The following is a 113030-nucleotide window of genomic DNA, read 5'->3' as shown; positions in this document are numbered from 1 at the left end:
GGTACACGTACGTCGACCAGGCGGACATCGACGAGATCGTCGAATCGCACCTGCGCGACGGCAAGGTCGTCGACCGCCTGAAGATCTGAGCGGGCCGGCCGAATGAACGTTCATACGCAGAAGTCGCTGATCGCGGGCCCGGTCGGGCAGATCGAAATTGCCGTCGACCTCCCCGACGCCGTGCGCGAAGGCGGCGCCGCGCCGCGCGGCATCGCGCTCGTCGCGCATCCGCATCCGCTGTTCGGCGGCACGATGGACAACAAGGTCGCGCAAACCCTCGCGCGCACGCTCGTGCAACTGAACTACGTCGTGTTCCGGTCGAACTTCCGCGGCGTCGGCGCGACCGAAGGCGTGCACGACAACGGCACCGGCGAAGCCGACGACCTGCTCGCGGTGCTCGCGCACATGCGCGCGCAGCCCGCGTATGCGGACCTGCCGCTCGTGCTCGCGGGCTTCTCGTTCGGCACCTTCGTGCTGTCGCACGTCGCGAAGCGGCTGCGCGATGCGGGCGAGACGATCGAGCGGATGGTGTTCGTCGGCACGGCCGCGAGCCGCTGGCAGGTGGCCGACGTGCCCGAGAACACGCTCGTGATTCACGGCGAAACCGACGACACGGTGCCGATCGCTTCCGTGTACGACTGGGCGCGGCCGCAGGAACTGCCGGTCGTCGTGATCCCCGGCGCCGAGCATTTCCTGCATCGCAAGCTGCACGTGCTGAAGCGCATCATCGTCGACGCATGGCGCTAGCCCGTGCGCGGGTGCCGGCATGACGCCGGCAGCCTGCGTCGCTTCGTGCACATGACCTCCGGCCCTCGCCCGAGGCGCGCTTTTCCCCACGCGACATCGCGCCGCACCGTGCGGCGCCACCTCACTTCCACCCCGCCTGCGCATGCCTTTCGCACACCTTCGCGTGCGATGACGGGCAGCTTGTCGTCACCCCGCGCCGGATGCGCATGTGCAACTGTCCGGTGCCAGGTTCGCGAAAACGCCCTGCGCGCCCACGTATAATGGCCGGATTCCGCGTCGCCCGCGGCCCGGCTGGGCCCATTGCGGCGCTCGTTTTGCCGCTGTCCGCCCGCTCGCGACGGCCGCGAACCGAACGCGTCCGCACGAGTCCAACCGGCGCGTTTCGCGTCGCCCGACGATCTCGGGCGAGTGCCCGAAACGCCCGCCGCCTTGCCGTTCAACCCTGCGCGTTTCGCACCGCACTTTCTGCCATCAGCCTGAATCGATCATGCGTCTGTCTCCCCAAGGCCTCAAGTCCCTCGCTTCCTCCATCGCCTTCGGCACCGCCGCGCGCAACGTCGCGCTCGGCGTGATGCTGCCCGTCGCGCTCGCCTCGACGATCGTCGTCGCCGAGGCGAAGCCGGCCGCCAAGGCCAAGGCCGCGCATGCGGCGCCGGCCGCCACCGAGCAGTTCACCGGCGCGCCCGCGACCTACATGCCGGGCGCGGTGCCGCCGCCGGGCGTGAATGCGCGCTCGTGGGTGCTCGTCGATGCGACCAGCAACACGGTGCTCGCGTCGGGCAATGCCGATGAACGCGTCGAGCCTGCGTCGCTGACGAAGCTGATGACGGCGTACCTCGTGTTCGAGGCGCTCGACAAGAAGAAGATCTCGATGGAGCAGATCGTCACGCCGAGCGAGGCCGTGCGCCGCGTCGGCCGCGACGAGTCGCGCATGTTCATCGAGGCGAACAAGCCGGTGTCGGTGCACGACCTCGTGTACGGGATGATCATCCAGTCGGGCAACGACGCCGCGATCGCGCTGGCCGAACTCGTCGGCGGCAGCGAAGGGCAGTTCGTCACGCTGATGAACGACGAGGCGCAGCGCCTCGGCATGAAGGGCACGCACTTCGCCGACGTGAACGGCATGCCCGACCCGAACCACTACACGACGGCCGGCGACCTCGCGAAGCTGTCCGCGCACCTGATCCGCGATTTTCCGCAGTACTACGGCATCTTCTCGGAGAAGGAATTCAAGTACAACAACATCCGCCAGGGCAACCGCAACCGCCTGCTGTGGCTCGACCCGACGGTCGACGGCCTGAAGACGGGCCATACGCAAGCGGCCGGCTACTGCCTGATCGCGTCGGCGAAGCGCGCGATCCCGGGCGTGGACGGCCAGCGCCGCCTGGTGTCGGTGATGATGGGCGAGCAGAAGGAAGGCGAGCGCACGCAGGACAGCATGAAGATGCTGAACTACGGCTACAGCGCGTTCGATTCGGTGCGCCTGTTCAAGGGCGGCCAGGCGATGTCGACGCCGCGCGTCTACAAGGGCAAGGACAACACCGTGCAGGTCGGCGTGAAGGCCGACCAGTGGGCGACCGTGCCGCGCGGCCTCGGCGACAAGATCAAGACGGAAGTCGACGTCAACGCGCCGCTGATCGCGCCGCTCGCGGAAGGCCAGCAGGTCGGCACCGTGAAGATCGTCGCCGACGGCAAGACGCTGTCGGAATTCCCGGTCGTCGCGCTGCAGGCCGTGCCGGAAGCGGGTATCTTCGGGCGTATCTGGGACTCGATCCTGCTGATGTTCAGCAAGAAGAAGTAAGCACGACGGGCCTTTGTTTTCGCGACTTCATCCCCATCTGACATAGCTATGAGCCAAGCCGAATTCGAACCGATCGTCTACCTCAGCGTCTCGTCGCAGGAGGAAATGGTGCCGCTGTCGGAAGCCCGTGTACCGGTGCTCGACCGCGGGTTCATCTTCGGCGACGGCGTGTATGAAGTTGTCCCCGTTTATGCGCACGACGGCGCGCACGTGCCGTTCCGGATCGAACAGCATCTGGCACGGCTCGAGCGCAGCCTGAAGAAGATCGGCATCGCGAGCCCGCACGACGACGCGGGCTGGCGTGCGCTGATCGAGCGCGTCGTCGCGGCGAATGCCGAAGGGCTCGGCGACGGCAACGCGCTGGTCTATCTGCAGGTGACGCGCGGCGTCGCGAAGCGCGGCCACGCGTTCCCGGCGAACGCGGTGCCGACGGTGTTCGTGATGACGAGCCCGCTGCGCCTGCCGTCCGCCGAAGAACGCGCGCGGGGCGTGCGTTGCGTGACGGCCGAGGATCGTCGCTGGCTGCATTGCGACATCAAGTCGATCTCGCTGCTCGGCAACGTGCTGATGGCGCAGCATGCGGCCGAACGCGATGCGTTCGAGACGCTGCAGCTGCGCGACGGCAACCTGACGGAAGGCTCGTCGTCGAACGTGTGGATCGTGAAGAACGGCGAGCTGCTCGCGCCGCCGCGCAGCAACAAGATCCTCGAGGGGATCCGCTACGCGCTGATCGAGGAACTGGCGGACGAATGCAAGATCCCGTTCGTCGCACGCGAGATCAGCGAAGTGGAGTTGCGCGCGGCCGACGAAATCATGATCACGTCGGCCACGAAGGAAGTGCTGCCCGTCACGTCGCTCGACGATCTGCCCGTGCAGGGCGGCAAGCCGGGCCCCGTATTCGCGGCGTTGTACGACGCGTACCAGCGCGCGAAAGCGCGCGAGTTTGAACAGTTTGACCTAACCCGGAGCAAATGATGAGCGAACCGACCAAAACCATCGAGGTGACCGGCGCGATCGATACCCGGAAGGAGTCGCTGCTGGAGTTCCCGTGCGATTTCCCGATCAAGATCATGGGCAAGGCGCACCCCGAGTTCAAGGACACGATCTTCAAGGTCGTCGCCGTTCACGACAACGAGATCGATGTCGAGAAGATCGAGGAGCGTGCGTCGAGCGGCGGTAATTACACGGGCCTCACGATCACCGTGCGGGCGACGAGCCAGGAACAGCTCGACAACATCTACCGTGCACTGACCGGCCACCCTATGGTCAAGGTCGTACTCTAAGCGCCTTCCATCCTCCTTCCTGCGCGCACTCGGCGGGGGTCTTCCCCGCCGCGCGCCGCGCGTCCAGCTCGTCGCACAGCCGCTTGTATTCGGCGACTTCCTGAAGCAGCCAGGTCCTGAACGCCTGCACGCGCGGCGTGTTCACGAGCGGCGGCGGACACACGAAAAAATAGTGCCACGGGCTCGGCCCGTCGATGTCGAACAGGCGCACGATGCGCCCGTCGAGCAGGTCGTGCACCGCGAGCGAGCGGCGCACGAGCGCGATGCCCTGGCCGTCGATCGCGGCCAGCAGCAGGTTCGACGAATCCTGGTACAGAATCCCCCGTTTCGGCTCGGTCAGCGTCTTGAGCCCGGCCGCGTCGAACCACGGCCGCCACAGCTCGTCGTCCGAGCGCAGCAGGTTGTAGTGCGCGAGATCGGCGGGCGTTTGCGGCAGCTTGCCGCCGTTCAGCGTCGGCGCACACGCCGGAAAGAACACCTCGTCGAACAGCGGCTCGACATGCAGCCCCGGATAGTTGCCTTGACCGAAGCGGATCGCGATGTCGACGTCGTCGCGTGCGAAATCGGTGAGCGAGTTGGTGGACTGCAGCTCGACGTCGATTTCCGGATGCCGCTCGATGAACGTGCCGATGCGCGGCGTGATGAAGCGCGCGGCGAACGACGACAGCATCGACACCACGAGCCGCCGGTCGCGGTCGCTCGCGCGCACGTCGCGGGTCGCATCGGCGATCACCATCAGCGCGGTGCGAATCTGCTGCGCGTAGCGCATGCCGGCGTCGGTCAGGCACAGTCGCTTGCCGTTGCGCGTGAACAGCTGCACGCCGAGTTCTTCCTCGAGTGCGCGTACCTGGTGGCTGACCGCGCCGTGCGTGACGAACAGCTCGTCGGCGGCGCGCGAGAAATTCTCGTGACGGGCGGCGGCTTCGAACGCGCGAATCGCGTTCAGCGCAGGTAGCTGGCGGAGGTCCATTTGCTAATTTTCCTCACATCGACGTGAAAATTGGTCGTTTTGTCTGACGCCTTGGAGTGACTACGATTGTAGCCATCGAAGCACTTTTTGGCGGAGTCGATCATGCAAGAAATTTCTTCAAGCATCACGTTCGAAATCCCCGCGGGCGAAACCGTGCCGATGAAGGTACAACGCAGCACGCGGCTGATCGTCCAGAGCGGGCCGGTGTGGGCGACGCGCAGCAACGACGTCAACGACTACTTCCTGGTCGACGGCGAAACGCTGAAGCTGCGCCGCGGCGAGCGGCTGTGGCTCAGCGCGGAGGGCCGGGAGGGCACGCGCGTGGCGTTCTCGGTGTCGCGGCCGCCCCGGGAAGTCGCGCTCGGCGGGCTGGCACGGCTGCGTGAACGGCTGTCCGCGCTGCTCCACGACGGCTGGCGTACCGTCTGACCATCATTTCCTCCGACGGATACCGGCGATCCGTCCCCCTCCCAAGGCCGGCGAGACCCACGGGTTTTCGGTAAACTACCGCCCATGTCCGTTTCGCCGGTTTCCATCGTGTCCACGCCTGTTGCCGTTTCCGCATCGCCCGCCGGGTCCCCGGATCAGCCGGCCCCGCCGGTCACCGTGCGGTGGCGGGGCGTCGAGACCTACGAGGCGAGCTTCGACGCGATGCGTGCGTTCACCGACACGCGCACCGCCGACACCGGCGACGAGATCTGGCTGGTCGAGCACCCGCCGGTCTACACGCTCGGCCAGGCCGGCGACCCGGCCCACCTGCTGGTGGCCGACAGCGGCGTGCCGCTCGTGAAGGTCGACCGCGGCGGGCAAATCACTTACCACGGCCCCGGCCAGATCGTCGCGTACCTGCTGCTGGACCTGCGCCGGCGCAAGCTGATGGTGCGCACGCTGGTGACGAAGATCGAGGAGGCCGTGATCGAAACCCTCGCGGCGTATAATCTCGCTTCGGTCCGCAAGGCGGGCGCGCCCGGGATCTACGTGGCGTCCGGCGTGCACGAGGGCGCGAAAATCGCGGCCCTCGGCCTGAAGATCCGCAACGGCTGCAGCTATCACGGGCTGAGCCTGAACGTGAAGATGGATCTGCGCCCGTTTCTTGCGATCAACCCGTGCGGCTATGCCGGACTGGAAACTGTCGACATGGCGAGCCTCGAGGTTGCCGCCGACTGGAACGACGTCGCCCACACGCTGGTGCGCCGTCTGATCGCCAACCTCGACGGCGCATCCGCGGCCGCCGACAAGCCGCAGGCACTGGAACAACATTCGAATGACTGACGTTACCGCTTCCCCCGCACCGGCCGATTCGGCCGCGACCCCTGCCTACGATCCGACCGCCAAGCAGAAGGCGCAGGCGAAGACGGCGCGCATCCCGATCAAGGTCATTCCGATCGAGAAGCTGAAGAAGCCCGAGTGGATCCGCGTGAAGGCGGCCACCGGCAGCTCGCGCTTCAACGAGATCAAGACGATCCTGCGCGAGCACAACCTGCATACGGTGTGCGAGGAAGCGAGCTGCCCGAACATCGGCGAGTGCTTCGGCAAGGGCACCGCGACGTTCATGATCATGGGCGACAAGTGCACGCGCCGCTGCCCGTTCTGCGACGTCGGCCACGGCCGCCCCGATCCGCTGGATCCGGACGAGCCGAAGAACCTCGCGCGCACGATCGGCGCGCTGAAGCTCAAGTACGTGGTGATCACGAGCGTCGACCGCGACGACCTGCGCGACGGCGGCGCCGGTCACTTCGTCGAGTGCATCCGCGAAGTGCGCGAGCAGTCGCCGGAAACGCGCATCGAAATCCTGACGCCGGACTTCCGCGGCCGTCTCGACCGTGCGATCTCGATCCTGAACGCCGCGCCGCCGGACGTGATGAACCACAACCTCGAAACGGTGCCGCGCCTGTACAAGGAAGCGCGCCCGGGTTCGGACTACGCGCACTCGCTGAAGCTCCTGAAGGACTTCAAGGCGCTACATCCGGACGTCGCGACGAAGTCGGGCCTGATGGTCGGCCTCGGCGAAACCGAGGAGGAAATCCTGCAGGTGATGCGCGACCTGCGCGCGCACGACGTCGACATGCTGACGATCGGCCAGTACCTGCAGCCGTCCGAGCACCACCTGCCGGTGCGGGCGTACGTGCATCCGGATACGTTCAAGATGTACGAGGAAGAGGCGTACAAGATGGGCTTCACGCACGCGGCCGTCGGCGCGATGGTGCGCTCGAGCTATCACGCCGATCTGCAGGCGCATGGGGCCGGGGTGGTCTGAGCGTCCTTGCTTCGTCGTCTTCCGGCGAACCCGACAAAGCCCGCAGCGATGCGGGCTTTTTCGTTGGCGCGGACGCCGTGCTTGCGTTCGCACGGCAATCGCCACCCGACCGGACACGCAATCCGGTCGAGCATGGAAAGCAAAGCTGAAACGGCATCGATAGCTTCGCAGGATAAGTTCGCTCCCGCCGCGCGCAAAGCTCCTATAGTCGGCTCTCCCGCAGCAATGCCCGCATTCCGAAGGAGAGCCGCATGTCCCGTTTCAGCTTCATCCGCCGCGCCGTCGTCGCGCTGACCGCCTTTGCCGCGCTCGGCGCGGCGCACGCCGAAACGCGCGAAGTCGTGATCGCGTACCAGGACATGGTGGTGCCGTGGCGCTATGCGCAGGCGAGTGGTGAAGTCGAAAAGGCGACCGGCTACAAGGTCACGTTCCGCAAGCTCGACAGCGGCGCCGACGTGATCCGCGCGCTCGCGTCGGGCTCCGTGCAGCTCGGCGAAGCCGGCTCGAGCCCGATCGCGGCCGGGCTGTCGCAGGGGCTCGACATCTCGCTGTTCTGGGTGCTCGACAACATCAACGACGCTGAGGCGCTCGTCGCGCGCAACGGCTCGGGCGTCACGAACGTCGCATCGCTGAAGGGCAGGAAGATCGGCGTGCCGTTCGTGTCGACGTCGCATTTCCACACGCTCGTCGCGCTGCAGGCCGCGGGCGTCAATCCGAACGACGTGAAGATCGTCAACCTGCGTCCGCCCGAAGTCGCGGCGGCGTGGGCACGCGGCGACATCGACGCGACCTACATCTGGGATCCGGTGCTCGCGAAGGTCAAGCAGTCGGGCACCGTGCTGACGACGTCCGGCCAGGTTGCGAAAGAAAGTGGCAAGGCGACCTTCGACGGCTTCGTCGTGAGCCGCAAGTTCGCACGCGAGAACCCCGAGTTCGTCACGCGCTTCGTGAAGGTGCTCGCGGCGGCCGATGCCGACTACCGCGCGCATGCGGCCGCATGGAAGGTCGGTTCGCCGCAGGTCGCGGCGGTCGCGAAGGTGTCGGGCGCGAACGCGCAGGACGTGCCGGCCAGCCTCGCGCTCTATGCGTTCCCGACCGCGGCAGAGCAGGCGTCGCCGACGTGGCTCGGCGGCGGTGCGCAATCGGGCGCGGCGAAGTCGCTGGCGGCGACCGCCACCTTCCTCAAATCGCAAGGCACGATCCAGACGGTGCTCGCCGACTATTCGGCCGGCGTCGATCCGCAGTTCGTGCAGAAGGCCGCGCGCTAAGCGGCGATCATCGCGGGGTCCTGAGCATGAGCACGCTGGAAGTCCGTCAGGTATCGGTTGCCTATCCGGGCGAGCGCGGCAGGCCGACGACGCAGGCGCTCGCGCGCGTCGACCTGCGCATCGATGCCGGTGAATTCGTCGTCGCGCTCGGCGCGTCAGGCTGCGGGAAGACGACGCTGCTGAACTGCATGGCCGGCTTCGTCGCGCCGACCACCGGTGAGGTGTGCGTCGACGGCGTGCCGGTCACGGGCCCCGGCGCCGATCGCGGCGTCGTGTTCCAGAAGTACGCGCTGCTGCCGTGGCTCGACGTGCTCGACAACGTCGCGCTCGGGCTGCGCTTCGCGCGCGTGTCGAAGGCCGAACGCGCGGCGCGGGCGCGGGAGATGCTCGCGCTCGTCGGGCTCGACGCTCATGCGCATGCGCGCGTGTACGAGCTGTCGGGCGGGATGCAGCAGCGTGTCGGCATCGCGCGCGCACTCGCGAGCGACCCGCGCGTGCTGCTGATGGACGAGCCGATGGGCGCGCTCGACGCGATGACGCGCGGCACGATGCAGGCGCTCGTGCTCGACGTGTGGGCGCGCACCGGCAAGACGGTGTTCTTCATTACGCACGATGTCGAGGAGGCGTTGTTCCTTGCGACGCGTCTCGTCGTGATGACGCCCGGCCCCGGCCGGATCGCGGAAACCTTCGAACTGCCGTTCGCGCGCCGCTACGTCGAATCGCGCGATGCGCGCGCGGTGAAGTCTTCACCGGATTTCATCGCGTGGCGCGAGCGGCTGATCGCATACCTGCATCGCGACGAAGCGGCCGAGGCGGCCGCATGATGCATGAACTCGCGCGACAGGGCGCGTCGGTCGGACGCGGTCGGATCAGCACTTTGCACAGGCAGGACAGCATGAGCACGCAGGATTCGTGGGCGGCCGACGGAACGGCCGCAGGAGTCGAGCAGGGCGATCGCACGCGGATTCGAGCGGCGGAACGTCGTGCGCCGTCGTCGCGCCGCTACCGGTTGCCGGGGGAGGGGAAGACGGCGGCCTTGAGCACGGCGACGGTCGCGGTGCTGGCCGTGCTGTGGTGGGTCGCCACGCATCGCCAGTGGCTGCCGCCGCTGTTCCTGCCCGCGCCGGAAGCCGTGTGGACGGCATTCGTCGATGCCTGGCATGGTCGCATTCAGGGTGGGCTGCCGTTGTCCGAGCACCTGCTGTGGAGTGCGGCGCGCGTGTTCGGCGCGTTCCTGCTCGCGACCGCGATCGGCGTGCCGGCCGGCATCCTGATGGGCGTGAGCCGCGTCGCGCGCGGCGTGCTCGATCCGCTGCTGGAGTTCTACCGGCCGCTGCCGCCGCTCGCGTACCTGCCGCTCGTCGTGATCTGGTTCGGCATCGACGAAACGGCGAAGCTCGTCGTGATCTTCCTCGCGTGCTTCGCGCCGATCGCGATGGCGGCGCGCGCCGGCGTGCGTGCGGCGACGGTCGAGCAGATCAACGCCGCGTATTCGCTCGGCGGCAGCTTCGCGCAGATCGTGCGGCATGTGGTGCTGCCGGCCGCGTTGCCGGAGATTCTCACCGGGCTGCGGATCGCGATCGGCTTCGGCTGGACGACGCTCGTCGCGGCCGAGATGGTCGCCGCGACGGCAGGGCTCGGGCAGATGGTGCTCAACGCGTCGAGCTTCCTGCGCACCGACATCGTCGTGATGGGGATCCTGATCATCGGCGCGATCGCGTGGCTGTTCGATCTCGCGATGCGGTGGGTCGAACGGCGGATCGTGCCGTGGAAGGGGCGGGGATAGGCTGCGAGTCGCACCGGGGCGTGACGGAGGTCGATTGCCCCGCGCTGCAAACGAAAGAGGGGCCGGGCTTCGCGTCGAGCGAAGCCCGGCCCCAGTCGCATGATGCCGGTGACTGCGAGACGACGACTTACCAGCGATACCCGGCGCCGGCGCCGACCGCGACCGTGCCGCGCGTATTGGTGGAGCCGGATGCCTTGACCACCCAGCGCCCGTTGCGCGTGGCGGTGGACAGGCCGAACGCGACGGCCGACTGCCCGCTGTACGTGCCGCCGGCGATCGAGACCATGCTTTCGCCGGCCAGCGACGCCTGCGGCAGGTTCGCGATGGCGACGGCGGACGCGATGCCGCCGCTGGCGTCGCGACGATAGTGGTCGATGTCGTTACGCACGCTGCCGATCTGGTCGTGCAACTGCTGCACGTTCACGGCATCGGTCGGCGCGGTGCCGGCCTTGACGTTGGTGATCTGCCGCTCCTGGCCTGGTGCGCCGACGGAGACCGTGTCGTCGCGATCGGCGACGGAGTTGTTGCCGAGCGCGACCGAGTTGTTGCCCGATGCCGTCGAGTTGTTGCCGAGCGCGAGACTGTCGTCCCCGGATGCCTTCGAGTTCTGCCCGAGTGCAAGCGAGTTCGATCCCGTTGCGCCGGAGCCGTCGCCGAGCTGCGCGAAGTCGTTGCCGTGGTTCCCGCCGGGCGGTGGGCTCGTGGGTTTGTCGTTCTCGAAGTTCGTCAGGCGCGTATCGAGCAAGTCGATCTTCTGCTGCATCGTGAAGAGTTGCCCGCCGTTGACGGCTTCCAGGCTGCCCGCTGCGATCAGGCCGGGCGCGACGTTGGCAAGCAGCGTGCCGCCCACACCGCCGAGCGTCGCGCGGGCGAGTGTCAGATCGTCGTACACGAGCGCACCGAGCTGTTTGCCGTTCGGGTCGATCAGGCCGGTCGCCTTCAACTGTGCGATGGTCACGGCGTCGGTGTCGTCGACACCGTTCGACAGTCCGGTCAGTACGCGCGTACCGTCCGTGCCGGCGAGGCTTACCGACGCGCCGCCCTTGTTCGCGCCGATCGAGATCGCGAGGCTCGCGGGATCCTGGCGCACGAGGCCGGTGGCGCCGTTGTCGAGGCGCGTGCCGAGATCGTCGACGTCGATGCGGATGGATTTGACGTCGCCTTCGATGTTCGTGACACGGCCGTCGAGCGTCGTGATCGATTGCGTGTTGGTCCTGGCGCGTTCGTCGAGATTCGTCAGCGCACTGCCGACGTCGTTGAACGACTGGCCGTCGATCTTGTAGTTCGGGCCGCGTACGCTCCCGTCCGCGTTGATCGCGGCATCGCCGCCGAGCGCCTCGACGACCGGCTTGAGCTGCGACAGGTTGACCGCGTCGGTGTCCTTCGTGCCGGCGCGGAGATTGACGAGCTGGCGCTCGTTGCCGGCTTGGCCGATCGAGACGGTCTTGGCGCGGTCGGCGACGCTGCCCTGGCCCAGCGCCACCGAATCGTGCGCGGTCACTTTCGTGTCCGCGCCGAGCGCGAGCGCGCGGTTCGCGTTGACGCTCGACGATACGCCGAACGCGCTCGACCGGTCGCCGTGAACGCCGGCCTTTTCACCGATCGCAATCGTGGCCTGACCATTGGCGCTGGCATCCGCGCCGATCGCGATGGCCGAGTAATCGCCGCCGGTCTCGCCGTTTGCCTTCGCACCGGGCCCGATGGCAATCGAGCCGGCTCCCGAGGCAGTCGGCGTGCCGCCCAAACCACCGTTGATGATGAGATTATCCAGCACCAGATCGGCGGCCTGACCGTAGCCCGGTGCAACCATGGCAATGGCGATGGCGAGTTTCGAGAGGCTGGCGGCGCAAGCAGCGCGGCACGCGTGACCGGAAGAGCGGAGGGGGATGCTGGCCATTGTATGAGTCGCAGTCCTTATTAATTTGGGATATTGAGTCGCATGGTTGGCGCAGGCTGACGAGGCGCCGTCACGATACGGACATGTCTTCTTCCAGGCGGCTCGTTGGCTGCGCGATGGTGCCGTTGTGGGGGACCGCAACATGCCGTCGCTGCCGACGACCGGCCTGGATCGGACTATGCCGATACGAGCAGCGGACTATACGGATTGACGCAAGGGCCGTCGATCAGACGAATACGAAATTGATGCGGATGGTGCGGGACACATGCGTGTGTCGAGCACGATGCGCAGGGTGGACAGAGCGGGCGGGCAGTGAGCGGTCCGCGCGCATCGGGCACGCCAACGCGTCGTCACGGCCGGGCGGCCGGACGACATCGCGTAGCGCGCCGCGCCGCCACGCTTGGGGACCCTCAATCCCCCATCGCCACCCCTTCCCGCCGCGGATCCGCGCCGCCGAACCACACCGTCTGCCCCTGCACGTTCAGCCGCTGGATCCCCTGCAGCCCCGAGTTCATCTCGACGACCTGCACGTCGTGCCCGCGGCCCTTCAGCCCGTCGGCGAGTGCTTCCGACACGCGGCCGCGTTCGAGCTGCGTCGGCCCGTTCATCGACCCGACGTTCGGCAGCGCGATCGCCTGCTGCATCGTCATCCCCCAGTCGAGCACGCCGACCAGCGTCTTCGCGACATGATTGATGATCGCGGGGCCGCCGGCCGAGCCGACGATCATCGTCACCTGCTTCGTCTTCTTGTCGAACACCAGCTCCGGCGACATCGCCGAGCGCGGCCGCTTGCCGGCCTGCACGCGGTTCGCGACCGGCCGGCCGTTGTCGTTCGACACGAACGAGAAATCGGTGAGCTGGTTGTTCAGCATGAAGCCGCGCACCATCAGCCGCGAGCCGAACGCGTCCTCGATGCTGGTCGTCATCGACAGCGCCTGGCCGTAGCGGTCGACGATCGCGATGTCGGACGTCGACGGCAGCTCGGGGCTGCGGTCGTCGGCCATCGCGAGCGTCGCGCCCTGCGGCGTGCCGGCCTGCGCGACGCCCATGCTGCTGTCGCCGATCAGGTGCGCGCGCTGCGCGAGATAGGTCTTGTCGGTGAGGCTCGTCCAGCTGCCACCGGGCAGCGGCACGAAATCGGGATCGGCGACGTAGCGCGCGCGGTCCGCATACGCGAGGCGTCCGGCTTCGCTGAACAGGTGCGCGGCGAACGGCGTCGGCTCGTAGCCGACGTCGTTGCGCACCGGCTTCTGCGCGCCGATCTGCTGCCAGTCGGGCATCGCTTCGAGGATGCCGAGCATCTGCGCGATCGCGAGGCCGCCCGACGACGGCGGCGGCATCCCGCACACGACCGAGCGCCGGTAGTCGGCGCACAGCGGCGCGCGCACCTTCGCCTTGTAGCGCGCGAGATCCTGCAGCGACAGCAGGCCCGGGTTGGTCGGGTGCTTGCGCACCTTCGTGACGATGTCGCGCGCGATCGCGCCGCTGTAGAACGCGTTCGCGCCGCGGTCGGCGACCTGGCGCAGCACGGTCGCGAGCGCGGGGTTCTTCAGCACCGTGCCGGCTGCCTTCGGCGTGCCGTCCGGGTTGTAGAAGTACGCGCGTGCGGCCGGGTCGTTCTTCAGGTACTTGTCGCTGGCGATCAGCGTCGCGAGCCGCGGGCTGATCGTGAAGCCGTGCTCGGCGAGCCGGATCGCGGGCTGGAACAGCCGGCGCCACGGCAGCTTGCCGTGCGCGCGATGCGCGGCGTCGAGCATGCGCAGCACGCCCGGCGTGCCGACCGAGCGTCCGCCGACGACACCTTCGTAGAAGCTCATCGGCTGGCCGGTCGGCCCGTAGAACAGGCGGTCGGTCGCGGCGGCCGGCGCGGTTTCGCGGCCGTCGTAGGCCTGCGTTGCCTTGCCGTCGAAGTACAGCAGGAACGCGCCGCCGCCGATCCCCGACGATTGCGGCTCGACGAGCGCGAGCACCATCTGCGTCGCGATCGCCGCGTCGATCGCGGTGCCGCCCGCCTTCAGCATCTCGTAGCCGGCCTGCGTCGCGAGCGGGTTCGCGGCCGCGATCATGAAGTGCTGCGAGGTCCAGCCCGGCTTGTCGGTCCAGCCGGACGACAGCTCGGGCGCGTGGAAGCCGGGCAGCGGCACGGCGGCGCCCGAGGCGGCGGCGACGGGCACCACCGCGCCCGACGGTGGCGTGGACGGGGACGTGCAGCCGGCGTTGAACGCGACGAGCGCGACGGCGGCAAGCAGCGTCCAGGAGCGCGAATGCGGACGAATCCGGTCGAACATTGAACCCTCGGCAGCAGTGAATTCGAAGGAGGCGACGGTGCCGGCGCAACGCGGCTGCCCGCCCCGGCGCGCTATTGTCGCCGCGTGCCCGGCGGCTTGTCACCCGACAGGAAACCCTGACGCATCGCGCCGGGCCCGCCCCGGCCGGTCTTTCCGGCCTGTTCGAGGATGAACTCTATGAACGTCGACGTCGCGCGCGTGTGGTGCCGGTTCGGCATGTAGAGCATGTACATGTGCGTGCCGAAGATGCTGAGCCGGTACGCGTCGAGCGACGTGACGACCGTGCCGCGCCGGATGTCGTCCTGCACCACGTAGTCGGGCACGATGCCGACGCCGATCCCGCCGAGGATCGCCTGCCGCAGGAACAGGAAGTTCTCCGAAACCAGCGTGGGCTCGAGCAGCACCTCGTGGCGCTCGTCGCCGAGATACGCGGCGATCCTGAGCTGCCGGCCCATCACCGTCGCGGTGACGACGGGGGCGGCCGACAACGCGCCGAGGCTCGCCGGCATCCCGTGCTCGGCCGCGAAGGCGGCGGACGCGCACGCGACGTAGCGCACCGCGCCCATGTCGCGCGCGACGAGGTTCTGCGGCGGCTCCGGCATCACGCGCACCGCGATGTCGATCTCGTCGCGCATCAGGTCTTCCACGCGGTTCTCGAACACGACGTCGAGCACGATGCCCGGATGCAGCCGCTTGAACGCGAGCAGCCAGTCGGACATCACCATCTGCCCGTAGCCGCTCGGCACCGACAGCCGCACGCGGCCCTGCAGGTCCTGGCCGAGCGTCGTCACCGATTCCTGCGCGGCGAGCAGTTCGTTGCGGATGCGCCGGCCGTGCTCGTACAGCTTCAGCCCGATCTCGGTCGGCTCGATGCGCCGCGTCGTGCGCCGCACGAGCTGCTGGCCGATCGAGCGCTCGAGCTGGTTCAGCCGGTAGCTGACGTTCGCGCGGCTCATCTTGAGCCGCTGCGCGGCCTTGCTGAGATTGCCGGCGTCGAGGATCTCGACGAGCAGCGTCAGCGCGTTCAGGTCCATGCGTCGCGTCTCCTGATCCGTCCCGGTTAATGGTCGGAAGCATTCAGTGTCAAGTCAGACTTGACAGCTTGTAAAAGCAGGAGGGAATTGTCAATGAATCTCGATCAATCGAGAATCAGGTCATGCCCGGCGTACGGCCGGATCTTGTCCCGCTTCGTGCGGGACGGGGGCCGGTGCCCCGGCGCCGCTCGCGTGGCCGTGAGCCACGAACCGGCGTCGACGCACCAGCCGCCGCGTCAAGGAGACACGATGAACTCACCCGCTTCCCCCGCCAGCCCGGCCGGCACCGTCACGCGCGAACGGCGCGACAAGGTGCTCGTCGTCACGATCGACCATCCGCCCGTCAACGCGCTGTCCGCCGAGGTGCGGCGCGGCCTTGCCGACGCGCTCGACGCGGCGCAGGCCGACGACGCGATCCGTGCGGTGCTGATCGTCGGCGCCGGCCGCAACTTCATCGCGGGCGCTGACATCCGCGAGTTCGGCAAGCCGATCGCGCCGCCGTCGCTGCCTGATGTATGCGAGCGGATCGAATCGGGCGCGAAGCCGGTCGTGGTCGCGCTGCACGGCGCGACGCTCGGCGGCGGCCTCGAAGTCGCGCTCGCCGCGCATTACCGGCTCGCGGTGCCGGGCACGAAGCTCGGGCTGCCCGAAGTCACGCTCGGCCTGCTGCCCGGCGCGGGCGGCACGCAGCGCGCGCCGCGCCTGATCGGCGCGAAGGCCGCGCTCGACCTGATGCTGACGGGCCGCCATGTGAGCGCGGACGAAGCGCTCGCGCTCGGCCTCGTCGACCGCGTCGCGCACAGCGACGACACGCTCGCCGAAGGCCTCGCGTATGCGCAGGAGCTCGTGTCGCTCGGCGCGCCGGTGCGTCGCACGCGCGATGCGCGAGGGCTTGCCGACCGCGCGGCCGCGCAGGCCGCGATCGATGCGGCGCGTGCCGAGCTGCCGAAGAAATCGCGTGGCCTGTTCTCGCCGGCGAAGATCGTCGACGCCGTCGAGGCCGCGCTCACGCAGTCGTTCGACGCGGGGATGAAGCTCGAGCGCAGCTTGTTCCTGCAGTGCATCGACAGCCCGCAGCGCGCGGGCCTCGTGCATGCGTTCTTCGCGGAGCGCGAAGCGGCGAAGGCGCCCGAGGCGCGGCGCGCGAGCGCGCGGCCGGTCGAGCGGATCGGCGTGGTCGGCGGCGGCACGATGGGCGCGGGCATCGCGGTCGCGGCGCTCGATGCCGGGCTGCCGGTGACGATGATCGAACGCGACGAAGCATCGCTCGCACGTGGCCGAGCGCACGTCGAGAAGGTGTACGACGGCCTCGTCGCGAAGGGGCGGATGACGCCGGCCGCGCACGCGGCGCGGCTCGCGCGCTTCAAGGGCAGCACGTCGTACGACGCGCTCGCGCAGGCCGACGTCGTGATCGAGGCGGTGTTCGAGGACATGGCCGTCAAGAAGGCCGTGTTCGCCGAACTCGCGCGCGTGTGCAAGCCAGGCGCGGTGCTCGCGACCAACACGTCGTATCTCGACATCGACGAGCTGGCCGCCAGCATCGACCGCCCGGCCGACGTGATCGGCCTGCATTTCTTCTCGCCGGCCAACGTGATGAAGCTGCTCGAGATCGTCGTGCCGGCCCGCGTGAGCGCGGACGTTGTCGCGACTGCATTCGCGCTCGCCAAGCAACTGAAGAAGACGCCGGTGCGCGCCGGCGTGTGCGACGGCTTCATCGGCAACCGGATCCTCGCGGTCTATCGCACGGCGGCCGACTATCTGATGGAAGACGGCGCGTCGCCGTACCAGATCGACCGCGCGGTGCGCGAATTCGGCTTCCCGATGGGGCCGTTCCAGGTCGTCGACCTCGCGGGCGGCGACATCGGCTGGGCGACCCGCAAGCGCCGCGCGGCGACGCGCGACCCGCGTGCACGCTACGTGGCGATTTCCGACCGGCTGTGCGAGCGCGGCTGGTTCGGCCAGAAGACCGCGCGCGGCTACTACCTGTATCCGGACGGCGCGCGCGTCGGCACGCCGGACCCGGAAGTCGAGGCGATCGTCGCGGAAGAGCGCGCGAAGAAGGGCGTCACGCCGCGCACCTTCACCGACGACGAGATCCTGCGCCGCTACCTCGCCGCGATGATCAACGAAGGCGCGAACGTGGTGCACGAGAAGATCGCGCTGCGCCCGCTCGATGTCGATGCGGTGTTCCTGCACGGCTACGGCTTCCCGCGCTATCGCGGCGGCCCGATGCATTACGCGGACACGGTCGGCCTCGCGAACGTGCTCGCCGATATCCGCGCGTTCGCGAAGGAAGATCCGCTGTTCTGGAAGCCGTCGCCGCTGCTCGTCGATCTCGTCGCGCGCGGCGCGGATTTCGCGAGCCTGAACCGCATCGACTGAACGCCCACCGCATTCGCCACGGACCGAAGATGGACCTCAATTTCACTCCCGAAGAGGAAGCCTTCCGCACCGAAGTGCAGCGCTTCCTGCAAGCCGAACTGCCCGCGCGCATCGCGCGCAAGGTGAAGGGCGGCCTGCATCTCACGCGCGACGACATGCGCGAATGGCACGCGATCCTCAACGCGCGCGGCTGGCTCGCGAGCCACTGGCCCCGCGAATACGGCGGCCCCGGCTGGAGCGTCGCGCAGAAGTTCCTGTTCGACAACGAATGCGCGCTCGCGGGTGCGCCGCGCATCGTGCCGTTCGGCGTGAACATGCTCGGCCCCGTGCTGATCAAGTACGGCAACGACGCGCAGCAGCGCCACTGGCTGCCGCGCATCCTCGACGGCACCGACTGGTGGTGCCAGGGCTACTCGGAGCCGGGCGCCGGTTCCGATCTCGCATCGGTGAAGACGAGCGCGGTGCGCGGGATCGACGCGCAGGGCGAGCACTACCTCGTGAACGGCCAGAAGACGTGGACCACGCTCGGCCACTACGCGAACATGATCTTCTGCCTCGTGCGCACCGCGACCGACGTGCGCAAGCAGGAAGGCATCAGCTTCCTGCTGATCGACATGAACACGCCGGGTGTCGAAGTGCGCCCGATCATCACGCTCGACGGCGAACACGAAGTGAACGAGGTGTTCTTCACCGACGTGCGCGTGCCGGCGGCCAACCTCGTCGGTGAGGAGAACCGCGGCTGGACCTACGCGAAATACCTGCTCACGTACGAGCGCACCAACATCGCCGGAATCGGCTTCTCGACGGCCGCGCTCGACCGGTTGCGCGCGGTGGCCGCGAAGGTCACGAAGAACGGCCGGCCGCTCGCGGACGATCCGTTCTTCGCGGCGCGCGTCGCGCGGGTCGAGATCGAACTCGAGAACATGCGCACGACCAACCTGCGCGTGCTGGCCGCGGTCGCGGGCGGTGGTGCGCCGGGCGCGGAAAGCTCGATGCTGAAGATCCGCGGCACGCAGATCCGCCAGGAGATCACCGCGCTGATGCGGCGCGCGATGGGGCCGTATGCGCAGCCGTTCGTCGAGGAAGCACTCGACGCCGATTACGACGGCGAGCCGGTCGGCCCGGACGCAGCCGCGAGCGCCGCGCAGCAGTACTTCAACAACCGGAAGCTGTCGATCTTCGGCGGCTCGAACGAGATCCAGAAGAACATCATCGCGAAGATGATGCTCGGGCTGTAACGAGGGACGCGACGATGGATTTCCAGCACACAGAAGACCGCCGGATGCTGGCGGATACGTTGAACCGCTTCATCGCCGAACAGTACGCGTTCCCGGTGCGCGATCGCATCGCGCAGTCGGCCGAAGGTTTCGATCGCGCGATGTGGCGGCGCCTTGCCGAACTCGGCACGGTCGGCGCGCTGTTTTCCGAAGCCGACGGCGGGTTCGGCGGCGCGGGCTTCGACATCGCCGTGGTGTTCGAATGCCTCGGGCGCGGGCTCGTCGTCGAGCCGTTCCTCGGCGCGCTGCTCGCGGGGCGGGCGCTGTCGCTCGCCGGCGGCGCCGCGCATCGCGACCGGCTGGCCGCCCTGATCGACGGCAGCGCGAGCGCCGCGTTCGCGCACGACGAACCCGGCTCGCACTACGAACTGACGACCGTGCGCACGCGCGCCGAACGCTCGGGCGACGGCTGGGTGCTGACGGGCGCGAAGGGCGTCGTCGACCAGGCCGCGCAAGCGGCGTTCTTCGTCGTCAGCGCGCGGGTGTCGGGTCACGACGACGATGCGGCCGGCATCGGCTTGTTCGTCGTGCCGGCCGATGCGCCGGGCGTATCGTTGCGCGACTACCGGAAGATCGACGGCGGCCGCGCGGCCGAGGTGCGCTTCGAACGCGTCGTGCTGCCGGCCGATGCCGCGCTCGGCACGCACGACGGTGAAGCAGGTGCCGAGCTGCTCGAACGCGTGCTCGGCTACGGATTGCTCGCGCTGTCGGCGGAGGCGCTCGGTGCGATGGACGTCGCGAAGGAATACACGCTCGACTACCTGCGTACGCGCAAGCAGTTCGGCTTGCCGATCGGCAGCTTCCAGGCGCTGCAGCACCGGATGGCCGACCTGCTGCTCGAAGTCGAGCAGGCGCGCTCGGCCGTGATCAACGCGGCCGCACAGCTCGATGCGCCGCGCGGGGTGCGCGAACGCGCGCTCGCGGCGGCGAAGTACACGATCGGCCGGATCGGCACGCTCGTCGCCGAAGAGAGCATCCAGCTGCACGGCGGGATCGGGATGACGTGGGAGCTGCCGCTGTCGCACTACGCGAAGCGCCTCGTGATGATCGATCACCAGCTCGGCGACGAGGATCATCACCTCGCGCGCTACATCGCGCTGTCGAAACAGTAAAGACGAACGACGCGAACGGAGGAGACAAGGATGACGAACGAATCGCGCGCATTGCCGCTGGCCGGCGTGAAGGTGCTCGATTTCTCGCGTGTGCTCGCGGGCCCGTGGTGCGCGATGGTGCTCGCCGATTTCGGCGCGGAAGTGATCAAGGTCGAGCATCCGGCGCGCGGCGACGACACGCGCGACTGGGGCCTGCGGATCGGCGACACCGAGACGACCTACTTCAACAGCGTGAACCGCAGCAAGCGCTCGATCTGTCTCGACCTGCAGACCGAAGACGGGCGGCGGCTCGCGCGCGAGCTGGCCGCGCAGGCCGACGTGGTGCTCCACAACTTCAAGTTCGGTGGCGCGGAAAAGCTCGGGCTCGGCTACGACGCGCTGGCCGAGCTGAATCCGCGCGTCGTGCACTGCGCGATCTCCGGCTACGACCGCTCGGGCGCGGAGGCCGCGCGGCCCGGCTACGACCTCGTCGTGCAGGGCGAGGCCGGGCTGATGGCGCTGAACGGCGAGGCCGGCCAGCCGCCGCTGAAGTTCGGCGTCGCGGCAGTCGACCTGTTCACCGGCATGTATTCGGCGCAGGCGATCCTCGCCGCGCTGTACGAACGACACGCAACGGGGCGCGGGCGGCGCATCGAAATGGCGCTGTTCGACTGCGGGCTGATGATTACCGCGTACTACGGGCTCGACGCGCTGCTGATGGGCGAGGACCCGCCGCGCTACGGCAACGCGCATCCGTCGGTCGTGCCGTACGGCGTGTTCGACGCGGCCGACGGCCCGCTCGTGATCACGGTCGGCAACAACACGCAGTTCGCCCGCTTCTGCGACGCGATCGAGCGGCCCGATCTCGCGGCCGACGAACGCTACAAGACCAACCTCGGCCGCTCGGAAAACCGCGCCGAGCTGCTTCCCGAGATTCGCGGCGAACTCGCACGCCGGTCGCGCGCGACGTTGCTCGCGGCGCTCGCCGACGCGGGCATTCCGTGCGGCGAAGTGCTCGGGCTGCACGAGGCGCTGAAGTCGGAACGCGCGACGAGCGCAGGGCTCGTCACGCGGCAGCCGCATCCGGTCGCGGGCGGCGTCGACGTGCTGGCGCCGCCGTACCGGTTCGATGGTGCGCGGTTGCCGGTGCGCGGCGCGCCGCCGGTGCTCGGTGCCGATACGGATGCGGTGCTCGGCGGCTGGCTCGGGATGTCGGCCGACGAGGTTGCGCGGCTGCGTGCGGATCGCATTGTGTAACGCGTTTCATGCCTTGCCGCCGTGGCGCGGGCGGAGCAGTCGACGCGCCAGCCATCCATAAGACATTCCTCGCGACGACGAGGAGACATTGGAGACACCATGGAGCTTTCCGTCATCGAATCGGTCACGGCGCGCCGTGACTACCAGCAGCTCGTGCGTGCGCGGCGCCGCTTCAGCTTCACGCTGACGGCGCTGATGATCGCCACGTACTACGGCTTCATCCTGCTCGTCGCGCTCGCGCCGCACGTGCTCGCCGCGCCGCTGTACCACGGCGCGACGATGACGGTCGGGATCGCCACCGGCGTCGCGATCATCCTGGTCGCGATCAGCCTGACCGCGTGCTACGTGTTGCGCGCGAACCGTGCGTTCGACCGCCGCGTCGACGCGATCCTGCAGCGTTCGTGACGGAGGCCGACATGCGACGACTCTCGATGGCACTCGGCGCGCCTGCCGTTCTCGCTTCCACCGCCGCGCACGCGGTATCCGTCGCGGGCCCGATGCCCGACAAGGTCGAACTGAACCCGGTCGCGATCGGGATGTTCTTCGCGTTCGTGTTCGCGACGCTCGCGCTCACGCGCTGGGCCGCGCGCCGCACGCGCTCGACACGCGACTTCTACACGGCCGGCGGCGGCATCACCGGGCTGCAGAACGGGCTTGCGATCGCGGGCGACTACATGTCGGCCGCGTCGTTCCTCGGGCTGTCGGGGATGGTGTTCATGTTCGGCTTCGACGGGCTCATCTACTCGATCGGCTTCCTGGTCGGCTGGCCGTTCGTGATGTTCCTGATCGCCGAGCCGCTGCGCAACCTCGGCAAGTTCACGTTCGTCGACGTCGTCGCGTACCGCTTCGCGCAGCGGCCGATCCGGCTGCTGACGTCCGCGAATTCGCTGACCATCGTCGTGCTGTACCTCGTCGTGCAGATGGTCGGCGCGGGCAAGCTGATCCAACTGCTGTTCGGGCTGTCGTACGGCACGGCCGAGCTGATCGTCGGCGTGCTGATGGTGGTCTACGTGTTCTTCGGCGGGATGACCGCGACCACCTGGGTGCAGGTGATCAAAGCCGTGCTGCTGCTGTGCGGCGCGACGCTGCTCGTCGTGCTTGCACTGAGCGAATTCGGCTTCAGCGTCGACGAGATGTTCCGCCGCGCGGTGGCCGTGCATCCGGGCGCGCTGTCGATCATGGGCCCCGGCAAGCTGATCCGCGATCCGGCCAACGCGCTGTCGCTCGGCATCGCGCTGATGTTCGGCACGGCCGGCTTCCCGCACATCCTGATGCGCTTCTTCACGGTGCCGAACGCGAAGGAGGCGCGCAAGTCGGTGCTCTATGCGACCGGTTTCATCGGCTACTTCTATTTGCTGACCTTCGTGATCGGCTTCTCGGCGATCGTGCTGCTCGCGCAGCATCCGGAGTTCTTCAAGCTCGGCGCGAACGGCACGTTCAACCTGACGCACGACCTGCTCGGCGGCTCGAACATGGTCGCGGTGAAGCTTGCGCAGGCGGTCGGCGGGAACTGGTTCTACGGGTTCATCGCGGCCGTCACGTTCGCGACGATCCTCGCGGTGGTCGCGGGCCTTACGCTCGCCGGCGCGACGACGATCTCGCACGACCTGTACGCGCAGATGTGGGCACGCGGCAAGCCCGACGAGCGCGTCGAGATGCGCATCTCGCGCGCGGCGACGATCGCGCTGTCGGCGGTCGCGATCGGGCTGTCGATCCTGTTCGAGCACGTGAACGTCGCGTTCATGGTCGGCCTCGTCGCGGCGGTGGCCGCGAGCGCCAATTTCCCGGTGCTCGCGATGTCGATCTTCTGGCGCGGGATGACGACGCGCGGCGCGGTGCTCGGCGGCGGCCTCGGCCTCGTGTCGGCGGTCGCGCTCACGGTGCTGTCGAAGTCGGTGTGGGTCGACGTGCTGCACCACGCGCACGCGCCGGTGTTCCTCGACAACCCGGCGCTCGTGTCGGTGCCGCTCGCGTTCATCGGGATCGTCGTCGGCTCGCTCGCGGATCGCGGCGAGCGCGCGCGGCGCGAGCGCGACGCGTTCGCGCAGCAGGAGTTCTACGCGCAGACGGGCGTGCTGGCCGGCCGCGCCGTGCAGCATTGATTCGTCAGATGAATGAGTGCATCCGTCCGGATCGCCGGACGGATATTTTCCGGAAATCCGGAAACCCGGATTTCCTTGCCTGCCGCATTATGAGAAATACAATGAATACAAAGGTTTGACGGGTTTCAGGAACCTGGCATTGACCTTGCAATATAAAGCGCACGGCCCTCCCCCGGCCGAACTACTACAGCAAGCAAGGAGACAATCGATGACCACTGCCTTCCTCCCCCTCCGGACGTCCTGAGGCATCGCTTGTTGCGGCACGGCAGCCGCGCGGGCGAGTGAATCTTCCCCTGTGACATTCGTCCGCGCGCGTGACGCCGTTTCCATCGGCTCATCTACTTCTGCAGGAACCATCGTGAAGAAGAAACCCTTCTACAAAGTGCTCTATGTGCAGGTGATCTTCGCCATCATCGTCGGCGTGATCCTCGGCCACTTCTATCCGTCGATCGCCACCGACATGAAGCCGCTCGGCGACGGCTTCATCAAGCTGATCAAGATGGTGATCGGCCCGATCATCTTCTGTACGGTCGTTACCGGCATCGCCGGCATGGAGGACATGAAGAAGGTCGGCCGCGTCGGCGGCAAGGCGCTGCTGTACTTCGAGATCGTGTCGACCTTCGCGCTGGTGCTCGGCCTGGCGGCCACGCACATCCTGCGTCCGGGCGTCGGCTTCAACATCGATCCGGCGACGCTCGACGGCAAGGCCGTCGCGTCGTACGCGGCGAAGGCGCACGGGCAGTCGACGGTCGACTTCCTGATGCACATCATCCCGAACACGATGGTCGATGCGTTCGCGCAGGGCGAGATCCTGCAGATCCTGCTGATCGCACTGCTGTTCGGCAGCGTGCTCGCGCATCTCGGCGAGCGCGGCAAGGTCGTCACCGACTTCATCGACGGGCTCACGCGCGTGCTGTTCGGCATCGTGCACATCGTCACGAAGCTGGCGCCGATCGGCGCGTTCGGCGCGATGGCGTTCACGATCGGCAAGTACGGCGTCGGCTCGCTGGTGCCGCTGCTCAAGCTGATCGGCACGTTCTACCTGACGTCGGTCGTGTTCGTGCTCGTCGTACTCGGCACGATCGCGCGGGTCACGGGCTTCTCGATCATCCGCTTCGTGTCCTACATCAAGGAAGAGCTGCTGATCGTGCTCGGCACGAGCTCGTCGGAAGCCGCGCTGCCGCAGCTGATGGAAAAGCTCGAGAAGGCCGGCTGCTCGCGTTCGGTCGTCGGCCTCGTCGTGCCGACCGGCTATTCGTTCAACCTCGACGGCACCAACATCTACATGACGATGGCCGTGCTGTTCATCGCGCAGGCGACCAACATCGAACTGACGTGGATGCAGCAGCTCACGCTGCTCGCCGTCGCGATGCTGACGTCGAAGGGCGCGAGCGGCGTCACGGGCGCGGGCTTCATCACGCTCGCCGCGACGCTGGCCGTCGTGCCGACGATCCCGCTGTCGGGCATGGTGCTGATCCTCGGCATCGACCGCTTCATGAGCGAATGCCGTGCGCTGACCAACATCGTCGGCAACGGCGTCGCGACGGTCGTCGTGTCGGCCTGGGAGAAGGAGCTCGACCGCAACAAGCTGCGCCAGGCGCTGAAGGGCGGCGGCGAAGTGGCGCCGACCGAGACGGCCGGCGTCTGACGTCATGAAGGAGCAGGCGGCGGCACCGCCCGCCGGCGGTGCGAGCCGCGGCGGTCGAGGCGGAAGGGCGGAGGCCTATGACACAATAGGTGATCCGCATCGCCAGGAAGCCTCGACCGTGACGCGCCGTCTGCTCATTCTCGTCGTGCTTGCCGCCGCGCTCGCCGCGGCGTGCACGCTGACGTGGACGATCACCTGGCGGCGCGGCGTCGCCGAGCTGCAGCGCAACGCCGCGGTGCGCGTCGACCGCACCACCAACGCGCTCAAGAGCACGCTCGACCGCTACGAGTCGCTGCCCTATCTGCTCGGCAGCCATCCGTACGTGCAGGACCTGCTCGCCGAGCCGACGCGCGCCGACTACACCGGGCGCGTCAATCGCTATCTCGAAGACCTCAACGAACACGCGCACGCGACCGTCACCTACGTGATCGGCGCGGACGGCCTGTGTGTCGCCGCCAGCAACTGGCGCGCGCCCGACAGCTTCGTCGGGACCGAATACCGCTTCCGCCCGTATTTCCTCGATGCGATGAACGGCCAGGTCGGCCGCTTCTTCGGGATCGGCACGATCTCGCGCGATCCCGGCTACTACATCTCGCAGCCCGTGTGGCGCGACGGCAAGATCGCGGGCGTGGTCGTCGTGAAGCTCAACCTCGAATGGTTCCAGGGCGCCGATGCGTCGGAGCCGCTCGTCGTCGCGGACGATCACGGCGTCGTGTTCCTGTCGTCGGTGCCCGCATGGAAGTACCACACGCTGCGCCCGCTCACGGGCCCTGTCGCCGCGTCGATCTACGAGACGCGCCAGTACGCGCAGCAGCCCGTCACGCCGCTGCCGCTGCGCATCGAGCAGGTGCTCGGCCCCGATGCGGAAATCGTGCGCCTGGGCCCCGGCATGCGCGCGCCGCGGTTCCTCGCGAGCAAGCGCCGGATCGGCGAGCCCGACTGGCTGCTCGTCACGCTCGCGCCGATCGCGCCCGTTGACGCCGATGCGCGCAACGCGACGATCGTCACCGGTTTCGGCTTCGTGTCGGTCGCGCTGCTCGCGTTCTACTGGCGGATGCGCCGCGCGCGCGTGCGTGAAATGATCCGCGGCCGCGCGCTGCTGCAACAGGCGTACGCGGAGCTGAACCGGCGCGTCGAGGAGCGCACGGCCGACCTGTCGGAAGCGAACGAGCAATTGCAGAAGGAAGTCGGCGACCGGATCCGTGCGGAGCAGGAGCTGCGCGCCGCGCACGACGAACTGATCCAGGCGAGCAAGCTCGCCGCGCTCGGCCAGATGGCGGCCGGCATCACGCACGAACTGAACCAGCCGCTCGCGGCGCTGCGCAGCTTCTCGGACAACACGCGCGTGTTGCTCGATCGCGGCGAGCAGGCGGCCGCGCGCGAGAATCTCGAGGCGATCGCCGCGCTGACCGAGCGGATGGGCAAGATCACGAACCAGCTGAAGCTGTTCGTCGGCCGCGCGAAGCCACGCAACGAGCAGGCGCTCGTCGTGCGCGCGCTGCGCAGCGTGCTGTCGCTGCTCGACGAGCGGCTGCGCGGCGTCGCGCTCACGCTGACGCTGCAGGACGCGACCGTGTCGCCCGCGCAGGATGCGCCGCTCGATCTGGCGCGCGACTATCCCGAACTCGTCGCCCGTTGCGAGGATCTGCGCCTCGAACAGGTGCTGATCAACCTGCTCGGCAACGCGCTCGACGCGGTCGCCGGGGTGGCGGCGCCGGCGATCGAGGTGACGATCGCGGTGTCGGCGGCCACGCTCGCCGTCGAGGTGCGCGACAACGGAAGCGGCATTGCCCCTGACCTGCTGCCGCGCCTGTTCGAGCCGTTCTTCACGACCAAGGAAATGGGGCGCGGGCTCGGCCTGGGCCTCGCGATCTCGTCGTCGATCGCGAGCGACGCGGGCGGGGCGCTGACCGCACGCAACGCGCCGTCGGGCGGTGCGCTGTTCGTCTTGACGCTGCGGCGCGCCCGCACGCATCATCCGGACTCCGTGTCCGAGCCGGCGGGCTCGCGCTAGGCGCGCCACGCCGCCCGCCCGATCGGCGCACGATCGGTATCAACGACGCCGCGCGCGCTGCCGCCGCGCGGCCCGTCAGGAGCAAGTGAGTACGATGGCCAACCGGCTGCAAGTGATCTATATCGAAGACGATGCGCTCGTTCGCCGGGCCAGCGTGCAGAGCCTTCAGCTGGCGGGGTTCGACGTCGCCGGCTTCGAGTCGGCCGAGGCGGCCGAGAAGGCGATCGTCGCGGATAACGCCGGCGCGATCGTCAGCGACATCCGGCTGCCCGGCGCGAGCGGGCTCGACGTGCTCGCGCAGTGCCGCGAGCGCGTGCCCGACGTGCCCGTGATCCTCGTCACGGGGCACGGCGACATCTCGATGGCCGTGCAGGCGATGCGCGACGGCGCATACGATTTCATCGAAAAACCGTTCGCGGCCGAGCGCCTGATCGAGACGGTGCGCCGCGCGCTCGAGCGCCGCGAGCTCGTGCTCGAGAACCACGCGCTGCGGCGCGAGCTGGCCGGACAGAACGTCGTCGCGCCGCGCATCATTGGCCGCAGCCCCGCGATCGAGCAGGTGCGCAAGCTGATCGCGAACGTCGCGCCCACCGATGCGTCGGTGCTGATCAACGGCGACACCGGCGCCGGCAAGGAGCTGATCGCGCGCAGCCTGCACGAGCTGTCGCCGCGCCGCGACAAGCCGTTCATCGCGGTGAATTGCGGCGCGCTGCCCGAGCCGATGTTCGAGTCGGAGATGTTCGGCTACGAGCCCGGCGCGTTCACCGGCGCCGCGAAGCGCCGCGTCGGCAAGCTCGAATATGCGTCGGGCGGCACGCTGTTCCTCGACGAAATCGAGAGCATGCCGCTCGCGCTGCAGGTGAAGCTGCTGCGCGTGCTGCAGGACGGCGTGCTGGAGCGGCTCGGCTCGAACCAGCCGATCCGCGTGAACTGCCGCGTGGTGGCGGCCGCGAAGGGCGACATGAGCGAGCTCGTCGCGGCCGGCACGTTCCGGCGCGACCTGCTGTACCGCCTCAACGTCGTGACGATCGCGCTGCCGCCGCTGGCCGAGCGCCGCGAGGACATCGTGCCGCTGTTCGAGCACTTCATGCTCGATGCGGCCGTGCGCTACGCGCGGCCCGCGCCGGTGCTGACCGACCGGCAGCGCGCGAGCCTGATGCAGCGCGACTGGCCTGGCAACGTGCGCGAGCTGCGCAACGCGGCCGACCGCTTCGTGCTCGGCGTGGCCGACATGCCGCAGGAGACGGGCGCGAGCGGCGACGACGCCGACAGCGAGCAGACGCTGAAGGAGCGCATCGAGCAATTCGAGCGCGCGGTGATCGCCGAGGCGCTGAACCAGACGGGCGGCGCGGTCGCCGCGACGGCCGACCGGCTGCATGTCGGCAAGGCGACGTTGTACGAGAAGATGAAGCGCTACGGGCTGTCGGCGAAAGGCGAAACCGAGCGCTGAAAAGCAAACGGACCGCGGAACCGGCTTGCCCGGTCGTGCGGTCCGTGGTGCGGGGAAGGGCGCGGTGCGCGGCCCTTCGAGCCGGATCGGGCGGCGCTCAGGCCGCGTTGCCGTCGAGTGCCTTCTTGAGCAGCGCGTCGAGTTCCGCGAACTGCGGTGCGCCGACGTAGCGCTTCAGGATCTTGCCGTCCTTGTCGACGACGAAAGTCGTCGGCGTGAGCTGCACGTTGCCGAACTGCTTCGCGACGCTGCCGTCGTCGAGCGCGACCTTGAACGGCAGCTGGCGCGTTTGCGCGTAGTTCGCGACGTACATCGGCGGATCGTAGTTCATCGCGACCGCGACGAATTCCAGACCCTGACCCTTGAAGCGATTGTAGGTATCGACCATCTGCGGCATTTCCTGCATGCAGGTTGCGCAGCTCGTCGCCCAGAAGTTCACGAGATAGACCTTGCCTTTCAGGTCGCCTGCAGTCGAGACCTTCTGGCCCGACAGCAGCGTGAACGTGGCGTCCGGCACGCTGGACTTGCCGTTGAACGCGAAGAAGCCGGCGACGGCGATCGCCGCGACGACAGCGGCGGCGACGATGTAGCGGACGGGGCCGGCGCTGCGCCGGACGGGAGGCGTGGTGTTCATCTGGTGCTCTCGGAGTCGGTCGATGACGCGGATCAATGCAAAGGACATCGAAATTCGGCGCTCATTTTAGCGCGAATGCGGCTTGCGCACCGACGGCGGCCACGCATCCCGGATGTCACGTTCAGCGGATAATGCCCGTTTTGCCTGCCCGATCCACGCCATGCCGAAGGAAGTCACCGTTTCGTTGCACCCCCTTTTTCGTCCGCTGCGACACTTCGCCGCGCTTGCGTGCATGAGCGCGGTGCTGGCCGCGTGCTCGCCGTCGTACGACTGGCGCACGCTGCACAACGACGCCGGCTACACGATCGACCTGCCGGCGAAGCCGACCGTCGAGGAGCAGCCGGTGGCGATCGGCGGCGCGTCGATGCCGATGCGGATGCAGGCCGCGCACGTCGACGGCGCGGTGTTCGCGGTCGGCACGCTGACGCTGCCGGACGACCGCGACGACACGCGCCGCGCGGCGCTCGAGTTCCTGCGTGCCGGGTTGTCCCGCAACCTCGAAGGCGCGCCGCAGACGGCTTCCGTGCCCGTGCCGCTCGCGGCCGGCGGCGCGGTGAACGGGCTCGAGCTGCGCGTCGCGGGCGCGGCCGCCGGCGGCGATCGCGCGCACAAGACGATCGTGGCGCGACTCGTCGCGCGCGGCCGGCACGCGTACCAGGCCGTCGTGATCGCCGACGGCCCGCTCACGCAGGAGCAGCTCGACCAGTTTTTCGGGTCGTTCAAACTCGACTGACGGCGGCCGGAGAGGGCGCTCAGACACTCTGTGACAACTGAAAGTTCATTCGCAGCTTTCGACGCTAGTCGCCGGATTTTGCGAGGTTTTTTCGGCTATCCACAGCGCATGTGGATAACTTTGTTGAAAAGTTGCCCGGATTTCCCGCCAAGCCGCGCGGGACGGCCTTCCGGCCCGTTTGGCCGCTCGCTCGCGTTTTGATAAAAGTCAATAAAAACAATGGGATACGGATTCCGTGCTGCAAAGGTCTCGCCGAGCCCTGATCCGGGGCCGGATTCGCGGAATTGTGCATAAGTCAAGTCTTGACAGCCGGATTTTGTCCTCCGAGGGCGTTCAGAGCGCCGTCAGTGCGCGCCGGTAGCGGATCGCTTCGGCGATCTGCGCGGCCGTCGGCAGCGGGTCGCCGGCCAGGTCGGCGATCGTCCGCGCGACCTTCAGCACGCGGAAATACGCGCGCGCCGACCAGCCGAAGCGCTCGCCGGCCTCGCGCAGCAGCCGTTCGCCTTCGTCGGTCGGCCGGCACAGGTCGTCGGTCTCGCGGCCGCTCAGCATGTGGTTCGTCTTGCCCTGCCGGTCGAGTTGCAGCGCACGCGCCTGCGCAACCCGCGCGGCGACCGCGGCACTCGGCTCGCCGGGCGCCGACGCCCGCGTCGCCAGCTCGGCCGGCGACAGCGCGGGCAGGTCGATCTGGATGTCGATGCGGTCGACGAGCGGCCCCGACAGCTTGCGCAGGTAGCGCGCGGCGACGTCCGGCGAGCAGCGGCAGCGCCCCGACGGATCGCCGTGCCAGCCGCACGGGCACGGATTCATCGCGGCGATCAGCTGGCACGCGGCCGGGAAGTCGGCTTGCTGGGCCGCGCGTGAAATCGTGATGCGGCCGGCCTCCAGCGGCTCGCGCAGCATCTCGAGCACGTGCCGGTCGAATTCCGGGAGTTCGTCGAGGAACAGCACGCCGAGGTGCGCGAGCGTGATCTCGCCCGGTTGCGGCGGGTTGCGGCCGCCGACCAGCGCGGCGGCGCTCGACGAGTGATGCGGCGCGCGGAACGGCCGCCGGCGCCACTGCGCGGGCGAGAAGCCGAGGCGGCTCGCGGAGAGGAGCGCTGCCGACGTCAGCGCCTCGTCGTCGGTCAGCGGCGGCAGGAGGCCCGGCAGCCGGGCGGCCAGCATCGACTTGCCGGCCCCCGGCGGCCCGACCATCAGCATGTGATGGCCGCCCGCGGCCGCGACTTCCAGCGCGCGCCGGGCGCCGCGCTGGCCGACCACGTCGGCGAGATCGGGGGCGGCCGGCGTCGGCAGGCCGTCGAGGCAGGGCGCCGCGACCGGGGCGAGCCGCCCGTCGGGTGCGCCGGTGAGGTGCGCGCACAGCGCGGGCAGGTCCGGCGCGCCGAACACGGTGACGCCCGGCACGAGCGCGGCCTCGGCGGCGCTGGCGAGCGGCAGGTACAGCTCGGGGGTGTTCGACGCGGCGGTGGAGCGCGGCGCCGGGCCGGCCCCTTGGCCACCGTTGCCTGAACCGGACAGCGTGCCGAAACCCAGGCCGGAAGCCGCGCCACTTTCCGCAACCTGCCAATCCCGCGCGACGCCGCACGCCATCGCGAACGCGCCGCGCATCGGCCGCAGCGCGCCGGTCAGCGACAGTTCACCCGCGAATTCGCGGCCGGCCAGCGCGTCGGCCGGGATCTGGCCGTTCGCGGCGAGGATGCCGAGCGCGATCGGCAGGTCGAACCGTCCCGACTCCTTCGGCAGGTCGGCCGGCGCGAGGTTGACGGTGATGCGGCGCACGGGGAATTCGAAGCCGCAGTTCTGCAGCGCGGCGCGCACCCGCTCGCGGCTTTCGCGGACTTCGAGATCGGGCAGGCCGACGATCGAGAACGACGGCAAGCCGTTGGCGAGATGGACTTCGACGGTGACGTCCGGCGCACGGCCGGAGGCGGGCGCGCGACTGCGCACCACGGCGAGCGACATGGCGAGGCTCCTGTAAACAAGGCGGACGGACGACGGCCGTTCGAGGCCGCATGCCGCGGGAATCGGAGGAATCGGTGCGCGCTTGCCGGCGTGGCGCGGGGAAAGAACGAGGAACAGCGGAACGACGGACTGCGAAGAGCGATGAACAGCGAAGAGCGGGGTGCTGCGGAGAACGACGGACGACGAATAGCGGTACGGTGACTTCAGTGCTTCAGTGCTTCAGTGCTTCAGGCGGCGGGCGCGGGCCGCACGAGGCGGCCCGCGCCCGGACCTTGCGGCCGGGCAGGGCGTCAGGCTTGCGGCGCGGCGAGCTTCTGCTCGAGTTCCGCGACGCGTTTCTCGAGTTCCTCGAGGCGCACGCGGGTGCGGGCGAGCACTTGCGCCTGCGTGTCGAATTCCTCGCGCGTGACGAGATCGAGTTTCGAGAAGCCTTGCGACAGCATGGCCTTCACGTTGCGCTCGACGTCCTTGGCCGGCGAGTTTTTCAGCAGATCGCTGACGCGCGACTGCAGATCGTTGAAAACGTCGCTGGGTTGCTTCATGTGATTCCCCTTCCTTGCACAAAAAATGTGCATCTTCAGTTGCGTACGTGCCCATGATGCACGCATGACCGGAAATGGTGCGCCCGGAGCGCGAATTCCGGGCATGGCGCCCGCATGGGTGAATGCCCCGGCGATCCGGGACGTGCGTGCACTCTAGCAACGATCCTTTCGCTGCGCCAGCAAACCGGGCCACGTTGGCCATTCGGCCGGGCTTCCGCACCTTACATCACGCGATGCGACCCCTTGGTGAAGCCCTTTGAAACGGTGCTCGAACCGACTTGGCATGCGAGTTGCTGAGAAGAGTCCGTTACAACATTCCAACCAATTCGACGGGACAACCCAGCGAGAGGACTTCATGAAACTCATTACCGCAATCATCAAGCCGTTCAAGCTCGATGAGACGCGCGAAGCGCTGTCGGCGCTTGGCGTCTCGGGCATCACGGTGACGGAGGTGAAAGGGTTCGGTCGGCAGAAGGGGCACACCGAGCTGTACCGCGGCGCCGAATACGTGGTCGATTTCCTGCCGAAGATGAAGATCGAGGCAGCCGTGTCCGACGATCTCGTCGACCAGGCGGTCGAGGCGATCGAGCGGGCCGCGCGCACCGGCAAGATCGGCGACGGCAAGATCTTCGTCACGTCGATCGAACAAGTGATCCGGATTCGCACCGGGGAGACGGGCGCTGACGCGCTGTAACAGAACAGACAAGACAAGCGACAAGAGGAAACCCAAGATGCGCAAACTTCTGATGTCCCTGCTGATGGCCGGCTCGCTGATCGCGGCCGGCGTCGGCCCCGCGCTCGCCGACGACGCGGCGTCCGCCGCGGCTGCGTCCGCGCCCGCCGCAATGGCTTCCGACGCGTCGGCTGCCGCCGCTCCGGCCGCTTCGGCGCCGGCTGCCACCGACGCATCCGCCCCGGCCGCTGCCGCCGCACCGGCCTCGGGCGCCACCGATGCGTCGGCTGCTGCCGCCGCTTCGGCACCGGCCGCTCCCGCCGCGCCGACCGCGCCGTTCTCGGTTGATTCGTCGAAGATCAGCGCGGGCGACACCGCGTGGATGCTGACCTCCACCGCGCTCGTGCTGTTCATGACGATCCCCGGCCTCGCGCTGTTCTACGCCGGCATGGTCCGCAAGAAGAACGTGCTCGCGACCGTGATGCAGAGCTTCGCGATCACCGCGGTGATCACGGTGCTGTGGACGGTGGTCGGCTACAGCCTCGCGTTCACGCCGGGCAACGGCTTCATCGGCGGCCTGTCGCGCGTGTTCCTGCACGGGATGAACTACATCAAGGGCGACAAGGCGACCACGCTGACCGTCAGCCATCTCGCGACGACGATTCCGGAATCGGTCTACTTCGTCTACCAGATGACGTTCGCGATCATCACGCCGGCGCTGATCTGCGGCGCGTTCGCCGACCGGATGAAGTTCTCGGCGATGCTCGTGTTCATGACGCTCTGGTCGCTGATCGTCTATGTGCCGATCGCGCACATGGTGTGGGAGCCGACCGGCTGGCTGTCGGCCGACGGCGTGCTCGACTTCGCGGGCGGCACGGTGGTGCACATCAACGCCGGTATCGCGGGCCTCGTGTCGTGCCTGGTGCTCGGCAAGCGGATCGGCTTCGGCCGTGAATCGATGGCGCCGCACAACCTCGTGCTGACGATGATCGGCGGCTCGATGCTGTGGGTCGGCTGGTTCGGTTTCAACGCGGGCTCGGCGGTCGCGGCCGACGGCCGTGCCGGCTTCGCGATGCTGACGACGCAAGTCGCGACGGCCTGCGCGGCGCTCGGCTGGATGTTCGCCGAGTGGATCGCCAAGGGCAAGCCGTCGGTGCTCGGCATCGTGTCGGGCGCGGTCGCGGGTCTCGTGGCGATCACGCCGGCGGCCGGCTTCGTCGGCGTGACGGGTGCCCTCGTGATCGGCATCGCGGCCGGCGTCGTGTGCTTCTGGTCGGCGACGTGGCTCAAGTCGAAGCTCGGCTACGACGATTCGCTCGACGCGTTCGGCGTGCACGGCATCGGCGGGATTCTCGGCGCATTGCTGACCGGCGTGTTCGCGGTCAAGGACATCGGCGGCGCCGACGGCAGCCTGCTGCTGCAGGCCAAGGGCGTGCTGATCACGCTGGTCTACAGCGGCGTGCTGAGCTTCGTGCTGCTGAAGCTGATCGACCTGACGATCGGCCTGCGCGTGACCGAAGAGGAAGAGCGCGAAGGTCTCGACGTGATCCTGCATGGCGAGCACGTGGAATAAGTCTCACGAATCAACGGCGGGCCGCCGCGATGACGGCGCCCGCTCCGAATGAGCGCAGCGACTTCGGCCCGCCCACCCGGCGGGCTTTTTTTCTCCTGCCATCCACTGCCGTAGCGGATAACCCTTCACTCTATCGGGTCAATAGCCGAAAACTTCCTCCAAACCCTTGCGAAGCCGGGAACAATCCCCAAATGGGCAGGGCAATTGCTCTACAATCTTCATTCTCCCGCTCGCGAGTGATTCATGGTTCCCCACCTCGTTACGGCGTTGAACGGTCCGCTGCTCGAACTCGAGCAGAAGATCCTCGACGCGACGCCTGCGATCGAACGCTGGTTCAGGCTCGAATGGCAGGAACACACCCCGCCGTTCTATTGTTCGGTGGACCTGCGCAATGCCGGCTTCAAGCTGGCGCCCGTCGACGCGAACCTGTTTCCCGGCGCATTCAACAATCTGCCGTCCGAAGTGCTGCCGCTCGCCGTGCAGGCGGCGATGGCCGCGATCGAGAAGATCTGCCCGGACGCGAAGAACCTGCTCGTGATTCCCGAGCTGCCGACCCGCAACGCGTTCTACCTCGAGAACGTCGCACGGCTCGCGACGATCATGCGCCAGGCCGGCCTGAACGTGCGCTTCGGCTCGCTCGACCCGAGCATCACCGACATGACGCCGATCACGCTGGCCGACGGCCAGAAGATCGTGCTCGAACCGCTCGAGCGTTCGCAGCGCCGCCTCGGCCTGAAGAATTTCGATCCGTGCTCGATCCTGCTGAACAACGACCTGTCGGCCGGCATCCCGGCCGTGCTGGAAAACCTGCACGAGCAGTACCTGCTGCCGCCGCTGCACGCGGGCTGGGCCGTGCGCCGCAAGTCGACGCACTTCTCGTGCTACGACGACGTCGCGAAGAAGTTCGCGAAGATGGTCGGCGTCGATCCGTGGATGGTGAATCCGTATTTCGCACACGTGGAAGGCGTCGACTGGCAGGCGCATGAAGGCGAGCAGGCGCTCGCCGACGCGATCGACGGCGTGCTGAAGAAGATCGCGCGCAAGTACCGCGAATACGGGATCAGCGAGAAGCCGTACGTCGTCGTGAAGGCCGACGCCGGCACGGCGGGGCGCGGCGTGATGACCGTGCACGACGCGGCCGAGATCGGCCGGATGTCGAAGGCCGAGCGCGCGCAGATGGCCGAGTCGAAGGCCGGCCTCGCGGTGCGCGACGTGATCGTGCAGGAAGGCGTCTATACGTTCGAGCGCGTCGGCGACGAAGTCGCGGAGCCCGTCGTGTACATGATCGACCGCTACGTGGTCGGCGGCTTCTACCGCACGCACGCCGGCCGCGAGCGCGACCAGAACCTGAACGCGCCCGGCATGCACTACGTGCCGCTCGGCTTCGAGCACACCGCGCTGCCGGATGCGGGCGCGAAGCCGGGTGCCGCGCCGCCGAACCGTTTCTACATGTACGGCGTCGTCGCGCGGCTGTCGCTGATCGCGTCGTCGATCGAACTGGAAAAGACCGATCCCGAAGCCATCCAGGTGTAACGGACCTTCGCCACGTACAGGACCTCATGGACATTCTCTTTATCGCCGACCCGCTCGAGCGCTTCAAGATCTACAAGGATTCGACCTACGCGATGATGGCCGAGGCGGCGCGGCGCGGGCATGCGGTGTACGCGTGCGAGCCGAACCATCTCGCGTGGACGGGCTCGGCCGTCGAGGCCGACGTGCGTCGCATCACGTTCGTCGGCGACCCGGACGACCTGCATCGCGGGACGTGGTACGAGGCCGGGCCGGTCGACGCGCGCCGCCTCGAATCGTTCGGCGCGGTGCTGATGCGCAAGGATCCGCCGTTCGACATGGAATACGTGACGTCGACCTGGCTGCTGGAGCTGGCCGAGCGCGCCGGCGCACGCGTGTTCAACAAGGCGCAGTCGATCCGCGACCATTCGGAGAAGCTCGCGATCGGCGAGTTTCCGCAGTTCGTCGCGCCGACGCTCGTCACGCGCGACGCGAAACGGCTGCGCGCATTCCACGCCGAGCACGGCGACGTGATCCTGAAGCCGCTCGACGGGATGGGCGGGATGGGCGTGTTCCGCGTGAAGCCGGACGGCATGAACCTCGGTTCGATCATCGAGATGCTGAGCCACGACGGCACGCGTTCGGTGATGGCGCAGAAATTCATCCCCGAGATCAAGGCCGGCGACAAGCGCATCCTGCTGATCGGCGGCGAGCCGGTGCCGTTTTCGCTCGCCCGGATTCCGCAGGGCAGCGAAGTGCGCGGCAATCTCGCGGCGGGCGGCCTCGGCGTTGCGCAGCCGCTGACCGCGCGCGATCGCGAGATCGCCGACACGCTCGGGCCGGTGCTCGCGGCACGCGGGTTGCTGCTGGTCGGCCTCGATGCGATCGGCGACTGGCTGACCGAGGTGAACGTCACGAGTCCGACGTGCTTCCGCGAGATCATGGAGCAGACGGGCTTCGACGTCGCCGCGATGTTCATCGACGCGCTGGAGCGTGCGGCCGCGTAAGCCGCTTTCCCGCGCAACCCCGGCGGCGGCCGCGCAGGTCCCCCGTCGCCGGAGCAGTTCGACCGGCCTGCTACAATGCCCGCTTGCCCGGTGCCGCGCTCGCGCACCATAGGCCCGGCGGTCGGGCCGAAACTGTTGCAAGGCTGAACATGGAACGTTTCCCTCACTCGCTACGCTCATTGCCCCGCCGCGGGGTGTCGGCCCGCCAGGGGCGGCCGGGAGCGATCTGACATGGCCGGGATCCTGATCATCGCGCACGCCCCGCTCGCCACCGCGCTGCGGGACTGCATCGCGCACATCTATGGCGGCGTGCCCGCCCGCATCGGCTGTATCGACGTGATGGCGGACAGCGATCCGACCCAGGTGATGGCGTTCGCGCACGCGGAGCTCGCACGGCTCAAGGAAGAGAACGGCGTGGTCGTGCTGACCGACATGTACGGCGCGACGCCCGCGAACATCGCCGGCCAGCTGGCCAAGATCGACAACGTGCGGGTGCTCGCGGGCGTGAACCTGCCGATGCTCGTGCGGGCCGTCTGCTACCGCACCGTGCCGCTCGACAAGCTGGTCGACAAGGCGCTGTCCGGCGGCGCGAAGGGCGTCCACGAGGTGTCCTCCGGTACGCCGCCGCCGCCGACGGAAACCGGCTGCGGCCAGTGCGCGCCGATTCCGCCCGAACCGCAGCCGCGCACCGAGTCGCACTGAGTTCCCGTTTTCCGTTTTAGACCGCACCGCCGGCGCGCGCCGCCGGCGGCCCCGACCGACCCGACCGAGAATCATGCTTCAACAAGAAACCACCATCGTCAACAAATTGGGGCTCCATGCGCGCGCATCGGCCAAGCTTACGCAACTGGCCGGCAACTTCCAGTCGGAAGTCTGGATGACGCGCAACGGGCGCAAGATCAATGCGAAGAGCATCATGGGCGTGATGATGCTGGCGGCCGGCATCGGCAGCACCGTGACGATCGAGACCGAAGGGCCCGACGAGCGGGAAGCGATGGACGCGCTGCTGAAGCTGATCGCCGACAAGTTCGGCGAAGGCCAGTGATCCTCACGCGGGATCGTTGCCGTTTCCAGCCAGAATGCCGCGGATTTCGCGGCATTTTTTTCGTCGCAAGCATTGATGCGGAATGCGCAATGCTGCGGTGCATGCAGTCAGCGGGGAGTCGCGGAATTTATAATCGCTAACCGGGGTCATAAGCGCATCGCAGCAGTGTGCCGCGGCTTTACTTGTACAGAGGAGGTGCGCGTGTCCTTCACGCTGCATGGCATTCCCGTCTCACGTGGTATCGCGATCGGGCGAGCGTATCTGATCGCGCCGGCGGCGCTCGACGTCGCCCATTACCTGGTCGAGGCAAACCAGATCGATGCGGAGGTCGAGCGCTTCCGCACCGCGCTCGAGGTCGTGCATTACGAACTCGAGGCGCTGCGCGCCGACCTGACCGACGACACGCCGAGCGAAGTCGGCGCATTCATCGACGTCCACGCGATGATCCTGAGCGACGAGATGCTCGTTCAGGAAACCATCGACCTGATCCGCACGCGCCGCTACAACGTCGAGTGGGCGCTGACCGAGCAGCTCGAGCTGCTCACGCGCCACTTCGACGACATCGAGGACGAATACCTGCGCGAGCGCAAGGCCGACATCGAGCAGGTGGTCGAGCGTGTGCTGAAGGCGCTCGCCGGCGCGCCGTCCGCGTCGCAGGCGCTCGACCGCGCGGCCAAGAACGGCACGAACGAGATGATCGTCGTCGCGCACGACATCGCGCCGGCCGACATGATGCAGTTCAAGTCGCAGTCGTTCCAGGCATTCGTCACCGATCTCGGCGGGCGCACGTCGCACACGGCGATCGTCGCGCGCAGCCTCGGCATTCCGGCCGCGGTCGGCGTGCAGCATGCGAGCGCGCTGATCCGCCAGGACGACCTGATCATCGTCGACGGCGACCAGGGCATCGTGATCGTCGATCCGGCGCCGATCGTCCTCGAGGAGTATTCGTACCGGCAGTCCGAGAAGCTGCTGGAGCAACGCAAGCTGCAGCGTCTGAAGTTCTCGCCGACGCAAACGTTGTGCGGCACCAAGATCGATCTGTACGCGAACATCGAGCTGCCCGACGACGCGAAGGCGGCCGTCGAGGCCGGCGCGGTCGGCGTCGGGCTGTTCCGTTCCGAGTTCCTGTTCATGCATCAGAAGGAGATGCCGGAAGAGGAGGAGCAGTTCGCCGCGTACAAGCGGGCCGTCGAGTGGATGAAGGGCATGCCGGTGACGATCCGCACGATCGACGTCGGCGCGGACAAGCCGCTCGAGGCGCTCGATGAAGGCTACGAGACGGCGCCGAACCCCGCGCTCGGCCTGCGCGCGATCCGCTGGAGCCTGTCCGAGCCGCAGATGTTCCTCACGCAGCTGCGCGCGATCCTGCGCGCGTCCGCGTTCGGCCAGGTGAAGATCCTGATCCCGATGCTCGCGCACGCGCAGGAGATCGACCAGACGCTCGACCTGATCCGCGAGGCGAAGCGCCAGCTCGACGACGCGGGGCTCGCGTACGACCCGAACGTGCGCATCGGCGCGATGATCGAGATTCCGGCCGCGGCGATCGCGCTGCCGCTGTTCCTGAAGCGGTTCGATTTCCTGTCGATCGGCACGAACGACCTGATCCAGTACACGCTCGCGATCGACCGTGCGGACAATGCGGTCGCGCACCTGTACGACCCGCTGCATCCGGCGGTGCTGCACCTGATCGCCTATACGTTGCGCGAAGCGAAGCGCGCGGGCGTGTCCGTGTCGGTGTGCGGGGAAATGGCGGGGGACCCGGCGCTCACGCGCCTGTTGCTCGGGATGGGGCTCACCGAGTTCTCGATGCACCCGAGCCAGTTGCTGGTCGTGAAGCAGGAGATCCTGCGGGCGCACCTGAAGGCGCTCGAAAAGCCGACGGCCGACGTGCTAGCCGCGTTCGAGCCGGAGGAAGTGCAGGCCGCGTTGCAGCGCCTGTCGGTTGCGGAGCCGCGCGCGGATGCGGCTGCGTAGTCGGCGTCCGCGTCGCCGCTAATCGTAGCGAAGTGTCACCACGCATGCGCCGCCCGGCGCATGCCCGTCGCGCGTCAGTGCCGGCTCCCGCACACGGGGCAGTCGGCCTGGCGCGCGATTTTCATCGTCGTCCATTCCATCCGCAGCGAATCGAGCATCATCAGCCGCCCGTTGAGCGTCTTGCCGATGTCGCCGATCACGCGCAGCGCCTCGGCGGCCTGCATCGCGCCGATGATCCCGACCGTCGGCGCGAACACGCCCATCGTCGCGCACGCGACTTCCTCGAATGGCTGGTCTTCCGGAAACACGCACGCATAGCAGGGCGCGGCCGGGTCGCGGAAGTCGAACGTGCTGATCTGCCCGTCGAAGCGCAGCGCGGCGCCCGATACGAGCGGCACGCCATGCGCGACGCAGGCGCGGTTGATCGCATGCCGCGTCGCGAAGTTGTCGGTGCAGTCGAGCACGACGCTCGCGCGCGGCACGTGCGCGTCGAGCCATGCATCGTCGACACGCTCCGCGACCGCGTGCACGGTCACCTCGGGGTTCAGCTGCGCGAGCGCGTCGCGCCCCGATTCGACCTTGTGGCGGCCGACCGACGCCGTCACGTGCAGGATCTGCCGCTGCAGGTTCGTGAGGTCGACCGTATCGGCGTCGACGAGCGTGATCGTGCCGACGCCCGATGCCGCGAGGTACATCGCGGCGGGCGAGCCGAGCCCCCCCGCGCCGATGACGATCGCATGCGCATCGAGAAAGCGCTGCTGCGCCTCGATGCCGATTTCGTCGACGAGGATGTGACGGGAGTAGCGAAGGAGTTGATCGTCGTTCATGGGGAGTCGTGGCGAGGCGGCACAGGTGTCGTTATTTTAGGCGCGCATGAAAAACGGGCCATCGCGGTCTTCCCGCGATGGCCCGTCGGATGCCGGCCGGCGCTTACTTCGGCGCCGACGCGGGCTTCGGTGCGGAAGCCGGCTTCGCGCTGGCGCCCGATGCCTTCGAGGCCGTGGCGGCCTTGCCGGCCGGGCCCTTCGTGCTTTCGGCGAGCAGCGACTTCGATTCCTGGACCGGCTTGCCTTCGAGCTTGTTGAGCGCCTGCTGCATCATGAAGTCGTCGGCGCTGCCGAACTCGATCGGCTTGCGATCGCGATCCTTCTGGCGCTGCTCCGGCGTCTTCTTGTCGTTCTGCTCTTCAAGCACGCGCAGCTGATCCATCCGGCGCTGCTCGCGGTCTTCCTGTTCCTTCTTCTCGTTCGGATCCTGCGTGTTCGCGAGGTGGTTCGTGTAGTCGACCTCGCGCGTCACGAGCACGTCGTCCGGATCGCCGTCCGCGTACTGATCGACCGGCACGTCCGGCGTGATGCCCTTGTTCTGGATCGAACGGCCGCTCGGCGTGTAGTAGTACGCGGTGGTCAGGCGCAGCGCGGTGTCGGCCGTCATCGGGCGGACCGTCTGCACCGAACCCTTGCCGAACGTCGTCTTGCCCATGATCTGCGCGCGCTTCGAATCCTGCAGCGCACCGGCGACGATTTCCGACGCGGACGCCGAATAGGCGTTCGTCAGCACGATCATCGGCACGGTCTTGAAGACCGGCGGCAGGTTCTTCAGCGGATCGCCGTCGAAGGACGGCAGGCGGTAGTTGTCATACGTATCGCGGTAGACCTGCTTCGAATCGGCGATCTGGCCGTTGGTCGACACGACGACGGAGTCGGGCGGCAGGAACGCGCCGGCCACGCCGACCGCGCTCTGCAGCAGGCCGCCGCCGTTGTTGCGCAGGTCGAGGACGAGGCCCTTCAGGTTCGGCTGCTGGCGTGCGATATCTTGCAGCTTCTGCGCGAGATCGGGCGTCGTGCGCTCCTGGAAGCTCGTGATGCGGACATACGCATAGCCCGGATCGAGGATCTTCATCTTCACGCTCTGGACCTTGATGATCGCGCGCGTGACCGTGACCGGGAACGTGCGGTCGTCGCTCTTGCGGAAGATCGTCAGCGTGACCTTGGTGCCCGGCTCGCCGCGCATCTGCTTCACGGCCTTGTCGAGCGTCATGCCGCGCACCGGCTTGTCGTTGATGCGGGTGATCAGGTCGCCCGGACGGATGCCGGCGCGGAACGCGGGGGTATCCTCGATCGGCGAGATCACCTTGACGAGGCCGTCTTCCTGCGAGATCTCGATGCCGAGACCCGCGAAGCGGCCCTTCGTCTGCTCCTGCAGCTCGTCATAGTCGGTCTTGTCGAGGAACGACGAGTGCGGGTCGAGGCTCGACACCATGCCCTTGATCGCGGCCGTCAGCAGCTTCTTGTCGTCGACCGGTTCGACGTACTCGCGCTTGATCTGTCCGAAGACTTCCGCGAACAGGCGGAGCTGGTCGAGGGGAAGCGGCGCCGTGGCGGTCTGCTCGGCCGATGCGGAAACCTGCAGCGTGGCGAACACGCCCGTGGCGAGGCCCGCGGCAATCAGGCCGATGTTCTTCAATTTCATTCGCATAGAGATCTGGTGCGGTCGGGAAGCGCGTGGCGGTAGCGGGGATGATGTAGCGGACAAGTATAACTGTTCGTCCGATAACTCAGTGGAACGGCGCGAAAAGCGTCGAAAAGGGCCCGGAGCCGGTCCGGCGGGCATCGCCGCGCGCGCCGCGGGTTCGAAAGCGGATTCGACAGCGTCGGCGCCGCGAAGGTTCGCGCGGGGCGCAGGGCAAGGGGCTGGGCCGGGGCCGGGCGGGCCGCACCGGACGCGGCCCGCCCGGCTCACCCGGCAGACGGGCGTCAGCCCGCCTTGCCCTGCTTCGCGACGGCGGCCTGCGCCTGCGCGATCGCGTCCTGGTCGCCGAGGTAATAGTGCTTGATCGGCTTCAGGTTCTCGTCGAGTTCATACACGAGCGGCACGCCGTTCGGGATGTTCAGGCCGACGATGTCGCTGTCCGAGATGCCGTCGAGGTACTTGATCAGCGCGCGCAGCGAGTTGCCGTGCGCGGCGATCAGCACCTGCTTGCCGGCGCGCACCGCCGGGGCGATCGACTCGTTCCACAGCGGCAGCACGCGCGCGACCGTGTCCTTCAGGCACTCGGTGAGCGGCAGCTGCTCGCTCGGCACCTTCGCGTAGCGCGGGTCGTTGAACGGCGCGCGCTCGTCGGTCGGCTCGAGCGCGGGCGGCGGCGTGTCGTAGCTGCGGCGCCACACGAGCACCTGGTCGTCGCCGAACTTCGCGGCCGTTTCCGCCTTGTTCAGGCCCGACAGCGCGCCGTAGTGGCGCTCGTTCAGGCGCCACGAGTGGACGACCGGCAGGTACATGAGGTCCATCTTGTCCTGCACGTGCCACAGCGTGCGGATCGCGCGCTTGAGCACCGACGTATACGCGATGTCGAACGTGTAGCCGGCCTCCTTGAGCAATTCGCCGGCCTGGTAGGCCTCGTTGCGACCCTGTTCGGTCAGGTCGACGTCGACCCAGCCGGTGAAGCGGTTTTCCTTGTTCCACGTCGATTCGCCGTGGCGGATGAGAACGAGTTTGTACATGGATCTTGCGGTCGGTAGTGAAGGAAGCTGTGGCGCGTCGCGCAGGACCCGACCCGGGCCCGCCATCGCGCAAGACGGTTATTTTATAATGGCGGGATTGTCCTCATCCGATTTCTCTTTTTCCGGCGGAATTCCGTGACGTTCTTTACCAATTACACCAACCTGGCCCTTATCGCGATCCTGGTGGTATCCGGCGGCCTGCTGGCCTGGCCCGCGCTGCGCCGCGGCCGCGGCGGCCTGTCCGCCGCGGAGGCGACGCAACTCATCAACCGTCGCAACGCGGTCGTGATCGACGTGCGCGCCGCGTCCGATTTCGCTGCCGGCCACCTGCCGTCGGCGCGCCAGGTCGCGGCAGGCGAGATCGGCACGAAAATCGCGCAGGTCGCGAAGAACAAGAGCACGCCGGTGCTGCTCGTCTGCCAGAACGGCCAGCAGTCGCAGAAGGCGGCGCGCGAGGTCGAGGCGGCGGGTTACGCCGAGGTGCACGTGCTCGAGGGCGGCGTGGCCGCCTGGCAGCAGGCCGGGATGCCGGTCGTCAAACAAGGAGTGGCGAAGTGAACAAGGTTTTGATGTACAGCACGCAGGTGTGTCCGTATTGCATCCAGGCCGAGCGCCTGCTGAAGCTGCGCGGTGTCGAGCAGATCGAGAAGGTGCTGATCGACCGCGATCCGGCCCGCCGCGACGAAATGATGACGCGCACGGGGCGCCGCACGGTGCCGCAGATCTATATCGGCGACACGCACGTCGGCGGTTACGACGATCTGTCGAAGCTCGACCGCGAAGGTGGGCTCGTCCCGCTTCTGCAAGCGGCCTGATTAGGGCAGAATGGCCGCCGGCCGCGCCGCGGCTTGGGCGCGCAGGATTCATCCGTGGCGGCCGGCGTGAAGCCGGGCCGCCCCGTCACCACTTTTAGGGAAACACCATGTCCGACGTCGAAAACCAACCGTTCTTCAACATCCAGCGCGTCTACCTGAAGGATATGTCGCTCGAGCAGCCGAATTCGCCGGCGATCTTCCTCGAGCAGGACATGCCGTCGGTTGAAGTCGAAGTCGACGTCAAGGCCGACCGCCTCGCGGAAAGCGTGTTCGAAGTCGTCGTGTCGGGCACCGTCACCGCGAAGGTGAAGGACAAGATCGCGTTCCTGATCGAAGCGAAGCAGGCCGGCATTTTCGACATCCGCAACATTCCGGATGAACAGCTCGACCCGCTCGTCGGCATCGCCTGCCCGACGATCCTGTTCCCGTACCTGCGTTCGAACATCGCCGACGCGATCACGCGTGCGGGCTTCCCGCCGATCCACCTGGCGGAAATCAACTTCCAGGCGCTGTACGAACAACGCCTCGCGCAGCTTCAGCAGCAGGCCGGTGCCGCAGCAGGCGCACCGAACGGCACGACGCTGAACTGACGTTTCACTCGGACCGGTGCTGGGTATGAAAGTAGCCGTTCTCGGCGCCGGTGCCTGGGGCACCGCGCTCGCGGGCCATCTGGCCGCGCGGCACGATACGCTTTTGTGGGCGCGCGACGCCGCGCTCATCGCCGGGCTGCAGGCCCGGCACGAAAATTCCCGCTATCTGGACGGCATCGCGCTGCCTGACGCGTTGCGCTACGACGCCGATCTCGGCGCCGCGCTCGCGCATGGCGCCGCGGACGACGCACTGTGCGTGATCGCCGCGCCGGTGGCCGGGTTGCGCACGCTGTGTCATGCGATGCGCGACGCAGGCTGCGTGCCCGCGCATGTCGTCTGGGTCTGCAAGGGCTTCGAGGCCGACACGCATCTGCTGCCGCATCAGGTGATCGCGGCCGAGCTGCCCGGGCAGCTCAGCAACGGCGTGCTGTCGGGGCCGAGCTTCGCGCGCGAAGTCGGGCAGTCGCTGCCCGTCGCGCTGACGGTGGCGAGCACGTCCGCCGAATGCCGCGAGCGCACGCTCGCCGCGTTCCATCACGGCGCGATGCGGATCTATACAGGCGACGACGTGGTCGGCGTCGAGGTTGGCGGCGCGGTGAAGAACGTGCTCGCGATCGCGACCGGCATCGCCGACGGTCTCGGCCTCGGGCTGAACGCGCGCGCCGCGCTGATTACGCGTGGCCTCGCCGAAATGTCGCGCCTCGGTGTCGCGCTCGGCGGCCGGGCGGAAACCTTCACGGGCCTCACGGGCCTCGGCGACCTGATCCTCACCGCCACGGGCGACCTGTCGCGCAACCGCACGGTCGGCCTGCAACTGGCGGCCGGCCGCACGCTGAACGACATCCTCGGCGCGCTCGGCCACGTGGCCGAAGGCGTGCGCTGCGCGCAGGCCGTGCTGGCCATCGCACGCGCGCAGTCGATCGAAATGCCGATCACCGAAGCCGTGTGCGGCGTGCTGTTCGACGGCATCGCGCCGCGCGACGCCGTCAGCGGCCTGCTGCGGCGCGACGCGCGCGCCGAGTAATACGACCCGGCGCCTTTGGGTGCCGTGTTCGCTGCGGGCGCGCGGCGTCAAAGCGCGCTACGCTTGAACAGTCTCCGGCGTTCCGGGAGGTTGTCATGCTGCAGATCCATTCCACCACGCTCGATGCGCAGGTCGTCGACATCACGACGCTCGATGTCGACGCGATCGTCAACGCCGCGAACGGCTCGCTGCTCGGCGGGGGCGGCGTCGACGGCGCGATCCATCGCGCGGCCGGCCCCGGCCTGCTGGCCGAATGCCGCACGCTCGGCGGCTGCGAGACGGGCGACGCCAAGCTCACGCGCGGCCACGGGCTGCCGGCGCGCTACGTGATCCATGCGGTCGGGCCCGTGTGGCACGGCGGCGGGCGCGGCGAGGCCGACCTGCTCGCGTCGTGCTACCGGCGCGCGATCGAGCTGGCCGAGGAGGTCGCGGCGACGTCGATCGCGTTCCCGGCGATCAGTTGCGGCATCTATCGCTATCCGGCCGAGGAAGCCGTCGAGATCGCGGTGGGCACCGTCGCCGAAATGCTGCCGCAGGCGCCGAACCTCGCACGCGTGGTGTTCGCGTGCTTTTCTCCCGACATCTACGACCTGTATCGCGCGCGGCTCGCACGGACGTGACGCGTCCCGCGTGGCGCGCTGCGCCGTGCAGGCGTCAGGCGCCGCCTTCGAAGCCGGCCTGGCGCCACGCCTCGAACACGACCACCGCGACCGTGTTCGACAGGTTCAGGCTGCGGTTGTCCGGCCGCATCGGCAGGCGCACGCGCTGTTCGTTCGGAAAGCGCTCGAGCAGCTCGGCGGGCAGGCCGCGCGTTTCCGAGCCGAACACGAACCAGTCGCCGGGCAGGAACGCGTGATCGTGGAAGCGGCCCGAGCCGCGCGTCGTGAACGCGAACATCCGTGCGGGGTCGGGCGTTTCCGTCGCGATGAACGCATCCCAGTCGCGGTGCACGCGCATCTGCGCATACTCGTGATAGTCGAGGCCCGCGCGGCGCATCCGCGCGTCGTCGAGCGGGAAGCCGAGCGGCTCGATCAGGTGCAGACGCGCGCCCGTGTTGGCGCACAGGCGGATCACGTTGCCGGTGTTCGGCGGAATTTCGGGGGCGACGAGGACGACGTTGAACATGTTTCGGTCTGGCTGGGCCGGCCGGGGCGGCGCCATGTGCGCGTTCCCGGCCGGCCGGTTCGTGGCGGCCGCCGCCGTGCTCGGGCGGCTGGCCTCTCTATCTAATTAATCCCTGGCGGTGCGCAGCGCAACCAGATTCGTCACGTGCGCGGCGCCCGCGGCCTTCAGTGCATGCGCGGCGGCCGCGAGCGTCGCGCCGGACGTCATCACGTCGTCGACGAGCGCGACGTGGCGGCCCGCGACGCCACCCGCCACCGCGAATGCCGCCATCACGTTGTCGCGTCGTGCGTGCCGGTCGAGCCGCGACTGCGGCGCGGTGTCGGCGACGCGCGCGAGCAGCACCGCATCCGCGCGCACGCCGAGCCGCCGCGCGAGCGGGCGCGCGATCGCCCACGCCTGGTTGTAGCCGCGCGCAACGAGCCGCCGGTGCGACAGCGGCACCGGCGCCACCAGGTCGAAGCCGCCGGCGCCGGGTGTATCGTCGATCAACCGGGCGAGCCGCGCCGCGAATTCGGTGCCGAGCGCGAGTTGCCGGTGAAACTTCAGGCCGCGCGCGAGCCCGTCGAGCGGTGCGCGGTAATCCGCCAGCGCGAGCGTCGCATCGAACGGCGGCGGCGCCGTGCGGCACGCGTCGCAACGGTATGCGGTAACGCGGCCGGCGCGAGCGCCGCGTCGCGGGGGCGAACGCGATGGCCCGATGCCCAGCGGCAGCGCGCAGACGTCGCAGCGCAGTCGCGCTTCATTCCAGTACGCGGCGTCGCAAGCACCGCAAATCAGGCTGTGTGACAAATTGCCGCACAGTGCGCAGCGATTCGGCAGCGCGACCGAGGCGACGCGCGCTGCCAGCGCGCGAACCTGCGACAAAGCGACGCGCATCGTGCGCGGGGCGGAACGGCGGATCATTGCAACACTCCTGACACCCCGCCTCAATGAAGCCTGCGAGGCGAGCGAGTATACTTCGGGCTCTTCGCCAGTGTGCCCGACATGTCCCCAGCTTCGACTTCAACCGGCCGTCCGGCCAATGACGCAAGGCGCCTGCGGCGGATCTTCGATCGCCGTGCCGCCACGTTCGATGCGGTCGCGTTCCTGCCGCGCGAGATCGCGCAGCGCATGAACGAGCGCCTCGAATACATCAAGGTGAGCCCCGCAGCCGTGCTGGACGCGGGCTGCGGCCCGGGCGACGACCTGCCGGCGCTGCGCGCGCGCTTTCCCGAGGCGCCCGTGTTCGGCGTCGACCTGTCCGGCGCGATGCTCGCGCGAGCAGGGCAGCGCGAGGTCGAGCAGACGAGCTGGCGCCGCTGGCTGCCGGCCTCGCTCGGCCGCGCACTGGGCCCGCGCGGCCCGCGCGTCGCGCAGGCCGATTTCGCCGCGCTGCCGTTCCCCGGCGGCGCGTTCGACCTGATCTGGTCGAATCTCGCCCTCCACTGGCATTCGCGCCCGGACGCGGTGCTGCCCGAATGGCAGCGCGTGCTGCGCGTGAACGGGCTGCTGATGTTCAGCACGCTCGGCCCCGATACGCTGCGCGAACTGCGCGCGGCCTGCGCGGACGCCGAAGCGGCGCTGGGCATGGCGCCGCCCGCCGCGCGCGTGATCGATTTCGTCGACATGCACGACCTCGGCGACATGCTCGTCGAGAGCGGCTTCGAGATTCCCGTGATGGATCAGGAAGTGCTGACCGTCACCTACAAATCCCCCGACTCGCTGCTGGCCGACGTGCGCCGCTGGGGCGCCTATCCGTTCGACCGCGAGGCGCCGCAGCGCGCGACGCGGCGCTTTCGCGCGGCGCTCGGCGACGCGCTGGAGGCCCGCCGGCGCGAGGACGGCACGATTCCGCTGACATTCGAAGTGATCTACGGCCACGCGTGGAAGGCCGTGCCGCGCACGACCGCCGAAGGGCACGGGATCGTGCGCATCGAGGACATCGGAAAGGGGCGTCCGAAGAATCGGTAAAGCGGTAAAGAGGGGTTTTGTTATGTCTGAAATTAGCGGCGCAAAGCGGGGTCGAATTGGCGCCTAAAATGGCCGGAAAGCTTGTCGCGCTTGGCTCGCGGGCCGATAGTCGCTTGCTTGTGGATGCCATTGAACCCGCCTATAATGCGTCAGCTTGTCGTCCCGGGGTCCCCGCAATACGGGCCGACGAGTCCGATGCAGGCATGCATCGCATGCCATTCGCGTGAGGCGGCGATGGAAGCAGCGAGGGTGTTGGCGGAGACGACGAACGGCGAGCCGGTCCTGGAAGACTGGCTGATGAAACGCAACTGTTCGGCGTCGCCGCGCCAGTTCGTGCTGTTTTATGCGTCGCTCGCGGGCTTCTCGCTGGTGATCGCGACATTGCTGATGTGGCGGGGGGCTTGGCTCGTCATGCCCTTCACCGGAATCGAGTTGCTGGCTGTGGGTGTCGCATTTGCGATCTATGCTCGCCATGCGGTCGATTACGAACGCATCAGGCTGTATCCGCACCGGCTCGTGATCGAGCGAATGGATGCGGAGCGGCTCACGCAGATCGAATTCAACCCGCGCTGGGTGCGGGTCGAGCCGGGTGCGACGCCACGCGATCCGATTCGGCTGGTATCGCGCGGGCAGACCGTCGTAATCGGTCAGCATCTCGCGCAGTACAAGCGGGCGCAGTTCGCCGACGAACTGCGCGTATCGCTCAGGCGCTGCGGCTGACGAGGCGCGGGCACCGGCGGATAGGGCCGGTCGCTTGCGACGGGGGAGGGTTTGAATGGAAATTTTGGGTAAGGATGCTATGAAAACAATCAAGCGAGCCCTCGCGGGCGTGCTGGCATGCAGCGGATTGCTCTTTGCCGGTGCCGCCCTGGCGGTCGGTGATAGCCCGGGCGGCCCCCGTGTCAACGAGATCAACTTTCAGCCGCCTGTCACGAAGATCGCCGAGGAGCTCTACGATCTCCACACGATGATGCTCATCCTGTGTACGGTGATCTTCGTCGGCGTGTTCGGCGTGATGTTCTATTCGATCTTCGCGCACCGCAAATCCAAGGGCCACAAGGCCGCCAATTTCCATGAAAGCACGACCGTCGAGATCATCTGGACGATCGTGCCGTTCGTCATCGTCGTGCTGATGGCGCTGCCGGCGACGAAGGCCGTCGTCGCGATGAAGGACACGACCAACGCCGATCTCACGATCAAGGTCACCGGCTACCAGTGGAAGTGGGGCTACGACTACGTGAAGGGCCCGGGCGAGGGCATCGGCTTCCTGTCGACGCTCAGCACCCCGCGTGACGAAGTGATGGGCAAGAAGCCGATCACCGACACCTATCTGCAGGAAGTCGACAACCCGCTCGTCGTGCCGGTCAACAAGAAGATCCGCATCATCACGACCGCGAACGACGTCGTCCACTCGTGGTACGTGCCCGCGTTCGGCGTGAAGCAGGATGCGATCCCCGGCTTCGTGCGCGACACGTGGTTCAAGGCCGACAAGGTCGGTACGTTCCGCGGTTTCTGTACCGAGCTGTGCGGCAAGGAACACGCGTACATGCCGGTCGTGGTCGAAGTCCTGTCGGATGACGACTACGCGAAGTGGGTCACCGCGCAGAAGGCCAAGCTGGCCAGCGCCGCAGTCGATCCCAACAAGGTCTACACGATGGCTGAACTCGTCGCGCACGGCGAGGAAGTCTACAAGGCGAACTGCGCGGCCTGCCACCAGGTGAACGGCAAGGGCCTCGGCGCGTTCCCGGCCATGGACGGCAGCCCGATCGTGAACGGCCCGATCGCCGCCCACGTCGAGCGCGTGCTGCACGGCAAGGGCGCGATGCCGTCGTGGGCGTCGCTGTCGGATCTCGACATCGCCTCGGTCGTCACGTACGAACGCAATTCGTGGGGCAACCACAAGAACGACCTGCTGCAGCCGAAGCAAGTGGCCGACGCGCGTAACGGCAAGCTGCCGGAAGACGCGGCGGGCGCAGCGGCAGCGGCACCGGCGGAAGCCGCTTCGGCACCGGCGCAGGCTGCGTCGGGCGCGGAGCAGCCGGCGGCAGCGGCCTCGGCCGCGCTGTCGACGATCTACTTCGAGACGGGCAAGAGCGTGCTGCCGGCCGACGCGAAGGCGGCGATCGCCGCCGCGGCCGACTATGCGAAGGCACATCCGGACGCGAAGCTCGCGCTGTCGGGCTTTACCGACAAGACGGGCTCGGCCGACGCGAACGCCGAACTGGCGAAGCATCGCGCACAAGCCGTGCGCGACGCGCTGAAGGCAGCAGGCGTGGCGGAAGACCACATTATTCTCAAAAAGCCGGAAACGATCACGGGCGGGGCTGACGCGAAGGAAGCCCGGCGTGTCGAGATCGGCCCGGCGGCTTGACGTGTCGCTGAGTTAGTCGACGTATTCGCATTAGGAGATTCTCATGTCTAGCATCGGGCACGACGTAGCCGCGGACCACGCGCACGACGACCACGCGCACGAAATGCCGCACGGCTGGCGTCGCTGGCTGTTCGCCACCAACCACAAGGACATCGGTACGCTGTACCTGTTGTTCTCGTTCATCATGTTCCTGTCGGGCGGCGTGATGGCGCTCGCCATCCGGGCCGAGCTGTTCGAACCGGGCCTGCAGATCATGCGTCCGGAGTTCTTCAACGAACTCACGACGATGCACGGCCTGATCATGGTGTTCGGCGCGATCATGCCGGCGTTCGTCGGCTTCGCGAACTGGATGATTCCGCTGCAGATCGGCGCGTCCGACATGGCGTTCGCGCGGATGAACAACTTCAGCTTCTGGCTGCTGCCGGTCGCGGCCGTGCTGCTGGTCGGTTCGTTCTTCGCGCCGGGCGGCGCGACGGCCGCCGGCTGGACGCTCTACGCGCCGCTGTCGACGCAGATGGGCCCGGGCATGGACTTCGCGATCTTCGCGGTCCACATCATGGGCGCATCGTCGATCATGGGCGGGATCAACATCGTCGTGACGATCCTGAACATGCGCGCACCGGGCATGACGCTGATGAAGATGCCGATGTTCGCGTGGACGTGGCTGATCACGGCTTACCTGCTGATCGCCGTGATGCCGGTTCTGGCAGGCGCGATCACGATGGTGCTGTTCGACCGCCACTTCGGCACGTCGTTCTTCAACGCGGCAGGCGGCGGCGACCCGGTGATGTACCAGCACATCTTCTGGTTCTTCGGCCACCCCGAGGTGTACATCATGATTCTGCCGGCGTTCGGGATCGTGTCGCAGGTGATCCCGGCGTTCGCACGCAAGACGCTGTTCGGCTATAGCTCGATGGTGTACGCGACGGCTTCGATCGCGATCCTGTCGTTCATGGTCTGGGCGCACCACATGTTCGCCACGGGCATGCCGGTGACCGGCCAGCTGTTCTTCATGTACGCGACGATGCTGATCGCGGTGCCGACGGGCGTGAAGGTGTTCAACTGGCTCGCGACGATGTGGCGCGGCTCGATGACGTTCGAAACCCCGATGCTGTTCGCGATCGGTTTCCTGTTCGTGTTCACGTTCGGCGGCCTCACGGGCCTGATGCTCGCGATGGCGCCGCTCGACATCCAGTATCACGGGACCTACTTCGTGGTGGCGCACTTCCACTACGTGCTGGTGGCCGGCTCATTGTTCGCGCTGTTCTCGGGCTGGTACTACTGGGCGCCGAAGTGGACGGGCTGGATGTACAACGAGACGCGCGGCAAGATCCACTTCTGGGCGTCGATGATCTTCTTCAACCTGACGTTCTTCCCGATGCACTTCGTCGGTCTCGCAGGCATGCCGCGTCGCTACGCGGACTACCCGGCGCAGTTCACGGACTTCAACCAGGTGGCGACGATCGGCGCATTCGGCTTCGGCCTCGCGCAGGTGTACTTCCTGTTCGCGGTCGCGCTGCCGGCCTACCGTGGCGGCGGCGAGTTGGAAAAGGCGTCGGACAAGCCGTGGGATGGCGCGGAAGGCCTCGAGTGGACGGTGCCGAGCCCGGCTCCCTTCCATACGTTCGAGCAACCGCCGCACGTCGAGTAAGTTTCACCGTGCGTTCCGCCGCTGCCTGCCGCGCAGGCAGGCGCGGCGGGCGCCGAACCGAAGTTTCAGATGAACCGGAATCCACAACAAAGACGAACGCCCGAGCAGATCCGCGCGGGCAACAAGCGGCTCGGCCTCACCCTGCTCGTCATCGCCGCCGTTTTTTTTGTGGGTGTCGTGATCAAGCAGTGGTGGCTGTCCACTCACTGATGCAGCAACAGACGCAGTAGCGAGGAAGTTGTCGTATGTCGAAGCCGGAAGAGGGCGCCGTCGATCGCGCGTTCAATCGTTCGATGCTGGTGAAGCTCTTCGTCGTGGCCGGGCTGATGTTCGGTTTCGGCTTCGCGCTGATCCCGATGTATCGGGCGATCTGCCAGATCACCGGCATCAACAACCTGGTGCAGCGCGATGTCAGCGAGCGCGAGGTGAAGAACTCGCAGGTCGACTATGGCCGCACGGTGTCGGTCGAGTTCGATGCGAACGCGCGCGGCCCGCTCGGTTTCAAGCCGGAGCACAACAGTCTCGACGTGCATCCGGGCGAGCTGATGACGATCGTGTACGACGTGACGAACGGGCAGGGCCGGCCGGTCGTTGCGCAGGCGATTCCGAGCTACGCGCCGAAGCAGGCGACGGAGTTCTTCAAGAAGATCGAGTGCTTTTGCTTTACGCAGCAGACGCTGGCCGCGAACGAGTCGCGCAAGATGCCGGTGGTGTTCGTGATCGATCCGAAACTGCCGAAGGACGTGAAGACGATCACGCTGTCGTACACGTTCTTCGAGCTGAATACGCCGGCCACGCCGGCGCCGGCGCCGGGCAAGACCGCGGCGCAGGGCGCGGCGAAGCCGGACGCATGACGACGGAGGCGGGGCGATGACGGAGGGCAAGCGGGGCGGGTCGTTCGGCCAGGCGCTGAAAGCGGTGTTGTGGTCGTTTTTCGGGGTGCGCAAGCGGCGTGACCTGGAGGCCGACGCGACGCAGCTGAATCCGCTGCACGTGCTGATCGTCGCGTTGTTGGCAGCCGGTTTGTTCATCGGCGTGCTGATCCTGGTCGTGCGTGCCGTCGTGGGCTGAAGCCCGCGGCCACGAAAGAAGAATGCAGTGCGCGGCGCCACGGCGGCGCGTGCAGGAAGGAGCGGTGGTGGTCACGCCGCGCAAGAAATAAAGCCGGAGCGGTTTCCGGTACACAAATTGGACAGAAGTGGAGAATCAAGCATGAGCGGTCAAAACCAGACCCCGTACTATTTCGTGCCGCATCCGTCGCACCATCCGATCAGTGCGGCCATCGGCCTGCTGGTCATGCTCGGATCGGCGGCGCTGTGGATCAACGGTCACGACTGGGCGCCGTTTACGGCGCTGCTCGGCCTGCTGTGGTTGCTCTTCACGCTGTATCACTGGTTCGGCGACGCGATCGCCGAATCGGAAGGCGGTCATTACGGCAAGAACGTCGACAAGTCGTACCGCTGGAGCATGAGCTGGTTCATCTTCTCGGAAGTCATGTTCTTCGGCGCGTTCTTCGGCGCGCTGTTCTATGCGCGTGAAATCGCGCTGCACCAGCTCGGCAGCCTCGACTACAAGCTGATCTGGCCGGATTTCTCCGCCGTGTGGCCGAACGAAGGCCCCGCCGCGCTCGCCGGTCACTTCAAGACGATGGGCCCGTGGCCGATCCCGACGCTGAACACCGCATTCCTGCTGTCGTCGGGCGTGACGCTGACGATCTCGCACCACGCGCTGCGTGACGATCATCGCAAGAAGGCGATCGCCTGGCTGGCCGCGACGCTCGCGTTCGGTATCTGCTTCCTGTTCCTGCAGGGCTTCGAGTACTACCACGCGTACAACGAACTGAACCTGACGCTGAACTCGGGCGTGTACGGTTCGACGTTCTTCCTGCTGACCGGCTTCCACGGCTTCCACGTGTTCCTCGGCGGCACGATGCTCGCGGTGGTGCTGGTGCGGATGATCCGCGGCCACTTCAAGCCCGATCACCACTTCGCATTCGAAGGCGCCGCGTGGTACTGGCACTTCGTCGACGTCGTCTGGCTCGGCCTGTACGTCGTCGTCTACTGGCTGTAAATGGAACAACGGCCCGCGCAGCAATGCGCGGGCCGTTTTCATTGGGTCGGCCGGGCAGCGTGACTGCCGGCCTTCACCCCTCGGGCGCCGCCGCGACTCAGTCAGGCGGCGCTTTTGCTTGGTGCCGCGGCCGTGCGGCGAAATGTCACAGCGGCGGCGGCGGCGAATCGATCAACGCCCGATCGGCAGGCCGGTCGAATGGATCCAGCCCATCGCGTTCGCGATCAGGATGAGCAGGAACAGCGACACCGACAGCCCGACGCGGGTGGCGAGCGACCAGACCATGCGTTTCGTGTGGCCGCGGTCGTGCATCATGAAGTAGAGCGCCGAGCCCATGCTGGCAATGATGAGGACGAAGGCGATGGGAACGAGTATGTGCATGACACGAACCGGACGACGGCAATTCGAAAGGAAGAGGATAATTATCGCACTTCGCTTGTCGGCAGGTGCCGGGCGGGCCGCATGATGAAGATCCGCTGGCTGCCCGCGCTGCTGATCCTCGTCGTCGTCGCGGTCACGATCCGTCTCGGTTTCTGGCAGCGCGACCGCGCGCACCAGAAGGAAGCGCTGCAGGCGAGCATCGCGCGCTACGAGCAGGCGGCGCCCGTCGACGTCGGCGCGCAGCCGATGCCGCTCGCGTCGATCGAGTTCCATCGCGTGCGTGCGACAGGCCGCTTCCTGCCCGAGCAGGCCGTGTTCCTCGACAATCGGCCGTATAACGACCAGCCGGGTTTTTACGTCGTGATGCCGTTTAAACTCACGGGCGGCGGCGTCGTGCTCGTGAATCGCGGCTGGCTGCCGCGCAATATCGCCGATCGCACGGCGATCGAGCCGTTCGCGACGCCCGCGGGCGACGTCGAGATCGTGGGCATCGCGCGCGCCGACGCGTCGCGGGCGTTCGAGCTCGGCGAAGGCGGGTCGGCGGCGCACCAGAAGATCCGGCAGAACCTGGACGTCGCCGCGTATGCGAAGGAAACGGGGCTGCCGCTGCAGCCGTTCGTGATCCAGCAGACGAGCGACGACGGCGACAAGCTCGTGCGTGACTGGCCGGCGGCGACGACCGGCGTCGAGCGCAATTACGGTTACATGTTTCAGTGGTGGGCGATGGCGGCGGCCGCGCTCGGCTTCGGCCTGTACGCTGCGCGGCGTGCGGCGAAGAAGTCGGCCGGCGCATGAGCGCCATGCCAGGACGCGGCGCTCGCGCCGCGGGTTCGTTTCGAGAGGTCTGATTTGTCCATGCAATCTCCCCGTCAGGGTTCGGCCGCTGCGCCGATGTCGCCGGCGGCCCGCAAGCGCGGCCGCTGGATGCTCGTGCTGCTGGGTCTCGTGTGCGCCGCGCCGATGATCGCGTCGTACTTCACCTATTACGTGATCAAGCCGAAGGGCGGCTCGACCAACTACGGCACGCTGATCGAGCCGCAGCGCCCGATCCCCGCGGATCTGCAGGTGACCGACGAAACCGGCAAGACCGTGCCGCTGGCGTCGCTGCGCGGCGTGTGGCTGTTCGTGATGACCGACAGCAGCGCGTGCGACGAGGCCTGCGCGAAGAAGCTCTATTTCATGCGCCAGATCCGCGTCACGCAGGCGGGCGAGCGGCACCGGCTCACGATGGTGTGGCTGCGCAGCGATGCGGGCGCGATGCCGCAGAAGGTGCTGGACGCGTACCCCGACACGCGCCGGCTCGTCGCCGATCCGGCCGCGGTGGCCGCGTGGCTGCCGGCCGACGCCGGCACGAAGGACAGCGACCACCTCTACATGGTCGATCCGAACGGCAACCTGATGATGCGTTTCCCGAAGGATCCGAACCCCGGCAAGATCAAGGCGGACGTGACGAAGCTGCTGAAGTGGTCGAGCATCGGCTAACGCAACACGAGAGGCATTGAACCGATGGCGTATCTACTGCAACTCGGCCTGATCGGCTTCTGCATCGCGCTGCTGCCGCTGTCGTACGTGTGGGTGAAGGCCGACGACAACAAGTTTCGCAAGCTGGTGTGGATCACCACCTTCCTGACGCTCGACCTGGTGATGTTCGGCGGCTTCACGCGGCTGACCGATTCGGGGCTCGGCTGCCCGGACTGGCCCGGCTGCTACGGCACGTCGTCGCCGTTCATCGCGCATGCCGCGATCACGGCCGCGCACCAGGCGATGCCGACGGGCCCCGTCAGCATGTCGAAGGCGTGGATCGAGATGATCCACCGCTATTTCGCGATGGCGATCGGCGTGCTGATCATCGCGCAGGTCGTGATCGCGTGGTCCGCGCGGCTGCGCCGCCGCCCGCTGCACGTGTCGCCGTGGTGGCCGACGAGCCTGCTGCTGCTGATCCTCGTGCAGGGCGCGTTCGGCGCGTGGACGGTCACGATGAAGCTGCAGCCGGTGATCGTCACGATCCACCTGCTGCTCGGCCTCACGCTGCTCGGCACGCTCGGCTGGCTCGCGGCGCGGCAGACGCCGCTGCCGTCGCATGACCCCGAAGCCGGCCGCTATCGCGCGGCCGCTCTCGCGGCGCTCGTGCTGCTGGTCGTGCAGATCGCGCTCGGCGGCTGGGTGAGCACCAACTACGCGGTGCTCGCGTGCACCGACTTCCCGACCTGCAACGGCCAGTGGATCCCGCCGATGGATTTCCAGCACGGCTTCCACCTGTGGCGCGCGCTCGGGATGACGAAGGACGGCGAGGCGATCACGCAGGACGCGCTGGTCGCGATCCACTGGACGCACCGCACGTTTGCGTTCGTGGTGGTCGCCTACCTGGTCGCGTTCGCGCTGAAGATGCGCCGCTTCGAGTCGCTGCGGCGGCCCGCGAACGGCGTGCTGCTGGTGGTCCTGCTGCAGTTCGTGACGGGCCTGACCAACATCGTGCTGCAGTGGCCGCTGCCGGTCGCCGTCGCGCACAACGGCGGGGCCGCGATCCTGCTGCTGCTCGTCGTCATGTTAAACTTTCGCATCCTTTCAAGCCGCCCCGGCCGTGTCGCGCAGCCTGTGCGCGACGCCGCCCCGGCGTGACCGCCCCCATGCAAAGCACCCTCTCCCAATCGCCCGGTAGCCGGTTTTCGCAGTACATGGCATTGACGAAGCCGCGTGTCACGCAGCTCGCGGTGTTCTGCGCGGTGATCGGCATGTTCCTCGCGACGCCGGGCATGGTGCCGTGGCACGTGCTGATCGGCGGTACGGTCGGCATCTGGCTGCTGGCCGGCGCCGCGTTCGCGATCAACTGCCTCGTCGAACAGAAGATCGACGCGATGATGCGCCGCACCGCGTGGCGCCCGTCCGCGCGCGGCGAGATCACGACCCCGCAGATCCTGCTGTTCTCGGCCGTGCTCGGCAGCGTCGGCGCATGGACGCTCTATACGTTCACGAACCCGCTGACGATGTGGCTGACGATCGCCACCTTCGTCGGCTACGCGGTGATCTACACGCTGCTGCTCAAGCCGATGACGCCGCAGAACATCGTGATCGGCGGCGCATCGGGCGCGATGCCGCCGGCGCTCGGCTGGGCCGCGGTCACCGGCGCGGTGCCGGGCGACGCGTGGATCCTCGTGCTGATCATCTTCGTGTGGACGCCGCCGCATTTCTGGGTGCTCGCGCTGTATCGCCGCAAGGATTACGAGAACGCAGGGCTGCCGATGCTGCCCGTCACGCACGGCGAGAAGTTCACGCGGCTGCACATCCTGCTGTACACGGTGATCCTGTTCGCGGTCACGCTGATGCCGTTCATCTCCGGGATGAGCGGGGCCGTCTACCTGACGAGCGCGGTGCTGCTCGGCGCGGTGTTCCTCGCGTATGCGTGGAAGATCCATCGCGACTACTCGGACGAACTCGCCCGCAAGGCCTTCCGCTACTCGATCGTCTACCTGTCGCTACTGTTCGCCGCGCTGCTCGTCGATCACTATGCACGTCCGCTGCTCGGCGTGTAACCGCACGGTTTGAACGCAATGCTCCAATCACGGTTCGGGCGCCGCGCGCGCCAAGGCTGGATGCTCGCGTGCGCATTCACGGCAGCGCTGCTGCTCGCCGGATGCGACAACGCGCCGAAATTCCAGAATCTCGACATCACCGGCAACACGCAGTTCGGCAGCGACTTCTCGCTGCCCGATACGGCCGGCAAGGTACGCACGCTCGCCGACTTCAAGGGTAAGGCCGTCGTGATGTTCTTCGGCTATACGCACTGTCCGGACGTGTGCCCGACGACGATGGCCGAGTTGTCCGAAGCGCTGAAGCAGCTCGGGCCCGATGCCGCGAAGCGCGTGCAGGTGCTGTTCGTCACCGTCGACCCGGAGCGTGACACGCCGGCGCTGCTCGGCCAGTACGTGCCCGCGTTCGATCCGTCGTTCATCGGCCTGCGGCCGGCCGACGAAGCCGCGCTGAAGAAGGTCACGAAGGATTTCCGCGTGTACTACGCGAAGGTGCCCGGCAAGACGCCCGGCAGCTACACGATGGATCACACGGCCGCGAGCTACGTGTTCGACCGCGACGGCAAGCTGCGCCTGTTCGTGCGCGACGGCCAGGGCCCCGGCCCGTGGGTCCACGACCTGAAGCTGCTGGTCGACTGACCGGTAGCCGCCGGGCGCCCGGCCCGGCGATCACGTGACGGCCGCCTCGCGCCGTCACGTTTTCCCTCTGTCTTCGTTGTTTGCATGCGCCGCCCGTCGGGCGGCGTGTCGGCCTGCGCGCGTATCGTGCAGATGTCGCGCAGGCGTCGCGTTACGGCAGCGCGGGCACGTTGAAGCCGGATGCGGCACGCGTGATCCGGAATTCCGTCACGCGATACGTGGCGAGCCCCTCGATGACGAACGGATCGGTCTTCAGGATCGCGTCCAGCTCGTCGCGATCGATGCGGGCCGCGAGGATCACGCCGCCTTCGCGCGGCACCTTCGGCCCCGCTGCGATGAAGATGCCCTTGTCGAATTGCGGCTGCAGGAATGCGCGATGGCGTTCGAGCGCGTCGTCGATGCGCTCGAGCGATGCGGTGTAGTGAATGTCGATGACGTACATGGGTGGCCCTCGGAATGGCGCCGGCTCTTCGTGTGCCGGCTAGCCGGTCTTTTTAGCACAGCGGATGCGGACTGTCGCGCCGGCGGTCGCGGTGCGGCGCGGGGCGCGGGCGGCCTGTCGATCGCCGGTTCGCGGCGCCGGCCGTATTCAAGTTGTAAGCCTCGGTGCCGTAAATGAATGGGCAAGCGTTTGCGCGCGGCAGGCCGTTCGCGCGCAGCGTGCGCATCGACATCGACAGAGGCACGCAGATGAGCAGAATGAGTTTGAACCGCAAGCTGTGGCTCGCGCTTGCGCTGGTATGGATCGGTCTCCTGGGCGTCGGCGCATGGAGCGCGTACGAGACGCGCGCGACGATGCTCGCCGAACGCAAGGCAGGCATCGCGAATCTCGTCGATTCGGCGGCCGGCATCGTGAAGGCGTACCACGCACTCGCGCAGAGCGGTACGCTGCCGGAGGCCGACGCGAAGCGCGACGCGCTCGCGAGCCTCGCCGCGATGCGCTACGGCGATTCGGGCTACGTGTTCGTGATGGACTCGAAGCCGGTCGTGCTGATGCATCCGACGCTGCCGAAGCTCGTCAACACGCAGGTCGGCGACTATCTCGACCCGGACGGCAAACCGCTGTTCGTCACGATCCTGAACGCCGCGAAGGAAACCGGCAGCGGCTTCGCCGAGTACCGCGGGCGCCTGCCGCACAGCGAGACCGCCGTGCCGAAGATCAGCTACGTCACGCGCTTCGCGCCGTGGGACTGGAACATCTCGAGCGGCGTGTTCCTGAAGGACATCGACACCATCTACTACCGGACGCTGCTCGGCCACCTTGCGGTCGTGTTCGTGATCGGCTTCGTGATCAGCGCGGCGATGCTCGTGATCATCCGCAACGTGCGCAGCAGCCTCGGCGGCGAGCCCGACGAAGCGGCCGCGCTCGCGACGCGCATCGCGCAGGGCGACCTGACGCAGCCGGTGCCGGTTCGCGCGGGCGACCGCACGAGCATGATGGCCGCGATGCACGACATGCAGGCACGGCTGCAGGCGACGATCGGCGGGATTCGCCAGTCGGCCGGATCGATCGCGTCGGCGAGCCGCCAGATCTCGGCCGGCAACGACGACCTGTCGCAGCGCACCGAGGAGCAGGCCGCCTCGCTGGAAGAAACCGCCGCGAGCATGGAGCAGCTGACCGCAACCGTGAAGCAGAACGCCGACAACGCGCGGCAGGCGAGCGGGCTCGCGAACAGCGCGTCGGAGATCGCGCGCACGGGGAGCGACGTCGTGAACCGCGTGATCGGCACGATGGGCCAGATCGACGACAGCTCGCGCAAGATCGCCGACATCATCGGCGTGATCGAAGGCATCGCGTTCCAGACCAACATCCTCGCGCTGAACGCGGCGGTCGAAGCCGCGCGCGCCGGCGAGCAGGGCCGCGGCTTCGCGGTGGTCGCGGGCGAAGTGCGTTCGCTCGCGCAGCGCAGCGCGACGGCGTCGAAGGAGATCCGCGAGCTGATCGTCGACTCGGTCGAGCGCGTGCGCAACGGGTCGACGCTGGTCGGCCAGGCCGGCACGACGATGGGCGAGATCCTGCAGGCCGTCGCGCGCGTGACCGACATCATGGGCGAGATCGCGGCGGCATCCGAGGAGCAGGCGAGCGGCATCACGCAGGTCGGGCGCGCGGTCACGCAGATGGACCAGGTGACGCAGCAGAACGCGGCGCTCGTCGAGGAGGCCGCTGCGGCCGCCGCGTCGCTGCAGGAACAGGCCGCGCGACTGCGCGATACGGTCGGCGCGTTCCGGGTCGGCGGGCAGATGGGCGAGCCTGCATTCGAAACGAAGGCGGCCGACCGGGCGGCGGTGGCGTAACGCGCTCGGGCCGATGCGCAACTCGCACAAATGCAACTAACGGCCGAGTCGCGCCACCCCTGCCAGCACCGCTGCGGTGCATACCCATATGAGCGGGATGTATTTCACTTCCCGCCGATCCTGTGACACCATTTGCCCCTTCCTGCGAGTCGGGGCATACCCGTATCGCGCCCCATTTTCAGTCATCCCGTAAGCAAGAAAGCGAGAAACAGATGAAGCGTCGCAGTCTCCTGAAGGTATTTTCCGTGCTGGCCACCGGTGCAGCGCTGACGCTGTCGGCAGGCGCGCACGCCGAAGACAAGGTGATCAAGGTCGGCACGGTCGCCGGCCCGGATTCGGAAGTGTGGCAGCTCGTGCAGAAGGTCGCGAAGGAGAAGGAAGGCCTGAACGTGAAGGTCATCGAGTTCAACGACTACGTGCAGCCGAACGCGGCGCTCGACTCGGGCGACCTCGACGCGAACAGCTTCCAGCACCAGCCCTACCTCGACAGCCAGGTGAAGCAGCGCGGCTACAAGCTCGTCAGCGCGGGCCTGACCTACATCTCGCCGATGGGCGTGTACTCGAAGAAGTTCAAGGCGCTGAAGGACCTGCCGCAAGGCGCGAAGGTCGCGGTGCCGAACGATCCGTCGAACGAGAACCGCGCGCTGCTGCTGCTGCAGACGCAGGGCCTGATCAAGCTGAAGACGGGCGCCGGCACGGGCGGCAACAACGCGACGGTGCTCGACATCGCCGACAACCCGAAGAAGCTGAAGATCTCCGAACTCGACGCCGCGCAACTGCCGCGCGTGCTGTCGGACGTCGACGCAGCCGTGGTCAACACGAACTACGCGCTCGCCGCGAACCTGCAGCCGACCAAGGACGCAATCGCGCTCGAATCGCTGACGAGCCCGTACGCGAACCTGATCGCCGTGCGCGCGAAGGACAAGGATCAGCCGTGGGTGAAGAAGCTGGTCAAGGCGTACCAGTCGCCGGAAGTGAAGGAATTCATCAAGAAGCAGTTCAAGGGCTCGATGGTCGCGTCATTCTGAGCGACGCACACCGGTCGGACCGCTGAAACGAAAGGGCCTGCATCGCGCAGGCCCTTTTTCATTGGTGCGGCCGCCACGCAACGGTGCGACGGCGACCGGCGTTTAGCGCCGGCTCACATCTCGCCGCGCCGCGAGCAGATCGACATGATCTGCTGGATCGCATAGTTGTCTCGCACGCCCGGCAGTGACTGCACGACGCACTCGTGAAAACGCCGCTCGCGCGGCAGCAGCATCGCGTTGTTGCGATACAGCGCGTCGCACGAGCGCTGGATCAGCTGCGCCGCCGCGCCGTTGCGGCTTTCGCGCAGCGCATTGAGCATGCAGTCGTCGTATTGCGCATAGCCGTCGGTCAGCGCGAATGCCGCGCCCGGCGGCGCCAGCGCGATGGCCGCGAATGCGATGGCTCGGATCGCCCGATTCATGTGCTCTCCAATGGCGTGGATTGGGTCGGTCGACAGCATAACGTAAAGCGGCGATGACGGCCGACGGGTTGTGCCGAGGTCGGGTACGAAGCGGGCCTGCCCCGTGCGGCCTTATCGGTGGTGCGACGCGCAACGCAAGAGGCGTCGATGCTTCACCGGCGCGAAAGAAGGACTGAAGTGGAATGTCGTGCGCCAACCGAGGAAATATAAAAGCAAAATTATCTAAAAAATTTTCCGGGCAGGCGAGGCGATATATGGGAATGTCGTTGTCATTTGTTAGACGGTATCGATTGATTTCCCGTCACGTGTTTCCGTCACGCCGGATCCAGGCATGCCGAACGTTCGGCGAGGTCGGATCGCCGTAGCTCAGATCTTGCGATAAATCCTAGTGGAATGGTCGTTTTATTTGTCTGAACAAACGAATTCGCCATCTGAATGAGACAACTTTAGTACTTGTCCGATTATTTTTGGATCCACTTCCATACTTTGTCAGATGGCGGGCCATCGGCGGAAAATAAATAATGATGCCTGAATCGCGCCCCGTCAATTTAAATACAAGTTCATGAAATGATGAATGCGCGTTTCATATCGTCAATAACCGTTTTTTGAGATCAACATAATGAAACTCGCAACTAGCACCAAAGTCATTTCGATGCTTCTGGCCGTAGCGGGCCTCGGTCTGATGTCGGCCGCCCACGCGGCAGACGGCACGATCACGTTCACCGGCAACGTAACCGCGGCAACCTGCAAGATCGACGGTGCCGCGGCAGGCACCACGTCGAACAAGGCAGTTGCCCTGCCGACGGTCAGTACCGGCGCGCTGAACGCGGCCGGCTCGGTAGCTGGCCGCACCGCCTTCGGTTTCAAGCTGACGGGTTGCGCGGTGGATACCGCCGAGTCGAAGGGCAACCCCACCAAGGTCCAGGTTACGTTCGAGAACGCCACGAACGTGACGGCCGACGGCAAGCTGTCGCTCGACAAGGGCACGGCCGAGGCGCCTGCGGCGACGAACGTCGTGCTGCAGATCCTCAACGACCAGCAAAACGTGATCAAGGTCGGCGCGAACGCACCGGACCAGAACTCGCAGGTCGTCTCGATCGGCTCGGACGGTTCCGCCCAGCTGAACTTCTTTGCCGAGTACCTGGCGACGGGCGCGGCAGTAGGCGGTTCGGCGAATTCGAAGGTTCAGTACACGGTCGCCTACGAGTAAGTCTTGCGCTTACCCGAAGGCCCGCCCGCCGGCGGGCCTGGCGGCGGGCTTCGCACGCCGCCACTCCGATCCGCCAGTCGGCCACAACGATTAGAAATCCGCCCGAGTCATCATGAATGCCATCATCAAATCGCTCCAGGCCATCGCACTGGCCACCGTCCTGATCGCTTCGCAAGCCAGCGCGAGCGTCGTGATTTCGGCGACCCGCGTCATCTTTCCGGGCGGCGAGCGCGAGGTGACGATCAAGCTGTCGAACGAAGGTTCGGCGCCGGCATTGGTCCAGGCCTGGATCGACAAGGGCGACGCGAACGCATCGCCTGACACCATCGACGCGCCGTTCGTGCTCACGCCCGCGATGTTCCGCCTGGAGCCGAACAAAGGGCAAACCCTGCGGTTGATGTATACGAGCGAGCCGCTTCCCGCCGACAAGGAATCGCTTTTCTGGCTCAACGTGCTGGAAATTCCGCCGAAGGTTGCGTCGAGCGACGCTCACAACCAGCTTCAGGTCGCGTTCCGGACGCGCGTCAAGATCATGTTTCGCCCGCAAGGTCTGCCGGGCAAGGCACACGACGCGCCGGCGCAGATTCGCTGGCAGATCGAGCGCGGCCAGGCGGGCCGCTATACGTTGAAGGCGAGCAACCCGACGCCTTACGTCGTCAATATCGGCAGCGTCCAGCTCCGATCGGGCGCACATCAATACGACGCCGGTGCGGGCTATATCCTGCCCGGCGGCACGCAGGAATTTCCCGTTGCGGATCTCAAGGCTCCGCCGGCGCCGGACGCGAAAGTACGGTTCGGCAGCATCAACGACTGGGGTGCGTCGACCAACAACGAGCTACCCGTTGCGATGCGGTAGTGCCGGCCGGGCTGCGGCCTGCCAGGGCCATTGGCCAGCCGGCTGACGCGGCATTCACGTCCACGTACGTTCGCCGATTCAACGGCAGCCTGCGTCGATTCAACGTCAGATTTCACCTCCGGATCGACACCGCTTTCCGCGTGTGCTGAGCGGCAGCGCCAATGCTCTCGCATTCGAATCCAGTTCACTATCAATAGGAGTCCTGCGGAATGACCCCGTCGATCCGACATCCTCGCCCGGACGTAACCTGCCTGCCTCGGCTCAAACCGATGTGCATGCTGGTGCTGTCCTGCCTCGCCGCGTGGTCGGCTGACGGCCGCGCGGACGCCGGCAATTCCGCGCCTGGCGATTCGATGACGATGCAGGTCGCGCAGGTCGACCTCGCACAGACGCAGTTCGCGCAGGTTCAGTTCGACCCGGATTTCGTGAACAATGGCAACGGCCGTGCGATCGACATCAAGCACTTCGAGCGCGGCAACTTCACCGCGCCGGGCACGTATGGCGTCGACCTCGTCGTCGGCCAGGACTGGGTAGGCCGTTACGACATCGCGTTCAAGGCCGCGCCGGACACGCCGGAAGCTCAGCCCTGCTTCGACGAGAAGGTCTTGCGCCGGATCGGCATCGACTTCGCCAGGCTGCCCGCGGACGTCGCGGCGGCGATCACGGTCAAGGGCGAATGCCTGCGTATTGGTCAGATCGTGCCCGAGGCGAGCGCGTCGTTCGATTTCAACGAACAGCGCCTGGCGCTCAGCATCCCGCAGGCATCGCTGGCGCACCGCGCGCGCGGCTACGTCAGCCCCGATCAATGGAACGATGGCGTGCCCGTCGGCATGCTCGACTACAACCTGAACGTCTACAGCGCGAAGGTCAAGGGCAGCCGCGCGGACACGCAGGGCTATCTCGGGCTGAACGGCGGCGTCAACGTCGGCAACTGGCATTTCCGTCACAACGGTTCGTACGCGTGGTCCGAGCGTGGTGGCGGCAGCTATCAGGATATTGCGACCTACCTGCAGCGGGATCTGCCGTCGCTGTCTTCGCAGCTCGTGATCGGCGAGACGTTCACGTCCGGCGAGTTGTTCGACTCGACGCAGTTCCGGGGCGTGCGGCTGTCGAGCGACGACCGGATGCTGCCCGACTCGCTGCGCGGTTATGCGCCGGTCGTGCGCGGCGTCGCGAACTCGAACGCCAAGGTGACGATTCGCCAGAACGGCGTGACGCTGTACGAAACGACCGTTTCGCCAGGGCCGTTCGAGATCGGCGACCTGTATCCGACCGGCTATGGCGGCGACCTGCGCGTGTCCGTCACCGAGGCGGATGGGTCGGTGCACACGTTTTCCGTGCCCTATGCGTCGGTCCCGCTGTCGCTGCGCCCCGGCATCCAGCGCTACAGCTTCGTCGCGGGTGCGCTGCGCAGCCAGCAGAACACCAGCAACCCGCTGTTCGCGCAGCTCACCTACCAGCGCGGCTTGACGAACCTGCTGACCGCCTATGGCGGCCTCACGGTCGCGGCGGGTTACGCGTCGGCCATGGCGGGCGGCGCGTTCAATACGCGATTCGGCGCGGTCGGCGTCGACTTCACGCAGGCCACCACGTCGATTCCCGGCATGAAACGCTTCAGCGGATCGAGCCTGCGGGTCAGCTATTCGAAGTCCGTCGCACCGACCGGCACCGACGTGTCGATCGCCGCGTATCGCTATTCGACGAACGGCTATTTCAACCTCAACGACGCGATGAGCGCGCGCGATGCGGTCCGCATGGGCTATTCCGTGGATACCGTCGGGCGGCAGCGCAATCGCGCGTCGCTGATGGTCAGCCAGCGTCTCGGCGAGAAGGGCGGGCAGCTGAGCGTGACCGCGTCGGCGTCGAACTACTGGAATCGCGCGGGCTCGGACGTCAACTACTCCGTCGGGTACAACAACGCGTTCAGGAACGTGTCGTACAGCCTGTCGGCGACACGCCAGCGCGGCCAGGGCAACCAGGCGAGCACGCTGTACTACGCGAGCGTGTCGATTCCGCTCGGCAAGTCCAGCCCGATGATGCTGACGGGCAACGTGACGCGCGATACCGAGGGCCGCACGCAGCTGCAGTCGATGCTGTCGGGCTCGCTCGGCGTGGACAACGACTTGTCGTACAGCCTTGCCGCGAACCACACGAACGGGCAGGGCAATGCGAGCACCGACGGCAGCGGCAGCCTCACGTACCGCGCGCGCTTCGCCGAGTTCAATCTCAGCGCCGGCGGCAGTTCGAACTATCAGCAGGGTTCGATCGGCATTCGCGGCGCGGCGGTCGCCCACCCGGGTGGCATCACGTTGTCGCAGCCGCTGTCGGAGACCTTCGGCATCGTCGAGGCGAAAGGTGCGGAAGGCGCGCGCGTCACGAATGCGTCCGGTGTGCGGGTCGACAGCCGCGGCTATGCGGTCGTGCCTTACCTCACGCCGTACAACATGAATACCGTCGAGCTCGACCCGAAGGGCATCTCGATGGACGTCGAGTTGAAGGAAACCAGCCAGCAGGTCGCGCCGCGCGCCGGCGCCGTCCCGCTGCTCAAGTTCGACACCGACACCGGGCGCGCGGCCGTGATCCAGGCGACTCGGTCCGACGGCACGCCGCTGCCGTTCGGTGCGGCGGTCAGCGACGAAACGGGCAAGAGCCTCGGCGTCGTCGGTCAGGCGAGCAGGATCTTCGCACGCGGCCTGAAGGACAAGGGCGAACTCACGGTGAAGTGGGGCGACGATGGCGTGTCGGGCTGCCGCATCGCGTACGACCTGCCGGTCCGGCAAGGGCGCAACAAGGCCCGGGCCTTCGAGCAGTTCAAGGGTGTTTGTGCGGCGAAGACGAGCGCGGCGCGTTGATGCCGTCGAGACGCGCCGCTATCCATTTATCGGACCGGGCCGGCTTCATGGCTCGCCGGAAGTCGACGCACCGGCAGTCGGTCAAAACCAGACAGGAACGTATATGAAGTGGACAAATGCAGGCGCCGACGGCGTCACGCGACGGTCGTCGAGGCGTGCCACGGCGGCGGCGAGGTTTGCGCGCCTTTTGATGCTGTGCCCGCTGCTCTGGTCCGGGTATGCCTTTGCCACTTGCGAACTGAGCAGCCATGCGTCAAGCATTTCGCCGTCACTCCCGGCTACGCTCAGCGTGGCACAGGACGGAACGCTTCTCGGCACTCAATTTCCATCGTCCACGATTGGGTTAGCGATGGTTGCACGGGTCGCCAACAGCGTCGGTACGGTATGCATGTATGACGAGTACGTCGTCAGCCCGGCCGGTGTGCTCATCCCGAATGTGACATACAAAACGAGCACCGGCGCAGTCGCTGCCGTTTTCGAATCGGGAATACCTGGCGTGGGATACGCAGTGGAGGTTGCGGACTATTCAGGCGGGGCATGGGTTGCGATCGGCGCGGACGCTACGTCGGTACCGATCCCTCCAATCGATAAAAGCCTGCTTAACGCAAAGGTGACGTATGTTTCTGTCGGGCCTCTCGCGACGGGCTCCTATACATCCAGAAGGCAGGTGCTCTTCAATTTCCGCTTGAAGTACAAGGGGAATTTGCTGCCGGGCAGCAGTGCGTCGACGCCGTTGAGCGCGACGAGCATGACCGTCACGGCCAGAACGTGCAAGATCACGTCCGGCACGTCCAGAACGGTGACGCTGCCTAGCCTCTATTCCGGCAGCCTGAAAGCGGTCGGCGATGTCGCTACGGCGAAGTCGGCGCCATTCTCGTTCGATCTGCGGTGCGATGCGGACCTGAGCATTTACGCGACCCTGAGCGACGTGACGAATCCCGCGAATACGAGCAACGTGCTGAGCCTTGGCCGTGGGTCGGGGGCTTCGGGCATCGGGATTCAGATCCTGAAAAAAGGGTCCGATACGCCGTTGCGTTTTGGTCCCGACTCGTCGGCCAAGGGCAATACGAACCAGTGGCTGGTCGGACGCTCCACCACGGCCAACACGATGATCCAGGTGCCGTTCGAGGCGAGATATGTCAAGACGGCCGAGAAGATTACGCCGGGCATCGTGGAAGCACTCGGCACGATCACGTTCTCTTATCAGTAGCGCGGAATCGGTCGCCCGGCGCCGCGATCCGGCGTGGCGCGTGAAAGTATGGCGTCAGGCGGTGGTCTGCGGAAATGGTATCCTCGTGCGTTCGCCGCTGCACGCTTTCCCGGAGCGTGCGCGGGCCGCTCGCCAGCACGTCGTACGCATGGCGGCGCCCGCCCGACGGCGGCGGGAATCCATCATCCAGAACCGACACAATACGGGGGAGACACACCCATGAAGCGTTTCAAGACTTTCGCGATCCGTTCGATCACGGCCGGCGTGGCCGCACTCGCGCTGGCCGGTGCCGCGCACGCCCAGACCGTCAAGGTGCTGTCGATCGTCGATCACCCGGCGCTCGATGCGATCCGCGACGGCGTGCGCGCCGAGCTGAAGGCGGAAGGTTACGGCGACGACAAGCTCAAGTGGGAATACCAGAGCGCGCAGGGCAACACGGGTACGGCCGCGCAGATCGCGCGCAAGTTCGTCGGCGACCAGCCCGACGTGATCGTCGCGATCGCGACGCCGGCCGCGCAGGCGGTGGTCGCGTCGACCAAGAGCGTGCCGGTCGTCTATTCGGGCGTGACCGATCCGGTTGCCGCGCAGCTCGTGAAGGGCTGGGGCCCGTCGGGCACCAACGTGACGGGCGTATCCGACAAGCTGCCGCTCGATCGCCAGGTCGCGCTGATCAAGCGCGTCGTGCCGAATGCGAAGACGGTCGGGATGGTCTACAACCCGGGCGAGGCGAACTCGGTCGTCGTCGTGAAGGAACTCAAGGAGATCCTCGCGAAGCAGGGGATGACGCTGAAGGAAGCGGCCGCGCCGCGTACCGTCGACATCGGCCCGGCCGCGAAGAGCCTGATCGGCAAGGTCGACGTGATCTACACGAACACCGACAACAACGTCGTGTCCGCGTACGAAGCGCTCGTGAAGGTCGCGAACGAAGGGAAGATCCCGCTCGTCGCCGGCGACACCGACAGCGTGAAGCGCGGCGGCATCGCGGCGCTCGGCATCAACTACGGCGACCTCGGCCGTCAGACGGGCAAGGTCGTCGCGCGCATCCTGAAGGGCGAGAAGCCGGGCGCGATCGCATCGGAAACGAGCAGCAACCTCGAATTGTTCGCGAACACGGGCGCGGCCGCGAAGCAGGGTGTGACGCTGTCGCCGGATCTGCTCAAGGACGCGAAGACGGTCATCAAGTAAGCCGCGGCCCGACCGCCGCGCTTGCAGGCCCGATCCGGGCCTGAACGACACCGCCGGACGGGCGGCTCCCACCCGGGGCTGCCCGTCCGCTTCGCCCGGCCGTACACGTCCGGCCGGGAAGCAACAGGATTTCCCCATCATGTCTCTGTTCTCGTTTCTGGGCGCGCTGGAGATCGGCCTGATCTTCAGCCTCGTCGCCCTCGGGGTGCTGATCTCGTTTCGCATCCTCAACTTCCCCGACCTCACCGTCGACGGCAGCTTTCCGCTCGGCGGCGCCGTTGCCGCGACGCTGATCTCGGCCGGTTACGACCCGTTCAGTTCGACCTGCATCGCGATCGTCGCGGGCGCGGTGGCCGGCTTCATCACCGGCTGGCTCAACGTGCGCCTGAAGATCATGGACCTGCTCGCCAGTATCCTGATGATGATCGCGCTCTATTCGGTGAACCTGCGGATCATGGGCCGGCCGAACGTGCCGCTGATCACCGAGCCGACCATCTTCACCGTGCTGCAGCCCGACTGGATGCCCGACTACGTGCTGCGCCCGGCGCTGCTCGCGATCGTCGTCGTGGTCGCGAAGCTCGGCCTCGACTGGTTCTTCTCGTCGCAGCTCGGCCTCGCGATGCGCGCGACCGGCGCGAACCCGCGGATGGCGCGCGCGCAAGGCATCGCGACCGGCCGCGCGACGCTCGCCGGGATGGCGCTGTCGAACGCGCTCGTCGCGCTCGCGGGCGCCCTGTTCGCGCAGACGCAGGGCGGCGCGGATATCTCGATGGGGATCGGCACGATCGTGATCGGGCTGGCCGCGGTCATCATCGGCGAGACGCTGCTGCCGGCGCGCCGGCTCGTGCTGACGACGCTCGCCGTCGTGCTCGGCGCGATCGTCTATCGCTTCTTCATCGCGCTTGCGCTCAACAGCGAATTCATCGGGTTGAAGGCGCAGGATCTGAACCTCGTGACGGCGGCGCTCGTCACGATCGCGCTGGTGCTGCCGGCGACGCGCAAGAAGCTGTTCGCGCGCAAGAACGGAGGCGTCTGACATGCTGTCCGCACAAGACCTGAAACTCACGTTCAATCCCGGCACGCCGATCGAGACGCGCGCGCTGCGCGGGTTGTCGCTCGAAATTCCCGATGGCCAGTTCGTCGCGGTGATCGGCTCGAACGGCGCCGGCAAGTCGACCTTCCTCAATGCGGTCAGCGGCGACCAGGCCGTCGATGCGGGACGCATCTCGATCGACGGCACGGACGTCACGCGCAAGGCCGCGTGGGATCGCGCGCACCTCGTCGCGCGGGTGTTCCAGGATCCGATGGCCGGCACCTGCGAGGCGCTGACGATCGAGGAGAACATGGCGCTCGCGATGGCGCGCGGTGCGCGGCGCGGCTTCCGGGCCGCGCTCGACCGGCCGTCGCGCGAGCTGTTCCGCGACAAGCTGCGGCTGCTGAACCTCGGCCTCGAGAACCGGCTGACCGACCGGATTGGGCTATTGTCAGGCGGCCAGCGGCAGGCGGTGAGCCTGTTGATGGCGTCGCTGCGGCCGTCGCGGATCCTGCTGCTCGACGAGCACACGGCCGCGCTCGACCCGAAGACGGCCGCGTTCGTGCTGGAGCTGACCGCGCGCATCGTCGCCGAGAGCAAGCTGACGACGATGATGGTCACGCACAGCATGCGGCAGGCGCTCGACTACGGCGACCGCACGGTGATGCTGCACCAGGGGCAGGTCGTGCTCGACGTGTCGGGCGACGCGCGCAAGGGGCTCGACGTGCCGGACCTGCTGCAGATGTTCGAGAAGGTGCGGCACGAGCAGCTCGACGACGACGCGTTGCTGCTCGGCTGACGGGCAGCTGGTGGACCGGCGCGGTGTGCAGGGTGCGCATCGTGCCGGTTGGCCGGCCGGGCCGGGCTCTGCTCGGTTCGGCCCGGCTGCGCGATTCGGTTCGCATGCGCCGCGTCGGCGCCCGAGGGGTGTGGCGGGCGTCGGGGCGGTGCGAGCCGGTGATGCCGGGGGCGACCCGCCGTCATGGCGTGGGCCTGCCGGCTTTTCACCCGTCTTTCATCTGACGAAATACCGGTTTCGTACCAGTACTGTGCGGCGTGGACGCATTGCCATATACTGTATATCCATACAGTTGTGGGTGGCATCATGCTCGCATCCTCCATTTCTCCCGAATCCCTTCATCCGTCGCTGTGGCGCGGCTCGCAGCTCGCGCGTGGCGGCCCGCGCACGATCGAGACCGGCTTCGCGCCGCTGTCGGCCGAGCTGCCTGGCGGCGGCTGGCCGGTCGGCGGGCTCGTCGAACTGCTGGCCGCGCAGCCGGGCTGCGGCGAGATGCGGCTGCTCGCGCCCGCGCTCGCGCGCACCGTCAGCGCCCGGCGGCCGCTCGCGCTCGTCGCGCCGCCGCAGTCGCCGCATGCGACCGCGCTCGCCAGTCTCGGCGTGCCGGCCGACGCGCTGCTGTGGCTGCGTGCCGGCAGCCGCACGGATGCGTTGTGGGCCGCCGAGCAGGCACTCAAGACCGGTTGTTGCGGCGCGCTGCTGCTGTGGCAGGACGCGCGGCCCGATGCGCTGCGGCGCCTGCATCTCGCGGCCGCGCGCACGGGCGACACGCTGTTCGTGATGCTGCGCCCGCTGTCGGCCGAGCGGCAACCGTCGCCGGCCGTGCTGCGCGTTGCGCTGTACCCGGTGCCGGGCGGCGTGTCGCTCGACATCGTCAAGCGACGCGGCCCCGCCCGCAGCGAGCCGCTCGTGCTCGACCTGCCGTCGCCCATCGTGGAGAGCCGCTATGCGCGTCTTGCTCGGCATCCATCTGCCGCGCCTGCCGCTCGACGTGTGCGTCGCGCCTCCGTCTGACGGCGAGGCGGGCGAGGCCGGCGGTGCAGGCTGTGCGGTGCTCGAGCAGGGTGTCGTGCTGATCGCCGACGCGGCCGCGCGCCGGCAGGGCGTGCACGCGGGCATGAAGCGCGGCGGCGTGCTCACGCTCGCGCCGCACACGCAGCTCGTCGAACGCGATCCCGCACGCGAGGCCGATGCGCTGCGCGCGGTCGCGCTCGCGTTGCTGCGCTTCTCGCCGTGCGTCGCGCTCGGCGACGAAGCCACGCTGATCGTCGATGTCGGCCCGAGCCTGCGCTTGTTCGGCGGCTTGCCGTCGCTGTGCCGCCAGGTGCGCGCGACGCTCGCGGCGCTCGGCTATGCGGCACGCCTGTCCGCCGCGCCGACCGGGGGCGGCGCGTGGCTGCTCGCGCGTGTGTCGGCCCGTGCGCGGATCCGGCGCCGCGTCGCGAGCCCGGCCTCGCTTGTCCGCGCGCTCGACCGGCTGCCCTGCGTGCTGCTGCCCGATGCGCGTCCGTATGCGGGCTGGTTCGACGGGCTCGGTTGCCGCACGCTCGCCGATCTGCGCGGCCTGCCGCGCGCGGGGCTGCAGCGCCGTTGCGGTCCCGCGTTGCTGGCCGCGCTCGATCGTGCGTATGGCGACGCGGTCGAGCCGCTTGCGTGGATGGCGGTACCGCCCGTGTTCGCCGTGCGGCTCGAATTGCAGGAGCGCGTCGAATACGCGGAAGCCGTGTTGTTCGTGGCGCGGCGGCTCGTCGTGCAGCTGTGCGGCTGGCTGGCCGCGCGGCACCTGTCGCTGGCCGCGATGACGTTCGATCTCGAACACGAGCGCGGCCGCCAGGCCGTGCCGCCGACGCCGCTCGAGCTCGCGTTCGCGTCGCCCGTGCGTGACGAGGCGCATTTCATGCGGCTGCTCGGCGAGCGGCTCGCGCGCGTCGAGTTGCCGGCTGCGGTGATTGCGGTGCGGCTGAAGGCCACGCGCGTCGAATCGGTCGCGCCGCCGGCCGACGATCTTTTCCCCGAGCCGGGCGGCACGCGCGAGACGCGCGCGCGGCTGTTCGAGCTGCTGGTCGCGCGGCTCGGCGCGGACAACGTGTTGCGCGCGGCGCCCGTCGCCGATCACCGGCCCGAGGCCGCGAACCGCTGGCTGCCGCTCGATGCGCAGGCCGGCAAGCCGGCCTGCGGGCCACCGGCCGTGCCGCCGAGGCCCGCGTGGTTGCTGGCGGAGCCGCTGCCGTTGTTGATGCGCGGGGAGCGGCCGGTATTTCATACGCCGCTCAGGATGATGTCGTCGGTGGAGCGGATCGAGGCCGGGTGGTTCGACGGTCAGTTCGCTGCACGCGACTACTGCGTTGCGCAGGACGAAGCCGGGGCATGCTACTGGGTGTTCAAGGAGCGGGCGGGGAGCGAGGCCGAGCCGCGCTGGTTCCTGCACGGCCTGTTCGGGTGAACGGTGATGGTTGCGGAATTCAGCTGGCTGCCCGATTACGCGGAGTTGTTCTGTCGTTCGAACTTTTCGTTCCTGCATGGCGCGTCGCATGCGGAGGAGCTGGTCGAGCGCGCGTTCGAGCTCGGCTATCGCGGGATCGCGATCACCGACGAATGCTCGCTTGCCGGTGCGCCGCGCATGCACGTCGCGGCGAAGGCGAAAGGGCTGCCGCTCGTCATCGGGTCGTATTTCGAAGTTACGCCGGATGAAGTCGCGCCCGGCCACGATCCGGGCCCCGGGGCGTTCGGGCTCGTGTTGCTGGCGCAGAATCGCGAGGGTTACGGCAACCTGTCCGAGCTGATTTCGTGGCGGCGGATGGCATCGCCGAAGGGGACTTACAAGCTGACGTCGCGGATGCTGTCGGCGCCGCCTGCCGAGTTTGCGCATTTGCGCGGGATGCCTGATTGCTTCGCCATCCTCGTGCCGACGTATCCGGTGCGTGCTGATGTACTCGATGCGCAGGTCGCATGGTTTCGCGCGACGTTCGGCGAGCGGGCGCGGCTCGGGCTCGTGCAACTGCAGCGCGCGCTGGACGGTGCGCAGCGCGAGGAGATTCGTGCGGCCGGCGAGCGGCGCGGCGTGCGTGTCGTCGCGCTGGGCGACGTGACGATGCACCGGCGCTCGTGCAAGGAACTGCAGGACGTAATGACGGCGATTCGCGTCGGCATGCCGGTTTCCGAGTGCGGGTACGCGCTTGCGCCGAATGCGGAACAGCATTTGCGTGGGCGGAACCGGATCGGGAATCTGTTCTCGCCGGAGGAGATTGCGGAGACGTGCGCGATTCTCGATGCGTGCGATTTTTCGCTCGACGAGTTGCAGTACGAATATCCGCTCGAACTCGTGCCGCGCGGACACACGCCGACCAGTTACCTGAAGCAAGAGACATGGGCTGGGGTAGCTCGACGTTATTGGAATGGTGTGCCGGAGAAAGTGGCAAGGCAGATCAGGTATGAACTCGCCCTGATCGCGAAACTCAATTACGAGCCGTTCTTCCTGACCGTCTACGACATCGTCAAATACGCGCGCAGCCAGAACATCCTGTGTCAGGGCCGAGGTTCGGCGGCGAACTCAGTCGTCTGTTATTGCCTCGGCATCACCGAAGTCAATCCCGATCAGAGCACGATGCTGTTCGAGCGTTTCATCAGCGTGGAGCGCGGCGAGCCGCCCGACATCGATGTCGACTTCGAGCATCAGCGTCGGGAGGAAGTGATCCAGCATATCTACGAAAAATACGGACACAACCGCGCCGCACTCGCCGCCGCCGTATCGACGTATCGTCCGCGCGGCGTGCTGCGCGAAACCGGCAAGGCGCTCGGCGTCGATCCGATGCTGGTCGATCGTGTCGCAAAAGCGCACCGCTGGTTCGACGGTAGCCGCGACCTGCTGCAGCAATTCTCGACGATCGGGCTCGATCCCGAGACGCCGCTTATCCAGGCATGGGCCCGGCTTGCCGCGCGGCTCCTCAACTTTCCGCGTCATCTGTCGCAGCACTCGGGCGGCTTCGTGATCAGCCGCGGCAAGCTCACGCGACTCGTGCCGGTCGAAAATGCAGCGATGGACGGGCGGCGCGTGATCCAGTGGGACAAGGACGATCTCGAAGCACTCGGGCTGATGAAGGTAGACGTGCTCGCGCTCGGCATGCTGTCGGCGTTGCATCGCGCGTTTGACCTGCGCACAGCGTGGCGCGGGCCGCCGTCACAGGACGGCAAGCCATTTGCGCTGAAACACATTCCGCAGGATGACAAAGCAACTTACGACATGATCTGTCGCGCCGATACGGTCGGCGTGTTCCAGATCGAATCGCGCGCACAGATGTCGATGCTGCCGCGCCTGCGGCCGCGCAACTACTACGATCTCGTAATCCAGGTATCGATCGTGCGGCCCGGCCCGATTCAGGGCGGCGCGGTGCATCCGTATCTGAAGCGGCGCAGGATCGTGGCCGGTGAAGAGGATGGCGAGGTCACCTATCCGAGCGAAGCGCTCGAGAAGGTGCTGGAGCGCACGCTTGGCATTCCGATCTTCCAGGAACAGGTGATGCAAATCGCGATCGTGGCAGCGGGTTTCACACCCGGCGAAGCCGACAAGCTGCGCCGCGCGATGGCTGCATGGAAGCGCAAGGGCAATCTCGAGAAGTACCACGACAAGATCGTCCACGGCATGCTCGAACGAGGCTACACGCGTGAATTCGCCGAACAGATCTTCGAACAGATCAAAGGCTTTGGTGAATACGGATTCCCCGAAAGCCACGCAGCCAGCTTCGCGAAACTCGCGTACGCCAGCAGCTGGCTCAAATGTCACGAACCGGCGATCTTCCTCGCCGCGCTGCTGAACAGCCAGCCGATGGGTTTCTACCCGCCGTCGCAGCTCGTGCAGGACGCGAAGCGGCACGGCGTGCAGGTGCTGCCGATCGACGTGACGCAAAGCAACTGGGAAGCATCGCTCGAAGCGCTGCCCGATCAGCCGCCGCCGCACGGCCAGCCGGCCGTGCGGCTCGGCCTGTCGCTCGTGCGGGGGCTCGGCGAAGCCGCCGCACGCCGCATCGAAGCCGCGCGCACGGCCGGCCGGTTCGACAACGTCGACACCCTCGCACGCCGCGCGCAACTCGAACGCCGCGATCTCGAAGCGCTCGCCGCCGCGAACGCGCTTGCGACGCTCGCCGGCCATCGCCGCGATGCGCTATGGCAAGCGGTTGCGGCCGCCCCCGAACGCGACCTGCTCGCGACCGCGCCGATCGACGAAGTGGAGAAGCCCGCACTCGGCGCGCCGTCGGAAGCCGACGACATCCTCGCCGACTATCACACCACCGGCCTCACGCTGAACCGCCACCCCGTCGCGCTGCTGCGGCCCGAGCTGCGCGCGCGGCGGCTGTCGTCCGCGGCCGAATTGCACGACCGCCCCGACGGCCGGCTCGCGCGCGCGTGCGGGCTCGTGACCGCGCGGCAGATGCCGGGCACCGCGAAAGGCGTGATGTTCATGACGCTCGAGGACGAAACGGGCTGCGTGAACCTGATCGTCCGGCCCGAGCTGCTCGCGCGGCAGCGCCGCGAAACCCTCGATTCGCGGCTGCTTGCCGCGTCCGGCGTGTGGCAGGTCGCGAGCGACGTGAGGCACCTCGTCGTGCAGCATTTCGAGGATCTGACGCCGCTGCTCGGCGGCCTGCGCACGTCGAGCCGCGAATTCCACTGATTCCACTGACACAACCGGCGCGCGCCGCCGAACGCGCGGTGCCTCGCCATCCGTGCATACCAGTTGGCTCAATTGGTTCTATCCAGGTCTCATATCCGTGCCCAAAACCAAGCCGAACCACATACTGGAACTGTCCCCTTGCATACCAATCCGGGTAAATCCCTATCCCGTACTTCGTTGTAAACAAAGGGTTTGTGAGGACTAAAACGCTTGCCGGGCAAGGCTCCTAGCGATTTCGGCATCGCTAATACCAGTTCGTTGACTGGTATTATGGTGGTTATATAATGCCCTCACTTTCGACGGCCTGCGGTCGTCGTCCGACACCCGGAGGCACATGGAAACCGGCTGGTCCGAACTGGCGCCCGATCCCCTCAGCGATACGCCGCTCTATCTGCAGCTTGCCCGCAACCTGGCGAGCGCGATCCACGCCGGCGCGTGGCGGGCCGGCGAGGCGCTGCCGTCGGAACGGCTGCTGTCGGTGTCGGTCGGCGTGTCGCGGATCACGGCCCGTCGCGCCCTCGCGCTGCTGGTCGAGCAGGGGCTGATCAAGCGGGCGCGCGGGGCGGGCAGCTTCATCACGCCGCGCGTCGCCGATCCGCTGTCGCGTCTCGTCGGCTTCACCGCGAAGATGCAGCAGCGCGGTTTCGTGCCCGATTCGGTGTGGCTGTCGCGCACGCTGCGCGCCGCAAACCGCGACGAGATCACGCGTCTCGGCCTCGCGCCCGGCGCGACGGTGGCGCGGCTCGAACGGCTGCGCCGCGCGGACGGCATCGTGATGGCCGTCGAGCACTCGACGCTGCCGGCCGCGGTGGTGCCCGATCCGCAGGTGCTCGGCGCGTCGCTGTACGAATACCTCGAAGCGCGCGGCATGACCGTCGTGCGCGCGCTGCAGCACTTTCGCGCGGCGAACGCGACGCACGCGATCGCGAAATGGATGGCGGTGAAGCCGGGTTCGGCCCTGCTGGTGATCACGCGGATCGGCTACGGCGCCGACCAGCGCGCGATCGAAGTGAGTGAAACGTATTGCCGCGACGATTACTACGACTTCGTCGCCGAACTGAAACGCTGACGCGCGAGACTGCCCACGCGCGACACGCGTGAAGCAACGACACGGATTGGCAAATCACGACGCGGATGCCCGCGTCACCAGATCATCAAGAGAACGTCATGCTGACTGGAAACATCCTTACCCCCGACGGCTGGATTCACGGTTCGCTCGATAGCGAGAACGGCCGCATCACGACCCTCGACGGCACGCCCGTCGATCCCGCGAAGAACGACGCGCCGTACATCCTGCCCGGCTTCATCGACCTGCACGTGCACGGCGGTGGCGGTGCCGACGTGATGGAAGGCGGCGACGCGATCGAGACGATCGCCCGCACGCACGCGCAATTCGGCACGACGAGCCTGCTCGCGACGACGATGACCGCGCCGCGCGACGAACTGATGCAGGTCGTCGCGAACCTCGGCACCGTCGCGCGCACCCGCACGCCGGGCGGCGCGCGCGTGCTCGGCGTGCACCTCGAAGGCCCGTACATCAACCCCGGCAAGCTCGGCGCGCAGCCCGACGCAGCCGTGTCGGCCGTGCTCGACGAAGTCCTGAAGTACCTGTCGATCGCGCCGATCCGCGTCGTCACGCTCGCGCCGGAAATCGCCGGCCACATCGAGATCATCGGCGAGATGGCCGCGCGCGGCGTGCGCGTCCAGCTCGGCCATTCGCTCGCAACCTACGACGACGCGGTGGCCGCGCTCAAGCACGGCGCGTGCGGTTTCACGCACCTGTTCAACGCGATGTCGCCGCTGCATCACCGCAACCCGGGCCTGGTGGGGGCGGCGCTTGCCCACGCCGAATACGCGGAAATCATCCCCGACCTGCTGCACGTGCACCCGGGCGCGATTCGTGCTGCGCTGCGCGCGATCCCGCGCCTGTACGTCGTGACCGACAGCACGTCGGCAACCGGCATGCCCGACGGCGAATACCGGCTCGGCAGCCAGCACGTGACGAAGTGCCTCGGCGGCGTGCGCCTCGCCGACGGCACGCTCGCCGGCAGCACGCTGACGATGGACCAGGCGCTGCGCAACCTCGTGTCGCTGGGCCTGCCGATCGCCGACGTGTCGAACCGGATGTCGCGCTACGCGGCCGACTACCTCGGCGTTGCCGATCGCGGCCGCCTCGAGCGCGGCGCATGGGCCGACCTCGCGGTGTTCGACCGCGACCTGAACCTCACCGCGACCTACGTCGAAGGAGAATCGATTGTCGAATATGCTTAAGGAAGCGCGCGAGTCCGCCCAGGTCGTCGCCGCGCAGCTCGCCGACACGACGCGCGTCGAAGCGCTCGCCGGCCAATTGCTCGATCACCCGCCGGCCGTCGCGCTGACGGTCGCACGCGGCAGCTCGGATCACGCCGCGAGCTATTTCGCGAGCCTGACGATGAGCCGCCTCGGCGTGCCGGTCGCGTCGCTGCCGATGTCGGTCGCGACGCTGCAGCAGGCGCCGCTGAAGGTGCAGGACCAGCTCGCGATCGCCTTCTCCCAGTCGGGCAAGAGCCCCGATCTCGTCAATACGATGGCCGCGCTGCGCGAAGCCGGCGCGCGCACCGTCGCCGCCGTGAACGTGCTGCCGTCGCCGCTCGCCGACGCGTGCGAGCACCAGTTGCCGCTGCTCGCCGGCCCCGAACTGTCGGTGGCCGCGACGAAGAGCTATATCGCGATGCTGTCGCTGTCCGCGCAGATCGTCGCGTACTGGCAGCGCGACGCCGCGCTGATGGCCGCACTGCGCGGCCTGCCCGACGTGCTCGCACAGGCCGGCCAGCTCGACTGGTCGCAGGCCGTCGCGGCGCTCGCGGGTGTCGAGCGGATGATCGTGATCGGCCGCGGCCTGGGCCTCGCGATCGCGCAGGAAGCCGCGCTGAAGCTGAAGGAAACGTCCGGTATCCAGGCCGAGGCGTTCTCGAGCGCCGAAGTCCGTCACGGCCCGATGGAGCTGATCGACCGCGACTATCCGCTGCTCGTGTTCGCGCCGCCGGGGCCCGAGCAGGCCGGCCTGCTGCAGCTTGCCGCGGACATGCGCGCCCGCGGCGCCGCCGTGCTGCTCGCGGCGCCCGCCGGCATACCCGGTGCGACGCTGCCGCTCGCGCAGTCTGCCCATTCGGCGCTCGACCCGATCGCCGCCATTCTTTCGTTCTACGTGATGGCGGCGGATCTCGCCGTTGCGCGCGGCCGCAATCCCGACACGCCGCGCCACCTGAACAAAGTCACCGAAACGCACTGATAGCCGAGACCGCCGATGAGACGCGCCGAGGAGTCCCAGTTGAAGAGCCCCACCCACGATCAGATCGTCCTGCTTAGCCCCATGACGGGGCCGATCGTCGCACTGGCCGACGTGCCCGATCCGGTGTTCTCCGGCGGGATGTTCGGCGACGGCATCGGCATCGACCCGCTCGCGGGCCAGCTCGTCGCGCCGTGCGCGGGCGTCGTGTCGCATCTCGCGCGCACGGGCCACGCGGTGACGATCACGACGCCGCAAGGCGCGGAAGTGCTGCTGCACATCGGCATCGACACGGTCGAGCTGAACGGGCAGGGTTTCATCGCGCACGTCGAGGCCGGCGAGCGTGTCGAGGCCGGCACGCTGCTGATCGAGTTCGACCAGGATGCGGTGGCGCGCAGCGCGCATTCGCTCGTGTCGGTGATCGCGATCGCGAACTCGGATGCGTTCGAGGTCGTCGATCGTGCCAGTGGCTTCGCGACGGCCGGCGAGACGCCGCTGCTGGCACTGCGCGGCAAGGGCGAAGCGGCCGCGCAGGCGGCACAAACCGGCGCCGCGGCGCAAAACGAAGTGCGCCGTGAAATCGTGCTGGCGCAGCCGGGCGGCCTGCATGCGCGGCCGGCCGCGCGGGCGCGTGAAGCCGTGCGCGGGTTCGACGCGACCGTCGACGTGCTGTTCGACGGCCGCAAGGCGTCGATCGCGAGCGTCGTCGGCCTGCTCGGCCTCGGCGCCGGCGAAGGCGCGACGGTCGAACTGGTCGGCCGTGGCGCGCATGCGCAGCAGGCCGTCGATGCGGTCGAGCACGAGTTGCTGCGCGAAGCGCACGGCGAAGTCGAGGAGAAACCGGCGCGGCTGAGGTCGCCCGCGCCGCGGACGGTCGCACGCAACGTCGGTGCGTCCATCGACCCGAACACGCTCGCAGGCGTGTGCGCGGCGCCCGGCATCGCGGTCGGCACGCTGGTGCGTCTCGACGCTGCGGAAATCGTGCCGCCCGAGCAGGCCGCCGGCACGCCGGCCACGGAAAGCCGCCAGCTCGACCAGGCGCTGAAGGCCGTCGACGCCGAACTCGACGAAACGGTGCGCAACGCATCGGCGCGCGGCGCGGTCGGCGAAGCGGGCATCTTCGCGGTGCACCGCGTGCTGCTGGAAGACCCGACGCTGATCGACGCGGCGCGCGACCTGATCAGCCTCGGCAAGAGCGCGGGCTTCGCGTGGCGCGCGACGATCCGCACGCAGATCGACACGCTGTCGAAGCTCGACGATGCGCTGCTCGCCGAACGCGCGGCCGACCTGCGCGACATCGAGAAGCGCGTGCTGCGCGCGCTCGGCCATACGAACGGTGCTGCACGTGCGCTGCCCGACGAAGCGGTGCTCGCGGCCGAGGAATTCACGCCGTCCGACCTGTCGTCGCTCGATCGCCAGCGCGTGACCGCGCTCGTGATGGCGCGCGGCGGCGCGACGTCGCACGCGGCGATCATCGCGCGGCAGCTCGGCATTCCGGCGCTGGTCGCGGTCGGCGATGCGCTGTACGCGATTCCGGACGGCACGCAGGTCGTCGTCGATGCGAGCGCGGGCCGCCTCGAACACGCCCCGACCGCGCTCGACGTCGAGCGCGCGCGGCACGAACGCCAGCGCCTGGACGGCGTGCGCGAGGCGAACCGGCAACTGGCGGGTGAAGCCGCCGCGACCGTCGATGGCCGCGCGATCGAGGTCGCCGCGAACATCGCGACGCTCGACGACGCGAACACCGCGGTCGACAACGGCGCCGACGCGGTCGGCCTGCTGCGCACCGAGCTGATGTTCATCCATCGCCAGGCCGCGCCGACGGTCGTCGAGCACCAGCAGAGCTACCAGTCGATCGTCGACGCATTGCAGGGCCGCACGGCGATCATCCGCACGCTCGACGTCGGCGCCGACAAGGAAGTCGACTACCTGACGCTGCCGCCCGAGCCGAACCCGGCGCTCGGCCTGCGCGGCATCCGTCTCGCGCAGGTGCGCCCCGATCTGCTCGACGATCAGTTGCAGGGCCTGCTCGCGGTGAAGCCGTTCGGCGCGGTGCGCATCCTGCTGCCGATGGTGACCGACGCGGGCGAGCTCGTGCGCCTGAAAAAGCGCATCGACGAATTCGCGCGCGCGCAGGGCCGCACCGAGCCGATCGAGGTCGGCGTGATGATCGAGGTGCCGTCCGCCGCGCTGCTGGCCGACCAGCTCGCGCAGCACGCGGATTTCCTGTCGATCGGCACCAACGACCTAACGCAGTACACGCTCGCGATGGACCGCTGCCAGGCCGACCTGGCCGCGCAATCCGACGGCCTGCATCCGGCCGTGCTGCGCCTGATCGACATCGCGGTGCGCGGCGCCGAGAAGCACGGCAAGTGGGTGGGCGTGTGCGGTGCGCTCGGCGGCGATCCGCTCGCGGTGCCGATCCTGGTGGGCCTCGGCGTGACCGAACTGTCGGTCGACCCCGTGTCGGTGCCGGGCATCAAGGCGCGTGTGCGCCGTCTCGATTACCAGTTGTGCCGTCAGCGCGCGCAGGATCTGCTCGCGCTCGATTCGGCACAGGCGGTAAGGGCAGCAAGCCGCGAGGTCTGGCCGCTCGACTGAGCGTCGACGGCAGGTTCGCGACCGGTTTCAAGACGAAAGCAATTAGGTCAACGACGATTAATGACGAGACAAGGATTGGAGGACTGAATGAACGGGAATCCGTTTCTGAAAATACAGGGCCTGGGCCGGGCGCTGATGCTGCCGATCGCGGTATTGCCGGTTGCCGGCATCCTGCTGCGACTCGGCCAGCCGGACGTGTTCAACATCAAGATGATCGCCGACGCCGGCGGCGCGATCTTCGACAACCTGCCGCTGCTGTTCGCGATCGGCGTGGCGGTCGGTTTCGCGAAGGACAACAACGGCGTGGCGGCGCTCGCGGGCGCGATCGGCTACCTGATCGAAACCGCGATCATGAAGGACATCGATCCCAAGCTGAACATGGGCGTGCTGTCCGGGATCATCGCGGGTGTGGTCGCGGGCCTGCTGTACAACCGCTACAAGGACATCAAGCTGCCGGACTACCTCGCGTTCTTCGGCGGCAAACGGTTCGTGCCGATCATCACGGGCCTGGTCTGCGTGGTACTCGGCATCGCGTTCGGGTACGTCTGGCAGCCGGTCCAGCATGCGATCGACGCGGCCGGCCAGTGGCTGACGACGGCGGGCGCGATCGGTGCGTTCGTGTTCGGCTTCCTGAACCGCCTGCTGCTCGTCACGGGCCTGCACCACATCATCAACTCGCTCGCATGGTTCGTGTTCGGCAACTTCACGCCGCCCGCCGGCGGCGAGATCGTGCACGGCGACCTGCACCGTTTCTTCGCGGGCGACCCGACCGCGGGCACCTTCATGGCCGGTTTCTTCCCGATCATGATGTTCGGCCTGCCGGCGGCGTGCCTCGCGATGCTGCACGAAGCGCCGAAGGAACGCCGCGCGATGGTCGGCGGCCTGCTGTTCTCGATGGCGCTCACGTCGTTCCTGACCGGCGTGACCGAGCCGATCGAATTCAGCTTCATGTTCCTCGCACCGGTGCTGTACGTGATCCACGCGGTGCTGACGGGGCTGTCGCTCGCGATCTGCCAGATCCTCGGCGTGAAGCTCGGCTTCACGTTCTCGGCCGGCGCGATCGACTACGTGCTGAACTACGGGCTGTCGACGAAGGGCTGGATCGCGATCCCGCTCGGCATCGCGTACGGCGCCGCGTACTACGGGCTGTTCCGCTTCTTCATCCGCAAGTTCAACATGGCCACGCCGGGCCGTGAGCCGGCATCGGCCGACGCGGCCGCGGAATCGTACGCATCGGGCGGTTTCGTCGCGCCGGCTGCAGGTGCCGCTGCGGTTGCCGCTGCACCGCGTGCGCAACGCTACATCGCCGCGCTCGGCGGGGCAGGCAACCTGTCGGTCGTCGACGCGTGCACGACGCGCCTGCGCCTGACCGTCGTCGATCCGGAGAAGGTCTCGGAGCCGGAACTGAAGTCGATCGGCGCGCGCGGCGTGCTCAAGCGCGGCGGCAACAGCGTGCAGGTGATCATCGGGCCCGAGGCCGACATCATTGCCGACGAGATGCGTGCGGCCATCGGCAGCGGCGCGGCAGGCGCGGCATCGACGGCGACGGCCGCCGCGGCACAGCCCGTCACGGGCGCGGCCGCCGGCCCGCTCGATCCGGAGCCGACGCGCTGGCTCGCGGTGTTCGGCGGCGCGACCAACGTCGTGTCGCTCGACGCGGTCGCGACCACGCGCCTGCGGGTGGTCGTGCGCGATCCGTCGGCGGTCGATCGCGATCGTCTCGGTGCGCTCGACGTCGCATGGGTGTCGCTCGACACGTTCCACATCGTCTGCGGCAACGCGGCGGCGCGCTATGCCGAACAGCTCGGCGCGCGCCTGCCGCCGTCGGGCAGCGGGGCGGCCGCACAACCGGCCTGATGCTGATGCGATGAAGCCGATCCGATCCGCGCTGCGGGTTCGGGCCGGCCGGCAAAACGAAAACGGCTTGCGATGCGTCGCAAGCCGTTTTTCTTTGGTGCGGGTGATGGATGATGCGATGCGCCCGCGCGCATCGTGCAACGCGCATCACCTCGTCACTCAGCCGTTCACGGATTCGTCAGCGTGAAGGTCGGCTTCCGGTAGCCGACGCCGGCCCGGTCGAGCTTCGGCAGTTCGCGTTGCGTGAGCAGCGTCGCGAAGCCGGCCCAGTCGCGTTGCAGCGCGGCCGTGTCGACGTGATGCGTGTCGCCGCGCCTGAAGCGCACGCCGGCCGCATACGGCAGCTCCCAGTCGGCCCGGTGCCATGCACGCTCGGCGAGCGCCAGCAGCCGCGGATAGGCCATGTATTCGAGGAAGGTGTCGTTGCGCATCACCTCGCCCCACGCCTGCCCCTGCATGCCTTCGATGCGCGGCGCGGGGCCCGTGCCCGTCACCTCGAACGTGTTGCCGTCACGGTCGCCCATCACCTCGGCGTTCTGCGGCAGGTTCTCCGGCGCGAGCGAGAACACCTTGTACTCGTCCGTCGCGTGCGAGCCCCAGTAGTAGCCGCGCTCGCGCGGGTTGAGCGTGTACGGGAAGTCGAAGTACAGGTAGTCGGGCAGCGCGAGCACCGTCTGGTAGCCCTTGCCGCTCAGGTCGCGCGCGCTGTCCGATGCGCCCCAGAAGATCGTGTCCCACAGCGACACCATCACGTGGCGCGTGCTGAAGTCCTGCGGCCCGTTCGCATGCTTGATGCCGTCCTGCCACGCGGCCATCGTGTCGATCCCGTTCGCGCTGACCGCCGCGCTCACCTGTTGCGCGAAACGTGTCGGCAACTCGTCGATCGACTTGATCTCGCCGCGCTGGAGGAGTGCCGTGCACGCGGGCGAACGCGCCCACGGCTTGTCCTGCGCGGCGAGGTCGATGCGCCCCTTGCTCGGATCGGTGCCGTTCAGCGGCTGGAACCCCCCGCCGAGGAAGATGTTCTTCGCCTCGTCGCCGCCGTAGTGCCAGGTGTGCAGCGGCGCCTGCGCGTCCGCATGCATCGCCGCGATCTCGCGGATCACCTTCGACGCGAAATTGAGCGCGCCCGGCACGCACGGGTTCAGGTCGCTGCGCCGGTCGTAGAACTGCACCGTCGTCAGGTTCGACGTGTCCTGCGGATCGAGCAGCCGGTATGCGTTCGCTTCCTGCTCGCGGCCGGCCGCATGCAGCCGCTTGTAGCGTGCCTCCATCGTCACGACGGCCGCCCGCGCATGCGCGGGCATGTCGATCTCGGGGATGATCTCGACGAAATGCGCGGCCGCGTAGCGCACCAGCGACACGTAGTCGTCGCGCGTCAGGTAGCCGCCGCCGGAGCGGTTGTCCGGGCCGGAGCCGAGCTGCGGCAGCAGGCAGCGCGTCTCGCTCGGGTCATGGCAGCGGCGCCCCCCGATCTCGGTGAGTTCGGGCAGGCCGGGAATCTCGATGCGCCAGCCCTCGTCGTCGGACAGATGCAGGTGCAGGCGGTTGAGCTTGTACGCGCTCATCTGGTCGATCAGCCGGCGCAGCGTCGCCGGGTGCTTGAAGTTGCGTGCGAGATCGACGTGCATTCCGCGATGCGTGAAGCGCGGCGCATCCTCGATCAGCATCGCCGGGATCGGGCCGCCGCCGGCGGGCGCGAGCGAGTAGAGCGTCTGCACGCCGTAGTAGAGGCCGGCACGATCGTACGCTTCGATGTACGCGCCGCGCGGCCCTATCGCGAGCCGGTAGCCGCCCGGCGTCGCGATGTCGGCCGGCAGCCGGCGCGGCGCGACGGCGCCCCACACCGGCACGCGTGCGCCGTCGAGCCCGAGTGTCGCCGCGCGCTCGCGCAGCGCCGCGACCTGCGCGTCCGGCAGGTTCGGCAGCGTGAGCTCGACGCCGCGCAGGTCGAGCGTGCCGGGCAGCGGCTGCTCGCGCTTCACGCTCGGCAGCGCGCGGCTCGCGTCGGGCCGTGCGGCGACGGGCGGCGCATTGCCGGTCGAGTTGTTCTGCGCGTCGGCCGGCAGCGATTCGACGTAGCGCAACTCGTCGTCGGTGTCGTTGTAGCGGAGCACGGCGGGCGGCGCGCCGTCGACGACCACGTACGGGCGCGGGATCACGTCGCTGTAGCGCAGCAGCCAGTATTCGGCGACGAACGGCAGCTCGATGCGCTCGCCCGGTGCCAGCCGCACCGAGCCCGGTTGCGGCGTCAGTTCGTACAGGTCGCCGGTGAGCCGCCGCAGCGCGAAGCCGGGGCGGTCGATCCGCAGCAGGCGGCGGATGCTGTGCAGGTAGAGCTTCCAGCCGCCGTCGGCGATCGCCTGGTGGCCGCGGTTCTGCAGGATCAGGCGGCCGGTTGCGCAGGCCGCGCCGTCGGCGCCGAGATCGGCGCACGGCACGCCGGCCGCGGCTGCATGATTGTTGTCGACGGCGACGCGCAACGCGAGGCCGTTCGACAACCGCGCCGCGAGATCGGCCGGCGGCACGGGTGGCCGGACGGCGCCGGACGTCGCGACCGCCGCGCTCGACGCCGGCGGCGCGCCGAGCGCGACCGGCGACAGCGCCGCGATCAGCAGGCCGGCAAACAGGGTGGACAAGGTTCGGTTCATGCGGACTCCTGAGACAAAAGGGGGCGTAGCGGCGTCACGGGATGACGTCGCTGCGAGCGGGTCTTTCAACGGAGCTGCGGGGACAACAGGGTGCGCGGGCGATGCGGCTGCTCCGCGCGAAGTCGGCACGCGGGCGCGTGCGTTACGGAACGGGTGGCGGGCAGGCGTGCCGGTCGGATCGGCGCGGGCGGGTGCGCGTCTTCATCGGCGGTGCACGGCAGCGGCTGCTGCTGATGGTGATGCCGTGACGACGTGCCCATGGGCAAAGGCGCGCGCGCGACCTGCGCGGTCGATGACGGCGACGCTCGCCGACGACGCACAACCGGCCGCCACGCGCCGACGACGAGACGGCGCGCCAGCGCGCGCCACATACGGGATTCGCATGTCTCCCCCACCCGGAAGGATTCGGCCTGTCAGCGGCCGTGTCCAAAGATCTTATGAAACCTTTTATTGGTATTCAAGTGGTATCAATCTGGCGCTAAATTGGCATCGCGCCGGCGGGCCTCTCCAGCCGGCCGGGGGCGAAAAAAAACCTCGCGCGCGGCGAGGTTCCTTCGGGACGGCGGCGGCGCGATCGGCCGCGCGCATCAGTCGTGGCGAACGCGTGCTTCCTGCGTCTTCTGCCGCGCCTCGAGCCACATCGCATTGACGATGCCGAACGACAGCGCGACGCCGATACCGAGAATCCAGCTGAAATACCACATGATCCGACTCCTTGCGAAACGGTGGGCGAGGGCGCGTGCGCGCCCCGGCCCGGTTCAAAGCTTCAATACATCGAATGCTTGTTCTCTTCGAGCACCTCGCGCGTGACCTTGCCGCGCATCACGCGATACACCCAGCTCGTGTAGAGCAGGACGATCGGCAGGAACACGATCACCGCGAACAGCATCACCTGCAGCGTCATGTGGCTCGACGTGGAATCCCACACGGTCAGGCTGCTGCGCGGGTCGAGCGACGACGGCATGATGAACGGGAACATCGAGAAGCCGGCGGTCAGGATCACGCCGGTGATCATCAGGCCCGTGCAGAAGAACGCCGTCTTCTCCTGCTTCGAGCCGGCGAGCAGCAGCGCGATCAGGCCACTCGCGATCGCGACGACGGGCGCCGCGATCATCCACGGGAATTCGCCGTAGTTCGCGAGCCACAGGCCCGAGCCGGCGGCGACGTCCTTGAGCAGCGGGTTCGCGACCGTATCGGTGGGCGCGGCGTGCGTGATGTGGAAGCCGCCGATGGTCGACGCGACCAGCACGCCGGCCAGCACGAACAGCACGACCGCGAGGAACGACGCCACGCGCAGCGCGACCGACGCACGGCGCGCGATCACGCCGTCCGTCTTCATCTTGATGAAGGCTGCGCCGTGCGCGACGAGCATCGTGAGGCTGACGAGCCCGCACAGCAGCGCGAACGGGTTCAGCAGCGCCCAGAAGCCGCCGTAGTAGGTCACGCGCAGGTCGCTGTCGAACTTGAACGGCACGCCTTGCAGCAGGTTGCCGAACGCGACGCCGAACACGAGCGCCGGCACGAAGCCGCCGACGAACAGGCCCCAGTCCCAGCCCGCACGCCAGCGCGGGTCAGGGCGCTTGCTGCGGTAGTCGAAGCCCACCGGCCGGAAGAACAGCGCGAACAGCACGAGCAGCATCGCGAAGTAGAAGCCGGAGAACGACGCCGCGTAGACGAGCGGCCAGGCCGCGAACATCGCGCCGCCGGCCGTGATCAGCCACACCTGGTTGCCTTCCCACGTCGCGCCGACGGTGTTGACGATGATGCGGCGCTCCTCGTCGGTCTTGCCGAGGAACGGCAGCAGCGCGGTCGCGCCCATGTCGAAGCCGTCGGTGACGGCGAAGCCGATCAGCAGCACGCCGACGAGCAGCCACCAGATCAGCTTGAGAGTTGCATAGTCCATAGCGATTCCTTGTTCCGTTTCAGGTGCGTGCTCACGCCGTGGCGCGCTCGCTGGCGGCCGCGATTTCGTGGTGATAGCGGCCGGTATGCAGCGACGACGGGCCGAGGCGCGCGTACTTGAACATCAGCTTGATCTCGATGACGAACAGCGCGGTATAGAACAGGATGAAGCCCGCGAGACTCAGGTACAGGTCGCTCGGCTGCAGGCTCGACGCGGACAGGTGCGTCGGCAGCACGCCGGCGATCGTCCACGGCTGGCGGCCGAGCTCGGCGACGATCCAGCCGAATTCGATCGCGATCCATGGCAGCGGGATCGCCCACACCGCATAGCGGAGGAACCAGCGGCGGTTGTCCTGCAGCAGTTCGCGGCGCGCGCAGAACCAGAACGCGGCGATGAACGTCGCGACGAACAGGAAGCCGAGGGCCACCATGATCCGGAACGAGAAGAACACGGGTGCGACCGGCGGGATCGTCTTCTTCGCGGCGGCCTTGATCTGCTCGGGCGTCGCGTCGACCACGTTAGGCGTGAACTGCTTGAGCATCAGCCCGTAGCCGAGATACTGCTTGTGCTGGTCGAACAGCGCGCGGGTCGCGTCGCTCGTGTCGCCCTGCTTGATCTTCTGCAGCGCGCCGTACGCGACCATCCCGCTCTGGATGTGCTCCTCGCTGTGCTTCGCGAGCTCGCGCAGGCCGATCACCGGTTCGTCGATCGAGCGCGTCGCGATCAGGCCGAGCGCGTACGGGATCTTGATCGCATAGTCGGTGCGCTGTTCTTCCTGGTTCGGGATGCCGATCAGCGTGAACGATGCGGGTGCCGGCTGCGTTTCCCATTCGGATTCGATCGCGGCGAGCTTCATCTTCTGCACTTCGCCGGTCGTATAGCCCGATTCGTCACCGAGCACGATCACGCACAGCGTCGCCGCGAGGCCGAAGCCGGCCGCGACCGCGAACGAGCGCAGCGCGAAGTCGACGTCGCGCTTCTTCAGCAGGTACCACGACGACACGCCGAGCACGAACATCGCCGCCGACACATAGCCGGCCGACACCGTGTGCACGAACTTCACCTGCGCGACCGGGTTGAACAGCACGTCGAACAGGCTCGTCATCTCCATGCGCATCGTCTGGTAGTTGAACTCGGCGCCGACCGGGTTGTTCATCCAGCCGTTCGCGACGAGGATCCACAGCGCGGACAGGTTCGAGCCGAGCGCGACGAGGAACGTGACCATCAGGTGCTTGACCTTCGACAGGCGGTTCCAGCCGAAGAAGAACAGGCCGACGAACGTCGATTCGAGGAAGAACGCCATCAGGCCTTCTACCGCGAGCGGTACGCCGAAGATGTCGCCGACATAGTGCGAGTAGTACGACCAGTTCGTGCCGAACTGGAATTCGAGCGTGATGCCGGTCGTCACGCCCATCGCGAAGTTGATCCCGAACAGCTTGCCCCAGAACTGGGTCATGTCCTTGTAGACCTGTTTGCCGGTCATCACGTACACCGCTTCCATGATGACGAGCAGCCAGGACAGGCCGAGCGTCAGCGGCACGAACAGGAAGTGGTAGAGCGCCGTGATGCCGAACTGCAGACGTGACAGATCGACGACTTCACTACTTATCATGGTGGTCTCCCTCGGTAGATGCAGGCGCCGGTACCGAGAGCAGCTTCTCGGCGACGGCGGCAGGCGGCAACGACATGTGCTCGGCCTGCGGATGATTGAAGAATGCGTATTTGAGCGACATCAGGAGGATCAGCTTGACGATCAGCACCAGGGTGATGTCGCGGGCGAGGGTCGGTCCGCGTGCCCACGCGGCGATGCGCGCGCGCCAGCCGATCGTGCCGGCCGGCCGCGCGGGCGGCGGCGCAGGCTCTTTATTGATCGAGATCAAGGCGAATATCCTGAATCGATTTAAATCTGATTTGGGGCGACTTTACGTCGGATTTATGACGGCCGTGAAGCTGTTTTAATCCTTTTGCGCCTGACATGCCAATTTTAAAAGGACGGCTTTCCGATGCCGAGTGCTGCGCTGCGGCAGACCGTCGCGAAACACGGGCCGAAACTTGAGGCAGATCAAGGTTATGCGGAAGGGGCCCCCAAACGGCCTATTACCTGACGAATCAGGTCAATTAATCCGCACTGAAACGCGTCGAGAAACGAACGAAGCAGCGCATGAAAAGCAGCGGAAAAGACGGGCGAAAAAAAACCGCTGCCGGTCGGGCAGCGGTTTTTGATGAAGCGCTCTAAATCGCAGCGATTTACGCGTATTCGGCGAGGGCGGTGCGCATCTTTTTCATCGCGCTCGCCTCGATCTGGCGGATGCGTTCCGCCGACACACCGAACTCGGCGGCGAGATCGTGCAGCGTCGAGCCGCCCGAGCCGTCGTCGTCGACGTGCAGCCAGCGCGCCTCGATGATGCGGCGGCTGCGCGCGTCGAGTGCGCCGAGTGCCTGCGCGATGCCGTCCGTCTGCAGCGTGTCGCGCTGACGCGCGGCCAGCACGGCGGTCGGTTCGTTGTGCGAGTCGGCCAGGTAGGCGATCGGCGCGTACGACTCCTCGCCGTCCTCGACCTGCCCTTCGAGCGCGATGTCGCCGCCCGACAGGCGCGTTTCCATTTCGGTCACGTCTTCGCGCTTGACGTTCAGTTCCTTCGCGAGGCCGTCGATTTCCTCGGGCGTCATCGCCTGCAGGCCTTTCTTGTGGCTGCGCAGGTTGAAGAACAGCTTGCGCTGCGCCTTCGTCGTCGCGACCTTCACCGTGCGCCAGTTGCGCAGGATGTACTCGTGAATCTCGGCCTTGATCCAGTGGATCGCGTACGACACGAGACGCACGTTCTGGGCCGGATCGAAGCGCTTCACGGCCTTCATCAGGCCGATGTTGCCTTCCTGGATCAGGTCGCCGTGCGGGAGACCGTAGCCGAGATAGTTGCGCGAGATCGACACGACGAGCCGCAGGTGCGACAGCACGAGGCGGCGTGCCGAGTCGAGGTTGTTGCCCTCGCGGAATTCGGTCGCGTACTGGCGTTCCTCTTCCGGCGTCAGCAGCGGAATGCGATTGACGGCCTGGATATACGCGTCGATGTTGCCAAGCTGGCCCGGCAACATCGATTGGGCTGCGAGCGCCAGCGAGCCTGCCGATGCGGCCTTGGCCGGCGTCGGGCTCAGGGTGTTCGGGAGGGTCAGGGCGTTGCTCACTAAAAAACTCCTTTGGAATCAGGGACAAACCCCCGGTCTCGGATGAGATTCCGGGAGCCATCTTAGCACTCCCGGAAACCGAGTGCTAATTCCTTAGAGCAAGCGTGGGCATCGGAGTTCCCGCTTTTTCTATCGAGCAAGTCGAGTCGATAGTCTATTCTGCGACAGAGGGGGCGAAGCGAAGTTCCGTAAGCCGTTGTTTCTGATGGTAATCAGTAGACGATTTCAATTTTTGTCGTTTTGGAAGCAAGCCATTTCGCTTTGTGATGCCGATCCGAAAAGTCCTTTACCATACCATTCAGTTCGCTTGAGCCGGCCGATGCGGCTGGCTCCATTCAACCCCCAAAGTTGGAGTGACAGATGAACAATAAGAAGAATCGCCGGCCCCGCAGCCGGCTTGCGCTGCACGCGATGCTGGCGGCGTCCCTTCTGGCCGGATCGGGTGCGGCATGTGCGGATCGATGGGGGATTCAGGCGGGCGGTGGTTTTTCGGATCGCCGCGGGGTCGACAAGGCCGATCTCGGCGTGGTGTGGGATCCGGGCTGGAACTGGTGGGAAATCGGCGGCTGGCACTTTGCGTTCGTCGTGGAAGGGCACGCCGCCTACTGGCACACGGGCGGCAACGTCCACGGCAACATCGGCGAATTCGGCGTGACGCCGATGTTCCGCTTCATCAAGAGCGCCGGGGAGATCCGCCCGTTCATCGAGGCCGGCGGCGGCGTGAGGCTGCTGACGCACCCGACGATCTCGGATCACTTCTCGTTGGGCACCGCGTTCCAGTTCGCGCCGACGGGGGGCGTGGGCGTGCAGTTCGGCCAACGGCAACAGTATCAGGTCGGCTACCGTTTTGAACATGTGTCTAACGCGGGTATCAAAGAGCCGAATCCTGGTATAAATTTCCACCAGTTCTACTTGCAGTACAACTTCTGATCCGCACGCCCGCGCACGGCGTGCGCGTTGCCGAGGAGTCAGGCGATGGCGAAGGTGGTCGATGCGATCCGCGCGCTCGAGCGCGATCGGTTCCGGGCGATGGTGGACGGGGACGGCGAGGCGCTCGACACGCTTTTGTCGGACAAGGTGTTCTTCGTCCACACCAACGGCAAACGCGAAACCAAGCAGCAGTTCATCGACGCCATCGTCGCCGGCCGCCGCCGCTATCGCCAGATCGAAATCCAGTCGCAGGACGTGCTGCCCGTCGGCGATGAAACCTGCGTCGTCACCGGGCGCGCGTTGATCGAGATGGAAACGAACAACGGCGGCCTGGTCTTCCCGATTGCCTATACCTCCGTCCACACCCACCAACAGGGCCGCTGGAGCCTGTTCGCGTGGCAGGCGACGCGGTGCGCGACCGAGACATGAGCGCGCGTGGCGCTCCTTTTCATGTCCCCAGCGAAGCGGCCTTCTGGGCCGCTTTTTGCTGCCTCGTGCGACGCGGATCGCGCGGCGCACGGGCGGTCACGCCCCGCTCGCTGACGTTTGAACCCTGAACGGAACCTGCCGCTCAGGCCGCCGCGCGGCGATCCGCGCAGTGCCAGGCCGAGCGGTTGATCGCGCTGACGACCGCGTCGAGCGCGGCGCTCGCCGCATCGGCGTGCAGGCCGACGCCGTGCCGCAGCGGGGCATCGCCGACCCGGCAGCCGACCGATACCGCGATCCGTCCATCCGTCGCGCGGGCGTGTTCGCACGACGCGACGTCGATCGCCGCGCCGGCGGCCGCCGCGAATGCCGCGGCCAAACGTCGCACGGCCTCGTCGGGCGTTGCATCTGCCGCAGGCGCTGCCGCGATCTCGCGGTTCTGCCAGCGCGCGCCGTTGCCGTGTCGCTCGGCCGGCCCGTCGGTGTCGAAGAATTCGCGCGCGAACAACGCGCAGATCGCGTCGCCGGTCACTTCCTCGCCGGACGCGTCGGCGAGCGTCTGCACCGCATGGCTGAATTCGATCTGCACGCGGCGCGTCGGCGTGAAGCCCATCCCGCGTTCGAGCAGGAACGTCGCGCCGCCCTTGCCGGACTGGCTGTTCACGCGGATCACCGCGTCATAGCTGCGGCCGAGGTCGGCCGGGTCGATCGGCAGGTACGGCACTTCCCAGGCCGCGTCGGGGCGCTGCTGCGCGAAGCCCTTGCGGATCGCGTCCTGGTGCGAGCCCGAGAACGCGGTGAACACGAGGTCGCCCGCGTACGGGTGGCGCGGATGCACGGGAATCTGGTTGCAGCGTTCGACGACGCGGCGCACCGCGTCGATGTCGGAGAAATCGAGGCCCGGATCGATGCCCTGCGTGTAGAGATTCAGCGCGAGCGTGACGAGATCGACGTTGCCGGTGCGTTCGCCATTGCCGAACAGGCAGCCCTCGATGCGGTCGGCGCCCGCGAGCAGCGCGAGTTCGGCCGCCGCGACCGCGGTGCCGCGATCGTTGTGCGGATGCACGGACAACACGATGCTGTCGCGGTACGCGAGGTTGCGGTCCATCCATTCGATCTGGTCGGCGAACACGTTCGGGCTCGCGGCTTCGACGGTGGCCGGCAGGTTGATGATCATCTTGTGATCGCGGGTCGGCCGCCAGGTCTGCGCGACCGCGTCGCAGATCTCGCGCGCGAACGTCAGCTCGGTCATGCTGAAGGTTTCCGGCGAGTACTGGAAGGTCCACTGCGTGTCGGGGCGCGCGGCGGCGTGTTCCTTGATGATGCGCGTGCCGTCGATCGCGAGCGCCTTCACGTCGGCCTTCGACATCCCGAACACGATGCGGCGGAACGACGGGCACACCGCGTTGTACAGGTGCACGATCGCGCGCGGCACGCCTTCGAGTGCATCGAACGTGCGGGCGATCAGGTCCTCGCGCGCCTGCACGAGCACTTCGATCGTCACGTCGTCGGGAATCCGCTTGTCGTCGATCAGCTTGCGGACGAAATCGAAGTCGGTTTGCGACGCCGACGGAAAACCGACTTCGATCTCCTTGAACCCGATCGCGACCAGCATCTCGAAGAACTCGACCTTCTGCTCGATGCTCATCGGCTCGATCAGCGACTGGTTGCCGTCGCGCAGGTCGGTGCTCATCCAGACGGGCGCGCGCTCGATGGTGCGCGACGGCCATTTGCGGCCATTGAGGCGGACGGGCTCGAACGGACGGTACTTGTCTTGCGGATTGCGCTGCATCTTCTGGACCTCGGGTCTCAAGTCGCGAGCGAAGACGGGCGGCATGGGCGACGGTTGGCGCTGCCTCGCTCCGCGGCACGTAAACGCGCTGCGGATGCGGATGATCTTCGCGAGTCGGCCGACGGATAGACGGACGAATGCTGACGACTTCGGGTTGTAAAAACTACGAGAGGGGTACTGCGAGGAACTGCTGGGAGGGACCGTGCGGACAGCACACGGCGCTACGAAAGCCTTAGGCTAGTCGTAGCGATAGCGGCCGCGCTAGGCGGCCGGAGGTAATTCGGAGGGTGTTCGGAAAGGAACGCATGAGGGCAACTCTATGCCAGGATGCGCTCGCGTGTCAAATGCCCTGCAAGCGGGGCCGGTTCGCGAGCGTGCCGTCAGCGTGCGATGCGGGCGATCTGCACGATCGTCGCGACCTGCCGGGCGACCGTGTCGGGCACCGGCACTTCGCCGCGCAATACGGCGTCGGTCCATGCGGCCGTCGTGGCCGCGTCGCGCGATTCGGGCAGGGCGACAGCGGGCGCATCGGTCGACGAGCGTTCTGCGTCGATCAGTGTGTCGCACACGCCGTCGTGCAGCCAGTCGACCTGCACCTGGCGCCGCGTGTCGGCAACGGCTTCGCCCTCGGTGCCGCGTGCCAGCAGCGCGCCGCCGAGCGCGGCATCCGGATGGTCGCGGAACAATTGCGCCAGGCTGTCGCGGTACGGCGGGTGCGTGTAGTTGACGAGCCGCAGGCCGGCCGGCGCGAACGGCTGCAGGATCTTCACGAGCGTATGCGTCGAGTTGCGCACGCCGAGCACGCGGCGCATCGACAGCAGGTGTGCGATGCGCGGCGCCAGCACCTCGATCGACGCGAAGGCGACGCGGCGCTCGGCGAGCATGTCCTCGATGGCATCGTGCGAAGCCGACGGTGCGAGCGACAACGCCGAGAAGATCTCGGCGCTCGTCACGCGGCCCGGATCCTGCTCGACGCCATGCACGAGCACCGGCACGCCTTCGCGCGCGAGCAGCAGCGCGAGCAGCGGCACGAGGTTCGGCTGCTTGCGCGCGCCGTTGTAGCTCGGGATCGACACGGGGCGGAATGCGGCATCCTGCACGTGCACCGGCTCGAACGACGCCTGCGCGGCGGCGAGCATCGCGGCCAGCTCGTCGGCGGATTCGCCTTTCAGCCGATAGGCGATCAGGATCGCGCCGAGTTCGACGTCCGACACGCGTGCGTCGAGCATCGCGCGATAGAGCTCGAACGTGTCCTCGGCGGACAGCGCGCGTGCGCCGTGCGGGCCGCGGCCGATTTCCTTGATGAAGCGGGCGCACGGGAACGGAACGGCGGCGGGATCGTGGGAAGCGGTCATCGGGGCGTGGGGCGGGCGGCCGGCATCGGGCCGCGCTGTGAGCGGTGAGGAATGCCCCGAGTATCGCACGGGTGCGGCTGCCGCCAAGCGAGGCCGCGCGGCGCGCTACACTCTGAGTCCCGGCGGTGCGCGCCGGCTGCGCCGCGCCCGTGCCGTCGCCGGCCGAATACGACTACGAGAGACATCCCATGAAGCTTTACAGCTATTTCCGCAGTTCCGCGTCGTACCGCGTGCGGATCGCCCTGAACCTGAAGCAGCTGCCGTTCGACTATGTCCCCGTGCACATGCTGCGCGACGGCGGCGAGCAACTGAAGGACGCGTACCGCGCGCTGAATCCGGATGCGGTCGTGCCGACGCTGATCGACGGCGACGCGACGCTGCAGCAGTCGCTCGCGATCATCGAATATCTCGAGGAAACCCATCCGGAGCCGGCGCTGCTGCCGAAGCAGCCGGTCGATCGCGCGTATGTGCGTGCGGTCGCGCTGCAGATCGCGTGCGAAATCCATCCGCTCAACAACCTGCGCGTGCTGAAGTACCTGAAGCACACGCTGAAGGTGCCCGAGGAGGCGAAGAACGCGTGGTACCGGCACTGGATCGAGGCGGGCTTCGAGACGCTCGAGACGCGTCTCGCGAGCGATCCGCGCACCGGCAAGCTGTGCTTCGGCGATATGCCGACGCTCGCCGACATATGCCTCGTGCCGCAGGTGTTCAACGCGAACCGCTTCTCGATCGACACGACGCGCTATCCGACGATCCAGCGGATCGTCGACCATGCGTCGACGCTCGATGCGTTCAAGGCCGCCGAGCCCGGCGCACAGCCCGACGCCGAATGAGCGCGGTGCGCCCGGGCCACGCGTGACCGGGCGCGCATGAAAAAAGGGCGCCCGACGGCGCCCTGTGCGATGCGTGCCCGCGGTGTTCAGCCGAGCAGCGCGTCCGCGAATTCGACCGCGCTGAACGGCTGCAGATCCTCGACCTTCTCGCCGACGCCGATGAAGTAGACCGGCACCGGGCGCTGCCGCGCGATCGCGGCGAGAATCCCGCCCTTCGCGGTGCCGTCGAGCTTCGTGACGATGAGGCCGGTGAGGCCGAGCGCGTCGTCGAATGCCTTGACCTGCGTGAGCGCGTTCTGGCCGGTGTTCGCATCGATCACCAGCAGCACTTCGTGCGGCGCGCCGTCGTGCGCCTTCGAGATCACGCGCTTCACCTTCTTCAGCTCTTCCATCAGGTGGAGCTGCGTCGGCAGGCGGCCGGCCGTGTCGGCCATCATCACGTCGATCTTGCGCGCGCGCGCGGCGCTGACCGCATCGAAGATCACCGCGGCCGGATCGCCGCTTTCCTGCTGCACGACCGTCACGTTGTTGCGCTCGCCCCAGACCGCCAGTTGTTCGCGCGCGGCCGCGCGGAACGTGTCGCCCGCGGCCAGCAGCACCGACTGGTCGAAGCTCTGCAGGTGCTTCGCGAGCTTGCCGATGCTGGTCGTCTTGCCCGCACCGTTCACGCCGGTGATCATCATCACGAGCGGCTGCGCGCGGCCGAGCATCAGCGATTTCTCGAGCGGCGTCAGCAGCTCGACGAGCAGGTCGTGCAGTGCGGATTTCACCTGCTGCGGGTCGGTCAGGCGGCCCGTGCGCACCTTTTCGCGCAGCGCGCCGAGCAGGTACTCGGTCGCGTCGACGCCCGCGTCGGACATCAGCAGCGCGGTCTCGAGCTCCTCGTACAGATCCTCGTCGATCTTCGTGTTGACGAACACGCCGGTGATGCTCGAGCCCGTCTTGGCGAGCCCCGTTTTCAGGCGCGCGAGCCACGATTTCTTCGCGGTGGCGTCCTGCAGCGGCGGCGGGACGATTTCGACCGTCTCGACGACTTCGTCGCGGCCGTCGTTGGTCGGCGTGACCGTCATCACGACGGCCGGCGCGGCCGGTTGCGCGGGCACTTGCGGCACGTCGGCCGCAGGCGGGGCCTCGACCGCAGGCGCTTCGGACGGCTCGTCCGTTTGCTGCGCGTCGGCCGATTGCGATTCCGCCGGATCGGGCTCCTGCGTTTTCTTGAATCGTTTGAAGAAGCTGAACATGGTCTGACGTCGGGAAGAGGGCGGGCCGCCGCCAGGGGCGGGCACCGGACGGGCCGTTCTGCGTTCGCGCGGGCGCGGCGCACGGCGGCCAAAACCGTGCATTTTATCAGTGCGGCGTGGCGCTCGCGCCAGCGCGCATCGCCGCTGTGGTAACGTGCGCCTGTTTAGCGGTGCGCCCCCGCGCGCGCCCGGTCCCTCCGTCGTCGATATTCCGTATGTCCCGTTCCTCTCCCGGCCGCCCGGCGGCCCCTTCTGGCCGCGGCAAGCCGCACACGATCCGCATCATCGGCGGTGACTGGAAACGCACGCCGCTCGCGGTGCTCGATCTCGACGGCCTGCGGCCGACGCCCGATCGCGTGCGCGAGACGCTGTTCAACTGGCTCGGCCAGGATCTCGAAGGCCGGCGTTGCCTCGACCTGTTCGCGGGCACCGGCGCACTCGGTTTCGAGGCGGCGTCGCGCGGCGCGGCGAGCGTCGTGATGGTCGAGCGCCATCCGCGCGCCGCGCAGCAGCTGCGAGCGATCAAGGACAAGCTCGGCGCGCGTGCGGTCGAGGTTGCCGAGGCGGACGCGTTGCGGCTCGCGGCCGGGCTCACGCCGGGCGCGTTCGACGTCGTGTTTCTCGATCCGCCGTTCGACGATCTGGCCGCGCTCGAGCGCGCGATTGCGCTGGCGGCGCCGCTCGTCGCGGCGGGCGGCGCGCTGTACGTCGAGACGGGGGCGGAGCTCGATCCGGCCGCGCACGACGCACTCGCCGGCTGGGAGGTCGTGAAGCACGGCAAGGCCGGTGCGGTTCACTATCATTTGCTGCGGCGCGAAAATGATGAATAATGCGCGTTCCATACGAGGCGGCGCGCCGCAAAGGCGACGCATGCCCATCTCGGCAGCGGCGTGCGCATCGCACGGCTGCCATCCCGTTTGCGTGATGACAGGAGGAGCGACATGGTAGTCGCCGTGTATCCCGGTACGTTCGATCCGCTGACGCGCGGGCACGAAGACCTCGTGCGGCGTGCGTCGAGCATTTTTGATACGCTGGTGGTCGGTGTGGCCGACAGCCGCGCGAAAAAGCCGTTCTTCTCGCTCGAAGAACGTCTGACGATTGCGAACGAGGTGCTCGGCCATTATCCGAACGTGAAGGTGATGAGTTTCACCGGCCTCCTGAAGGATTTCGTCCGCACCAACAATGCGCGCGTGATCGTGCGCGGCCTGCGCGCCGTGTCCGATTTCGAATACGAGTTCCAGATGGCGGGGATGAACCGCTACCTGCTGCCCGACGTCGAGACGATGTTCATGACGCCGTCCGATCAGTACCAGTTCATCTCGGGGACGATCGTGCGCGAAATCGCGCAGTTGGGCGGCGATGTCAGCAAGTTCGTGTTCCCGTCCGTCGAGAAGTGGCTGACCGAGAAAGTCGCTGCGATCGGAGGCCCTGCCGCGTGATGCGGCGCCGGCCGGTTTCGTCGTGAAGCCGGCCGTCGGCCTGAAGAAGTGAGATCAGTATGGCTTTGATGATTACCGACGAGTGCATCAATTGCGACGTGTGCGAGCCCGAGTGCCCGAACGGCGCGATTTCGATGGGCCCGGACATCTACGTGATCGACCCGAACAAGTGCACCGAGTGCGTCGGCCATTTCGACGAACCGCAGTGCCAGCAGGTGTGTCCGGTCGAATGCATTCCGCGCGATCCGCAGCATGACGAATCGCACGCGCAATTGATGGAGAAGTATCACGCGTTGACCGCCGAAAAGGGCGACGACGCGTCGTGATTCAGCGGTGACGCGCGCGCTCGAGTCCTTCGGCACGCCCGTCACGCATCCGGGTCGGCGCCGCCCGGCGCCGGTTCTTCCGTTTCAGGCCAGCAGCTCGCGCAACGCCGCGACGAGCGCATCGCATTCGGCGTCGGTGCCGACGGTGATGCGCAGGTGCTGGTCGATCCGCGGCAGCCGGAAGTGCCGCACGAAAATTTCCCGTTCCTTCAGTTTCGCCGCAATCGCACCCGCGTCGTGCGCGGGATGGCGCGCGAACACGAAATTCGCGGCCGACGGCACGACGTCGAAACCGAGCGTATCGAGCGCGTGCGTGAGCCGCGTCCGGCTGTCGATCACGTGCCGGCAGGTTGCGCTGAAATAATCGGTGTCTTCGTACGCGGCCTGCGCGGCGACTTGCGCGAGCCGGTCGAGCGGGTACGAGTTGAAGCTGTCCTTCACGCGGTTCAGCGCGTCGATCAGCGCGGCATCGCCGAACGCGAAACCGACGCGCATGCCCGCAAGCGAGCGCGCCTTTGATGTCGTATGCACGACGAGCAGGTTCGGATGGCGGTCGATCAGCGTAATCGCGGACTGCGCGCCGAAGTCGACATACGCCTCGTCGATCACGACGACCGACGACGGATTCGCGGCCGCGATCCGTTCGACGTCCGCGAGCGGCAGCGCGCGCCCGGTCGGTGCATTCGGGTTCGGAAACAGCACGCCGCCGGCATCGTCGAGGTAGTCGTCGACGCGGATCGAGAAATCGTCCGCGAGCGGCACGATCGACGTCTGGACGCCGTACAGGCGCGCATAAGTCGGATAGAAGCTGTACGTGATGTCGGGGAAGCGCAGCGGCCGGTCATGCTTGAGCAGCGCCTGGAACGTGTGCGCGAGCACCTCGTCGGAACCGTTGCCGACGAACACCTGCTCGGGCTTGATGCGGTGATGGGCCGCGACCGTCTCGCGCAGCGCGCGCGCAACCGGGTCGGGATAGCGGCGCAGCGTGTCGCCGGTCTCGCCGAGTTCGCGTGCGATTGCCGCGACGACGCGCGGCGACGGCGGATAGGGATTCTCGTTGGTGTTCAGCTTGACGGGGTGTGCGAGCGCGGGCTGCTCGCCCGGCACGTAAGGCACGAGTTGCTGAACGATGTCGCTCCAGTAACGGCTCACCGCTTGGCTCCTGTCGGGCAAAGCGACCAGATTACCGCATGTGCGCGCAGGAAGGGGCGGGCGGGGCCGCCCGGCGGCGCCGGACGGCTCGATGCACCGGAGCGGTGCGATGCGGTCAGTTGCGATGCAACTGCATCGTCGCGCGGTCGAGTTCGCCCTTGACGACCATCGGCATCACGGCGAGCGCGCGTTCGATCGACGCGTCGATCACGTCCTGTTCCTCGCGGCGCGGCGGCTTCAGCACGAAGTTCGCGACGTCGGGCTTCGCGCCGGCGCGCGCGCTTTCCGGAATCAGGTCGCGCGGATGGCCGATGCCGATCCGCAGCCGCCAGTACTGCTGCGACGACAGGTGCGCGGTGATGTCCTTCAGGCCGTTGTGGCCGCCGCTGCCGCCGCCGAGCTTCAGCTTCACGGTGCCGGGCGGCAGATCGAGCTCGTCGTGCGCGACGAGGATCTGGTCGGGCAGGATCTTGAAGAATTGCGCGAGCGCGACGACCGACTGGCCGGAGCGGTTCATGTAGGTTTGCGGCTCGAGCAGGTGGACTTCCTCGCCGTGCAGGCGCGCTTTCGCGTAGAAGCCGTGGAAGCGGCGCTCGTCGCGCAGCGTCGCGCCGGCTTCGCGGGCGAGCTGGTCGATCAGCCAGAAGCCGGCGTTGTGGCGCGTCGCGGTGTATTCCGCCCCGGGATTGCCGAGGCCGACGATCAGTTTGATCATGACGTTTCGAAGGCGGCAACGGCCGCCTGGGCGCAGAAAAAGAAAAACCCGCCGGGCAAGCCGCGGCGGGTTGCGTCGACCGTTTCGAGAAACGGATCGATGGGGCGCGTGGGCAGCCCGCTCAGGCAGCCGGCGTTTCGCCTTCTGCTGCGTCCGACACGGCACCAGCCGGGACCGTCGCCGATGCGACAACCGGGTTTTCCGCGTCGATGTGCGCGACCAGCGCGACGCCCTTCGGCAGCGTGATGTCCTTCGCGTGCAGCGATTGACCGGCTTCGATCTTCGACAGGTCGACTTCGAGGAACTCCGGCAGGTCAGCCGGCAGGCACTCGATTTCGATTTCCGTCGCGACGTGCGAAACGATCGCGCTCGACAGCTTCACGGCCGGGCTGATTTCAGCGTTCAGGAAGTGCAGCGGAGCCTTCGTGTGCAGCTTCTTCTTCGCGTCAACGCGTTGGAAGTCCACGTGCAGCACCAGTTGCTTGAACGGGTGGTATTGCACGTCGCGCAGCAGAACCTGTTGCGACTGGCCAGCCACTTCGAGGTCGAGGATCGACGAGTGGAAAGCTTCCTTCTTCAGGGCGTGCCACAGGGCGTTGTGATCGAGTTCGATCTTTTGCGGGGCTGCTTCGCCACCGTAAACGATACCCGTGGTCTTACCAGCGTTGCGCAGGCGGCGGCTCGCACCCGTACCTTGCTCTTGGCGCTCGAAAGCGACGACTTTCATGTGATTCTCCAATAGCTGCCCGCGACCAGGCAGTAAAACGGGGCCGTCAAATTGCGGCCCCCGATGAAACGGCCGGGGTTTCGTCTATCCCGTCCGATTGTGCAAAAAGCGAAGCGTTGCCGCTTCGCTTTCTGCGCATGCTTTGTTCAGTCGATTCGCGATCAGGATTCCGCGAACAGCGACATCACCGAGTCGCCGCGGCGGATCCGCGAGAACGTTTCGGCCAGCAGGCTCGCGCTCGTCAGTGCACGGATCTTCGAGCAGCCGAGCGATTCGGCGGACAGCGGGATCGTGTCGGTGACGACCAGCTCGTCGAGGGCCGATGCGGCGATGCGGTCGCCTGCGCCACCCGACAGCACCGGGTGCGTCGCGTAGGCGAAGACCTGCTTCGCGCCGCGCTCTTTCAGCACTTGAGCAGCCTTGCAGAGCGTGCCTGCCGTATCGACCATGTCGTCCATGATCACGCAGGTGCGGCCTTCGACTTCACCGATGATGTTCATCACTTCGGAGACGTTCGCCTTCGGGCGACGCTTGTCGATGATCGCGAGATCGCAGTTGAGCTGCTTCGCGAGTGCCCGGGCACGCACCACGCCGCCGACGTCCGGCGAAACGACGAGCAGATCCGGGTAGTTCTGCTTGCGCAGGTCGCCCAGCAGGATCGGCGTTGCGTAGATGTTGTCGACCGGGATGTCGAAGAAGCCTTGAATCTGGTCGGCGTGCAGATCCATCGTGATGATCCGCTCGACGCCGGCGATTTCCAGCATGTTCGCGACGACCTTCGCCGAGATCGCGACGCGTGCCGAACGCGGGCGGCGATCCTGACGGGCGTAACCGAAGTAGGGGATGGCTGCAGTGATCCGGCCGGCGGATGCGCGCTTGAGCGCATCGACCATGATCATCAGTTCCATCAGGTTGTCGTTCGTCGGTGCGCACGTGGATTGCAGGACGAAGACGTCCTTGCCACGCACGTTTTCCTGGATCTCGACCTGGATCTCGCCGTCGGAGAAACGGCTGACCATTGCTTTGCCGAGGGGAATTCCAAGGATATTGACGACTTCCTGGGCGAGCGCGGGATTCGCGTTGCCAGTAAAAACCATCAGGCCGTCATGGCTGCTCATCGTGCACCTGCTTCGGGCTTAGGCGGGAAATGCGGGAAAATTTTTGGCAGGGGAGGAAGGACTCGAACCCTCGCATGCCGGAATCAAAATCCGGTGCCTTGACCAACTTGGCGACTCCCCTACACTTAACTGATAACTTCACCGAACTTGTGTAGGCCGTTCGGCAAAGTAAAACTTCATGACGCGAAAGCGAAGAGCGGATGCTCGTTCAGGCTCTCGGCAACTGCACCGTTCCAACCGGTGGGCAGCTTGGCTTGCGCCGCTTCTGCCTCATGCTTGCTGCGAAACGCTGCAAACACGCTTGCTCCGGAGCCGGTCATCCTCGCGGGGGTCACATCATACAACCATTTGACCACCTGCGCAACTTCCGCGTACTTACTTGTCACAACTTGCTGCATATCGTTCCGACCGAAACTATCTGGCCATCCCGTGTCGCTGCTTTGCTGTGCAAGAAAGTCCGTAATTGTGACGCGCCTCGAATCTCTTGTCAACAACTCATCTGAAAATATTTCAGCGGTTGGGACGTGAACGCGGGGCGTTACAACCAAGAACCAGCGAGTCGGCAATTGTACCTCAGCTAATTCTTCTCCGATACCCTCTGCGAACGCATTTTTTCCAAAAATAAAAAACGGGACGTCGGCGCCGAGTTTTACCGCGAGCGACTGGAGTTCGGCGCGCGGCAGGTCGAGTTGCCACAGGCGGTTCAGCGCGAGCAGCGTCGTCGCCGCGTCGGAGCTGCCGCCGCCGAGGCCGGCCCCCATCGGCAGGCACTTGTCGATCTCGATGTCGACACCGCGCGCGGTGCCCGTATGCGCTTTCAGCAGGTTGGCTGCGCGCACGACAAGATCGCTTTCCTCGGGCACGCCGGGTACGTCGGTGACGCGTGCGACGCGGCCGTCGTCGCGGAGCGTGAAGTGCAGCGTGTCACCCCAGTTCAGCAACTGGAACACGCTCTGCAGATCGTGATAGCCGTTCGGACGGCGGCCGGTGATGTGCAGGAACAGGTTGAGTTTCGCGGGCGCAAGGCAGTTGCGCAGCGAGCGGGTCGAATCGGTCATGCGTATGTCTGGGCTGGGCCAGTGCTCACTGATCGAGCACGAGCTTGATGTCGAGCGGCGGTGTCGCGCGCACGAGGTTGACGCGTTTGACGCCCGTGGCCGGGGCATCCGCGTAGGCAAGGTAGTCGATCGTCCAGCCGTCCTGGCGGATCTGCTTGACGCGCGTACCGTCGGCCGGATCGCGCACCGTCTGCGCGGGCGTGGCGGGCGCGGCGGTCGGCAGCAGCCAGTAGCGCAGGCCCGCGAGCGGCAGTTCGAAACCGAGCGTTTTCTGCATCAGGTCGCCGACGTCCGGCGCATATTGCGTCGGGCGGTTCGGCAATTCGAGCGACGCCGCGCGCGGCGTCGATTTCACGACCGCGAGCGTCTGGCCGAGCGGGCTGCGCAGCTCGAGCGACACGTCGTCGCCGTGCTCCTGCCAGTCGAAGTTGCCGTACACGTTCTGCGGATTGCCGAGACGGTCGTCGTACCGCACCGCGAAGCGGCCATGGTAAGCGTGCGTGGCGGCGGTCTGCAGCGCCGCGCCGGTCGGCGCGCTGGCCGACGGCGGCGTGCTCGCGCAGCCCGCGAGCACGAGTGCCGCGCCGGCTGCGGCCAGCGTGCGCTGCGCGCGGAAGGACAGGGAAAACGTCGGGAACATCTGCATCAGAGACCGTTGATCTGGAGGCGTTTCAGCGTCTGCACGAGCGTGTCGTTGTCCGGCTCGAGCTTCTGTGCGTCACGCCATGCGGAACGCGCATCGTCCTGCGCGCCGCTCTTCCACAGCACTTCGCCGAGATGCGCGCCGATCTCGGCGTTCGGCTGCAGTTCGTACGCACGCCGCAGCACCTTCGCCGCGCCGGCCGTATCGCCCATCCGGTACTTCACCCAGCCGAGGCTGTCCATGATGTACGCGTCGTTCGGCGCCAGCGTCATCGCCTTGTCGATCAGCTTGCTGGCTTCGGGGAGCCGCTGGTTGCGGTCGGCGAGCGAATAGCCGAGTGCGTTGTACGCCTGCGGATTGTCGGGCTGGGTGCGGATCAGCTCGCGCAGCTGCTTTTCCATCGTCGTGTAGTGGCCGGTCTTTTCGGCCGCCATCGCGTAGTCGTAGCGCAGGTCGGGATCGTCGGGGAAGTCCTGGACCGCCTGCCCGAGCCGTGCCTCGGCTTCCGGGTAGCGCTTCGCGGTGAACAGGATCGACGCGTCGGTGCGTGCGACCACGGCCGCATCGCGCGGATCCGTGATCGGCAGGTCATCGAGCACCTTGCGCGCCTCGTCGGTCTTGCCCTGTTTCTGCAGCAATTGCGCGCGCGTGATCTGCGCGGGCAGGTAGTGCTGGCTCGTCTGGTCGACCTTGTCGAGCCACTGCGACGCCTGCGCGTCGTTGTTCTGGTCGATCGCGATCTGCGCGAGGTAGATGTAGCCCTGGCCGACGTCGAGATTCGGCTGCTTGTCGCCGAGCTGGACGTACTGCTTCAGGTAGCCGGTCGCTTCGTCGAGCTTCTTCTGCTGGATCTTGATCAGCGCGAGCGCCATCAGCGGCGTCGGATCCTTCGCGTCGAGCTTGCGCATCGTCTCGAACTGCTTCTGCGCGTCGTCGAGGCGATCGTCGGCGAGATAGAGCTGCGACAGCGCGAGCCGCGCATCGCGCGACTTCGGATTCTGCTGAACATACTTCTCGAACGACGTGATGCCCGCCGCGCGTTCCGCCGGCCCCATCTGCGACAGCATCAAAGCCGCCGGCAGGTAGTCGGGGCGGAGCTGCAGCGCCTGCTTCAGCGACTGCGCGGCGCCGTCCTTGTCGTCGACCGCGAGCTGCTGGCGCGCGATCGCGAGCTGGGCTTCGGGCCGGTTCAGGTCGTTCTTCAGCATGTCCTTCAGCACCGCGAGGCCGCCGACGCGGTCGGAGCCGCGCACGAGCAGCGCCTGCAGCGCGAGGATCGCCGGGCCGCGCGTCTCGCCGGTCGCCCGGGCCAGCTCGCGCGCGAGCATCGGCTGTGCATCGGCCGGCTTGCCGGCGAGCACCAGCAATGCGGCGTCGACCTGCGATGCGCGATTCGAATCGGGTGCGTACTGGCGCCACAGGTTCGCGGCGGACAGCGCGTCGGCCGGGCTCTGCGCGCCGAGCGCGATCTCGGTCGCACGCTGCGCCATGCGCGGATCGCGCGTGTCGCGGGCGAGCGCGAGGTAGGTCTGGTAGGCCGGCGCGGGCTGGTTACGCTGCAGCGCGACCTCGGCGGCGAGCACCTGGTAGACGATCTGGCTCGTCAGCGGAACGCCGGGGAGATCCTTTTTCTCGTCCGGCATCACATGCTCGAACGCGCCCTGCGACTCCGCGTCGTCCGATGCCGGATCCTGCGCGTGGGCCGGGAAGGCGGTGAGGGTCCAGGCGGCAAACAGCGCGGCGCCGAGTGCACGGCGGACCGGGAAGGCACGCGCGCCGCGCACGGCGGCGTGACGCTTCTGAAGCAGCTTCGAGGGCAGAGTCATGGAAATCCGTTCGATGTTTCAACCGATTGTAACGCGCTCGCTACAATACACGCACGATCGTGAATCCAGTCTCAGACCCGCAAAACATGCCAGAGTTGCCAGAAGTCGAAGTCACGCGCCGGGGCATCGAGCCCTTTGTCGCGGGCCGCCGCGTCGAGCGTGTCGACGTCCGTACCGAGATGCTGCGCTGGCCCGTCCCGGCGGGGCTCGCCGAGCAGTTGCGCGCGCGCGAGGTGCGCGCCGTCGAGCGTCGCGGCAAGTACCTGCTGTTCGAGGTCGACGCGGGCTGGTTCATCGTCCACCTCGGCATGACGGGCACGCTGCGCGTGCTGCCCGCGGCCGGCGTGCCGGTCGCCGCGAAGCACGACCACATCGACTGGATCTTCGACGAATTCGTGTTGCGGTTCCGCGATCCGCGTCGCTTCGGCGCGGTGCTGTGGCACCCGCGCGAAGCGGGCGACGTGCATGCGCATCCGCTCCTCGCGAGCCTCGGCGTCGAGCCGTTCTCGCCGGCGTTCACCGGCGCGCTGCTGCACGCGCGCACGCGCGGACGCACCGTGTCGGTCAAGCAGGCGCTGCTCGCGGGCGACATGGTCGTCGGCGTCGGCAACATCTATGCGTCGGAGAGCCTGTTTCGCGCCGGCATCCGGCCGACGACGGCCGCCGGCAAGGTGTCGCTGCCGCGCTACGAGCGTCTGGCCGACGCTGTGCGCGCGACGCTTGCCGACGCGATCGAGCGCGGCGGCAGCACATTGCGCGATTTCGTCGGCAGCAACGGCGAAAGCGGCTATTTCCAGCTCGACTGCTTCGTCTACGACCGTGCGGGCCAGCCATGCCGCGTATGCAACACGCCGATCCGCCAGATCGTGCAGGGTCAGCGGTCGACCTATTTCTGTCCGACCTGCCAGCGTTGAAACCTTTTTCCACAATTAGATAACTTGAAGCCTCCCCGCATCGCCCCCGCTCCGTTCCCCGTCACGCCGCTGCATCGCACGTTCGCCACGCGCCTGGTCGCCTGGCAGCGCGAGCATGGCCGCCACGACCTGCCGTGGCAGAACACCCGTGATCCGTACCGGATCTGGCTGTCGGAAATCATGCTGCAGCAGACGCAGGTATCGACCGTCATCCCGTATTACACGCGCTTTCTCGAACGCTACCCCGACGTCGCCGCGCTCGCGGCCGCGCCGACCGACGACGTGATGGCGCTCTGGGCGGGGCTCGGCTACTACTCGCGCGCGCGCAACCTGCATCGCTGCGCGCAGGTCGTCGTCGCCGAGCACGGTGGTGCGTTCCCGGCGACGCCCGACGCGCTGGCCGAATTGCCGGGCATCGGCCGTTCGACGGCCGCGGCGATCGCGTCGTTCGCGTACGGCGCGCGCGCGACGATCCTCGACGGCAACGTGAAGCGCGTGCTTGCGCGGGTGTTCGGCGTCGAGGGCTTCCCGGGCGAGAAGCGTGTCGAGAACGACATGTGGGCGCTCGCCGAATCGCTGTTGCCCGACGCCGCGAACGCGGCCGACGTGAGCGCGTACACGCAGGGGCTGATGGATCTCGGCGCGACGCTGTGCGTGCGCGGCAAGCCCGATTGCGCGCGCTGCCCGTTCGCGGGCGACTGCGTCGCGCAATCGACGGGCCGCCAGCGCGAACTGCCGGCCGCCCGGCCGAAGAAGGCCGTGCCGACCCGCAAGACCTGGATGCTCGTGCTGCGCGACGGTGACGCCGTGCTGCTCGAGCGGCGGCCGCCGACCGGCATCTGGGGCGGGCTGTGGAGCCTGCCGCAGGCGGACGGCGACGCCGCGCTCGCGGAACTCGCACGCGGCTTCGGCGGCGGCGGCACGGTGCCGCTCGCGCCGCTCACGCACACGTTCACGCATTTCCGGCTCGAGATCGAGCCGCGGCTGAGCGACATGGCCGACGGCGGTCTGCCTGCCGGCGCGCGGGACGCGGACACCGCCTGGGTGCCGCTGAGCCGGCTCGACGCGTACGGCGTGCCGGCGCCCGTGCGCAAGCTGCTCGATGCGCTGAGCGGGCCGCTGCTGTAACGAAGGGGAGAGGCGCGGCGCATGCCGCGTTTTCAGGGAGACGTCGGACGCTCGTGGTTTTTCGTGCCGACGGAAGTCGCCTTGGGTTGGCTGGCGCGAAATGGCTGTCTGGGGTGATTCGGGAAACGCCGGCCCGGCTTTTCGCCCGGACGGAAGCCCCTCGTGGGATGCCCTCTCCCGGATAGCTCAGGCAAAGCGACAGGTCCCGGGCACGCTATAACCAGCCATGCCGGTCGAGCACGTGGTGCACGGCATCGATGCGCGCGCCGACGTCCGGAAACTCCATCAGCTTCTGCCGCGCGCGCAGGTCGAGCGGCAGCAGTTCCGCGAGACGGTTCGATACCCAGCTCGGATCGTCGAGGCGGAACGGTTCGCCGAACGGCATCTTCTCCGGATCGGACTTCTTCAGCGCGTCGATGATGCGCTCGAGCACCTCGGCGCACGAGCCGAACTGCGCGAGTGACTGCTCGCCTTCGAGCGGGATGTCGTCGGGCAGCGGCTCCGCGATGCCGACCAGCAGCCCGTTGCCTTCGACGCGGTACGACAGCAGCTCGAAACGCTGCGTGCCGACCGCCTGCAGGTACAGCATGCCGAATTCACCGGTATCGCATTCGGTGATGCGCGCCATGCAGCCGATGGTCTCGGGCACCGATACGGCGCCGTCCTGCGCGACTTCCGGCCCGCTCTTCAGCAGGCACACGCCGAACGGTGCGTCGTCGCGCAGGCACGCGCGGGCCATGTCGAGATAGCGCGCCTCGAACACCTTGAGCGGGAGCAGGCCCCCCGGAAACAGCACCGTGTGCAGCGGAAACAGCGGCAGGTCGATCAGGGTGGTCGATAGGGAGGACATGGCGCGCGGGCGTTGGGGCGGGCGTCGCTAGGGTCGGTCGACCTCGGAGACGAGCCGCGACGACGCGTCGACATCCACTGGCGCGTCACGATGCCGCACGATCACGTTCGCGTCGTGCGCAAGGCGCGCGGCGAGCGTTTCCGCGATGAACACCGACCGATGCTGCCCACCGGTGCAGCCAATGGCGACGGTCAGGTAGCTGCGGTTGTCATCGCGGAAGTGCGGCAGCCATTTCATCAGGAACGCATGGATGTCGTCGATCATCTGGTGGACGATCGGCAGTGCGTCGAGAAAGGCGATGACCGGCTGGTCGAGCCCGGTGAGCGGGCGCAACTGGTGGTCGTAGTACGGATTCGGCAGCGCGCGCACGTCGAACATCAGGTCGGCGTCGAGCGGCACGCCGCGCTTGAAGCCGAACGATTCGAACATCACCATCAGGTCGTTGTTCTTCTGCTCGATGAAGCGCTTGACCCACGTACGCAGCGCGTTCGCGCGCAGCGTGCTGGTGTCGATCTGGTGGCCGAATTCGGCGAGCGGCGCGACGAGGTGGCGTTCGCGCTCGATCGCCTCCTCGAGCGACGACAGCAGGCCGACGTCCGCATCGTGCGACAGCGAGCCGGACAACGGATGGCGGCGGCGCGTCTCGGAGAAGCGCTGGATCAGCGCCTGGGTGCTCGCATTGA

104 protein-coding genes and 1 tRNA gene (2 of these 105 running past the window's edge) are annotated in these 113030 nt (G+C 67.4%); 71 read left to right on the top strand and 34 right to left on the bottom strand.

All coding sequences use genetic code 11. The features are described 5' to 3' along the window. From QZM35_RS21380 to QZM35_RS21360, 5 genes are all read left to right on the top strand, one after another. A protein-coding gene (locus tag QZM35_RS21380; RefSeq protein WP_301776734.1) for a ferredoxin crosses the window boundary here: on the top strand, positions 1-89 show its final stretch. The gene continues 229 nt to the left of window position 1, outside the view; 89 of the gene's 318 nt are visible here — the last part of the coding sequence; the start codon falls outside the window, past its left edge; the stop codon is at positions 87-89. A 13-nt stretch (positions 90-102) separates the two neighbouring features. Next, positions 103-747 (top strand): alpha/beta hydrolase, encoded by a 645-nt coding sequence (locus tag QZM35_RS21375; protein ID WP_021157030.1) that lies wholly within the window; start codon positions 103-105, stop codon positions 745-747. Positions 748-1234: 487 nt separating this feature from the next. Further along, positions 1235-2548, top strand: a complete 1314-nt coding sequence (locus QZM35_RS21370; protein ID WP_174973123.1) for a D-alanyl-D-alanine carboxypeptidase family protein — start codon at positions 1235-1237, stop codon at positions 2546-2548. Between the two features lie 48 nt (positions 2549-2596). Next, entirely contained in the window at positions 2597-3523 is a 927-nt protein-coding gene (locus tag QZM35_RS21365; protein WP_089426417.1) for a D-amino acid aminotransferase, read from the top strand. Further along, on the top strand, positions 3523-3831 hold the full coding sequence (locus QZM35_RS21360) for a YbeD family protein (protein ID WP_011353335.1): 309 nt from the start codon (positions 3523-3525) through the stop codon (positions 3829-3831). Before QZM35_RS21365 ends, QZM35_RS21360 begins: the two co-directional genes overlap by 1 nt. Here QZM35_RS21360 and QZM35_RS21355 read toward each other — a convergent pair. Continuing rightward, positions 3815-4801, bottom strand: coding sequence for a transcriptional regulator GcvA (locus QZM35_RS21355; RefSeq protein WP_089426416.1), 987 nt, complete (start codon positions 4799-4801; stop codon positions 3815-3817). The two genes, QZM35_RS21360 and QZM35_RS21355, sit on opposite strands and share 17 nt — an antisense overlap. Positions 4802-4903: 102 nt before the next feature. Between QZM35_RS21355 and QZM35_RS21350 the strand changes: the two genes are divergently transcribed. The 6 genes from QZM35_RS21350 (at position 4904) to QZM35_RS21325 (ending at position 10112) form a co-directional block, all read left to right on the top strand. After that, positions 4904-5230, top strand: coding sequence for a DUF2917 domain-containing protein (locus QZM35_RS21350; protein WP_089426664.1), 327 nt, complete (start codon positions 4904-4906; stop codon positions 5228-5230). Between the two features lie 84 nt (positions 5231-5314). Continuing rightward, positions 5315-6073 (top strand): lipoyl(octanoyl) transferase LipB, encoded by a 759-nt coding sequence (lipB, locus tag QZM35_RS21345; protein ID WP_039346281.1) that lies wholly within the window; start codon positions 5315-5317, stop codon positions 6071-6073. Continuing rightward, the gene (lipA, locus tag QZM35_RS21340) at positions 6066-7058 is read left to right on the top strand and encodes a lipoyl synthase (RefSeq protein ID WP_039346279.1); all 993 of its coding nucleotides are present in this window, start codon (positions 6066-6068) and stop codon (positions 7056-7058) included. The genes lipB and lipA overlap by 8 nt, the downstream gene beginning before the upstream one ends. 251 nt (positions 7059-7309) lie before the next feature. Continuing rightward, entirely contained in the window at positions 7310-8326 is a 1017-nt protein-coding gene (gene tauA, locus QZM35_RS21335; RefSeq protein ID WP_174916224.1) for a taurine ABC transporter substrate-binding protein, read from the top strand. A 26-nt stretch (positions 8327-8352) separates the two neighbouring features. Next, complete coding sequence (locus QZM35_RS21330) at positions 8353-9150, top strand: taurine ABC transporter ATP-binding protein (protein WP_206138479.1); 798 nt, start codon at positions 8353-8355, stop codon at positions 9148-9150. Continuing rightward, positions 9150-10112 (top strand): ABC transporter permease subunit, encoded by a 963-nt coding sequence (locus QZM35_RS21325; protein WP_089426663.1) that lies wholly within the window; start codon positions 9150-9152, stop codon positions 10110-10112. Before QZM35_RS21330 ends, QZM35_RS21325 begins: the two co-directional genes overlap by 1 nt. Positions 10113-10239: 127 nt before the next feature. Here QZM35_RS21325 and QZM35_RS21320 read toward each other — a convergent pair whose 3' ends face one another. From QZM35_RS21320 to QZM35_RS21310, 3 genes are all read right to left on the bottom strand, one after another. Beyond that, complete coding sequence (locus QZM35_RS21320) at positions 10240-12153, bottom strand: YadA family autotransporter adhesin (RefSeq protein WP_301776733.1); 1914 nt, start codon at positions 12151-12153, stop codon at positions 10240-10242. 266 nt (positions 12154-12419) lie between these two features. Continuing rightward, positions 12420-14297 (bottom strand): gamma-glutamyltransferase, encoded by a 1878-nt coding sequence (ggt, locus tag QZM35_RS21315; RefSeq protein WP_301776732.1) that lies wholly within the window; start codon positions 14295-14297, stop codon positions 12420-12422. 71 nt (positions 14298-14368) lie between these two features. Beyond that, a complete protein-coding gene (locus QZM35_RS21310; RefSeq protein ID WP_089426411.1) occupies positions 14369-15331 on the bottom strand; it encodes a LysR family transcriptional regulator in 963 nt (320 codons plus the stop codon). A 249-nt stretch (positions 15332-15580) separates the two neighbouring features. Between QZM35_RS21310 and QZM35_RS21305 the strand changes: the two genes are divergently transcribed. From QZM35_RS21305 to QZM35_RS21265, 9 genes are all read left to right on the top strand, one after another. Continuing rightward, positions 15581-17713, top strand: coding sequence for a 3-hydroxyacyl-CoA dehydrogenase NAD-binding domain-containing protein (locus QZM35_RS21305; protein WP_174973113.1), 2133 nt, complete (start codon positions 15581-15583; stop codon positions 17711-17713). A 29-nt stretch (positions 17714-17742) separates the two neighbouring features. Further along, positions 17743-18951, top strand: a complete 1209-nt coding sequence (locus QZM35_RS21300; RefSeq protein WP_301776731.1) for an acyl-CoA dehydrogenase family protein — start codon at positions 17743-17745, stop codon at positions 18949-18951. A 14-nt stretch (positions 18952-18965) separates the two neighbouring features. After that, positions 18966-20102 carry an acyl-CoA dehydrogenase family protein gene (locus QZM35_RS21295; RefSeq protein WP_301776730.1) on the top strand — a complete coding sequence of 379 codons (1137 nt, stop codon included), beginning with the start codon at positions 18966-18968 and terminating at the stop codon, positions 20100-20102. A gap of 30 nt (positions 20103-20132) precedes the next feature. Beyond that, positions 20133-21338: a CaiB/BaiF CoA-transferase family protein gene (locus tag QZM35_RS21290; RefSeq protein WP_301776729.1), complete on the top strand. Its 1206-nt coding sequence runs from the start codon at positions 20133-20135 to the stop codon at positions 21336-21338. Between the two features lie 99 nt (positions 21339-21437). Continuing rightward, the gene (locus QZM35_RS21285; protein WP_301776728.1) at positions 21438-21743 is read left to right on the top strand and encodes a DUF485 domain-containing protein; all 306 of its coding nucleotides are present in this window, start codon (positions 21438-21440) and stop codon (positions 21741-21743) included. A gap of 11 nt (positions 21744-21754) precedes the next feature. Beyond that, positions 21755-23440: a cation acetate symporter gene (locus tag QZM35_RS21280; protein WP_089431891.1), complete on the top strand. Its 1686-nt coding sequence runs from the start codon at positions 21755-21757 to the stop codon at positions 23438-23440. A 358-nt stretch (positions 23441-23798) separates the two neighbouring features. Next, entirely contained in the window at positions 23799-25088 is a 1290-nt protein-coding gene (locus QZM35_RS21275; RefSeq protein ID WP_060321844.1) for a dicarboxylate/amino acid:cation symporter, read from the top strand. 4 nt (positions 25089-25092) lie between these two features. Next, positions 25093-27102: an ATP-binding protein gene (locus tag QZM35_RS21270; protein ID WP_089431720.1), complete on the top strand. Its 2010-nt coding sequence runs from the start codon at positions 25093-25095 to the stop codon at positions 27100-27102. A gap of 94 nt (positions 27103-27196) precedes the next feature. Further along, positions 27197-28552 carry a sigma-54 dependent transcriptional regulator gene (locus tag QZM35_RS21265; RefSeq protein WP_089426405.1) on the top strand — a complete coding sequence of 452 codons (1356 nt, stop codon included), beginning with the start codon at positions 27197-27199 and terminating at the stop codon, positions 28550-28552. 97 nt (positions 28553-28649) lie between these two features. Here QZM35_RS21265 and QZM35_RS21260 read toward each other — a convergent pair whose 3' ends face one another. Continuing rightward, positions 28650-29186: a peroxiredoxin gene (locus QZM35_RS21260; protein ID WP_089426404.1), complete on the bottom strand. Its 537-nt coding sequence runs from the start codon at positions 29184-29186 to the stop codon at positions 28650-28652. A gap of 160 nt (positions 29187-29346) precedes the next feature. Here QZM35_RS21260 and QZM35_RS21255 point away from each other — a divergent pair, with 160 nt between their 5' ends. Next, positions 29347-29919: a hypothetical protein gene (locus QZM35_RS21255; RefSeq protein ID WP_089426403.1), complete on the top strand. Its 573-nt coding sequence runs from the start codon at positions 29347-29349 to the stop codon at positions 29917-29919. A 333-nt stretch (positions 29920-30252) separates the two neighbouring features. On the opposite strand, the gene QZM35_RS21250 is transcribed toward QZM35_RS21255, so the two are convergent. Next, positions 30253-31884, bottom strand: coding sequence for a YifB family Mg chelatase-like AAA ATPase (locus QZM35_RS21250; RefSeq protein WP_301776727.1), 1632 nt, complete (start codon positions 31882-31884; stop codon positions 30253-30255). A gap of 290 nt (positions 31885-32174) precedes the next feature. Continuing rightward, the gene (locus QZM35_RS21245; RefSeq protein ID WP_006489451.1) at positions 32175-32426 is read right to left on the bottom strand and encodes an accessory factor UbiK family protein; all 252 of its coding nucleotides are present in this window, start codon (positions 32424-32426) and stop codon (positions 32175-32177) included. A 355-nt stretch (positions 32427-32781) separates the two neighbouring features. Here QZM35_RS21245 and QZM35_RS21240 point away from each other — a divergent pair, with 355 nt between their 5' ends. The 7 genes from QZM35_RS21240 (at position 32782) to ptsP (QZM35_RS21210) (ending at position 40207) form a co-directional block, all read left to right on the top strand. Beyond that, entirely contained in the window at positions 32782-33120 is a 339-nt protein-coding gene (locus tag QZM35_RS21240; protein ID WP_004198020.1) for a P-II family nitrogen regulator, read from the top strand. A 37-nt stretch (positions 33121-33157) separates the two neighbouring features. Next, the gene (locus QZM35_RS21235) at positions 33158-34672 is read left to right on the top strand and encodes an ammonium transporter (protein WP_301776726.1); all 1515 of its coding nucleotides are present in this window, start codon (positions 33158-33160) and stop codon (positions 34670-34672) included. Positions 34673-34915: 243 nt separating this feature from the next. Then, on the top strand, positions 34916-36205 hold the full coding sequence (gene gshA / locus QZM35_RS21230) for a glutamate--cysteine ligase (RefSeq protein ID WP_011353295.1): 1290 nt from the start codon (positions 34916-34918) through the stop codon (positions 36203-36205). Positions 36206-36231: 26 nt separating this feature from the next. Further along, positions 36232-37188: a glutathione synthase gene (gene gshB, locus QZM35_RS21225; RefSeq protein WP_301776725.1), complete on the top strand. Its 957-nt coding sequence runs from the start codon at positions 36232-36234 to the stop codon at positions 37186-37188. Between the two features lie 231 nt (positions 37189-37419). After that, entirely contained in the window at positions 37420-37890 is a 471-nt protein-coding gene (locus QZM35_RS21220) for a PTS sugar transporter subunit IIA (RefSeq protein ID WP_089426398.1), read from the top strand. A 73-nt stretch (positions 37891-37963) separates the two neighbouring features. Continuing rightward, entirely contained in the window at positions 37964-38233 is a 270-nt protein-coding gene (locus QZM35_RS21215; RefSeq protein WP_006477716.1) for an HPr family phosphocarrier protein, read from the top strand. A gap of 201 nt (positions 38234-38434) precedes the next feature. Continuing rightward, positions 38435-40207, top strand: a complete 1773-nt coding sequence (ptsP, locus tag QZM35_RS21210) for a phosphoenolpyruvate--protein phosphotransferase (RefSeq protein WP_089426660.1) — start codon at positions 38435-38437, stop codon at positions 40205-40207. A 74-nt stretch (positions 40208-40281) separates the two neighbouring features. On the opposite strand, the gene QZM35_RS21205 is transcribed toward ptsP (QZM35_RS21210), so the two are convergent. From QZM35_RS21205 to gpmA, 3 genes are all read right to left on the bottom strand, one after another. Further along, entirely contained in the window at positions 40282-41034 is a 753-nt protein-coding gene (locus QZM35_RS21205; RefSeq protein WP_301776724.1) for a HesA/MoeB/ThiF family protein, read from the bottom strand. A 103-nt stretch (positions 41035-41137) separates the two neighbouring features. Beyond that, positions 41138-42685 carry a S41 family peptidase gene (locus tag QZM35_RS21200; RefSeq protein ID WP_039346234.1) on the bottom strand — a complete coding sequence of 516 codons (1548 nt, stop codon included), beginning with the start codon at positions 42683-42685 and terminating at the stop codon, positions 41138-41140. A gap of 278 nt (positions 42686-42963) precedes the next feature. Next, complete coding sequence (gene gpmA / locus QZM35_RS21195; protein ID WP_301776723.1) at positions 42964-43710, bottom strand: 2,3-diphosphoglycerate-dependent phosphoglycerate mutase; 747 nt, start codon at positions 43708-43710, stop codon at positions 42964-42966. A 135-nt stretch (positions 43711-43845) separates the two neighbouring features. On the opposite strand from gpmA, the gene QZM35_RS21190 reads away from it, so the two are divergent. The 5 genes from QZM35_RS21190 (at position 43846) to QZM35_RS21170 (ending at position 46759) form a co-directional block, all read left to right on the top strand. Next, complete coding sequence (locus tag QZM35_RS21190) at positions 43846-44268, top strand: rhodanese-like domain-containing protein (protein WP_089426395.1); 423 nt, start codon at positions 43846-43848, stop codon at positions 44266-44268. Continuing rightward, positions 44265-44525, top strand: coding sequence for a glutaredoxin 3 (gene grxC, locus QZM35_RS21185; RefSeq protein WP_039346228.1), 261 nt, complete (start codon positions 44265-44267; stop codon positions 44523-44525). The genes QZM35_RS21190 and grxC overlap by 4 nt, the downstream gene beginning before the upstream one ends. Positions 44526-44632: 107 nt before the next feature. Then, a complete protein-coding gene (gene secB / locus QZM35_RS21180) occupies positions 44633-45115 on the top strand; it encodes a protein-export chaperone SecB (protein WP_089426394.1) in 483 nt (160 codons plus the stop codon). Between the two features lie 25 nt (positions 45116-45140). Then, positions 45141-46139, top strand: coding sequence for an NAD(P)H-dependent glycerol-3-phosphate dehydrogenase (locus QZM35_RS21175; RefSeq protein WP_089426393.1), 999 nt, complete (start codon positions 45141-45143; stop codon positions 46137-46139). A gap of 95 nt (positions 46140-46234) precedes the next feature. After that, positions 46235-46759, top strand: coding sequence for an O-acetyl-ADP-ribose deacetylase (locus tag QZM35_RS21170; protein ID WP_089426392.1), 525 nt, complete (start codon positions 46235-46237; stop codon positions 46757-46759). A gap of 34 nt (positions 46760-46793) precedes the next feature. Here QZM35_RS21170 and trmL read toward each other — a convergent pair whose 3' ends face one another. Next, positions 46794-47264, bottom strand: a complete 471-nt coding sequence (trmL, locus tag QZM35_RS21165) for a tRNA (uridine(34)/cytosine(34)/5-carboxymethylaminomethyluridine(34)-2'-O)-methyltransferase TrmL (protein WP_174973100.1) — start codon at positions 47262-47264, stop codon at positions 46794-46796. 105 nt (positions 47265-47369) lie between these two features. Next, on the bottom strand, positions 47370-48167 hold the full coding sequence (locus tag QZM35_RS21160; protein ID WP_089426391.1) for a ComF family protein: 798 nt from the start codon (positions 48165-48167) through the stop codon (positions 47370-47372). An 81-nt stretch (positions 48168-48248) separates the two neighbouring features. On the opposite strand from QZM35_RS21160, the gene QZM35_RS21155 reads away from it, so the two are divergent. The 8 genes from QZM35_RS21155 (at position 48249) to QZM35_RS21120 (ending at position 55306) form a co-directional block, all read left to right on the top strand. Beyond that, a complete protein-coding gene (locus tag QZM35_RS21155) occupies positions 48249-49214 on the top strand; it encodes a methyltransferase domain-containing protein (protein WP_089426390.1) in 966 nt (321 codons plus the stop codon). Between the two features lie 195 nt (positions 49215-49409). Then, complete coding sequence (locus QZM35_RS21150; RefSeq protein ID WP_046544359.1) at positions 49410-49934, top strand: DUF2244 domain-containing protein; 525 nt, start codon at positions 49410-49412, stop codon at positions 49932-49934. A gap of 55 nt (positions 49935-49989) precedes the next feature. Continuing rightward, positions 49990-51585, top strand: a complete 1596-nt coding sequence (gene coxB, locus QZM35_RS21145; RefSeq protein ID WP_089426389.1) for a cytochrome c oxidase subunit II — start codon at positions 49990-49992, stop codon at positions 51583-51585. A gap of 43 nt (positions 51586-51628) precedes the next feature. Further along, positions 51629-53236: a cytochrome c oxidase subunit I gene (ctaD, locus tag QZM35_RS21140; protein ID WP_069248929.1), complete on the top strand. Its 1608-nt coding sequence runs from the start codon at positions 51629-51631 to the stop codon at positions 53234-53236. A 69-nt stretch (positions 53237-53305) separates the two neighbouring features. Further along, positions 53306-53446, top strand: a complete 141-nt coding sequence (locus QZM35_RS21135; protein WP_017334314.1) for a cytochrome oxidase small assembly protein — start codon at positions 53306-53308, stop codon at positions 53444-53446. 35 nt (positions 53447-53481) lie between these two features. Then, entirely contained in the window at positions 53482-54090 is a 609-nt protein-coding gene (locus QZM35_RS21130; protein ID WP_174973096.1) for a cytochrome c oxidase assembly protein, read from the top strand. Positions 54091-54106: 16 nt separating this feature from the next. Continuing rightward, complete coding sequence (locus tag QZM35_RS21125; RefSeq protein WP_089426387.1) at positions 54107-54307, top strand: DUF2970 domain-containing protein; 201 nt, start codon at positions 54107-54109, stop codon at positions 54305-54307. 141 nt (positions 54308-54448) lie between these two features. Continuing rightward, on the top strand, positions 54449-55306 hold the full coding sequence (locus tag QZM35_RS21120) for a cytochrome c oxidase subunit 3 (RefSeq protein ID WP_059233128.1): 858 nt from the start codon (positions 54449-54451) through the stop codon (positions 55304-55306). Positions 55307-55477: 171 nt separating this feature from the next. Here the strand turns inward: QZM35_RS21120 and QZM35_RS21115 are convergent, their stop codons facing one another. After that, a complete protein-coding gene (locus QZM35_RS21115; protein WP_089426386.1) occupies positions 55478-55687 on the bottom strand; it encodes a twin transmembrane helix small protein in 210 nt (69 codons plus the stop codon). A gap of 84 nt (positions 55688-55771) precedes the next feature. Between QZM35_RS21115 and QZM35_RS21110 the strand changes: the two genes are divergently transcribed. From QZM35_RS21110 to QZM35_RS21090, 5 genes are read left to right on the top strand one after another with little or no spacing between them, the layout of a single operon-like run. Continuing rightward, entirely contained in the window at positions 55772-56482 is a 711-nt protein-coding gene (locus tag QZM35_RS21110; protein ID WP_241026164.1) for an SURF1 family protein, read from the top strand. 60 nt (positions 56483-56542) lie between these two features. After that, positions 56543-57169 carry a cytochrome C oxidase subunit I gene (locus tag QZM35_RS21105; RefSeq protein ID WP_301776722.1) on the top strand — a complete coding sequence of 209 codons (627 nt, stop codon included), beginning with the start codon at positions 56543-56545 and terminating at the stop codon, positions 57167-57169. Positions 57170-57193: 24 nt separating this feature from the next. Further along, a complete protein-coding gene (locus QZM35_RS21100; protein ID WP_069248923.1) occupies positions 57194-58306 on the top strand; it encodes a heme A synthase in 1113 nt (370 codons plus the stop codon). Between the two features lie 8 nt (positions 58307-58314). Continuing rightward, positions 58315-59217 carry a heme o synthase gene (gene cyoE, locus QZM35_RS21095; RefSeq protein ID WP_006477738.1) on the top strand — a complete coding sequence of 301 codons (903 nt, stop codon included), beginning with the start codon at positions 58315-58317 and terminating at the stop codon, positions 59215-59217. An 18-nt stretch (positions 59218-59235) separates the two neighbouring features. Continuing rightward, complete coding sequence (locus tag QZM35_RS21090) at positions 59236-59853, top strand: SCO family protein (protein WP_043187233.1); 618 nt, start codon at positions 59236-59238, stop codon at positions 59851-59853. A 151-nt stretch (positions 59854-60004) separates the two neighbouring features. Here QZM35_RS21090 and QZM35_RS21085 read toward each other — a convergent pair whose 3' ends face one another. Next, positions 60005-60295 carry a YciI family protein gene (locus QZM35_RS21085; protein WP_069248921.1) on the bottom strand — a complete coding sequence of 97 codons (291 nt, stop codon included), beginning with the start codon at positions 60293-60295 and terminating at the stop codon, positions 60005-60007. Between the two features lie 248 nt (positions 60296-60543). Here QZM35_RS21085 and QZM35_RS21080 point away from each other — a divergent pair, with 248 nt between their 5' ends. Continuing rightward, a complete protein-coding gene (locus tag QZM35_RS21080) occupies positions 60544-62148 on the top strand; it encodes a methyl-accepting chemotaxis protein (protein ID WP_089473796.1) in 1605 nt (534 codons plus the stop codon). A gap of 212 nt (positions 62149-62360) precedes the next feature. Further along, positions 62361-63176: a MetQ/NlpA family ABC transporter substrate-binding protein gene (locus QZM35_RS21075; protein ID WP_089426383.1), complete on the top strand. Its 816-nt coding sequence runs from the start codon at positions 62361-62363 to the stop codon at positions 63174-63176. A 113-nt stretch (positions 63177-63289) separates the two neighbouring features. Here the strand turns inward: QZM35_RS21075 and QZM35_RS21070 are convergent, their stop codons facing one another. After that, complete coding sequence (locus QZM35_RS21070) at positions 63290-63598, bottom strand: VF_A0006 family four-cysteine protein (protein ID WP_089426382.1); 309 nt, start codon at positions 63596-63598, stop codon at positions 63290-63292. A 619-nt stretch (positions 63599-64217) separates the two neighbouring features. Here QZM35_RS21070 and QZM35_RS21065 point away from each other — a divergent pair. The 15 genes from QZM35_RS21065 (at position 64218) to nagE (ending at position 86137) form a co-directional block, all read left to right on the top strand. Further along, positions 64218-64808, top strand: coding sequence for a fimbrial protein (locus tag QZM35_RS21065; protein WP_089426381.1), 591 nt, complete (start codon positions 64218-64220; stop codon positions 64806-64808). A gap of 112 nt (positions 64809-64920) precedes the next feature. Then, positions 64921-65664: a molecular chaperone gene (locus QZM35_RS21060; protein ID WP_089426380.1), complete on the top strand. Its 744-nt coding sequence runs from the start codon at positions 64921-64923 to the stop codon at positions 65662-65664. Between the two features lie 209 nt (positions 65665-65873). After that, positions 65874-68516, top strand: coding sequence for a fimbria/pilus outer membrane usher protein (locus QZM35_RS21055; protein ID WP_301776721.1), 2643 nt, complete (start codon positions 65874-65876; stop codon positions 68514-68516). Between the two features lie 103 nt (positions 68517-68619). Next, the gene (locus QZM35_RS21050) at positions 68620-69726 is read left to right on the top strand and encodes a fimbrial protein (RefSeq protein ID WP_089426378.1); all 1107 of its coding nucleotides are present in this window, start codon (positions 68620-68622) and stop codon (positions 69724-69726) included. 219 nt (positions 69727-69945) lie between these two features. Further along, on the top strand, positions 69946-70911 hold the full coding sequence (locus QZM35_RS21045) for an ABC transporter substrate-binding protein (RefSeq protein ID WP_301776720.1): 966 nt from the start codon (positions 69946-69948) through the stop codon (positions 70909-70911). 139 nt (positions 70912-71050) lie between these two features. Beyond that, positions 71051-71947, top strand: a complete 897-nt coding sequence (locus QZM35_RS21040) for an ABC transporter permease (protein WP_089426377.1) — start codon at positions 71051-71053, stop codon at positions 71945-71947. A gap of 1 nt (position 71948) precedes the next feature. Beyond that, the gene (locus tag QZM35_RS21035; RefSeq protein WP_011353261.1) at positions 71949-72743 is read left to right on the top strand and encodes an ABC transporter ATP-binding protein; all 795 of its coding nucleotides are present in this window, start codon (positions 71949-71951) and stop codon (positions 72741-72743) included. 306 nt (positions 72744-73049) lie between these two features. Further along, positions 73050-73757, top strand: a complete 708-nt coding sequence (imuA, locus tag QZM35_RS21030; RefSeq protein ID WP_089431711.1) for a translesion DNA synthesis-associated protein ImuA — start codon at positions 73050-73052, stop codon at positions 73755-73757. Next, positions 73690-75186 (top strand): DNA polymerase Y family protein, encoded by a 1497-nt coding sequence (locus tag QZM35_RS21025; protein WP_301776719.1) that lies wholly within the window; start codon positions 73690-73692, stop codon positions 75184-75186. Before imuA ends, QZM35_RS21025 begins: the two co-directional genes overlap by 68 nt. Positions 75187-75192: 6 nt before the next feature. Beyond that, positions 75193-78411 (top strand): error-prone DNA polymerase, encoded by a 3219-nt coding sequence (locus QZM35_RS21020; protein WP_174973082.1) that lies wholly within the window; start codon positions 75193-75195, stop codon positions 78409-78411. A 334-nt stretch (positions 78412-78745) separates the two neighbouring features. Continuing rightward, the gene (locus tag QZM35_RS21015) at positions 78746-79480 is read left to right on the top strand and encodes a GntR family transcriptional regulator (protein ID WP_043187255.1); all 735 of its coding nucleotides are present in this window, start codon (positions 78746-78748) and stop codon (positions 79478-79480) included. Positions 79481-79578: 98 nt separating this feature from the next. Continuing rightward, positions 79579-80682 (top strand): N-acetylglucosamine-6-phosphate deacetylase, encoded by a 1104-nt coding sequence (gene nagA, locus QZM35_RS21010; protein WP_089426373.1) that lies wholly within the window; start codon positions 79579-79581, stop codon positions 80680-80682. Next, positions 80675-81682, top strand: a complete 1008-nt coding sequence (locus QZM35_RS21005; protein WP_174973222.1) for an SIS domain-containing protein — start codon at positions 80675-80677, stop codon at positions 81680-81682. The genes nagA and QZM35_RS21005 overlap by 8 nt, the downstream gene beginning before the upstream one ends. A 15-nt stretch (positions 81683-81697) precedes the next feature. Further along, positions 81698-84280 (top strand): phosphoenolpyruvate--protein phosphotransferase, encoded by a 2583-nt coding sequence (ptsP, locus tag QZM35_RS21000; protein WP_301776718.1) that lies wholly within the window; start codon positions 81698-81700, stop codon positions 84278-84280. An 87-nt stretch (positions 84281-84367) separates the two neighbouring features. Then, complete coding sequence (gene nagE / locus QZM35_RS20995) at positions 84368-86137, top strand: N-acetylglucosamine-specific PTS transporter subunit IIBC (RefSeq protein ID WP_089426370.1); 1770 nt, start codon at positions 84368-84370, stop codon at positions 86135-86137. Between the two features lie 167 nt (positions 86138-86304). On the opposite strand, the gene QZM35_RS20990 is transcribed toward nagE, so the two are convergent. The 6 genes from QZM35_RS20990 to rpoH all read right to left on the bottom strand — a co-directional run bounded on the left by QZM35_RS20990 (position 86305) and on the right by rpoH (position 93874). After that, positions 86305-88788, bottom strand: a complete 2484-nt coding sequence (locus tag QZM35_RS20990) for a family 20 glycosylhydrolase (protein WP_089426369.1) — start codon at positions 88786-88788, stop codon at positions 86305-86307. A gap of 587 nt (positions 88789-89375) precedes the next feature. Next, positions 89376-89492 (bottom strand): cytochrome bd-I oxidase subunit CydX, encoded by a 117-nt coding sequence (cydX, locus tag QZM35_RS20985; RefSeq protein ID WP_011353251.1) that lies wholly within the window; start codon positions 89490-89492, stop codon positions 89376-89378. Positions 89493-89554: 62 nt separating this feature from the next. Further along, positions 89555-90691, bottom strand: a complete 1137-nt coding sequence (cydB, locus tag QZM35_RS20980) for a cytochrome d ubiquinol oxidase subunit II (protein ID WP_301776717.1) — start codon at positions 90689-90691, stop codon at positions 89555-89557. Between the two features lie 31 nt (positions 90692-90722). Next, on the bottom strand, positions 90723-92303 hold the full coding sequence (locus QZM35_RS20975; protein ID WP_089431704.1) for a cytochrome ubiquinol oxidase subunit I: 1581 nt from the start codon (positions 92301-92303) through the stop codon (positions 90723-90725). Further along, the gene (gene cydP, locus QZM35_RS20970; RefSeq protein ID WP_089426366.1) at positions 92293-92571 is read right to left on the bottom strand and encodes a cytochrome oxidase putative small subunit CydP; all 279 of its coding nucleotides are present in this window, start codon (positions 92569-92571) and stop codon (positions 92293-92295) included. Before cydP ends, QZM35_RS20975 begins: the two co-directional genes overlap by 11 nt. Before the next feature lie 367 nt (positions 92572-92938). Next, positions 92939-93874: an RNA polymerase sigma factor RpoH gene (gene rpoH / locus QZM35_RS20965; protein ID WP_089426365.1), complete on the bottom strand. Its 936-nt coding sequence runs from the start codon at positions 93872-93874 to the stop codon at positions 92939-92941. A 360-nt stretch (positions 93875-94234) separates the two neighbouring features. Between rpoH and QZM35_RS20960 the strand changes: the two genes are divergently transcribed. Both QZM35_RS20960 and QZM35_RS20955 read left to right on the top strand, forming a co-directional pair. Further along, positions 94235-94804 (top strand): acyloxyacyl hydrolase, encoded by a 570-nt coding sequence (locus QZM35_RS20960; RefSeq protein WP_089426364.1) that lies wholly within the window; start codon positions 94235-94237, stop codon positions 94802-94804. Between the two features lie 45 nt (positions 94805-94849). Next, the gene (locus tag QZM35_RS20955) at positions 94850-95233 is read left to right on the top strand and encodes a nuclear transport factor 2 family protein (RefSeq protein ID WP_069248904.1); all 384 of its coding nucleotides are present in this window, start codon (positions 94850-94852) and stop codon (positions 95231-95233) included. Between the two features lie 142 nt (positions 95234-95375). On the opposite strand, the gene leuA is transcribed toward QZM35_RS20955, so the two are convergent. After that, positions 95376-97022, bottom strand: a complete 1647-nt coding sequence (leuA, locus tag QZM35_RS20950; protein ID WP_089431703.1) for a 2-isopropylmalate synthase — start codon at positions 97020-97022, stop codon at positions 95376-95378. 380 nt (positions 97023-97402) lie between these two features. After that, the gene (ybiB, locus tag QZM35_RS20945; RefSeq protein ID WP_089426362.1) at positions 97403-98377 is read right to left on the bottom strand and encodes a DNA-binding protein YbiB; all 975 of its coding nucleotides are present in this window, start codon (positions 98375-98377) and stop codon (positions 97403-97405) included. A gap of 188 nt (positions 98378-98565) precedes the next feature. Here ybiB and maiA point away from each other — a divergent pair, with 188 nt between their 5' ends. Then, complete coding sequence (maiA, locus tag QZM35_RS20940; RefSeq protein WP_301776716.1) at positions 98566-99210, top strand: maleylacetoacetate isomerase; 645 nt, start codon at positions 98566-98568, stop codon at positions 99208-99210. 86 nt (positions 99211-99296) lie between these two features. On the opposite strand, the gene ftsY is transcribed toward maiA, so the two are convergent. Then, a complete protein-coding gene (gene ftsY, locus QZM35_RS20935; protein ID WP_089426361.1) occupies positions 99297-100451 on the bottom strand; it encodes a signal recognition particle-docking protein FtsY in 1155 nt (384 codons plus the stop codon). Between the two features lie 215 nt (positions 100452-100666). On the opposite strand from ftsY, the gene rsmD reads away from it, so the two are divergent. From rsmD to QZM35_RS20920, 3 genes are all read left to right on the top strand, one after another. After that, positions 100667-101281: a 16S rRNA (guanine(966)-N(2))-methyltransferase RsmD gene (gene rsmD / locus QZM35_RS20930; RefSeq protein ID WP_089426360.1), complete on the top strand. Its 615-nt coding sequence runs from the start codon at positions 100667-100669 to the stop codon at positions 101279-101281. Positions 101282-101392: 111 nt separating this feature from the next. Further along, on the top strand, positions 101393-101890 hold the full coding sequence (gene coaD, locus QZM35_RS20925) for a pantetheine-phosphate adenylyltransferase (protein WP_039346084.1): 498 nt from the start codon (positions 101393-101395) through the stop codon (positions 101888-101890). Positions 101891-101949: 59 nt separating this feature from the next. Continuing rightward, entirely contained in the window at positions 101950-102216 is a 267-nt protein-coding gene (locus QZM35_RS20920; RefSeq protein WP_069248899.1) for a YfhL family 4Fe-4S dicluster ferredoxin, read from the top strand. 84 nt (positions 102217-102300) lie between these two features. On the opposite strand, the gene hisC is transcribed toward QZM35_RS20920, so the two are convergent. The 8 genes from hisC to QZM35_RS20880 form a co-directional block, all read right to left on the bottom strand. After that, on the bottom strand, positions 102301-103368 hold the full coding sequence (gene hisC, locus QZM35_RS20915; protein WP_301776715.1) for a histidinol-phosphate transaminase: 1068 nt from the start codon (positions 103366-103368) through the stop codon (positions 102301-102303). Between the two features lie 115 nt (positions 103369-103483). Then, positions 103484-104083, bottom strand: coding sequence for an aminoacyl-tRNA hydrolase (gene pth / locus QZM35_RS20910; RefSeq protein WP_021163050.1), 600 nt, complete (start codon positions 104081-104083; stop codon positions 103484-103486). A gap of 121 nt (positions 104084-104204) precedes the next feature. Beyond that, complete coding sequence (locus QZM35_RS20905; protein WP_085042200.1) at positions 104205-104810, bottom strand: 50S ribosomal protein L25/general stress protein Ctc; 606 nt, start codon at positions 104808-104810, stop codon at positions 104205-104207. A 161-nt stretch (positions 104811-104971) separates the two neighbouring features. Then, positions 104972-105928: a ribose-phosphate pyrophosphokinase gene (locus tag QZM35_RS20900; RefSeq protein WP_089426358.1), complete on the bottom strand. Its 957-nt coding sequence runs from the start codon at positions 105926-105928 to the stop codon at positions 104972-104974. A 44-nt stretch (positions 105929-105972) separates the two neighbouring features. Then, positions 105973-106049, bottom strand: a tRNA-Gln gene (locus tag QZM35_RS20895). Between the two features lie 55 nt (positions 106050-106104). Next, on the bottom strand, positions 106105-106986 hold the full coding sequence (gene ispE, locus QZM35_RS20890; protein ID WP_301776714.1) for a 4-(cytidine 5'-diphospho)-2-C-methyl-D-erythritol kinase: 882 nt from the start codon (positions 106984-106986) through the stop codon (positions 106105-106107). Positions 106987-107011: 25 nt separating this feature from the next. Then, positions 107012-107632 carry a lipoprotein insertase outer membrane protein LolB gene (gene lolB, locus QZM35_RS20885; protein ID WP_089426356.1) on the bottom strand — a complete coding sequence of 207 codons (621 nt, stop codon included), beginning with the start codon at positions 107630-107632 and terminating at the stop codon, positions 107012-107014. Beyond that, positions 107632-109455, bottom strand: a complete 1824-nt coding sequence (locus QZM35_RS20880; protein WP_089426355.1) for a tetratricopeptide repeat protein — start codon at positions 109453-109455, stop codon at positions 107632-107634. The genes lolB and QZM35_RS20880 overlap by 1 nt, the downstream gene beginning before the upstream one ends. A gap of 86 nt (positions 109456-109541) precedes the next feature. On the opposite strand from QZM35_RS20880, the gene mutM reads away from it, so the two are divergent. Then, on the top strand, positions 109542-110369 hold the full coding sequence (mutM, locus tag QZM35_RS20875) for a bifunctional DNA-formamidopyrimidine glycosylase/DNA-(apurinic or apyrimidinic site) lyase (protein WP_089426354.1): 828 nt from the start codon (positions 109542-109544) through the stop codon (positions 110367-110369). 24 nt (positions 110370-110393) lie between these two features. Beyond that, on the top strand, positions 110394-111497 hold the full coding sequence (mutY, locus tag QZM35_RS20870; RefSeq protein ID WP_089426353.1) for an A/G-specific adenine glycosylase: 1104 nt from the start codon (positions 110394-110396) through the stop codon (positions 111495-111497). 214 nt (positions 111498-111711) lie between these two features. Here the strand turns inward: mutY and QZM35_RS20865 are convergent, their stop codons facing one another. Both QZM35_RS20865 and rapZ read right to left on the bottom strand, forming a co-directional pair. Further along, positions 111712-112347, bottom strand: a complete 636-nt coding sequence (locus QZM35_RS20865) for an LON peptidase substrate-binding domain-containing protein (RefSeq protein WP_089426352.1) — start codon at positions 112345-112347, stop codon at positions 111712-111714. Between the two features lie 27 nt (positions 112348-112374). Beyond that, on the bottom strand, positions 112375-113030 hold the 3' portion of the coding sequence (rapZ, locus tag QZM35_RS20860) for an RNase adapter RapZ (RefSeq protein ID WP_069248889.1). 253 nt of this gene lie beyond the right edge of the window; only the last 656 of its 909 coding nucleotides appear in the window; the start codon falls outside the window, past its right edge — the gene reads right to left on this strand; it ends in the stop codon at positions 112375-112377.

Origin of the sequence: Burkholderia sp. AU45274 (assembly GCF_030482505.1) — a bacterium.
GTDB lineage: Bacteria > Pseudomonadota > Gammaproteobacteria > Burkholderiales > Burkholderiaceae > Burkholderia.
Note: the sequence above shows the minus strand (reverse complement) of the source record. Positions and strands in the feature narration are given on the sequence as shown.

What these genes read in the sequence shown, in the direction of transcription:
- QZM35_RS21220 (WP_089426398.1), top strand. Translation starts at nt 37,420, where the DNA reads ATGGCCGGGATCCTGATCATCGCGCACGCCCCGCTCGCCACCGCGCTG.
- QZM35_RS21260 (WP_089426404.1), bottom strand. Translation starts at nt 29,186, where the DNA reads ATGAACACCACGCCTCCCGTCCGGCGCAGCGCCGGCCCCGTCCGCTAC.
- QZM35_RS21045 (WP_301776720.1), top strand. Translation starts at nt 69,946, where the DNA reads ATGAAGCGTTTCAAGACTTTCGCGATCCGTTCGATCACGGCCGGCGTG.
- QZM35_RS21305 (WP_174973113.1), top strand. Translation starts at nt 15,581, where the DNA reads ATGAACTCACCCGCTTCCCCCGCCAGCCCGGCCGGCACCGTCACGCGC.
- QZM35_RS20955 (WP_069248904.1), top strand. Translation starts at nt 94,850, where the DNA reads ATGGCGAAGGTGGTCGATGCGATCCGCGCGCTCGAGCGCGATCGGTTC.
- pth (WP_021163050.1), bottom strand. Translation starts at nt 104,083, where the DNA reads ATGATCAAACTGATCGTCGGCCTCGGCAATCCCGGGGCGGAATACACC.
- QZM35_RS21360 (WP_011353335.1), top strand. Translation starts at nt 3,523, where the DNA reads ATGAGCGAACCGACCAAAACCATCGAGGTGACCGGCGCGATCGATACC.
- QZM35_RS20920 (WP_069248899.1), top strand. Translation starts at nt 101,950, where the DNA reads ATGGCTTTGATGATTACCGACGAGTGCATCAATTGCGACGTGTGCGAG.
- QZM35_RS21175 (WP_089426393.1), top strand. Translation starts at nt 45,141, where the DNA reads ATGAAAGTAGCCGTTCTCGGCGCCGGTGCCTGGGGCACCGCGCTCGCG.
- QZM35_RS21075 (WP_089426383.1), top strand. Translation starts at nt 62,361, where the DNA reads ATGAAGCGTCGCAGTCTCCTGAAGGTATTTTCCGTGCTGGCCACCGGT.
- rsmD (WP_089426360.1), top strand. Translation starts at nt 100,667, where the DNA reads ATGTCCCGTTCCTCTCCCGGCCGCCCGGCGGCCCCTTCTGGCCGCGGC.
- cydB (WP_301776717.1), bottom strand. Translation starts at nt 90,691, where the DNA reads ATGGACTATGCAACTCTCAAGCTGATCTGGTGGCTGCTCGTCGGCGTG.
- QZM35_RS21015 (WP_043187255.1), top strand. Translation starts at nt 78,746, where the DNA reads ATGGAAACCGGCTGGTCCGAACTGGCGCCCGATCCCCTCAGCGATACG.
- mutM (WP_089426354.1), top strand. Translation starts at nt 109,542, where the DNA reads ATGCCAGAGTTGCCAGAAGTCGAAGTCACGCGCCGGGGCATCGAGCCC.
- QZM35_RS21125 (WP_089426387.1), top strand. Translation starts at nt 54,107, where the DNA reads ATGACGGAGGGCAAGCGGGGCGGGTCGTTCGGCCAGGCGCTGAAAGCG.
- QZM35_RS21115 (WP_089426386.1), bottom strand. Translation starts at nt 55,687, where the DNA reads ATGCACATACTCGTTCCCATCGCCTTCGTCCTCATCATTGCCAGCATG.
- nagA (WP_089426373.1), top strand. Translation starts at nt 79,579, where the DNA reads ATGCTGACTGGAAACATCCTTACCCCCGACGGCTGGATTCACGGTTCG.
- QZM35_RS20905 (WP_085042200.1), bottom strand. Translation starts at nt 104,810, where the DNA reads ATGAAAGTCGTCGCTTTCGAGCGCCAAGAGCAAGGTACGGGTGCGAGC.
- QZM35_RS21040 (WP_089426377.1), top strand. Translation starts at nt 71,051, where the DNA reads ATGTCTCTGTTCTCGTTTCTGGGCGCGCTGGAGATCGGCCTGATCTTC.
- QZM35_RS21100 (WP_069248923.1), top strand. Translation starts at nt 57,194, where the DNA reads ATGGCGTATCTACTGCAACTCGGCCTGATCGGCTTCTGCATCGCGCTG.
- QZM35_RS21170 (WP_089426392.1), top strand. Translation starts at nt 46,235, where the DNA reads ATGCTGCAGATCCATTCCACCACGCTCGATGCGCAGGTCGTCGACATC.
- lipA (WP_039346279.1), top strand. Translation starts at nt 6,066, where the DNA reads ATGACTGACGTTACCGCTTCCCCCGCACCGGCCGATTCGGCCGCGACC.
- cyoE (WP_006477738.1), top strand. Translation starts at nt 58,315, where the DNA reads ATGCAAAGCACCCTCTCCCAATCGCCCGGTAGCCGGTTTTCGCAGTAC.
- lipB (WP_039346281.1), top strand. Translation starts at nt 5,315, where the DNA reads ATGTCCGTTTCGCCGGTTTCCATCGTGTCCACGCCTGTTGCCGTTTCC.
- QZM35_RS21090 (WP_043187233.1), top strand. Translation starts at nt 59,236, where the DNA reads ATGCTCCAATCACGGTTCGGGCGCCGCGCGCGCCAAGGCTGGATGCTC.
- QZM35_RS21300 (WP_301776731.1), top strand. Translation starts at nt 17,743, where the DNA reads ATGGACCTCAATTTCACTCCCGAAGAGGAAGCCTTCCGCACCGAAGTG.
- imuA (WP_089431711.1), top strand. Translation starts at nt 73,050, where the DNA reads ATGCTCGCATCCTCCATTTCTCCCGAATCCCTTCATCCGTCGCTGTGG.
- maiA (WP_301776716.1), top strand. Translation starts at nt 98,566, where the DNA reads ATGAAGCTTTACAGCTATTTCCGCAGTTCCGCGTCGTACCGCGTGCGG.
- QZM35_RS21200 (WP_039346234.1), bottom strand. Translation starts at nt 42,685, where the DNA reads ATGCGAATGAAATTGAAGAACATCGGCCTGATTGCCGCGGGCCTCGCC.
- QZM35_RS21065 (WP_089426381.1), top strand. Translation starts at nt 64,218, where the DNA reads ATGAAACTCGCAACTAGCACCAAAGTCATTTCGATGCTTCTGGCCGTA.
- QZM35_RS21155 (WP_089426390.1), top strand. Translation starts at nt 48,249, where the DNA reads ATGTCCCCAGCTTCGACTTCAACCGGCCGTCCGGCCAATGACGCAAGG.
- QZM35_RS21025 (WP_301776719.1), top strand. Translation starts at nt 73,690, where the DNA reads ATGCGCGTCTTGCTCGGCATCCATCTGCCGCGCCTGCCGCTCGACGTG.
- ybiB (WP_089426362.1), bottom strand. Translation starts at nt 98,377, where the DNA reads ATGACCGCTTCCCACGATCCCGCCGCCGTTCCGTTCCCGTGCGCCCGC.
- tauA (WP_174916224.1), top strand. Translation starts at nt 7,310, where the DNA reads ATGTCCCGTTTCAGCTTCATCCGCCGCGCCGTCGTCGCGCTGACCGCC.
- QZM35_RS21240 (WP_004198020.1), top strand. Translation starts at nt 32,782, where the DNA reads ATGAAACTCATTACCGCAATCATCAAGCCGTTCAAGCTCGATGAGACG.
- trmL (WP_174973100.1), bottom strand. Translation starts at nt 47,264, where the DNA reads ATGTTCAACGTCGTCCTCGTCGCCCCCGAAATTCCGCCGAACACCGGC.
- QZM35_RS21355 (WP_089426416.1), bottom strand. Translation starts at nt 4,801, where the DNA reads ATGGACCTCCGCCAGCTACCTGCGCTGAACGCGATTCGCGCGTTCGAA.
- QZM35_RS21250 (WP_301776727.1), bottom strand. Translation starts at nt 31,884, where the DNA reads ATGTCGCTCGCCGTGGTGCGCAGTCGCGCGCCCGCCTCCGGCCGTGCG.
- ctaD (WP_069248929.1), top strand. Translation starts at nt 51,629, where the DNA reads ATGTCTAGCATCGGGCACGACGTAGCCGCGGACCACGCGCACGACGAC.
- lolB (WP_089426356.1), bottom strand. Translation starts at nt 107,632, where the DNA reads ATGCAGATGTTCCCGACGTTTTCCCTGTCCTTCCGCGCGCAGCGCACG.
- QZM35_RS20990 (WP_089426369.1), bottom strand. Translation starts at nt 88,788, where the DNA reads ATGAACCGAACCTTGTCCACCCTGTTTGCCGGCCTGCTGATCGCGGCG.
- QZM35_RS21205 (WP_301776724.1), bottom strand. Translation starts at nt 41,034, where the DNA reads ATGAACGACGATCAACTCCTTCGCTACTCCCGTCACATCCTCGTCGAC.
- ftsY (WP_089426361.1), bottom strand. Translation starts at nt 100,451, where the DNA reads ATGTTCAGCTTCTTCAAACGATTCAAGAAAACGCAGGAGCCCGATCCG.
- ispE (WP_301776714.1), bottom strand. Translation starts at nt 106,986, where the DNA reads ATGACCGATTCGACCCGCTCGCTGCGCAACTGCCTTGCGCCCGCGAAA.
- ptsP (WP_301776718.1), top strand. Translation starts at nt 81,698, where the DNA reads ATGAGACGCGCCGAGGAGTCCCAGTTGAAGAGCCCCACCCACGATCAG.
- QZM35_RS20975 (WP_089431704.1), bottom strand. Translation starts at nt 92,303, where the DNA reads ATGATAAGTAGTGAAGTCGTCGATCTGTCACGTCTGCAGTTCGGCATC.
- QZM35_RS21080 (WP_089473796.1), top strand. Translation starts at nt 60,544, where the DNA reads ATGAGCAGAATGAGTTTGAACCGCAAGCTGTGGCTCGCGCTTGCGCTG.
- QZM35_RS21070 (WP_089426382.1), bottom strand. Translation starts at nt 63,598, where the DNA reads ATGAATCGGGCGATCCGAGCCATCGCATTCGCGGCCATCGCGCTGGCG.
- QZM35_RS21035 (WP_011353261.1), top strand. Translation starts at nt 71,949, where the DNA reads ATGCTGTCCGCACAAGACCTGAAACTCACGTTCAATCCCGGCACGCCG.
- QZM35_RS21235 (WP_301776726.1), top strand. Translation starts at nt 33,158, where the DNA reads ATGCGCAAACTTCTGATGTCCCTGCTGATGGCCGGCTCGCTGATCGCG.
- QZM35_RS21110 (WP_241026164.1), top strand. Translation starts at nt 55,772, where the DNA reads ATGAAGATCCGCTGGCTGCCCGCGCTGCTGATCCTCGTCGTCGTCGCG.
- cydX (WP_011353251.1), bottom strand. Translation starts at nt 89,492, where the DNA reads ATGTGGTATTTCAGCTGGATTCTCGGTATCGGCGTCGCGCTGTCGTTC.
- secB (WP_089426394.1), top strand. Translation starts at nt 44,633, where the DNA reads ATGTCCGACGTCGAAAACCAACCGTTCTTCAACATCCAGCGCGTCTAC.
- QZM35_RS21330 (WP_206138479.1), top strand. Translation starts at nt 8,353, where the DNA reads ATGAGCACGCTGGAAGTCCGTCAGGTATCGGTTGCCTATCCGGGCGAG.
- coaD (WP_039346084.1), top strand. Translation starts at nt 101,393, where the DNA reads ATGGTAGTCGCCGTGTATCCCGGTACGTTCGATCCGCTGACGCGCGGG.
- QZM35_RS20900 (WP_089426358.1), bottom strand. Translation starts at nt 105,928, where the DNA reads ATGAGCAGCCATGACGGCCTGATGGTTTTTACTGGCAACGCGAATCCC.
- gpmA (WP_301776723.1), bottom strand. Translation starts at nt 43,710, where the DNA reads ATGTACAAACTCGTTCTCATCCGCCACGGCGAATCGACGTGGAACAAG.
- QZM35_RS21245 (WP_006489451.1), bottom strand. Translation starts at nt 32,426, where the DNA reads ATGAAGCAACCCAGCGACGTTTTCAACGATCTGCAGTCGCGCGTCAGC.
- QZM35_RS21005 (WP_174973222.1), top strand. Translation starts at nt 80,675, where the DNA reads ATGCTTAAGGAAGCGCGCGAGTCCGCCCAGGTCGTCGCCGCGCAGCTC.
- QZM35_RS21265 (WP_089426405.1), top strand. Translation starts at nt 27,197, where the DNA reads ATGGCCAACCGGCTGCAAGTGATCTATATCGAAGACGATGCGCTCGTT.
- QZM35_RS21325 (WP_089426663.1), top strand. Translation starts at nt 9,150, where the DNA reads ATGCATGAACTCGCGCGACAGGGCGCGTCGGTCGGACGCGGTCGGATC.
- QZM35_RS21295 (WP_301776730.1), top strand. Translation starts at nt 18,966, where the DNA reads ATGGATTTCCAGCACACAGAAGACCGCCGGATGCTGGCGGATACGTTG.
- QZM35_RS21270 (WP_089431720.1), top strand. Translation starts at nt 25,093, where the DNA reads ATGAAGGAGCAGGCGGCGGCACCGCCCGCCGGCGGTGCGAGCCGCGGC.
- gshA (WP_011353295.1), top strand. Translation starts at nt 34,916, where the DNA reads ATGGTTCCCCACCTCGTTACGGCGTTGAACGGTCCGCTGCTCGAACTC.
- QZM35_RS21285 (WP_301776728.1), top strand. Translation starts at nt 21,438, where the DNA reads ATGGAGCTTTCCGTCATCGAATCGGTCACGGCGCGCCGTGACTACCAG.
- QZM35_RS21375 (WP_021157030.1), top strand. Translation starts at nt 103, where the DNA reads ATGAACGTTCATACGCAGAAGTCGCTGATCGCGGGCCCGGTCGGGCAG.
- QZM35_RS21370 (WP_174973123.1), top strand. Translation starts at nt 1,235, where the DNA reads ATGCGTCTGTCTCCCCAAGGCCTCAAGTCCCTCGCTTCCTCCATCGCC.
- QZM35_RS21310 (WP_089426411.1), bottom strand. Translation starts at nt 15,331, where the DNA reads ATGGACCTGAACGCGCTGACGCTGCTCGTCGAGATCCTCGACGCCGGC.
- QZM35_RS21365 (WP_089426417.1), top strand. Translation starts at nt 2,597, where the DNA reads ATGAGCCAAGCCGAATTCGAACCGATCGTCTACCTCAGCGTCTCGTCG.
- QZM35_RS21280 (WP_089431891.1), top strand. Translation starts at nt 21,755, where the DNA reads ATGCGACGACTCTCGATGGCACTCGGCGCGCCTGCCGTTCTCGCTTCC.
- gshB (WP_301776725.1), top strand. Translation starts at nt 36,232, where the DNA reads ATGGACATTCTCTTTATCGCCGACCCGCTCGAGCGCTTCAAGATCTAC.
- QZM35_RS21160 (WP_089426391.1), bottom strand. Translation starts at nt 48,167, where the DNA reads ATGATCCGCCGTTCCGCCCCGCGCACGATGCGCGTCGCTTTGTCGCAG.
- QZM35_RS20880 (WP_089426355.1), bottom strand. Translation starts at nt 109,455, where the DNA reads ATGACTCTGCCCTCGAAGCTGCTTCAGAAGCGTCACGCCGCCGTGCGC.
- QZM35_RS20865 (WP_089426352.1), bottom strand. Translation starts at nt 112,347, where the DNA reads ATGTCCTCCCTATCGACCACCCTGATCGACCTGCCGCTGTTTCCGCTG.
- QZM35_RS21060 (WP_089426380.1), top strand. Translation starts at nt 64,921, where the DNA reads ATGAATGCCATCATCAAATCGCTCCAGGCCATCGCACTGGCCACCGTC.
- QZM35_RS21130 (WP_174973096.1), top strand. Translation starts at nt 53,482, where the DNA reads ATGTCGAAGCCGGAAGAGGGCGCCGTCGATCGCGCGTTCAATCGTTCG.
- QZM35_RS21085 (WP_069248921.1), bottom strand. Translation starts at nt 60,295, where the DNA reads ATGTACGTCATCGACATTCACTACACCGCATCGCTCGAGCGCATCGAC.
- QZM35_RS21215 (WP_006477716.1), top strand. Translation starts at nt 37,964, where the DNA reads ATGCTTCAACAAGAAACCACCATCGTCAACAAATTGGGGCTCCATGCG.
- QZM35_RS21105 (WP_301776722.1), top strand. Translation starts at nt 56,543, where the DNA reads ATGCAATCTCCCCGTCAGGGTTCGGCCGCTGCGCCGATGTCGCCGGCG.
- coxB (WP_089426389.1), top strand. Translation starts at nt 49,990, where the DNA reads ATGGAAATTTTGGGTAAGGATGCTATGAAAACAATCAAGCGAGCCCTC.
- QZM35_RS21020 (WP_174973082.1), top strand. Translation starts at nt 75,193, where the DNA reads ATGGTTGCGGAATTCAGCTGGCTGCCCGATTACGCGGAGTTGTTCTGT.
- QZM35_RS21120 (WP_059233128.1), top strand. Translation starts at nt 54,449, where the DNA reads ATGAGCGGTCAAAACCAGACCCCGTACTATTTCGTGCCGCATCCGTCG.
- QZM35_RS20960 (WP_089426364.1), top strand. Translation starts at nt 94,235, where the DNA reads ATGAACAATAAGAAGAATCGCCGGCCCCGCAGCCGGCTTGCGCTGCAC.
- QZM35_RS21055 (WP_301776721.1), top strand. Translation starts at nt 65,874, where the DNA reads ATGACCCCGTCGATCCGACATCCTCGCCCGGACGTAACCTGCCTGCCT.
- QZM35_RS21050 (WP_089426378.1), top strand. Translation starts at nt 68,620, where the DNA reads ATGAAGTGGACAAATGCAGGCGCCGACGGCGTCACGCGACGGTCGTCG.
- QZM35_RS21350 (WP_089426664.1), top strand. Translation starts at nt 4,904, where the DNA reads ATGCAAGAAATTTCTTCAAGCATCACGTTCGAAATCCCCGCGGGCGAA.
- QZM35_RS21320 (WP_301776733.1), bottom strand. Translation starts at nt 12,153, where the DNA reads ATGTTGCGGTCCCCCACAACGGCACCATCGCGCAGCCAACGAGCCGCC.
- QZM35_RS21150 (WP_046544359.1), top strand. Translation starts at nt 49,410, where the DNA reads ATGCAGGCATGCATCGCATGCCATTCGCGTGAGGCGGCGATGGAAGCA.
- QZM35_RS21135 (WP_017334314.1), top strand. Translation starts at nt 53,306, where the DNA reads ATGAACCGGAATCCACAACAAAGACGAACGCCCGAGCAGATCCGCGCG.
- QZM35_RS21290 (WP_301776729.1), top strand. Translation starts at nt 20,133, where the DNA reads ATGACGAACGAATCGCGCGCATTGCCGCTGGCCGGCGTGAAGGTGCTC.
- ggt (WP_301776732.1), bottom strand. Translation starts at nt 14,297, where the DNA reads ATGTTCGACCGGATTCGTCCGCATTCGCGCTCCTGGACGCTGCTTGCC.
- nagE (WP_089426370.1), top strand. Translation starts at nt 84,368, where the DNA reads ATGAACGGGAATCCGTTTCTGAAAATACAGGGCCTGGGCCGGGCGCTG.
- leuA (WP_089431703.1), bottom strand. Translation starts at nt 97,022, where the DNA reads ATGCAGCGCAATCCGCAAGACAAGTACCGTCCGTTCGAGCCCGTCCGC.
- QZM35_RS21255 (WP_089426403.1), top strand. Translation starts at nt 29,347, where the DNA reads ATGCCGAAGGAAGTCACCGTTTCGTTGCACCCCCTTTTTCGTCCGCTG.